Annotated in this window: 47 protein-coding genes and 2 pseudogenes; 18 read left to right on the top strand and 31 right to left on the bottom strand. The window is 72.5% G+C overall.

Annotation, left to right across the window (positions count from 1 at the left end):
* Positions 1-120: 120 nt before the first annotated feature.
* Together ABZS71_RS21735 and ABZS71_RS21730 are read right to left on the bottom strand one after the other, a co-directional pair.
* Positions 121-600 (bottom strand): VOC family protein, encoded by a 480-nt coding sequence (locus tag ABZS71_RS21735; RefSeq protein ID WP_356212493.1) that lies wholly within the window; start codon positions 598-600, stop codon positions 121-123.
* 59 nt (positions 601-659) lie between these two features.
* Positions 660-1403 (bottom strand): MerR family transcriptional regulator, encoded by a 744-nt coding sequence (locus ABZS71_RS21730; RefSeq protein WP_356212490.1) that lies wholly within the window; start codon positions 1401-1403, stop codon positions 660-662.
* Positions 1404-1540: 137 nt separating this feature from the next.
* Between ABZS71_RS21730 and ABZS71_RS21725 the strand changes: the two genes are divergently transcribed.
* Complete coding sequence (locus ABZS71_RS21725; protein WP_356212487.1) at positions 1541-3880, top strand: excinuclease ABC subunit UvrA; 2340 nt, start codon at positions 1541-1543, stop codon at positions 3878-3880.
* Between the two features lie 59 nt (positions 3881-3939).
* Here the strand turns inward: ABZS71_RS21725 and ABZS71_RS21720 are convergent, their stop codons facing one another.
* The 6 genes from ABZS71_RS21720 to ABZS71_RS21695 all read right to left on the bottom strand — a co-directional run bounded on the left by ABZS71_RS21720 (position 3940) and on the right by ABZS71_RS21695 (position 11254).
* Complete coding sequence (locus ABZS71_RS21720; protein WP_356212484.1) at positions 3940-5499, bottom strand: PTS ascorbate transporter subunit IIC; 1560 nt, start codon at positions 5497-5499, stop codon at positions 3940-3942.
* Positions 5500-5520: 21 nt separating this feature from the next.
* Positions 5521-6318 carry a PTS sugar transporter subunit IIA gene (locus ABZS71_RS21715; protein WP_356212505.1) on the bottom strand — a complete coding sequence of 266 codons (798 nt, stop codon included), beginning with the start codon at positions 6316-6318 and terminating at the stop codon, positions 5521-5523.
* A gap of 689 nt (positions 6319-7007) precedes the next feature.
* A complete protein-coding gene (locus ABZS71_RS21710; RefSeq protein ID WP_355859719.1) occupies positions 7008-8597 on the bottom strand; it encodes a cation acetate symporter in 1590 nt (529 codons plus the stop codon).
* Positions 8594-9082: a hypothetical protein gene (locus ABZS71_RS21705; RefSeq protein ID WP_356212481.1), complete on the bottom strand. Its 489-nt coding sequence runs from the start codon at positions 9080-9082 to the stop codon at positions 8594-8596. The genes ABZS71_RS21710 and ABZS71_RS21705 overlap by 4 nt, the downstream gene beginning before the upstream one ends.
* A gap of 168 nt (positions 9083-9250) precedes the next feature.
* The gene (locus ABZS71_RS21700; protein ID WP_356212502.1) at positions 9251-10402 is read right to left on the bottom strand and encodes a helix-turn-helix domain-containing protein; all 1152 of its coding nucleotides are present in this window, start codon (positions 10400-10402) and stop codon (positions 9251-9253) included.
* A gap of 405 nt (positions 10403-10807) precedes the next feature.
* The gene (locus ABZS71_RS21695; RefSeq protein WP_355859715.1) at positions 10808-11254 is read right to left on the bottom strand and encodes a spore-associated protein A; all 447 of its coding nucleotides are present in this window, start codon (positions 11252-11254) and stop codon (positions 10808-10810) included.
* 192 nt (positions 11255-11446) lie between these two features.
* On the opposite strand from ABZS71_RS21695, the gene ABZS71_RS21690 reads away from it, so the two are divergent.
* On the top strand, positions 11447-12295 hold the full coding sequence (locus ABZS71_RS21690) for a lytic polysaccharide monooxygenase (RefSeq protein WP_356212478.1): 849 nt from the start codon (positions 11447-11449) through the stop codon (positions 12293-12295).
* Positions 12296-12455: 160 nt separating this feature from the next.
* Here the strand turns inward: ABZS71_RS21690 and ABZS71_RS21685 are convergent.
* A pseudogene (locus ABZS71_RS21685) lies at positions 12456-12554 on the bottom strand (taurine dioxygenase); the annotation flags it as partial.
* A gap of 68 nt (positions 12555-12622) precedes the next feature.
* On the opposite strand from ABZS71_RS21685, the pseudogene ABZS71_RS21680 reads away from it, so the two are divergent.
* A pseudogene (locus ABZS71_RS21680) lies at positions 12623-13024 on the top strand (endonuclease/exonuclease/phosphatase family protein); the annotation flags it as partial.
* Between the two features lie 27 nt (positions 13025-13051).
* On the opposite strand, the gene ABZS71_RS21675 reads toward ABZS71_RS21680, so the two are convergent.
* From ABZS71_RS21675 to ABZS71_RS21660, 4 genes are all read right to left on the bottom strand, one after another.
* Complete coding sequence (locus ABZS71_RS21675; protein WP_355859711.1) at positions 13052-13702, bottom strand: response regulator transcription factor; 651 nt, start codon at positions 13700-13702, stop codon at positions 13052-13054.
* Entirely contained in the window at positions 13666-14958 is a 1293-nt protein-coding gene (locus ABZS71_RS21670) for a sensor domain-containing protein (protein ID WP_356212499.1), read from the bottom strand. The genes ABZS71_RS21675 and ABZS71_RS21670 overlap by 37 nt, the downstream gene beginning before the upstream one ends.
* Before the next feature lie 150 nt (positions 14959-15108).
* Positions 15109-17616: an FtsX-like permease family protein gene (locus ABZS71_RS21665; RefSeq protein WP_356212475.1), complete on the bottom strand. Its 2508-nt coding sequence runs from the start codon at positions 17614-17616 to the stop codon at positions 15109-15111.
* Positions 17616-18416, bottom strand: coding sequence for an ABC transporter ATP-binding protein (locus ABZS71_RS21660; RefSeq protein WP_356212472.1), 801 nt, complete (start codon positions 18414-18416; stop codon positions 17616-17618). Before ABZS71_RS21660 ends, ABZS71_RS21665 begins: the two co-directional genes overlap by 1 nt.
* 404 nt (positions 18417-18820) lie before the next feature.
* Between ABZS71_RS21660 and ABZS71_RS21655 the strand changes: the two genes are divergently transcribed.
* The gene (locus ABZS71_RS21655) at positions 18821-19069 is read left to right on the top strand and encodes a hypothetical protein (RefSeq protein ID WP_356212469.1); all 249 of its coding nucleotides are present in this window, start codon (positions 18821-18823) and stop codon (positions 19067-19069) included.
* Between the two features lie 56 nt (positions 19070-19125).
* Here the strand turns inward: ABZS71_RS21655 and ABZS71_RS21650 are convergent, their stop codons facing one another.
* The 4 genes from ABZS71_RS21650 to ABZS71_RS21635 all read right to left on the bottom strand — a co-directional run bounded on the left by ABZS71_RS21650 (position 19126) and on the right by ABZS71_RS21635 (position 48731).
* On the bottom strand, positions 19126-23004 hold the full coding sequence (locus tag ABZS71_RS21650; RefSeq protein ID WP_356212466.1) for an alpha/beta fold hydrolase: 3879 nt from the start codon (positions 23002-23004) through the stop codon (positions 19126-19128).
* Between the two features lie 14 nt (positions 23005-23018).
* Positions 23019-38516, bottom strand: coding sequence for a type I polyketide synthase (locus tag ABZS71_RS21645; protein WP_356212463.1), 15498 nt, complete (start codon positions 38514-38516; stop codon positions 23019-23021).
* A gap of 67 nt (positions 38517-38583) precedes the next feature.
* Positions 38584-43326 carry a type I polyketide synthase gene (locus tag ABZS71_RS21640; protein ID WP_356212460.1) on the bottom strand — a complete coding sequence of 1581 codons (4743 nt, stop codon included), beginning with the start codon at positions 43324-43326 and terminating at the stop codon, positions 38584-38586.
* Entirely contained in the window at positions 43326-48731 is a 5406-nt protein-coding gene (locus tag ABZS71_RS21635; protein ID WP_356212496.1) for an SDR family NAD(P)-dependent oxidoreductase, read from the bottom strand. Before ABZS71_RS21635 ends, ABZS71_RS21640 begins: the two co-directional genes overlap by 1 nt.
* 763 nt (positions 48732-49494) lie before the next feature.
* Here ABZS71_RS21635 and ABZS71_RS21630 point away from each other — a divergent pair.
* Complete coding sequence (locus ABZS71_RS21630; RefSeq protein WP_356212457.1) at positions 49495-52374, top strand: AAA family ATPase; 2880 nt, start codon at positions 49495-49497, stop codon at positions 52372-52374.
* Positions 52375-52461: 87 nt separating this feature from the next.
* On the opposite strand, the gene ABZS71_RS21625 is transcribed toward ABZS71_RS21630, so the two are convergent.
* The 10 genes from ABZS71_RS21625 to ABZS71_RS21580 form a co-directional block, all read right to left on the bottom strand.
* The gene (locus tag ABZS71_RS21625; RefSeq protein WP_356212454.1) at positions 52462-62943 is read right to left on the bottom strand and encodes an SDR family NAD(P)-dependent oxidoreductase; all 10482 of its coding nucleotides are present in this window, start codon (positions 62941-62943) and stop codon (positions 52462-52464) included.
* A 68-nt stretch (positions 62944-63011) separates the two neighbouring features.
* Entirely contained in the window at positions 63012-73631 is a 10620-nt protein-coding gene (locus tag ABZS71_RS21620) for a type I polyketide synthase (RefSeq protein WP_356212450.1), read from the bottom strand.
* A 151-nt stretch (positions 73632-73782) separates the two neighbouring features.
* Entirely contained in the window at positions 73783-75072 is a 1290-nt protein-coding gene (locus tag ABZS71_RS21615) for a methylaspartate mutase (protein WP_356212447.1), read from the bottom strand.
* Positions 75069-75494 carry a cobalamin-dependent protein gene (locus ABZS71_RS21610; protein WP_356212444.1) on the bottom strand — a complete coding sequence of 142 codons (426 nt, stop codon included), beginning with the start codon at positions 75492-75494 and terminating at the stop codon, positions 75069-75071. Before ABZS71_RS21610 ends, ABZS71_RS21615 begins: the two co-directional genes overlap by 4 nt.
* 47 nt (positions 75495-75541) lie before the next feature.
* On the bottom strand, positions 75542-76783 hold the full coding sequence (locus tag ABZS71_RS21605) for a type III PLP-dependent enzyme (RefSeq protein ID WP_356212441.1): 1242 nt from the start codon (positions 76781-76783) through the stop codon (positions 75542-75544).
* Complete coding sequence (locus tag ABZS71_RS21600; protein WP_356212438.1) at positions 76780-78312, bottom strand: AMP-binding protein; 1533 nt, start codon at positions 78310-78312, stop codon at positions 76780-76782. Before ABZS71_RS21600 ends, ABZS71_RS21605 begins: the two co-directional genes overlap by 4 nt.
* Positions 78309-79862: an AMP-binding protein gene (locus tag ABZS71_RS21595; protein WP_356212435.1), complete on the bottom strand. Its 1554-nt coding sequence runs from the start codon at positions 79860-79862 to the stop codon at positions 78309-78311. The genes ABZS71_RS21600 and ABZS71_RS21595 overlap by 4 nt, the downstream gene beginning before the upstream one ends.
* Positions 79863-79875: 13 nt before the next feature.
* Entirely contained in the window at positions 79876-80127 is a 252-nt protein-coding gene (locus tag ABZS71_RS21590; protein ID WP_355847618.1) for a phosphopantetheine-binding protein, read from the bottom strand.
* Between the two features lie 27 nt (positions 80128-80154).
* Positions 80155-81090, bottom strand: coding sequence for an acyltransferase domain-containing protein (locus ABZS71_RS21585; RefSeq protein ID WP_356212432.1), 936 nt, complete (start codon positions 81088-81090; stop codon positions 80155-80157).
* A gap of 49 nt (positions 81091-81139) precedes the next feature.
* Positions 81140-82036: a proline iminopeptidase-family hydrolase gene (locus ABZS71_RS21580; protein ID WP_356212429.1), complete on the bottom strand. Its 897-nt coding sequence runs from the start codon at positions 82034-82036 to the stop codon at positions 81140-81142.
* A 340-nt stretch (positions 82037-82376) separates the two neighbouring features.
* Here ABZS71_RS21580 and ABZS71_RS21575 point away from each other — a divergent pair, with 340 nt between their 5' ends.
* The 3 genes from ABZS71_RS21575 (at position 82377) to ABZS71_RS21565 (ending at position 85133) form a co-directional block, all read left to right on the top strand.
* Positions 82377-83603, top strand: a complete 1227-nt coding sequence (locus tag ABZS71_RS21575; RefSeq protein WP_356212426.1) for a cytochrome P450 — start codon at positions 82377-82379, stop codon at positions 83601-83603.
* Positions 83604-83666: 63 nt separating this feature from the next.
* On the top strand, positions 83667-84899 hold the full coding sequence (locus ABZS71_RS21570; protein ID WP_356212423.1) for a cytochrome P450: 1233 nt from the start codon (positions 83667-83669) through the stop codon (positions 84897-84899).
* Between the two features lie 42 nt (positions 84900-84941).
* Positions 84942-85133, top strand: coding sequence for a ferredoxin (locus ABZS71_RS21565; protein WP_355847488.1), 192 nt, complete (start codon positions 84942-84944; stop codon positions 85131-85133).
* An 88-nt stretch (positions 85134-85221) separates the two neighbouring features.
* On the opposite strand, the gene ABZS71_RS21560 is transcribed toward ABZS71_RS21565, so the two are convergent.
* Positions 85222-85365 carry a hypothetical protein gene (locus ABZS71_RS21560; RefSeq protein ID WP_356212420.1) on the bottom strand — a complete coding sequence of 48 codons (144 nt, stop codon included), beginning with the start codon at positions 85363-85365 and terminating at the stop codon, positions 85222-85224.
* A 12-nt stretch (positions 85366-85377) separates the two neighbouring features.
* A complete protein-coding gene (locus ABZS71_RS21555) occupies positions 85378-86580 on the bottom strand; it encodes an MFS transporter (RefSeq protein WP_356212417.1) in 1203 nt (400 codons plus the stop codon).
* Positions 86581-86739: 159 nt separating this feature from the next.
* On the opposite strand from ABZS71_RS21555, the gene ABZS71_RS21550 reads away from it, so the two are divergent.
* Both ABZS71_RS21550 and ABZS71_RS21545 read left to right on the top strand, forming a co-directional pair.
* Positions 86740-87747, top strand: coding sequence for an alpha/beta hydrolase (locus ABZS71_RS21550; protein ID WP_356212414.1), 1008 nt, complete (start codon positions 86740-86742; stop codon positions 87745-87747).
* A 210-nt stretch (positions 87748-87957) separates the two neighbouring features.
* The gene (locus ABZS71_RS21545; protein WP_356212411.1) at positions 87958-89019 is read left to right on the top strand and encodes a mechanosensitive ion channel family protein; all 1062 of its coding nucleotides are present in this window, start codon (positions 87958-87960) and stop codon (positions 89017-89019) included.
* A 5-nt stretch (positions 89020-89024) separates the two neighbouring features.
* Here the strand turns inward: ABZS71_RS21545 and ABZS71_RS21540 are convergent, their stop codons facing one another.
* Positions 89025-89741, bottom strand: a complete 717-nt coding sequence (locus ABZS71_RS21540; RefSeq protein ID WP_356212408.1) for a response regulator transcription factor — start codon at positions 89739-89741, stop codon at positions 89025-89027.
* Entirely contained in the window at positions 89738-91009 is a 1272-nt protein-coding gene (locus tag ABZS71_RS21535; protein WP_356212406.1) for a sensor histidine kinase, read from the bottom strand. The genes ABZS71_RS21540 and ABZS71_RS21535 overlap by 4 nt, the downstream gene beginning before the upstream one ends.
* Before the next feature lie 224 nt (positions 91010-91233).
* Here ABZS71_RS21535 and ABZS71_RS21530 point away from each other — a divergent pair, with 224 nt between their 5' ends.
* The 8 genes from ABZS71_RS21530 to ABZS71_RS21495 all read left to right on the top strand — a co-directional run.
* Positions 91234-92022 (top strand): class I SAM-dependent methyltransferase, encoded by a 789-nt coding sequence (locus ABZS71_RS21530; protein ID WP_356212403.1) that lies wholly within the window; start codon positions 91234-91236, stop codon positions 92020-92022.
* Between the two features lie 319 nt (positions 92023-92341).
* Positions 92342-92533, top strand: a complete 192-nt coding sequence (gene tgmA / locus ABZS71_RS21525) for a putative ATP-grasp-modified RiPP (RefSeq protein ID WP_355847621.1) — start codon at positions 92342-92344, stop codon at positions 92531-92533.
* Positions 92534-92547: 14 nt separating this feature from the next.
* Positions 92548-93489 (top strand): ATP-grasp ribosomal peptide maturase, encoded by a 942-nt coding sequence (gene tgmB / locus ABZS71_RS21520; RefSeq protein WP_356212401.1) that lies wholly within the window; start codon positions 92548-92550, stop codon positions 93487-93489.
* Positions 93490-94183: 694 nt separating this feature from the next.
* Positions 94184-96019, top strand: coding sequence for a glycoside hydrolase family 15 protein (locus tag ABZS71_RS21515; RefSeq protein ID WP_356212399.1), 1836 nt, complete (start codon positions 94184-94186; stop codon positions 96017-96019).
* Between the two features lie 94 nt (positions 96020-96113).
* A complete protein-coding gene (locus tag ABZS71_RS21510; RefSeq protein ID WP_356212397.1) occupies positions 96114-96740 on the top strand; it encodes a DUF1266 domain-containing protein in 627 nt (208 codons plus the stop codon).
* A 133-nt stretch (positions 96741-96873) separates the two neighbouring features.
* Entirely contained in the window at positions 96874-100251 is a 3378-nt protein-coding gene (locus ABZS71_RS21505) for a pyruvate carboxylase (RefSeq protein WP_356212394.1), read from the top strand.
* A gap of 727 nt (positions 100252-100978) precedes the next feature.
* The gene (locus ABZS71_RS21500; protein WP_356212392.1) at positions 100979-102112 is read left to right on the top strand and encodes an epoxide hydrolase; all 1134 of its coding nucleotides are present in this window, start codon (positions 100979-100981) and stop codon (positions 102110-102112) included.
* A 409-nt stretch (positions 102113-102521) separates the two neighbouring features.
* A partial coding sequence (locus ABZS71_RS21495; RefSeq protein WP_356212390.1) for an amidase domain-containing protein occupies positions 102522-102959 on the top strand: 438 nt, incomplete at its 3' end.

Genomic DNA, 102959 nt, shown 5'->3' with positions numbered 1-102959 from the left:
TCGTACGCGGTCTCGGCCTTGACCGGCAGCGAGGCGTCGATGCCGGCGGCGCGCGCCGGGTTCAGCCCGCTGTTGTAGTAGGCGGTCTGCCGGCATGCCGTACGGAGCCCGCCGCCTCGGCTACTCCCCCGCGTACGCCTTCTGGAGCGCGGCGATGTCCAGCTTCTTCATCGTGAGCATCGCCTCGGTGGCCCGCTTCGTCCTCTCCTGGTCGGGGCCGGTCATCATGTCGATGAGCGCGCTGGGGACGACCTGCCACGACACACCGAACGTGTCCCTCAGCCAGCCGCAGGCGACCTCCTCGCCGCCCTCGGAGAGCCTGTTCCAGTAGTAGTCCACCTCGTCCTGGTCGGCGCAGTGGATCTGGAACGACACGGCCTCGTTGAAGGTGAACTCCGGTCCGCCGTTGAGCGCGACGAACCTCTGCCCGTTGGCCTCGAACTCGACGGTCATCACGGCGCCGGCGGGGCCGGGACCGGCCTCGGTGTACCGGCCGATCCGTCCGAGCTGGGAGTTCTTGAAGATCGAGATGTAGTGCTGCGCCGCCTCTTCGGCCCGGCCGTCGAACCACAGGCATGTGGTGAATCCGTCACTGGCCATCGGGTGCCTCCTGCGATCGGGGAGTGCCTACCTGTACCGACCGCTCCCGCGCGGCAAACTCATCGCTCCTCGCCGGACCCTTTTGCCGACGGGTTCTCCGTGACGTAGTGGTGCAGCCGGCAGGAGCCCTCGAGCATGGCCGTGGCGCACTGGATCAGCTCCGCCTGACGTCGGGCGAGGGCCGCGCGCAGCGCGTCGCTGCTGCCGGTGCGGCGCAGTCCGTCGAGGACGGGCCGGATCTGGGGCAGCGGATAGCGGCCCTGGCGCAGCATGCTGATCATGCGCGCGTCCCTCACATCGGTCGCGCTGTAGGTGCGGTACGTGGTGCTCGGCTCACGCCGTGGGGCCAGCAGACCGGCGGACTCCCACACCCGCAGGGCCGAGGTGCGCACCCCGAGATGGGCGGCCACCTCGCCGATGCGCAGGGCCGACCGTGGCAGCGCGGGGCTGTCCGGGGTCTGCTCGGCGACCGCTTCGAGCGCCTCGCCCGTCGCCTGGAGGGACAGCCGCTGCTCGTGCAGTGCGGCATGGCCGGCGTTCACGAGGGTGAGCGCCTGGGGGAGATCTCCGGCGTGGACGGCCCGCATGACCGCGCGGGCGGTGTTGGTCCCGTATCCCTTCAGCAGGGCCTGGTAGGCCACCAGCGCCCGGCGGTGGCGGTCGTCGAGTCTGCGATAGCCGGCGGGGGTGCGGGCGGCCGGGGGGAGGATGCCCGCGTCGACGTAGTTGCGGATCTGCTGGGTGGAGATGCCCGCCATGCGCGCCAGATCGATGGGGCGAAGCCCGGTTTCCTTCACGCTCATGGGTCGGCACCTTTCCGGCGGGGGTTCTTCGTCGAGGGTTGATCGGCACGCTGAAGGTTATCGGGTGAACTCCGCAGCTCAGTAGGGCGGATGTCGTCAAAACTCTCAATGAGGACTTCAATGAAACACTTGAAGGTATGGATGTCAGCGAGAGCCAGTCACCCAGCGTTCCCAGCGTCCCGCACTACCACGACCTCCGCGGACCCGCTCCGGATCACACCGCCGCGGACAGCCACGGCCTCATCCGGGTCCGTGGCGCCAGGGAGAACAATCTGACCGGTGTTTCCCTCGATATCCCCAAGCGACGGCTCACCGTTTTCACCGGGGTCTCCGGCTCCGGTAAGTCATCACTTGTCTTCGACACCATCGCCGCGGAGTCACAGCGGCTGATCAACGAGACCTATACGGCCTTCGTGCAGTACTTCATGCAGACGCTCGGCCGCCCCGACGTGGACTCGCTGCGGAATCTGAGCGCCGCGATCATCGTCGACCAGGAGCGGATGGGGGCCAACTCCCGCTCCACCGTGGGCACCGCCACCGATGCCCACACCCTGCTGCGGATCCTGTACAGCCGGATCGGCACCCCCTACGTGGGGCCTCCCCTCGCCTTCAGCTTCAACACGGCCGAGGGCATGTGCCCCACGTGCGAGGGGCTCGGCAGGACCTCCGAGATCGACATCGACCAACTGGTCGACAGGGACAAATCGTTGAACGAGGGGGCGATCACCGTCCCCGGGTTCGGGGTGGACACCTGGTACTGGCAGGTGATGGCGCTCTCCGGCCTCTTCGACCCCGACACCAAGCTCAAGGACTACCCGCCCGACCAGTGGGAGGACTTTCTTCACAAGCCCGCCACCAAGGTCAAAGTGGGGAAGAACAATCTCACCTACGAGGGTCTGGTCACCAAGGTCCGGCGGCTGTATCTGGCCAAGGACCGGGAGTCGATGCAGCCCCAGGTGCGCGCGTTCGCCGATCGGGCGGTCGCCCTCACCCGCTGCGCGGCCTGTGACGGTACCCGGCTGAACGAGGCCGCCCGGTCCTCGCTCATCGACGGCCGCTCCATCGCCCAGTGCTCGGCCCTGCAGATCAGCGATCTGGCGGAGTTCATCCGGACCATCCGCCATGGATCCCTCGGCCCGATTCTGGAGACCCTGCGCGCGACGCTCGACTCGCTGGTCGAGATCGGCCTCGGATATCTGAGCCTCGACCGGGAGTCCGCCACGCTCTCCGGTGGCGAGGCCCAGCGGGTACGGATGGTCCGGCATCTCGGCTCCAGCCTGACCGATGTCACCTATGTCTTCGACGAGCCCACGGTCGGGCTGCATCCCCATGACATCCAGCGGATGAACGGTCTGCTGCTCCAGCTCCGCGACAAGGGCAACACGGTGCTGGTCGTGGAGCACAAGCCGGAGACGATCCGGATCGCCGACCATGTGGTCGACCTCGGCCCCGGCGCGGGCACGGCGGGCGGGCGGATCTGCTACGCGGGCGATGTGGCCGGGCTGCGCGCCTCCGACACCCTGACCGGGCGCTGTCTCGACCACCGCGTGCGGCTGCGTGAGAAGGTGCGACAGCCCGCCGGGCAGCTGCCGATCCGGGGCGCCCGGCGGCACAATCTGCGGGATGTGAGCGTCGATGTCCCCCTCGGTGTCCTCACCGTGGTCACGGGGGTCGCCGGGTCCGGCAAGAGCTCCCTGATCCACGGCTCGCTCTCCGGGCGGGACGGTGTGATCGTGGCCGACCAGTCGGCGATCCGTGGCTCCCGCCGTAGCAATCCCGCCACCTACACGGGGTTGCTCGACCCGATCCGGGCGGCGTTCGCCAAGGCCAACGGGGTGGGGCCCGGTCTGTTCAGCGCCAACTCCGAGGGCGCCTGCCCCGTCTGCAAGGGCATCGGGCTGATCTACACCGATCTCGCGATGATGGCCGAGGTGGCGTCGGTGTGCGAGGGCTGCGAGGGGAAGCGGTTCCGGCCGGAGGTGCTGTCGTACCGGCTGCGCGGCCGGAACATCAGCGAGGTCCTCGGGATGTCGGTGGCCGGGGCCCGTGAGTTCCTCACCACCGGTCGGGCGCGGGTGATCCTCGACCGCCTCGCCGCGGTGGGGCTGGGCTATCTCGGGCTCGGCCAGCCGCTCACCACCCTGTCCGGCGGTGAGCGGCAACGGCTCAAGCTCGCCATCCATATGGCGAGGAACGGCACGACCTATGTGCTGGACGAGCCGACCACCGGGCTGCATCTCGCCGATGTGGACCAACTGCTCGCTCTGCTCGACCGTCTGGTGGACTCCGGCAACACTGTCGTCGTCATCGAGCACCACCAGGCCGTGATGGCCCATGCGGACTGGATCATCGACCTCGGGCCGGGGGCGGGCCACGACGGCGGTCAGGTGGTCTTCACCGGCACCCCCGCAGAACTCGTCGACACGGGCACCTCCCTCACCGCCGTGCATCTGCGCGACTACGTCAGCCGAACGTAGCGTGCCCCGTGGCCGGTGGTCCCGAGCCCGGTTTCGGGACCACCGGTGCGGCGTCGTCCTCAGCGAGGCGGCGGGGGTACGGGCGCGCCCTCGGGGGGCGGGATCTTCGCGTATGAGGCGGGGGCCGTGTCCGCCACGGCGGGCGCCGCCGCGGCATCCCGTGGCATCAGGGCGTCACGGGCCGCGCCCGGGTCCCAGCCCGTCTCGACCACACGCTTCTGCACCAGGATGGCCGCGCCCAGCACCGCGAGACCGATGAGCAGGATGACCACGAGACCGGCGGCGCCACCGGCCTTCCCGGCGTTGCCGATGAGCGCGCCCAACCAGCCGAAGTCGGCGTCGCCGAACGTGGTGTTCTGATCGCCGAACGCGCCGAGCACCTTGAGCAGCAGGGCCGGCAGGAAGGTGATGAGCACACCGTTGAGGAACGCGCCCACGGCCGCGCCGCGCCGGCCGCCCGTCGAGTTGCCGTAGACCCCCGCCGCGCCACCGGTGAAGAAGTGCGGGACGAGACCCGGCAGCACCAGGGCGAGGCCGAAGGCCGGGTTGAAGACCCAGGTGAGCAGGGCGAGGCTGACCAGGCCGCCGGTGAAGCTGGAGATGAAGCCGATCAGTACCGCGTTCTGCGCGTACGGGAAGACGATCGGCGCGTCCAGGGCGGGCAGGGCGCCCGGCACGACCTTGCGCGCGATGCCCTGGAAGGCGGGGACGAGCTCGCCGAGGATCGTACGGACACCGAAGAGGATGACCGCGACGGCGATGCCGAACTGGAGGCCCTGCATCACCGAGCGCATCAGATAGTTGCCGGCGTCGGTGGCCACGTCGCCGGTTCCGGTGGCGGTGGCGAACGCCTTGAAGGCGGTCTCCTCCCCCGCCTTGACGAGGTAGAGCACCGCCATGACCAGATAGATCAGCAGCATGGACAGGGCGGTGGCCACCATCGAGTCGCGCAGAAAGCGCAGGCCCTCGGGGAGCCTCATCTCCTCGGTGGAGCGGCTGCGCTTGCCGACCACCTTTCCGGCCGCGCCCGCGACGATGTATCCGGCCGTGCCGAAGTGTCCGATGGCCACGGTGTTGTTCCCGGTGACGCGCTTGGTCCACGGATGCGCGAAGGCGGGCATCGCGACCAGCATGATGCCGAGCAGTACTCCGCCGACCGCCACCACGGCGACGGTCGAGTGCTCGACGTTCGCCAGGACCACGGTCAGCAGTGTCGCCATGAACAGCATGTGGTGGCCGGTCAGAAAGACATAGCGCAGCGGGGTGAAGCGGGCCAGCAGCAGGCTGACCACAAAGCCCAGGATCATCAGCCAGGCGACGCGTGAGCCGAATTGGTCCTGGGCGATGCCGACGATGGCCTCATTCGTCGGGATGACGCCGTGTGCGCCCGTAACGCCCTGGATCATTTTTCCCAGCGGAGCGAGGGAGTCGGTGACCAGTCCCGCTCCCGCGCCGATCAGCAGAAAGCCGAGGGTCGCCTTGATGGCGCCACCGACGATCTGTCCGGTGCTCTTCTTCATCGCGATGAGTCCGACGGCGGTGATGATGCCGATCAGATACGCGGGTTCGCTCAGTATCTCGTTGACGAGAAACGTGGCGAGGGTGACAAACCAGCCCATGATGCTTTTCTGTTCCCGTCGTCAGACGTCGTACGTGTCCCGGAGCACCGCGTCCACCTCGGCGGTGCTTGTGAAGTCCTGGATGACCTTCACCGGCCGTCCCACATCCCCCAGGGTCCTGGCGATCTCACGCGAGGTGAGCAGGGCCACGGCCTCGGACGCCTTGCCCTTCGCCGAGATGGTGTCGGTGGCCTCGACGGTGATGAACGCCGACCAGCCCCAGCGGTCCAGGACCTGCTCCAGGGTGTTCTTGAGGAACAGGCTGGTGCCCACGCCGTTGCCGCATACGGTGAGGATCTTGTGCATCGAGGACGCCGTGGAGCCCGGTGTCGCCCGGGGTTTCTCCGGTGCGGTGTCGGCGGGGGCCTGGCCATCGCCGGTGAGGACCGTGTACAGGGCCTCGGGGGTGGGAGCCGCCGCGAGGGCGGCCGTTGTACCGGGGTCGCCCAGCAGCCGCGCCAGGCCGGCCATCGCGGAGGTGTGCGCACCGGAGTCCTGGGCGGCGAGGGCCACGACCAGGGTGACGGGGTCGTTGGACTCGTGCCCGAATTCCACCGGTTCGGCGAGCCGGACCCAGGACATCCCGGTTTTCCGCACGGCGGGGGACGGCCGGGAGTGGGCGAAGGCCACGCCCGGGGCTATGACGATGTACGGCCCGTTCTCCTCGACGTTGGCGACCATCTCGCCGGTGTACTCATCGGTGGTGACGCCCGTTTCCACCATGAGACCGCCGGCGATTCCGATCGCCTCACGCCAGTCGGCCGCCCGGACATCGAGCCGGATGGACTCGACGGGGAGCATGTCAGTGAGGTCTTCCATGCACGGCATCTTTCCTGACCCGCCCAAGCCACACTCCGGCGGTACCCCCCATTCCGAATGTGAAGGACGCGGACCAATGAACGCGCCGGCGAGCGCGGCGAGTAACTGAAAGCCAGCGGCGGTCAGGAGGGCGGCGCGGAGGGAGCGGGTGGCTGGCGGGCCGGCGACGGCGGCGCCCAGGGCGAAGCCGGTGATTTTCAGGCTGGCACCCGTGGTGAAGATCTGGCCGCGCAGATGGCCGGGTCCCTCGCGGTGGCGGATCGCGAACAGGGCCGTGAGCTGAGGGCCTTCGGCGGCGCCGGTGAGCAGCATGGCGGCGATGAGGAGAGCCGGGACACCGGTGGCCGCGAGAGGGGGCGGTGGCGAGGAGAAGGGTGCCGCAGCGGATGACGGTGTCCGGGCGCAGCGGGGGTGGCGGGAGAGCACGGCGTTGGCCGCGATGGCCGCGGCGGTGGCGGTGGCGGTGGCGGTGGCGGTGGCGGACAGGAGGAGCGCCCCGCGGTCGGCACCGCCGAGGACGTCCGCGCCCAGCAGAGGACAGCAGGTGACGAGCGCGCCCTGGCCCATGCGTGAGATCACGGAGGTGGTGGTCGCGCGGGCCAGGGGCCGGATGCGGGCGATGGCGCGGAGCCCGGCGGCAGCGGGACGCCGCCCGGACCGTGGGAGCGTACTTCCAGGGGCCGCGGGGCTCAGCCGGTGTGCATCGCGTAGGGCGCGTCTGCCGGCCCGGGGGTCTGGATGTGGCGCGGCCGGCGGCCGAAGCGGGAGCCGAGCCAGCCGAGGAGGAAGCCGGCGGGGATGGTGAGGAGGCCGGGGTTGCGGAGGGCGAACCAGTGGAAGTCGCGGTCGGGGAAGACCGCCAGGGGGTTGCCGGAGACGGCCGGAGAGAAGGTTATGGCGAGGACGGTGAGGGCGAGGCCGCCGTACAGGGCCCAGCGGAAGCCGGTGATGGTGAAGCCGGGCCACATGGTTCCGAAGAACAGCACGGGGGCCAGGGCCGACGCGGACGCCGCGAAGGTGAAGGAGATCAGGACCTGGCGGTCCCAGTGCTGGGTCGCGATGGCGAGGACGACGGCCGTGATGCCGACGGCCACGATCGCGGTACGGGCGGCGGCGAGTTCCCGGTCCGGGGAGAGCCGGCCCTTGAACATGACCTTGGCCAGGACGTCATGGGCGAGGGAGGCCGCGGCGGCCAGGGTGAGTCCGGCGACCGCCGCGAGGGTGGTGGCGATCACCGCGCAGGCGACCATGGTGAAGATCAGGCTGCGGTGGGCCGATTGGGCCTCGGGGTCGAGCGCGCGGGTCAGGAGCAGCAGGGAGTTGCCGCCGGTGGGGTCGGAGGCACGGAGCGTACGGGCGCCGACGATGGCGGTGGCTCCGGCGCCGACGATCACGATGAGTCCGAGGACGGTGGTGACGGCGCCCACGGCCCAGGTGGTGGCGGCGCGGGCGGCCTGTACGCCGCGGATCGGGTGGAGCCGCATGGTGAGGTGGGGCATGCAGGCCGCGCCGACGGCGAGGGTGAGCTGGACGCTGATGACGTCCATCCGCCCGCCGGCGGAGTCGCCGTACTGACGGCCGGACTGCCAGAAGGCGTCGCCGTAGCCGCTGGCGTCGGCCGCGGCGCCGAAGAGGGTGGCCGGGTTCCAGGAGAAGCGCTGCAGCACCAGCGCGGCGAGGAGGACGAAGGCGACGAGCAGCAGGACGGTCTTGAGGATCTGGATGAAGCCGGTGCCCTTCATGCCGCCGAGAGCGGCGTAGCAGACCATGAGGGAGCCGATGAAGATGATGCAGCCGGTGACCGCACCGCTGCCGGGGATGCCGAGCAGCAGCGCCATCATGTTCCCGGCGCCGCCCAGCTGGACCAGCAGCAGCGGCATGGTGACCACCAGCGCCACGAAGGCGGTGCCGATACGGGCGGGGCGTTCGCTCAACCGCTCGGAGAGGACGTCGCCGAGGGTGAACCGCCCCCGTCCGCACAGGGGGCCGGCCATCAGCAGCATGAAGAGAAGGATCGAGAGCACGGTGGACGAGGCGATGAGGACGCCGTCGAAACCGGCCATGGCGATGGTGCCGGTGGTGCTGAGCACGGTGGCGGCGGAGATGTAGTCACCGGCGATGGCCAGGCCGTTCTGCATCGGGCTGAGCCCACCGGTGCCGAGATAGAACTCGGTGGGGTCGTCCTGGCCGGTGGCCGCGAGAATGCAGAGCAGAAACGACACGGCGATAAAGCCGGCGAAGAGCACGAAGGCCAGGGTTCTGGGGTCGAGGAAGCTCACCGCTCCACCTCCCCCGCGCCGACGGCCTGCCGGTGGGACCGGGCGAGGATGGTGAGCAGCACCCCGGCGTCCATGCCGACCAGCAGGGCGCCGACGGTGAATCCGCCGCCCGCCCCGATGTTGACGACGCCTTCGGCGGCGCAGTTCACCACCACGGCGGCCGCATGGCAGGTGAGCGCGGCGCAGGCGGCCCGCGCCGTCCACGGCCACGGCCGCTGCCACGGTGAGCGCCGCGCGTGCGGGGGTGGTGCGGCGGGGCGGGGCGGGATCGCGCTCGGGTTCGGGTTCGGGTTCGGGTGCATCGTGCTCGCGTACGGCGGCGTCGCGCTCGCCGGCCGAGGCGGCATCGCGGTCGGCGGCATCGCGGCGTCGTACCCCGATGCCGTAGGGCGCCCCGGCGCCGCATGACGTCCTGGTGCCGCCACGGTGGTGTGCATCGGGCGCGGCCTGATGGGCGGGCCCCAGGGGTGATCGTGGTCGGACATCTCGCGGCTCCTCGTGGCGGGTTCCGTCCTTTCCGGATGGACGGAACCGCCACCACAGCAGGTCAGCGCGATCGCGTACACCCCAACCGCCGGACCGCGTGGCAGGGGCACATGTTCCCCCCGCCGTGATTGTGCACGCCCACACTCTTCCCGGTCATGGGGCCCTTCTCAGGGCACCAGCAGACGGTGTGCCGCCAGGGCGAGCGACAACTCGACGACGGTGCGTGGGCGGTCCAGCGACCGTCCGGTCAACTGCTCGTAGCGGCGGAGCCGGTTGAGTACCGTATTACGGTGGCAGAACAGCAGCTGGCCGGCGCGGCGTGCCGATCCCTCGGCCTCCAGCCACGCGGCCAGGGTTGTCAGCAGCATCTCCCGGTCGGTGGGTTCGAGTGCCAGGACGGGCCCGAGCATGCGCTCGGTGAGCGCCACGCCGAGATCCGGGGACGACACCACCAGGGCCTCCGGATAGTGCTCGTCCAGCAGCGCCGCCTCCCCGGGGGCGGGGCGGGTGCGCAGGGCCGTATCGGCGAGCCGGCGGGCGGTGTTGACGGCGGCGAGGCCGGTCACGGCGGGGCTGACCCCCGCCCGTCCGGCGGGTGGCACCGTCAGGGCGCGCACCAGCTCCTCCGGGCCGGTGTCGCCGAGCAGCACGATGGCGTGGGCGGTGCCCTCCCCGGTATGCCACACCGTAGGGCGGCCGCCGTACACCTCCGGCGGGCGCGGCGCGCGGGGCGCCACGTCGGCGTCCTCCAGCGCCACGACCGCGTAACGCCCCTGCTCGGGGAGGCCGAGAACCTCTTCCGCCTCGGGGAAGTCGCTCACCCGGGCCGTGCCGTCGAGCAGGGCCGCGACGATGAGCCGGTAGCGGTTCTCGCGGTGCCAGGCGAGCTGCCGTCCGACCTCGTGGTACGCCTCGGCGACAAGGGTGCAGTGCTCGTCGACGAAGTTCCATACGTCGGCGGCGACGTGGACCAGCGAGCGGGCACCGAGCGGATCGTCCCGCGAAGCCGTCTCCAGGAGGTGCTCCCAGACGACGGTGCAGCCGATCCGGAAGGCGTGCAGCAGCGCGTCCAGCGGAAAGCCCTGGGCGGCGCGCTCGGCGCCGATCCGCCAGGAGCACGATCTGGCCGCCTCGCGCGTCTCCTTCGGATACAGCAGCGAGCGTACGTTGTTGCTCAGCGAGTCATGGACCTCCCGCCACAGCTCATGCGAGTCGACGCAGGTGGAACGGTAGACGGGCTCCCGCTCCTTCATCAGGGCGACGATGCGGTCCGTCAGCCGCGGCAGCTCGTCGACGAGTACGCGAGCGGTGCGGTGCAGCAGCGCGACGGCCTCGGCATCGGCCCGCGACGGTATCGGCGGACGGGCGGCGGGCATCCGGGGCAACGACCGGACCCGGTCGGGGGACAGGCGGGTGGCGGGGCGGCCCGTGGCGGGGACGGAGGGGCGGGAGCCGGTGACTGGGTGCATGACGTTCCTCCACCTGTGACGTGCAAAGTGCAGCTCAACGCGGCAGCGTGAGGCCACGGCCAGGTTTGATACCAGAGCCTCACCGCAATTGCACCACCGGCATACCGCATGGTCGGTGGCTTCCGCGAATTCGGTTCGGCGCGTCACCGTCATCGTTCCCGAGGAAAATTCGCGGCGGCCACTGCGATCAGTGGCCGCCGCGCCCCCGTTATGGGCGAGCGGAGCCCGCCGATGTGTGTGAGGTGCGGGCCGGGCTTACCAGCCCTTGGTCACGCGGTGGGCCGTCAGGGCTCCGCAGTTCGACCCGTACGTCCAGGTGGACTGGTTGTCGATACCGCCGGCCCAGTCCACGCACTTGCCGCGCCCGTTGCCGTACACCGGACCCGCGTACGTCGTGTACGCCCCGCCGTCCTCCGCCGACTCGTCGGCACCCTGCACATAGAGGTAGGCGAACATCGGGACCGGCTTGCCCGCGGTGTTCCGGACGGTGACCACGCAGTTCTTGCCCTTGGCGGAGTTGTAGGTGAGGAAGACGGTGCCCTTCGTCCCGATGGGCGCCGAGTTCACCACCTTGTACCCACTGCCGCACACCCCGTTGTACGCCGCCTTGGTGGCGGCCGAAGCCTGCGGTGTCAGGGCCACGGTGCCGGCGACGGCGGAGGCGAGGACCGCCGCGGCGGCCATACCACGAGAAAACTTCATTTATCCCCCTTGTGATCACAGGCGCTGTTTGCGTCTGTCTAGGTGACATGTGGGGGCCAGGGATGGTTGTACGCCTCGGACTACTTCTCCGACGGCGATGCGACGGCACATTGAACGGACCGCCCGGACGCCGCGTACTACGCGGGGCGGGCGACCGGCCCGCCGCGACCGGAGCCAGGAGGGCTGCATCGGATGACCTCGCACCGCACCACCACGGTGGCCGCTCTCCTCGGGGCGGTGCCCTGTCTGCTCACGGCGCTGGCCGCGCAGCCCGCCCAGGCGCACGGCGCCCCGACGGACCCGATCAGCCGTACGGTGGCCTGCTCCCCCGAGGGCGGGCGCAGCGCGCGGTCGGCCGCGTGCGAGGCGGCCGGGGCGGCGGGCGGCCAGGGGCAGGCCGACTGGGACAATCTGCGTGTCGCGGGTGTCGGGGGCAAGGACCGGAAGAAGATTCCCGACGGAAAGCTGTGCAGCGCGGGGCTCGACGCGTACAAGGGTCTCGATCTGGCGCGGGTCGACTGGCCCTCGACGCGGCTGACCGCGGGGGCGGACCTCACCCTCACCTACCGGTCGACGATCCCGCACACGGGGACCTTCGAGCTGTATCTGACCAAGCGCGGCTACGATCCGGCGCGGCCGCTGAAGTGGTCGGATCTGGACGCGAAGCCGTTCGCGACGGCCAAGGACCCGGCGCTGGCCGACGATGCCTACCACATCAAGGCCACGCTGCCGTCCGACCGGACCGGCCGTCAGCTGCTCTATACGATCTGGCGCAACACCAGCACGTCCGACACCTATTACTCCTGCTCCGACGTCGTGCTGAGCGCCTCGGGCTCCTCGGCCCCCTCGCCGTCCTCCTCCTCACCGGCGAGTCCGCCGGCGCGGGGCGCCTCCGCCTCCGCCTCCGCGCCCGCCTCCGTGACCGCGTCAGAGGGCGACGACGAGGACTCCACGCCCATGCTGCTCGCGAGTGGCGCGGCGGTGCTGGTGCTCGGAGCGGGTGTCGCGGCCACCGTACGACGGCGCCGCCCGGGCCGATGACCTGGGGCCGGTGCGGTGTCCCCTACCGGTAGCCGTGCCGGGCGGTGACGTGCCGCGGCCAGTAGCGCTCGTCGGCCGCGGGCCGGTACTCCTTCCGGCGCGGGGCGTCGCCGGTGGGCTCGTCGGCGAGGACGTCACGCTCGGCCCCTGCGGTGTCCGGTTAGTCGTTGAGGGCCAGACGCCGGGTGGCGCGGTTGTCCCACCTCGCCACGTCACCCGGCTGCCAGCGGTAGCGGCAGCTGAACCGGGGCGACTCGGAGTGCTCGAAGAGGTACTGGAGGAGGGCGTCGCTCTCCGGGCGGCTGAGCTGCGGGACACGACCGGCACACCGGCACGGAGTTCTACGCGCTGAACACCCATCTCGACCACCGCGGCGGGCACGCCCGCGAGCGCTCCGCCGCCCTGATCACCGAACGGCTCGGCGGTCTGGACGCCGCCCTCCCCCGCGTCGTCACGGGTGACTTCAACGTGGCCGCCCACGGCAACCCGGTCTACGACGCGATGCTGAACGGCGGGTCGCTCGTGGACTCGTGAGACAGCGCCGAGCGGCGCGGCGCGCAGTACGCGACCTCTCACGGCTATCGTCCGCTGGTCCCGGACGGCGACCGGATCGACTGGATCCTCACCTCGCCCGGTGTCCGCACCCGCTACGCCGCCATCAACACCTTCTCCCTGGACGGCCAGTTCCCCAGCGGCCATCTGCCGGTGCAGGCGATCCTTGAGCTGTGAGGCGAGCTGTGACGCGCACTGTGAGGGTCAGGAGGTGTTGTTGAGGTAGGCGAGCACCGCCAGCACCCGCCGGTTGCTGTCGCTGTCCTGCGGCAGCATCAGCTTGGCGAAGATGTTGGAGATGTGCTTGGCCGCCGCTCCCTCGCTGACGAAGAGGCGCTGGGCGATGGCCGTGTTGGAGCATCCCTCGGCCATCAGCTCCAGGACCGTCCGCTCCCGGGCGGTCAGCGTGCCCAGCGTCTCGTCGCGGGAGTGGCTGCCCATGAGCTGGGCGACCACGGAGGGGTCCATGGCGGTGCCCCCGGCCGCCACCCGGCGGATGGCGTCGATGAACTGGTCGTTGTCGAAGACGCTGTCCTTGAGGAGGTAGCCGATCCCGCCCGTCCCGTCGGCCAGCAGCTCCCGTGCGTACATCGGCTCGACATGCTGGGAGAGCACGAGGATCGGCAGACCTGGGCTGTCCCGCCTGGCCTTCAGGGCCGCCTGCAGCCCCTCGGTGGTGAACGTGGGCGGCAGCCGAACGTCCACGATCGCGATGTCGGGGCGGTGTTCGGTGAGCGCCGTGGCCAGATCCTGGCCGTTGTCCACCGCTGCCGCGACCTCGAATCCGTATGCCTCCAGCAGCTGGATGAGCCCCTGCCTCAGGAGGAAGAGGTCTTCGGCGAGGACAACGCGCACGGCATCTCCATCTTCGTTACGGTCGGGCCGCCCGGCGGGCTGCTGATGTCCATGGTTCCGTCGAAGGCCGCCAGCCGGCGGCGGATGCCCTCGAGCCCGCTGCCCGCCCCCAGCACGGCGCCGCCCCGGCCGTCGTCCGTGACCCGGGCGGACAGCACGCCGTGCTCTTGCCGGACGACGATGTCGACACGGTCCGCCTCCGCGTGCTTCAGCGCGTTGGTCAGCAGCTCGGAGACGGAGAAGTACATCGCGGACTCGACCGGCGCGGGCAGTTCACCCAGGATGTCGACCGTGACCTCGACGGGCAGCGGGCTCGCGATGCCGAGCGCGCGCAGCGCGTCGGCGAGCCCCCGCTCGGCGAGCACCGGCGGATGAATGCCGCGCACCAGATCGCGCAGCTCGCGCAGGGCCAGTACGGAGGAGGCGCGGGCGTCCCGCAGCAGCCGGCGCGCCTCGTCGGAGTTGTCCTCCATATGGCGGTCGACCGCCCCCAGCGTCATGCCCAGGCCGACCAGCCGGGCCTGGGCGCCGTCGTGCAGATCGCGCTCGATCCGCCGCAGTTCGGCGGCCTGGGTGTCGAGCGCCCCGGACCGGGTCTCGGCGAGGTGGCGCACCCGGGAGGCGAGCAGGGTGCGCTCGGTGGGGCCGAGGAGGAAGCGGGTGAAGTACGCATGCGCCTTGAGGGTGAGCGGGCTGACCCACAGCCAGGCGAGGAACACACAGCCCGCCAGCAGCGCGGCCACCCCCGCGGTCGGCCAGTTGTGCACCGTGATGCCCGCGTACCAGCGGCCGGTGCCGTTGGCGCCCAGGATGGGCTTCCAGAGGCCGCCGGCCACCGCGAGCCCTTCCAGCACGTAGTAGAGCAGCGCGGCCGGCAGGAAGCCGATCATGCCGACCACCGTGTTGAGCAGCAGCCACAGCAGGTCGCGCCAGGTGGCCGGGTCGGTGAGGATCCACTTGCAGCGGCGCATCCAGCCGACGATGTCCTTCTCGAACTCCTGCGGAACCGGCTGGTACGGGATGTCCACCCGGACCCCCGACCGCCCGGCGGTCCGCCGGCTCGCGTTGCAGAGCCGGCGGACCGCTTTGGTGACGATCGGCAGCGCGACCGCCCCGATGCCGATGATGAACAGGATCACGAAATACGTGGTCGTCAGGAAGAGTGCCAGGGAGGCCATGGTCCCCAGGGCGATCACCACGCCGACCGCCGTGTCGACGGCGGCGCGGCGCACCCGGGCGCGCCAGTCGCCAAGCACGCTTCTCACCCTTGCTCCGCTCGTGACGGCAGCGATTCCGCTTCCTGGTCTCGCTGCGCTGTCGAGGAATTTCATCGTACGGGAGGCCACGTTTCGCTCACAACCGGTCACCGTTCGCTGCCCGTTGGCAACCTCGGTCCTGTCATGCCGTCATGCCGTCGTCACCGTCTCGATGGGCGGGGTGCGCATACCGCGCCAGGTGGGGTACAGCGTCGCGCCGAAGATCAGCAACAGCGATCCGCCGACGATCCCGAGGTAGATGCCGATCGAGCCCGAGGGCAGCAGCGAGTCGTTCTTGACCAGGCTGTACGGGACGATGGTCATCGCCGAGGCGATGGTGCCGAGCACCGTGGCGATGATGGCCACCAGGGCGCCCTCGACGGTCAGCATGCCCATCACCTGGGCGCGGGTGGCCCCGGTCAGCCGCTGGAGCCCGAATTCCGTACGCCGCTTGCGGGTTACCGCCACCAGGGTGTTGACCACGGTGATGGCCGCGTATCCGACGATCATGGCGACGATCGTGTAGTTCGCCGAGACCAGGATCTGCTGGATCTGGTTGTTGCTGCCGGAGAGCGAGGAGCGGTCGGTCACCTCGGTGCCCGGCCGGCCCGCGGCGAGCGAGGTGAGCTCCGTCCCCAGCTTGGCGGTGTCGGTGCCGGGCGCGGCCTTCACCAGGATCTGCTGCGGCAGTCCGTCGGTGGTGTGCGGGGCGAGCACGGCCGAGGGCAGCAGCAGATAGCGCTGCTTGGGGTTGTCGGTGTAGAGCGCGACGACCTTCGGGCTGACGTGGGTGCCGTCGCCGAGGACCACCGGCAGCTTGTCGCCGAGCCCCACGCCGAACGTCTGCGCCTGCTGGTCGGAGAGCGCCACCGTGTCGCCGCGCAGCTTGTCGAGCGAGCCGGAGACGGGGCGGACGTCCAGGTTCTGCCGGACACCGTCGGCCGACACGCCGCGCAGGGCCGTGTCCGCGCCGTCCACGTATCCGCGTGTGGTGACCAGCTCGGACGCGGCCGCCACTCCGGGCCGGTGACGGACCTCGTCGGTGACGCCGGGGGCGAAGCCGCCGGCGTGGGAGTCGAGGACGTAGTCGGAGAGGATGTTCTCGGAGTAGCTGCGGGCGGAGACGTCGTCCTCGGTGGACTGCATGTACAGGGTGCCGGTGGCGATGGCGATGAGCATCACGATGGGCGCCACCGCGCCGGCCATCCGGACGTTGCTCGTCATGGCGTTGCGGAGGGCGAGGTAGCCGGAGAGGCCGGACACCAGGCGGATGGGCGGGCGCAGGACCGCCACCATGGCCTTGGCGATCCCGGGGGCGAGCATCGCGACACCGATGCTGAAGAGGACGGAGGCCGGGCCCGCGGTGCTCGCGAGGGTGGGGCCGTCCTCCATGACGGTGGCCGTGACGACGGACAGGGAGACGCCGTTGACGATGAAGAACAGGGCGAGCAGCAGCCGGGGGACGGTGAACCAGCGGCCGTCGGTGGCGCTTTCGGCGAGCGCCGCGACCGGTTCGGTCCTCGCGGCTCGCCGGCCGGCGAACCGGGTGGCCGCCGCGGCGGCGACGATCGCGGTGGCGGCGCCGACGGCGATGGGCATCCAGCCCTCGTGGAAGACGATGGCCGAGGCCACGACGCCGCTGTCGGTGAGCACCCCGAACAGGGCCTTGCCGATGAGATAACCGGGTGCGATCGCGAGGGCGGTGGCCGCCACCGACAGCACGGCGGTCTCGCACACGATCATCCGGCGGAGCTGCTGGGAGGTGGTGCCGATCGCCCGCAGCAGGGCCATCTCGCGCGACCGCTGCTGGAGGGAGAGGCCCACCGTGGAGGCGACGCCGAACATCACGATGAGGACCATCGAGCTGCCGAAGATGGCCGCCAGGATGACCACCGTGCGCTGACTGGCCATGGTGCCGGGCAGTTCGGCGAGGCCGCGCCGCTCACCGGTGAGGACCTCGGCCTTACCGTCCACCGCCGACGTGACGGCGGTGGTCAGCGAGGACACATCGGTGCCCGGCCCCGGCAGGACGCCGATGGAGTCGATCCGGCCGTTCGCGCCGGCCAGTTGCCTGGCCTCGGCGGCGGAGAAGAACAGCGCGGCATCCGGGTTGGCGTCGCCCTGCTGGGTCGCGATTCCGGCCACCCGGTAGCTGTGGGTGGCACCTCCTACGGCCACGTCGACGCGTGAGCCGACGGACGCTCCCGCGTCCTTGGCGAGCTCAGCGTCGAGGACCACCTCACCCGGGCGCGCGGGGGTCGCGCCCTGGGCGAGGCGGTACGGGGTCAGCTGGGCGCTGCCCCAGTCGTGGCCGTAGGAGGCGGACTCGTCACCGACCGGCTTGCGATCGGCGAGTACGGTGGCCGGGAACGACACATCCCCGATGGCCTTGCGCACACCGGGGACCGCGCCGACGCGGTCCACCAGGGCGGCGTCGATCCGGTTGCGCTCGGTGAGCGCGGAGGAGCCGTCCTTCTGCTGACCGGTCACCACGATGGGTGCCCGGCCGAGCCGTTGCGGCTCGGCGTTCATCCGGACGCCGGTCTCCATCAGGCCACCGCAGGCCATGACGATCGCGGCGCCGAGGAACATCGCGACGAAGGTGGCGATGAAGCTCGTCTTGCGGAACTTCAGGGTGCGAAACGCGAGCGCCCACATCAGTAGTGCCCTCCCGCCACACCGGCGTGCGGCTGCTGGGGCTCGTCGTCCCAGGCGCCGAGGCGGGTCATGCGCGCCGCGACCGCGTCGGCGGTCGGCCGGTGCAGTTCGCCGACGAGCCGGCCGTCGGCGAGGAACACCACGCGGTCGGCGTACGAGGCGGCCACCGGGTCATGGGTGACCATGACGAGGGTCTGTCCGCCGGCGGTCACGGACTCGCGCAGCAGCGCGAGCACCGACGCGGCGGTCCGGGTGTCCAGGGCGCCCGTGGGTTCATCGGCGAAGACCACGGCCGGCCGGGTGACCAGGGCGCGGGCGATGGCCACGCGCTGCTGCTGGCCGCCGGAGAGCTGGCTGGGCAGATGGTCGAGCCGCTCGGCGAGCCCGACCCGCTGGACCACCTGGGAGATCAGATTCCGGTCCGGCTTCTTCTTGGCCAGCTGCAGCGGCAGCATGATGTTCTGCATAACCGTGAGTGCCGGCAGAAGGTTGAACGCCTGGAATACAAAGCCGATGCGGTCACGGCGCATTTTGGTGAGCCGCACCTCGTCGAGATCGGCGAGATTCACTCCCCCGACCTGCACCCCTCCTGAGGTCGGCCGGACCAGGCCGGCGGCGCAGTGCAGGAAGGTGCTCTTCCCGGATCCCGACGGGCCCATGACGGCGGTGAAGGTGCCGGCGCCGAAACTCATGGTCAATTCCCTCAGCGCGGCGACCTTGTTGTCGTCCTTGCCGTAAATCTTCGCAACAGACTCCAGCCTCACTGCCGCAGTCTGCTGAGAGTTGTCTCGTGTGTGCACTGAGGCTCCCCACCAGAAGTCACGCGTTACGCGATGTTGAGAACAACCGTAGAAGCGGCGGTGCGCCGCCGCACTGGGCTTGGTTGGCGGATCGGGGGTAGAACTTTCTCTACCTTCCGCGTCATGTCCGCCACCCCCGCGCTGGTGGGCCGCGGGCTCGGGGACCCACAGCAGGATCTCGCCACGGCGTCAAGGGGGCATAACCTTCCCCCGGGCGGCAATGGATCACCACCGGACAAAGTACAGCGGGCGCGGTTGTCTGAACCGTGTCATCGGGTAGCGTCGAGCCTGAGCGGCAAGGAACCGATGGATTGCTGAGGTGATGTGTGTTTCGCGGCGCCGGGGACAGCTCGTTGAAAAGAAAAGGGTCAGCACCCGAGGCAGTGGTGGAGGAGCACGGTCGCATGCCAGCTGAACGAGAACTGATAGCGAGCGTCGAGCCGGACGGGCACCTGGAATTGTTCTCGCCGCGTACGGGAATGCGACATCGGTGCGGGCCGACGGGTACGACCATGTGGATCACGCTGCAGCAGCAGAATTGGCAGACCGCCCGCGCGGCGGAAGTCCTCGCCTCGCACTGGGGCACCGATCCCGACACCCTTCGCTGCGATCTCGACGCATGGGTCGGACATTTCCGGGCCGCGGGCAGCTGAGGCGCGCGGCCCCCCACGGGCGCGGAGCGCCGAAGCGTCCGCGCCCCGGGGCGCCGTCAGGCCGAGTCGTCGGAGGCATGCGGTACGAGGCGGGTCAGCCATGCGTCGATCGTCTCGGCGGTGGCGGTGGCCGATTCCTCCAGGATGGTGAAGTGGTTGCCGGGCACCTCGCGCAGCTCGTGGTCGCCGGCCCAGGTGGCGCGCCAGTCGTCCGTTCCGGCTCCGGTGGCGAACGACTGGGCGGGGCGGATGAAGAGCACCGGGGCGGACAGCGCGCCCGGCACACAGTCCACGATGAGATCGCTGTAGCGGCTCATGGCCGCGAGCCGTGCGGCGCTGAATCTGCCGAACGAGGACTCCCGGTCCAGCATGCCCTGGAACATCTGGCGCCACAGCTCGTCCTTGCCGTCGTCGCCGGGCAGATAGGTGTCCAGCAGCACGACGGCGGTGGCCGGGGTGCCCGCCTTCTCCAGCACCTCGGCGACCGCGTGGGCGAACTGGCCGCCCGAGGAGTAGCCGACCAGCACGAAGGGGTCCTCGCCCGCGAGCCCACGTACGCCCTCGACCAGCACCTCGACCGCGGCGTCGACCGACAGCGGCAGCGCCTCGTCCGGACCGAACCCCGGTACGGCGGGCACGCTCACCTCGCGACGGCCCCGGAAGAACGAGGCGAAGCGCGCGTACTGCTGGGCTCCGCCGAGTGCCATCGGGGACGGCAGGCAGATCAGCCGGGGCGGCTGCCCGCCCCGGGCGAGCCGCACCGGATCGGCCGGCCGCTTCAGCTCGGCGGCCGAGGAGAAGCCGGGCAGGATCTCGGCCACCGCGCTCAGCAGGTTGATGCCCTTCGGCATGCGGCCGTCGGCGGCGGCGCGGCGCAGTAGGCCGCTGATGGACTCCTGGTCCGCGACCGTGTCCGGCGCCGTCGTCTCCCCGCCGCCGTGCAGCAGGGTGTCGCCGAGGTGGGCGGCGAGTTCGGCCGGGGTGCCGTGGTCGAAGACGACACCGGCCGACAGGGTGGCCCCGGTGGCCGCGTTCAGCGCGTTGCGTAGCTCGGTCCCGGACACCGAGTCCATGCCGGCTTCCAGGAACGGGACGTCCGGCTCGACCGCGTCGGGTCCGGTGTGGCCGAGTAGGGCGGCCGTCCGAACGCGGACCAGATCGAGCAACAGCGCCTCCCGCTCGGCACCGGGCGCCGCCGCCAGCCGTTCACGCAGCGGTTCCTCACCGGCCGCGGCCGGTTCGGGGAGGGCGAGGGACGGGGCGCCGATGGTCAGCGCGACCGAGGCATCGAGCCAGTACCGCTGGTGCTGGAAGGCGTAGGTGGGCAGCGGGGCCCGTGCGGTGCCCGGGAACATCGCCCGCCAGTCGGGGGCCAGACCGTCCACGTACAGCCGTGCGACACCGGACAGCAGGGCGGTGGTCTCCGGGCCGCGCCGCCGCCCGAGGGGGATGAACGAGGCGGCCGACGGGTCGGCGCACTCCTGGGCCATCCCGGTCAGCACCGAGTCCGGGCCCAGTTCCACGAACCGGCTCACCCCGGCGCCGGTCAGTGCGCGTATCCCGGCGGCGAACCGGACCGGCTCCCGTACGTGGCGGACCCAGTAGCCGGGGTCGCACACCAGGTCGGCGGTGGCGAGCTCGCCGGTCACGTTGGACACCAGCGGGATGCGCGGCTCATGGAAGGTCACGCCCTCGGCCACGGCCCGGAAGTCCGCGAGCATGCCGTCCATCAGCGGGGAGTGGAAGGCGTGCGAGACCTTCAGCCGCTTGGTCTTCTCAAAGCCCTCGGCGATCCGGAGCGCCTCGGCCGCGTCTCCGGAAATCACCACCGAGGTGGGTCCGTTGACGGCGGCCAGGCCCACGCGCTCGCTCAAGTGCGGCCGTATCTCGTCCTCGGTGGCCTGGATGGCCACCATGGCGCCGCCGGGGGGCAGCGCCTGCATGAGCCGGCCGCGGGCGGCCACCAGGGTGCAGGCGTCCTCGAGGGTGAGCACCCCGGCCACATGGGCGGCGGCCAGCTCGCCGATCGAGTGTCCGGCGAGGTGGTCCGGGCGCAGCCCCCAGGACTCCAGCAGCCGGAACATGGCCACCTGGAAGGCGAAGAGACCGGTCTGCGCATAGCGCGTCCGGTCGACGAGTTCGGCGTCGGTGCCCGCGAGGACATCTGAGAGTCCGATGCCGAGCGCGGTGTCGATCTCGTCGAAGGCGGCGGCGAACGCGGAGTAGGCGGCGCGCAGTTCGGCGCCCATGGCCGGCCGCTGCGCCCCCTGCCCGGTGAACAGGAAGGCCGTGCGGGTGTGCGGGCGCGCCCGGCCGCTGACCGCCGCGGCCGACCCCTCCCCGGTGGCCAGGGCGCGCAAGCCCGCCAGCAGTGCGGCGCGGTCGGCGCCGACGACGGCCGCGCGGTGGTCGAAGACGGCGCGCCGCGTACCCAACGCCCGTGCCACGGCGGTGGTTTCGAGCTCGGGCCGGTCCTCGGCGAAGGCGCGGAGCCGCCTCCCCTGGGCGGGCAGCGCCTGCCCACCGCGCGCGGACAGCGGCCAGATGAGCATCGGCGCCACCGGATCGGGCTCCGGCTCCTCGGCGGGTGCGGCCTCGATGATGGTGTGCGCGTTGGTGCCGCTGATCCCGAACGAGGAGATGCCCGCCCGGCGCGGGCGGCCGTGCTCCGGCCAGGCCCGCTCCTCGGTGAGCAGCCGCACCTGGCCCGCCTCCCAGTCCACCTGCTGCGACGGCTCGTCCGCGTGCAGCGTCTTCGGCAGGACGCCGTGGCGCATCGCCATGACCATCTTGATGACCCCGGCCACACCCGCCGCGGTCTGGGTATGGCCGATATTGGACTTCACCGAGCCGAGCCACAGCGGGTGGCCGGCATCCCGGTCCTGGCCGTAGGTGGCGAGCAGCGCCTGCGCCTCGATCGGGTCGCCCAGCGTGGTGCCCGTGCCATGCGCCTCGACCACGTCCACGTCGGTGGCCGCCAGCCGCGCACTTGCCAGCGCCGCACGGATCACCCGTTGCTGGGACGGGCCGTTGGGCGCGGTCAGGCCGTTGGACGCGCCGTCCTGGTTGACGGCGGAGCCGCGGACCACCGCCAGCACCTGGTGGCCATGGCGGCGGGCGTCCGAGAGCCGCTCCACCACGAGCACACCGACGCCCTCGGCGAAGCCCGTGCCGTCCGCGTCCCGGGAGAAGGACCGGCACCGGCCGTCCGGGGACAGCGCGCCCTGGCGGCTGAACTCCACGAAGGTGCCGGGCGACGCCATCACCGAGACGCCGCCGACCAGGGCGAGGGTGGAGTCGCCCTGGCGCAGTGACTGGGCGGCCAGGTGGAGTGCCACCAGCGAGGAGGAGCACGCGGTGTCGATCGACAGCGTCGGGCCCTCCAGACCCAGGGTGTAGGCCACCCGGCCCGAGACGAGGGAACCGCTGCCGAAGCTGCCGAAGTAGTCGTGGTACATCACCCCGGCGAACACACCGGTCCGACTGCCCTTGAGCGACACCGGATCGATCCCCGCGCTCTCCAGCGCCTCCCACGAACCCTCCAGCAGCAACCGCTGCTGCGGATCCATCAACAAGGCCTCACGCGGACTGATCCCGAAGAATCCCGCGTCGAACTCCCCCGCGTCATGCAGGAACCCGCCCTCGGCCGTATAGGACGTGCCCGGGGCGCCCCGCTCGGGGTCGTAGAGGTCCTCGTCCCAGCCGCGGTCGGCGGGGAACGGCGTGATGCCGTCCCCGCCCCGGGTCACCAGGTCCCACAGCTCCTCGGGGGAACGGACCCCGCCCGGGTAGCGGCAGGCCATTCCCACGATCGCGATCGGCTCGCGCAGGGTCGCGGTCAGTGTGCGGTTCTGCTCGCGCAGCCGCTCGGTCTCCTTGAGCGAAGCGCGGAGCGCTTCGAGCATCCTGGTGTCCGGCGTCTCGGGCTGAGCCACGTTCCCACTCCTTGTCACAGGGCGTCGTCATCCCCGACGAGATCGTCGAGAGCCAGGCTGATCAGGCTTTCGGCGTCCATGGCGTCGATCGACTCGCGACCGCCGCCACCGTCGCCCCCGTCCGGGCCCCGGTCGCCGGTGGCGTCGGCGCCCGGACTCAGGCCGGCCAGTTCGAGCAGGCTGTCCATCAGCCCGGAGTCGCGCAGCTTGGCCAGCGGTATCGCCACCAGGGCCCGGCGGACGGCGTCCTCCTCGCCACCGGAACCGGACCGCTCGGCGGGTGCCAATCCGGTGGCGAGGTGCTCGGCCAGCACCAGCGGGCTCGGGTAGTCGAAGATCAAGGTGGCGGGCAGCCGCAGCCCGGTCACCTCGTTGAGGCGGTTGCGGAACTCCACGGCGGTCAGCGAGTCGAAGCCCAGGTCGGTGAAGGCCGGATCCGGGTCCACCTCCTCGATCCCCAGGACCTGCGCCGCCTGTTCACGGACCAGGTCCAGCAGCATCGGCATCCGCTCCTCGGCCGCGAGGGCGGCCAGATCGCGCCGCAGGGCGGCCGACGCCGTGGACGCCGCCCGCGCCACCCGGTGCGAGGACCGGACCAGACCGCGCAGCAGCGGCGGGATCCGGCCGCTCCTGCCGATGGCGGCCAGGTCCAGCTGGGCGGGCATCAGCACGGCCTCGTCATGGCCGACCGAGGCGTCGAACAGGGCGAGTCCGGCGTCCTCGGCGAGCGCGATGACGCCCGCCTGTGCCATCCGCCGGATGTCGGTGTCGCTGAGCCGGTCGGCCATGCCACCACCCGCCCAGGTGCCCCAGGCCAGGGAGGCCGCGGGCAGGCCCTGCGCCCGGCGGTGGGCGGCCAGGGCGTCGAGGTAGGCGTTGGCGGCGGCGTAGCTGCCCTGTCCGGGGCCGCCCAGCAGACCGGACGCCGAGGAGAACAGGACGAACGCCGTGAGCTTGTGGTCCCGGGTCAGCTCGTGGAGGTTCCACGCCGCGTCCACCTTCGGACGCAGCACGGTGTCCATGCTCTCCGGGGTCAGCGATGTGATGGTGGCGTCGTCGAGCACACCGGCCGCGTGGACGACGGCGGACACCGGATACGCGGCGAGCACCCGCCCCAGCGCCTCGCGGTCCGCCGCGTCGCAGGCCACGACGGCCACGTCGGCGCCGAGCCCGGTGAGTTCCCTGGTGAGCTCGGCCGCCTCGGGGGCGTCCGGGCCGCGCCTGCTGAGCAGCAGCAGCTCCGGCACCTGGTGTGCGGTGACCAGATGGCGTGCCACCGCCCGGCCCAGCGCACCGGTTCCGCCGGTGATCAGAACGCGTCCGGACCACTCGCCGGAGCTCTGCTCCGCGGGCCGCGCGGCCCGGACGAGCCGTGGTGTGCTGAGGGCGCCGGAGCGCACCGCCACCTGGGGCTCGCCGGTCGCGACGGCCCGCGGCAACAGCCGGTACGCGTCGGGCCCGTCGATGTCGACCAGGACGATCCGCCCCGGGTGCTCGGACTGCGCGGACCGCAGCAGACCCCACGCGGCCGCGCCGCCCAGGTCGGTGATGTCCTCGCCCGCGACGGAGACCGCGCCACAGGTCACCAGGGTCAGGGTGGAGGTCTCGTAGCGCTCGTCGGCCAGCCAGGACCGCACCCGGCCCAGCAGCGTGTGCAGACCGTCGCGGACCGCCGGGGGCTCGCCGCCACTCGTGTGGACGAGGACGACGGTGTCGAGGGTGTCCCCGGGCGCGGACGCGGCCTCGTCGAGGTCCGTGGCCGCGATGACCTCGGCGACCTCGGCGGTCAGGGCGTCGGCCGGCGCCGTGCCGCCGCTGCCGAGAACGGCCCACCGTCCGGCGGAGGGTGTGGTGTCGCTCGGCGCGCCGACCCACTCAAGGGCGAACAGCGCGTCGTGTCCGCCGGCCGCGGCGGCGGCCGGCCTGCCGGCGGAGATCTCCCGCAGGGACAGCGACTCGACCCGGACCACCGGGGTCCCTGCGGTGTCGGTGGCCTCGATGGTCACCGCTTCGGGGCCGTGGGGGGCGATCCGTACGCGCAGGGCGGTGGCGCCCACGGCGTGCAGGTGGACACCGCTCCAGGCGAACGGGAGTGTCATGCGCTCCTTCACCCCGTCGCGCAACCCGATGGCGTGCAGCGCGGAGTCGAAGAGCGCGGGGTGCAGTCCGAGGCCGGCCATCTCGCCCTCGGGCGCGACGGCGACCTCCGCGAACACCTCATCGCCCCGGCGCCAGGCCGCGCGCAGCGCCTGGAACCTCGGCCCGTAGCCGGCGCCGAGGTCGGCGAGCCGCTCGTAGGTGCCGTCCAGGTCGAGCGGTGTGGCGCCGGCGGGCGGCCAGGCCTTCAGGTCGTACGACACCGCCACCGGCGCCTCGCGCAGCACACCGGTGGCGTGGGTGGTCCACGGGTCGCCGTCGGCCGCGGCGGAGTACACGCGGAAGGCACGGCCGCCGATGGCGTCGGGCTCGCCGACGGTGCACTGGAGCCGTACGGCGCCGCCCTCGGGGAGCACCAGCGGCTCGCCGATGGTCAGTTCCTCGACCGTGCCGCACCCGACGCGGGCGCCGGCGGCCAGCGCCATCTCCACGAACGCCGTACCGGGCAGCAGCACGAGGCCGCCGATGGCGTGGTCCGCGAGCCACGGGTGGTCGCGCAGCGACAGATGGCCGGTGTACAGCGTCCCGTCGGCTCCGGCCAGTTCCACGGCCGTGCCGAGCAGCGGATGGTCGGCGGAGCCGCCGTAGGCCGCGGCGTCGCTGTCCATCCAGTACCGGGTGCGCTGGAAGGCGTAGGTCGGCAGGTCGACCCCGGCGCCGTCCGGCAGCAGCCGCGTCCAGTCGACGGCGGCGCCGTGGACGTGCAGCGCGGCCAGCGCGGTGAGCGCCGCCACCGGCTCGTCCTTGTCCTTGCGCAGCAGCGGGACGACGGCGGCGTCGCCGCGCAGCGACTCGGCGGCCATGGCGGTCAGCACACCGCCCGGTCCGATCTCGACGAACCGCTGGACGCCCATGTCCTCCAGGACGCGTACGGCGTCGGCGAAGCGGACGGCGAAGCGCGCGTGGCGGACCCAGTACCCGGGCGAGCACAGCTCGTCGGGGGCGGCCTGCTCACCGGTCAGCGTGGAGACCAGGGGGATCCGCAGCGGATGGTAGGTGAGCCCCTCCGCGATCCGCCGGAACTCCTCCAGCGCGGGCTCCATGAGGCAGGAGTGGAAGGCGTGGCTGACGGCGAGTTCCTTGGTGCGCTCGAAGCCGCCGACGATGGCCCGTACGGCCTCGGCCTCACCCGAGATCACCACCGCATCGGGCCCGTTGACCGCGGCGATGCTCACCCGGTCGGTCAGCAGCGGCGCGACCTCGTCCTCGGTCGCCTTGACGGCCACCATGACACCGCCCTCGGGCAGCGCCTGCATCAGCCGGCCGCGGGCCGCGACGAGCGCGGCGGCGTCCGCCAGCGACCACACCCCGGCCACATGGGCGGCGGCGAACTCGCCGATGGAGTGGCCGGCGAGCAGGTCGGGCCTGATCCCCCAGGACTCCAGGAGCCGGTAGAGGGACACCTCGACGGCGAACAGGGCGGGCTGGGTGTACTCGGTGCGCTCCAGCAGCTCGGCGGAGGCGATCGCCTCCCGCAGCGGCCGGTCCAGCAGCGGGTCCAGGTGTCCGCACACCTCGTCGAAGGCGCGGGCGAAGACCGGGAACGCCTCGGCGAGCGCGGCACCCATGGCGGCGCGCTGCGACCCCTGTCCGGAGAAGAGGAACGCGAGCTTGCCGACGGTCGCGGTGCCCGTCGTCACGGCCGGCGAGGTGGCGCCGTCGGCCACGCTCCGCACTGCGCGCAGGAGTTCGTCCAGGTCCCGGCCGACGACGGCCGCCCGGTGGGTGAGCGCGGCCCGCGTGGTGGCGAGCGCGCCCGCCACCTGGTGCGGATCGGTGTCCGGGCTGCCCGCCAGATGGTCCAGCAGCCGGGCGGCCTGGGCGCGCAGCCCCTCACGGCTGTGGCCGGACAGCAGCCACGGGATGGCCGTGACGGGCGCCGGGGCGCTCGGCTCGGCCTCGGGACCGTCGGCCGCCGGGGCGGCCTCGATGACCACATGGGCGTTGGTGCCGCTGATGCCGAACGAGGAGACACCGGCGCGGCGCGGATGGCCGTACGCGGGCCACTCCCGCGCCTCCGTCAGCAGCCGGACGTGGCCGGCCTCCCACTCCACATGCCGCGACGGCTCGTCCACGTGCAGGGTCCTGGGCAGGACGCCGTTGCGGATGGCCTGCACCATCTTGATCACACCGGCGACACCGGCCGCGGCCTGGGCGTGGCCGATGTTGGACTTGATGGAGCCGAGCCACAGCGGGCGCTCCTCGGTGTGCTCCGCGCCGTACGTGGCGATCAGCGCCTGGGCCTCGATCGGGTCGCCGAGGGTGGTGCCGGTGCCGTGCGCCTCGACCACGTCGACCTCACCGGCGGGTACGCCCGCGGCGCTCAGCGCCCGGCGGACGACCCGCTGCTGGGCGGGGCCGTTGGGGGCGGTGAGGCCGTTGGAAGCACCGTCCTGGTTGACCGCGGTGCCACGCAGCACCGCCAGCACCCGGTGGCCGTTGCGGCGGGCGTCGGAGAGCCGCTCCAGCAGCAGGACGCCGGCGCCCTCGCCGAAGCCGGTGCCGCTCGCCGAGTCGGCGAACGGACGGCACCGGCCGTCCCGGGACAGCCCGCGGTGGCGGCTGAACTCGACAAAGGTGCCGGGGGTCGCCATGACCGTCACACCGCCGGCGAGCGCCAGCGAGCAGTCGCCCTGGCGCAGCGATTGGGCCGCGAGGTGCATGGCCACCAGGGAGGACGAGCACGCGGTGTCCACCGACAGGGTCGGCCCCTCCAGGCCGAGGGTGTAGGCCACCCGGCCGGATACCACGCTGCCGGAGCCGAAGCTGCCGAAGTAGTCATGGTACATGACGCCCGCGAACACACCGGTCGAGCTCCCGCGCAGGGCGGCCGGGTCGATGGCGGCGCGCTCCAGAGCCTCCCAGGAGATCTCCAGCAGCAGCCGCTGCTGGGGGTCGGTGACCAGCGCCTCCTCGGCGTCCATGGCGAAGAACCCGGCGTCGAAGTCGGCGGCGTCGTAGAGGAATCCGCCCTCGCGGGTGTAGCTGGTGCCGGGGCGGTCCAGGGTCGGGTCGTAGATCGCGTCCAGTTCCCAGCCGCGGTCGGCCGGGAACGCGCCGATGGCGTCGGTCTCCTCGGCCACCAGCCGCCACAGGTCCTCCGGCGAGGTGACCCCGCCGGGGAAGCGGCAGCTCATGCCGATGATGGCGATGGGGTCGTCATCGGCCGCGGCGGCCGTGGGGACGGGCCGCCGGTCGGCCTTGAGGCCGACGAGCTCGCCGAGCAGAAAGCCGGCCAGATCGGCCGGGGTCGGGTGGTCGAACACCAGCGTCGCGGGGAGGCGCAGGCCGGTGGCCGCCGTGAGGCCGTTGCGCAGTTCGACCGCGGCCAGCGAGTCGAAGCCGAGGTCGCGGAAGGGCAGGTGCCTGCCCACCGCCTCGGCGGACCGGTAGCCGAGGATCGTGGCGACATGCGCCTGGACGAGCTCCACCAGGACCGGCTCGCGCTCGCTGTCCAGCATCCCGGCCAGCCGGTCGCGCAGCGAGTCCGCGCCGCCCGCGGGCCGTGCGGACGCGCTCTGCCGCTGTACGGGGACCAACGCGCGGAACAGCGGGGAGAGCCCGTCGCCCTGGGCACGCAGCCCGGCGGTCTCCAGCTTGACCGGCAGAACGGCCGGATCGGGGCCGCGCAGGGCCGCGTCGAAGAGGGCCAGGCCCTCCTCCGTCGCCAGCGGTGCGACACCGCCGCGGGCGATGCGCGAGCGGTCGGTGTCGTCCAGGGTGCCGGTCATGCCGCTCGCCTGTGCCCACAGACCCCACGCCAGGGAGTGCGCGGGCAGCCCGAGCGCCCGCCGGTGTGTGGCCAGCGCGTCGAGGAAGGCATTGGCGGCGGCGTAGTTGGCCTGGCCGGGCGATCCGAGTGTGGCGGCGGCCGACGAGAACAGGACGAAGGCCTTGAGGCCGAGGCCGGCCGTGAGCTCGTGCAGATGCCACGCCGCGTCCACCTTGGGGCGGAAGACGGTGTCCAGCCGCTCGGGGGTGAGCGAGGAGAGCACACCGTCGGCGAGCACACCGGCCGCGTGCACCACGGCGGTCAGCGGCCGCTGTGCCGGGATGCCGTCGAGGACGGCGGCGAGGGCCGAGCGGTCCGCCACATCGCAGGCGGCCGTGTGCACCTCGGCGCCCAGCTCCGTCAGTTCGGCGACGAGCTCGGTGTCCGCGCCACGGCGGCTGAGCAGCAGCAGATGGCGGACGCCCCGGTCGGTGACCAGATGACGGGCGATCAGCCCGCCGAGCGCGCCGGTGGCGCCGGTCAGCAGGACGGTGCCGTCACCGAAGGCGGCCTGCGCCTCCGCGTCCTCACCGCCCTGGGTGTCCTGTGCGTTCTGGGCGGGCGGCTCGGTCCTGGTGAGCCGGGGTACGTGGACGGCGCCGGCGCGGAGCGCCACATGCGGTTCCCCCACGGCGACGGCCGCGGCCAGCTGCTCGTCGAAGAGCGCATCGGGGCAGGTGTCCGCGTCGAGTTCGACGAGCAGGATCCGGTCGGGGTTCTCGGACTGGGCGGAGCGCACCAGACCGCCGGCCGCCGCACCGGCCGGGTCGCCGCCGGCGACCACGACCAGGGTCGCGTCGGCGAGGTCCTCGTCGGCGAGCCGCTCGCGCAGCGCGGCGAGGACGGTGTCGACGCCGGCCCGTACCTCCTCGGCGCTCGTGCCCGACGGGGCACGCACCACCTCCAGGCGCGGGGCATCGGCGCTCTGCGCGGCGGGCGCCGGCGCGGCGATCCACTCCACCCGGTAGAGGGAGCTCGCGCGGGACGAGCGGGCGGCGGCGGCGAGCGCCTCGGTCGAGATCGGCCGCAGCGCGAGCGCGTCCACGGTCGCGACGGGCGCGCCGGTCGGGTCGGCGAGGGCCAGGGAGACCGTTCCCTCCTGGCCGGTGGGCCGCATCAGGACCCGCAGCTCGGTGGCGCCGGTCGCGTGCAGGTGCACACCGGACCAGGCGAACGGCAGCAGCGCCGTGTCAACGGCGGTGTCGGTGAGGCTGACGGTGTGCAGCGCGGCGTCCGACAGGGCCGGGTGGAGGCCGAATCCGTCGACCTGGCCGCTCACGGCCACCTCGGCGTAGATGTCCTGACCGCTGCGCCACGCCGCCTTGAGGCCCTGGAACATCGGACCGTACGTCAGGCCGACGTCGGCCAGCTCCTCGTACAGCCCCTCCAGCGCGACCGGCTCGGCCCCCGCGGGCGGCCACGCCGTGAGGCCGGTGTCCGCCGCCGGGGCGCCCGCGGGGGCGAGCAGACCGTCGGCGTGGCGGGTCCAGGGGAGGTCGTCCGCCGGGCTCTCGGGGCGTGCGTACACGGTCACCGGGCGGGTCCGGTCCTCGGCCTCGCCGACGACGACCTGGAGCTGCACCGCGCCATGGGCCGGGAGCACCAGCGGCGCCTCGATGGTCAGTTCCGCGACCCGGGCGCAGCCGACCTGGTCACCGGCGCGCAGCGCCAGTTCGAGATAGCCGGTGCCGGGGAACAGCAGCTCCCCGCCCACCACATGGTCGGCGAGCCAGGGGTGGGTGCCGGCCGACAGCCGGCCGGTGAGCACCACGCCGTCGCCGTCCGCGCGCACCATGGCCGCGCTGAGCAGGGAGTGGTCCGTCGGGGCGAGACCCGCGGAGGTCACATCGCCGCTGCCGGAGGCGCTGTCCATCCAGTACCACTCGTGCTGGAAGGCGTAGGACGGCAGATCGACTTGGTGTGGTGTGCGGCCGTCGAGCACGGCGTTCCAGTCGACGGTCACCCCGTGGGCGAACGCCTCGCCGAGGGCGGTGACGAACCGGGTCCGGCCGCCGTCGTCGCGGCGCAGCGAGCCGATGGCGGCCACGCCGTCGTCGGTCTCCTGGATGCCGACGGTCAGCACCGGGTGCGGGCTGGCCTCGATGAACAGGGTGTGGCCGTTGCCGATGGCGTCCTTGACGGCCCTCTCGAAGAGCACGGTGCCGCGCAGATTGGTGTACCAGTACTCGGCGTCCAACGCCCCGGTGTCGATGAGGCCGCCGGTGACGGTCGAGTAGAAGGGCACCTCGCAGGCGCGCGGGCGGACCTCGGCCAGGACGTCCAGCAACCGCTCGCGGATGGACTCCACATGGGCGGAGTGCGAGGCGTAGTCCACCGGCAGCCGCTTGGCCCGGACCTTCTCCTTCTTCAGCTGCGCCTGGAGCCGGTCCAGGGCGTCGGCGTCACCGGAGACCACCGTGGAGCCGGCGCCGTTGACGGCGGCGAGGGAGATGCGGCCCTCCCATGCCGCGAGCCGCTCCTCGATCCGTGCCGCCGACTCGGCGACCGACATCATGCCGCCCCCGCCGGAGAGGTCCTCGGCGATGGCCTTGCTGCGCAGGGTGACGACACGGGCGCCGTCCTCCAGCGAGAGGGCGCCGGCGACGCACGCCGCCGCGATCTCGCCCTGGGAGTGGCCGATCACCGCGGCGGGGCGCACCCCGTACTCCCGCCAGGTGTGCGCGAGGGACACCATGACGGCCCACAGCAGCGGCTGGACGACGTCCACCCGGTCGAGCGGTCCGCGCAGCTCCGCCAGCAGGTCCCAGTCGGTGAACGGCGCGCACGCGGCGGCGCACTCGGCCATCCGGGCGGCGAACGCCGGTGAGGAGTCGAGGAGTTCGGTGGCCATTCCGGACCACTGCGAGCCCTGACCGGGGAAGACGAACACCGGCCGGACCTGGCCGGAGGCGCTGCCCTCGGCCATGCCGGGGGCGGTGGTCCCGGCGGCCAGGGCGGCCAGCGCGTCGCGCAGTTCGGTGCCGTCGGCGCGGACGAGGGCGGCCCGGTGGCCGAAGTGGGCGCGGGTGGTGGCCAGTGAGAAGCCGATGTCGGAGGGGTCCAGCCGCGGGTGTGCGTCGAGGTGGGAGAGGAGCCGCGCCGCCTGGGCGGGCAGCGCCTCCGGGGTCTTCGCGGTCAGCAGCCACGGCAGGGCCACTTCGGTAGGGGCGTCCCCGTCGGGCCGGGCCGGGGAGGCGGTGCGCGGCGGCTGCTCGATGATGGCGTGGGCGTTGGTGCCGCTGATGCCGAACGAGGAGACGGCGGCGCGGCGCGGGCGGCCGGGCTCGGGCCACTCGCGGGCCTCGGTGAGCAGTTCCACCGCGCCCGCCGACCAGTCCACCTGGTCCGACGCCTCGTCCACGTGCAGCGTCTTCGGGAGGACGCCATGGCGCATCGCCATGACCATCTTGATGACACCGGCGACACCGGCGGCCGCCTGGGTGTGGCCGATGTTCGACTTGATGGACCCCAGCCACAGCGGCGTGTCCCCGGGCCGGTCCTGGCCGTAGGTGGCGAGCAGCGCCTGCGCCTCGATCGGGTCGCCCAGTGTGGTGCCGGTGCCGTGCGCCTCGACCACGTCGACATCGGCCGGGGACAGCCGGGCGCTCTCCAGCGCCTGCTGGATCACCCGCTGCTGGGACGGGCCGTTGGGCGCGGTCAGGCCGTTGGAGGCGCCGTCCTGGTTGACGGCGGTGGAGCGGACCACGGCCAGCACCTGGTGGCCGTTGCGGCGGGCGTCCGAGAGCCGCTCCACCACGAGCATACCGACGCCCTCACCCCATACGGTGCCGCCGGCGGAGGTGGCGAAGGCGCGGCAGACCCCGTCGGGCGCGAGCGCGCCCTGGCGGCTGAACTCGATGAACGTCTCGGGCGTGGCCATCACGGCGACGCCGCCGACGAGGGCGAGCGAGGTCTCGCCCTGGCGCAGCGACTGGGCGGCCAGGTGGAGTGCCACCAGCGAGGAGGAGCACGCGGTGTCGATCGACAGCGTCGGGCCCTCCAGACCCAGGGTGTAGGCCACCCGGCCCGAGACGAGGGAGCCACTGCCGAAGCTGCCGAAGTAGTCGTGGTACATCACCCCGGCGAACACACCGGTCCGACTGCCCTTGAGCGAGACCGGATCGATCCCCGCGCTCTCCAGCGCCTCCCACGAACCCTCCAGCAGCAACCGCTGCTGCGGATCCATCAACAACGCCTCACGCGGACTGATCCCGAAGAACCCCGCGTCGAACTCCCCCGCGTCATGCAGAAACCCGCCCCGCCGCACATAGCTGGTGTCGGGCCGCTCGCGGGTGGGGTCGTAGACGCGGTCGATGTCCCAGCCGCGGTTCTCGGGGAAGGTGGAGATGGCGTCGGTGCCATCGGCGACCAGCCGCCACAGGTCCTGCGGGGTGCGCACCCCGCCCGGGTAGCGGCAGGCCATGCCGACGATGGCCAGCGGCTCGTCGGCGCGTACCGCTGTGGTGCGGCCGGCCGTGCGCGGTCCGGTGCGCTCGCCGCTGAGCCGGGTGTCGAGATAGGCGGCCAGCGCGCCCGGTGACGGATAGTCAAAGATCAGCGTAGCGGGCAGCCGCTGCCCTGTTTCGGCGGAGAGCGCGTTGCGCAGTTCGATGGCGGCCAGCGAGTCGAAGCCGAAGTCCTTGAAGGCCCGTTCGGGGTCGATGGCCTCCGGGGTGCTGTGGCCGAGGACGATCGCGACCTGGGCGCGGACCACGCGCAGCAGCGCCTCGGTCCGCTCCTCGTCGCCGAGCCCGGCCAGGCGGTCGGCGAAGGAGACGTCGGCGCCCTCGGCGGCGGCCTCGCGGCGGACCGTACGGCCGGCGAGCGCACGGAACACCGGTGCGAGACCGGCGCCCTGGGCGCGCAGCGCGGACAGGTTGAGGCGTACGGGCGCGAGCGCCGGAAGCGCGGCGCGGCGCGCCAGGTCGAAGAGGGCCACGCCCTCCTCGGCGGACAGCTCGGTCATACCGCCGCGGGAGATCCTGGCCCGATCGGCGGAGTCGAGGCCGCTGGTCATGCCGCCGGTCGGGGCCCAGGGACCCCAGGCCAGCGAGAGCGCGGGGGCGCCCTGGGCGCGCCGGTGGACGGCGAGCGCGTCGAGGAAGGCGTTGGCGGCGGCGTAGTTGCCCTGGCCGGGCGCGCCGACCACACCGGCGACCGACGAGAACAGCACGAACGCCCGCAGGTCCTGGCCCGCGGTGAGCTCGTGCAGGTGGAGCGCGCCATCGGCCTTGGGCCGCAGTACGGCGTCGAGCCGCTCGGGGGTGAGCGAGGCGACCACACCGTCGTCGAGGGTTCCGGCGGCGTGGACGACGGCGGTGAGCGGGTGGCCGCCCGGGACGGCGGCGAGGACGGCGGCGAGCGCGTCGCGGTCCGCCACATCGCAGGCGTGGACGGTCGCCTCGGCGCCGAGCTCGGCGAGTTCGCCGACCAGGCCGTTGGCGGCGCCGCTCCGGCTGAGCAGCATGAGCCTGCGGACACCGAGGTCGCGGACGAGGTGCCGGGCGATCACGGGGCCGAGGCCGCCGGTCGCGCCGGTGAGCAGCACGGTGCCCTCGGGGTCGAGCGCGGCGGCCGGGTCGGTGGCGGTCTCGGCGCGGGTCAGCCGGGCGGCGTACGCGGCGCCGTCGCGGATCGCGACCTGCGGTTCGCCGGAGGCGAGCACCGGGGCGAGCACCATGTCGGGATCGGTGCCGGCGTCGAGGTCGAGCAGGACGAACCGGTCGGGGTTCTCCGACTGGGCCGAGCGCACCAGGCCCCAGACGGCGGCGCCCGCGAGGTCCGCCACGTCCTCCCCACCGACCGGGACCGCGCCACGGGTGACCACGACGAGGGGGCCGGGGGCGTCGGACTGGAGCGCGTCGAGCGCCGCGTGGGTGGAGGCCCGTACGGCGTCGGGGCCGGTCCCGGGGACGCTCACCAGCGTGCGGTACTCGGCCTGGGGGGCTTGGTCGTCGAGCCGTACGGGCTGCCAGCCCAGCTGGAACAGGGCGTCGGCGTAGTCGTCCCGGGCGGAGCGCAGACGGGTCAGCGGCCGGGAGGCGAGCGAGGCCACGGTGGCGACGGGCGCGCCGGTGGCGTCGGCCAGGTCGACCGAGAAGGAGTGGGTGCCGGTCGCGGTCAGCCGCACCCGCAGCACCGAGGCGCCGACGGCGTGCAGCGAGACGCCGGCGAACATGAAGGGCAGCCGCGCGGTCTCGTCGTCCGAGCCGTCGCCGAGCAGGGCGAGGGCGTGCAGCGCGGCGTCGAAGGCCGCGGGGTGCAGTCCGAAGCGGCCGGCGTCGGCGGCGGGCCGCTCGGGCAGCCGGACCTCGGCGAAGAGCACATCGTCCCTCTTGTAGGCGGCGGCCAGGCCCTGGAAGGCGGGGCCGTAGTGCAGACCGGAGGCGGCGTGGCGCTCGTAGAGGCCGTCGACGAGCAGTTCCTGGGCCCCGGGCGGGGGCCATTCGGCGAGGCGCTCCCCCGGCTCGGCGGGCGCGTCGCTGAGCAGTCCGCTCGCGTGGAGGGTCCACGGCTGGTCGGCGGGCGCGTTCTCGGCGCGCGCGTACACGGTGACGGTCCGGCTTCCGGCGGCGCCGGGGACGCCCACGGTGACCTGGACGCGCATGGCGTCGTCCCGGGGCAGCACCAGGGGCACTTCGAGGGCCAGTTCCTCCAGGTGGCCGCAGCCGACCTGGTCGCCCGCGCGGATGGCGAGCTCGACCATGGCGGTGCCGGGCACCACCACGTTGTCGCCGACCACATGGTCGGCGAGCCAGGGGTGGGTGCGCACCGCGAGCCGGCCGGTGAGGACCGCACCGTCGGAGTCGGCGAGCATGGTGGCCGCGCCGAGCAGGGGGTGGTCGGCGGAGTCGAGGCCCGCGGAGGTGACATCGCCGGTGGTGGCGGTGGTCTCGGGCCAGAACCGCTCGCGCTGGAAGGCGGTGGTGGGCAGGTCGATCCGGCCGGCCCCGGTGAACAGGGTGGACCAGTCGGGCGAGCGGCCGGTGATGTGGAGCTGGGCGACGGCGGTCAGCAGGGTCTCGGTCTCGGCGCGCTCCCGGCGGGTGGCCGCTGTGAGCACGGCGTCACCGGACTCCAGGCACTCCTGGGCCATCGCGGTGAGCACGGCGTCCGGGCCGAGTTCGAGGTAGCGGGTGACGCCCGCGGCCTCCAGGGTGCGGATGCCGTCGTGGAAGCGGACCGCCTCGCGGACGTGACGGACCCAGTACTCCGGGGTGGTGAGGTCGTCCCCGGCGAGCTCGCCGGTCACATTGGAGACGACGGGAATGGCGGGCGCCGCGTAGCCGATGCTCTCGGCGACGTGACGGAACTCGGCGAGCATCGGCTCGATCAGCGGCGAGTGGAAGGCATGGGACACCGGGAGCCGCTTGGTCTTCTCGAACCCGGCGGCCAGCGCCACCACGGCGTCCTCGTCACCCGAGACGACCACGGAGCGCGGTCCGTTGACGGCGGCGATGCTGACGCCGTCGGTCAGCAGCGGGGCCACCTCGGCCTCGGTGGCCCGTACGGCGACCATCGCACCGCCGGTGGGCAGCGCCCCCATCAGCCGGCCGCGCGCGGCGACCAGCCGGCAGGCGTCCTCCAGGGTGAGCACACCGGCGACGTGGGCGGCGGCCAGCTCGCCGATGGAGTGGCCGGCGAGGAAGTCGGGCGTGAGCCCCCAGGACTCGACGAGCCGGTAGAGCGCCACCTCGACCGCGAACAGCGCGGTCTGGGTGCGGGCGGTCCGGTTGAGCGGCTCGGGGTCGGTGCCGAAGACCAGCTCCCGCAAGCCCTCGTCGACGTGGCCGCAGATCGCGTCGAAGGCCCGCGCGAACGCCGGGAACTCCTCGTACAGCTCCCGGCCCATGCCCGCGCGCTGCGAGCCCTGACCGGTGAACAGGAACGCGGTCTGCCCCTTGACCGTACGGCCGCGCGGGGCGCCGCCGGAGCCGTCGGCCACCTCGGCGAGGCCACTCAGCAGCTGTGCGCGGTCCCGGCCGAGCACCACGGCCCGGTACTGATGGGCGGTCCGGGTGGTCGCGAGCGCGTGGCCGACGTCCACGATGTCGTCGGCGGCCACCGCGGTGAGCAGCCGGGCGGCCTGCTCGCGCAGCGCTTCGGCGGTCCGTCCGGAGACCAGCCACGGGACGGTCGACGGGGCGGTACGGGGCGGCGCGGGCTCGGCGGTCTCGTCGGTCTTGTCGGGCTCGGCGGCCGGTGCCTGCTCGATGATGGTGTGCGCGTTGGTGCCACTGGCGCCGAAGGAGGAGATCGCGGCGCGGCGGGGGCGGTCCAGCTCCGGCCATGCCCGCTCCTCGGTGAGCAGCCGCACCTGGCCGGCCGTCCAGTCCACCTGGGAGGACGGCTCGTCGACGTGGAGTGTGCGCGGCAGGACGCCGTGGCGCATCGCCATGACCATCTTGATGACACCGGCCACACCGGCGGCTGCCTGGGTGTGGCCGATGTTGGACTTGACGGACCCCAGCCACAGCGGGTGGCCGGTGTCCCGGTCCTGGCCGTAGGTGGCGAGCAGCGCCTGCGCCTCGATCGGGTCGCCCAGCGTGGTACCGGTGCCATGCGCCTCGACCATGTCCACATCGCCCGTCGACAGCCGTGCGCTCGCCAGCGCCTGACGGATCACCCGCTGCTGCGAGGGGCCATTGGGCGCCGTCAGACCATTGGACGCGCCGTCCTGATTGACGGCCGAGCCCCGCACGACCGCCAGCACCTCATGGCCGTGGCGCCGGGCGTCCGACAGCCGCTCCAGCAGCAGCATGCCGACGCCCTCGCCCCAGCCGGTGCCGTCCGCGGTGTCCGCGAACGACTTGCAGCGGCCGTCGAGGGCGAGACCGCGCTGCCGGCTGAAGGCGACGAAGGAACCCGGGGTGGACATCACGGTGGCGCCGCCCGCGAGCGCCAGCGTGCACTCCTTCTGGCGCAGCGACTGCACGGCCAGGTGCAGGGCGACCAGCGCGGAGGAGCACGCGGTGTCGATGGTGACCGAGGGGCCCTCGATGCCGAGGGTGTAGGAGATCCGGCCGGAGATGACCGCCGCGAGCGCTCCGGTGCCCAGGGCCGCCTCGGTGTCCTGCTCCATCTTCTGCAGCAGGTCGCGGTAGTCCTGGCCGTTGGTGCCCGCGAACACCCCGACCCGGCCGCCGTGCACCGAGTCCGGGGCGATCCCCGCGCGCTCCAGCGCCTCCCAGGACGCCTCCAGCAGCAGCCGCTGCTGCGGGTCCATCGCCACGGCCTCGCGCGGCGAGATGCCGAAGAAGTCGGGCTCGAAGTCGCCGGCGTCGTACAGGAAGCCACCGCGCCGCACATAGCCCTTGCCCGTGGCGTCGGGGTCCGGGTCGTACAGCGACTCGATGTCCCAGCCGCGGTTGTCGGGGAAGTCGCCGATGGCGTCGGTGCCCTCCCGCACCAGCCGCCACAGGTCCTCCGGGGAGCCGACCCCGCCGGGGAAGCGGCAGCTCATCCCGACGATGGCGATCGGTTCCTGGTCCTCGGTCTCCACCTCGCGCAGCCGCTGCCGGGTCTGGTGCAGATCCGCGGAGACCCGCTTGAGGTAGGAGAGCAGCTTGTCGTCGTTGGTCATCGCGTATCGCCACTTCTGTGCGGAACGGTTGGCTGCGGGCGCGCGGACAGTCGCGGGCGGTCGTGGATCACGCCGAGCCGAGTTCGTTGTCGATGAACGCGAAGACGTCGTCGGCGGAGGCGTCCTCCAGGCGCCCCGCGATCGACGCGCCGCCCTCGGCCAGGGTCTGGTTCAGGGCGCCGAGCACCGCCTGGACGCGGGCGGTGATCCGGCCCTGTTCGATGTCCTCGGCGGTCAGTTCGCCGAGCCTGGCGGCCACCCGGTCCAGCTCCGCGAGCACCGAGTCCATGGAGGTGCCGGCCCCCGCCAGTTCGGTGCCGAGGTGCTTGGCCAGCGCGGCGGGCGTCGCGTAGTCGAAGATGAGGGTAGCCGGGAGGGAGACCCCGGCCGCCGTGCTGATGCGGTTGCGCAGATCGACGGAGGCCAGCGAGTCGAAGCCGAGGTCGCGGAAGGCGGCGGTCGGCTCCACCCCGTCGGTGCCGCCGTAGCCGAGGACGGTGGCGGCCTGGCCGCAGACCAGGTCCAGCAGCGCGCGGTCGTGCTCGCCGGCGGTCATCCCGGCCAGCCGCTGGGCGAAGTCGTCCGGTACGGAGGAGTCGCCGCCGGCCGGGGCGATGGACCGCACCTCCGGCAGATCCGCCAGCAGCGGGCTGGGGCGGGTGGAGGTGAAGGCGGGCGCGAACTTCGTCCAGTCGACGTCGGCCACGGTCACCGTGGTCTCGCCGGTCTCCAGGGCGCCGCGCAGGGCGGTGATGGCGCGGTCGGGGGCCATGGGCGCCATGCCGAGGGCCCTGCTCGCGTCGCGTACGGCCCCGTGTCCGGCCATGCCGTCGCCGTCCCAGGGGCCCCAGGCCACCGAGGTGGCGGCGAGGCCCGCGGCGCGCCGGAAGCCGGCGAGCGCGTCGAGGTAGGCGTTGGCGGCGGCGTAGTTGGCCTGGCCCGCGCCGCCCACGGTGGCGGTGAGCGAGGAGAAGAGCACGAACGCCGTGAGGTCGAGGTCCGCGGTGAGCTCGTGCAGATGCCATGCCGCGTCGGCCTTCGGGGCGAGCACGGCGGCGAACCGGTCGGGGGTGAGCGCGTCGAGCACACCGTCGTCCAGCACACCGGCCAGATGCATCACGGCCGTCAGCGGGTGCTCGGCGGGGACCGACTCCAGCAGTGCGGCGAGGCTGTCCCGGTCGGCCACATCGCAGGCGGCGAGGGTGACCTTGGTGCCGGTCTCGGACAGCTCCTTCACCAACTCCACCGCACCCGGGGCCTGTTCGCCACGGCGGCTGGTGAGCAGCAGATGCTCGGCGCCCTCGGCGGCCAGCCGGCGGGCGACCGCGGCGCCGACCGCGCCGGTGGCGCCGGTGATCAGAACGGTGCCGGTGGGCTGCCAGGGGGTGCCGGCGCGCGGGGCGGCGTGCTCCAGGCGGCGGCCGTACGTACCCGCCTCGCGCACCGCGATCTGGTCCTCGCCGGTGGCGGAGGTGAGCGCCGCGGCGAGCCGCTCCAGGGTGCGCGGGCCGAGCTCCCCGGGCAGGTCGACCAGGCCGCCCCAGCGCTCGGGGTGTTCCAGTGCGGCCACCCGGCCCAGTCCCCAGACCTGCGCCTGGTGGAAGCCGGCGGCGCTCGCCATCGGCTCGTGGGCCATGGCGTCCTTGGTGACACACCACAGGGGCGCGGTGGCGTCGACGTCGCCGAGGGCCTGGACGAGGGCGGCGGTCGCGGTGAGCGGGAAGGCCGGCGCGAGCAGGGACAGCACACCGTCGACGTCGCACCGGTCCGCGAGCAGTCCGGCGATCCCGGCCCGGTCGCTCGCCTCGTCGGACACGGCGAGCACCTCGACGGTCAGGCCACGGTCGGCCAGCCCGCTCAGCACGGTCCGGACCCAGGGGTCCTGCGCGGACGGCTCGGGCACGACGGCCAGCCAGCGGCCGGTGGGCAGCGTGTCGTCGGCCCCGGGCAGCATCCGCCAGCCAATGCGGTAACGCCAGCCGTCCACGGTGGAGTTGGCCTGCCGCTGGTCGTGCCATGAGGCGAGGGCCGGGACGAGGGCGGCGACCGAGGACTCGTCCTCGGTGCCGAGGGTGTCGGCGATACCGGACACGTCCTGCTCGCGCACCAGCCGCCAGAACGCCTCGGCGCCGTCGTCCGCGTCCTTCGCCGGCGCCGGGGCGAGCGAGGGGGCGTTCTCCCAGTGACGGTCGCGCCGGAAGGGGTAGGTGGGCAGGGACACCCGCCGGCCGCCCTCGAACACCACCGACCAGTCGGGGCCGGCCCCGCGGAGGTGCATCCGGCATACGCCGTCGATCAGCGCGCGGGCCTCCTCCCGGTCGCGGCGCTGGGTGGCGATCACCTCCGCCACGGCATCCTGGGCCATTCCGGTGAGCACCGCGTCCGGGCCGATCTCCAGGAACCGGGTGGCGCCCTCGGCGGCCAGGGTGCGGACGCCGTCGTGGAAGCGGACGGCCTCGCGGACATGGCGGACCCAGTAGTCGGGCGAGGTCAGCTCGTCGGGCCCGGCCGGCCGACCGGTCACATTGGATACGACGGGCAGCTTCGGCGCGTGGAAGGTGAGCTTCTCCAGCACCTGGCGGAACGGCTCCAGCATGGCGTCCATCCGGTGCGAGTGGAACGCGTGCGAGACCCGCAGCCGGGTGGTCTTCTCGAACCGCTCGGCGACCTTCAGCACCGCCTCCTCGTCACCGGACACCACGACCGAGCGGGCGCCGTTGACGGCCGCGATGTCGACGCCGTCGGTGAGCTGCGGAGTGACCTCGTCCTCGGTGGCCGGCAGTGAGACCATGGCGCCACCGGACGGCAGCTCCTGCATCAGCCGGCCGCGCGCCTCGACCAGGGCGCAGGCGTCCTCCAGGGTGAGCACCCCGGCGACATGCGCGGCGACGACCTCGCCGATGGAGTGGCCGCCCAGCAGATCCGGGCGCAGGCCCCAGCCGTGGAGCAGCCGGTACAGGGCGGTCTCGAAGGCGAACAGGGCCGCCTGGGTGTACCGGGTCCGGTGCAGCAGCTCCGACTCGGGGTCGAACATCACCTCGCGCAGCGGACGGTCGAGAGGGCCGTCGAAGGCGGCGCACACCTCGTCCAGGGCCCGTGCGAACGCGGGGAAGCCGTCGTACAGTTCGCGGCCCATCCCGGCCCGCTGGGAGCCCTGGCCGGAGAAGAGGACGGCGAGCCGACCCGGTTCGGCGGCGGCCACCGGCGCCTCGCGGCCCTCGGCCAACGCACGCAGCCCGTCGAGCAGTTCCTCGCGGTCGCGGCCGGTCACGGCGGCGCGGTGGGTGAACTGCGAGCGGGTGGTGGCGAGGGAGTAGCCGATGTCGAACGGGTCCAGGTCACCCGCAGCGGCCAGCAGCCGGGTCGCCTGGGTGCGTACCGCGTCGGCGCTCTTGGCGGACAGGATCCAGGGCACGACCGGCAGTCCGGCGCGCTCCGGGGCCTCCTGCTCCCAGGCCGCGGGGGCCTCTTCGATGATGGTGTGCGCGTTGGTGCCGGAGATGCCGAACGAGGAGATGCCCGCGCGGCGCGGCTGACCGAAGCTCTCCCACGGCCGGGCCTCCGTCAAGAGCTCGACATCGCCCGCGCTCCAGTCCACTGCGGTGGTCGGCCGCTCGGAGTGCAGCGACTTGGGGAGCACCCCGGCGCGCATCGCCATGACCATCTTGATGACGGCGGCCACACCGGCGGCGGCCTGCGGGTGCCCCATGTTCGACTTGATCGAGCCGAGCCACATCGGCCGCCCCTCGGGCCGGTCCTGACCGTATGCGGCGATGACGGCCTGCGCCTCGATGGGGTCGCCGAGCGTGGTGCCGGTGCCGTGCGCCTCGACCACGTCGATCTGGTGCGGGGCGAGCTGGGCGTCGGCGAGCGCCTGGCGGATCACCCGGATCTGCGCGGGGCCGCTCGGCGCGGTCATGCCGTTGGAGGCGCCGTCCTGGTTGATGGCGCTGCCGCGGATCACGGCGAGCACCTCGTGGCCGTTGCGGCGGGCGTCCGAGAGCCGCTCGACGAGCAGCATGCCCGCGCCCTCGGCCCACGCGGCGCCGGCGGCGTCCTCGGAGAAGGAGTGGCAGCGGCCGTCGGGCGACAGCGCCCGGCGCTCGCTGAACTCGATGAACATCTCGGGGCTCGCCATGACGGCGGCGCCGCCGGCCAGCGCGAGGGTGCACTCGCCCTTGCGCAGCGCCTGGCAGGCGTTGTGCAGGGCGACCAGCGAGGCGGAGCACGCGGTGTCCATGGTGACCGCGGGCCCTTCGAGGCCGAGCGTGTAGGCGATACGGCCGGAGACGATGGAGCCGGAGATGGTGCCGCCCACGTAGTCGTGGTGCATCAGGCCGACGTACACACCGGTCGGCGAGCCCTTCACGGACAGCGGGTCGATCCCGGCCCGCTCGAACGCCTCCCAGCTCACCTCCAGCAGCAGCCGCTGCTGGGGGTCGGTGCCCGGCGCGTCCTTCGGGCTGATGCCGAAGAACGCGGGGTCGCAGTCGGCGGCGTCGTGCAGGAATCCGCCGTGGCGCACATAGCTCTTGCCCGGCTTGCCCTGCTCGGGGTCGTAGATCTCCTCCACGTCCCAGCCCCGGTCCACGGGGAAGCCGGTCACGACGTCGACGCCGTCGTCCACGATCTTCCACAGATCCTCGGGCGAGCGGGCCCCACCGGGGTAGCGGCAGCCCATGCCGATGATGGCGATGGGTTCCCGGCTCCGGTCCTCCAGCTCGCGCACGCGGTGGCGGGTCCGCTCGAGCTCGGTCGTGGCCCGCTTCAGGTAGTCGCGGAGCTTGTCGACGGTGGCCGCTTCTTCCATCACCGGTCTCCCAGTTCGTTGTCGATCCGAGCGAAGAGTTCTTCGTCGGTGGCGGCACCGAAGTCCGCCGCCGGCCGCGCCGCTGCGTCCGCCCGGCCGTGTGTGTCGTGCCAGGTCCGCAGGAGGGCCTCGAGCCGCGCGGTGATGCGGCGGTGGGCGCCGTCCTCGTCGGGCACGGCCGCCAGGGCGGCTTCGAGCCGGTCCACGTCGGCCAGCGTCGACCGGGCCAGATCGGCGGGCCCGGGGACGAGTTCGGCCTTGAGGTAGGCGGCCAGGGTGACCGGCGAGGGCTGGTCGAACACCAGCGTCGCCGGGAGGGAGAGGCCGGTGGCCGCGCCCAGGAGGTTGCGCAGTTCCACGGCCGCGAGCGAGTCGAAGCCCATGTCCTGGAACGCCCGTCCGGGGTCCACCGACTCGGCCGACGCGTGTCCGAGGACGGCGGCGACATGGGCGCGGACGAGTTCGAGCAGGGCCCGGTCCCGTTCGGGCTCGGGCAGCGGGGCCAGCCGGTCCCGCCAGGACCGGTCGCCACCGGATCCGGCGCCGGGGTCGGCGGTCTTCCGCCGTACGCCCCGGACCAGGCCGCGCAGCAGGGCGGGTACGCCGTCGGCCCGGGCCCGTACCGCGGCGGTGTCCAGGCGCATCGGCACGACTACGGCGTCCTGGCCGTCGATGGCCGCGTCGAAGAGGTCGAGGCCCTGGTCGGCGGTGAGCGGGGGCAGCCCGAGCCGGCGCATGCGCTCCAGGTCGGCGGCGTCCACCTGGTCGGCCAGGCCGCCGACCTCGGACCACAGGCCCCAGGCCATCGACACGGCGGGCAGCCCGGCGGCGCGGCGGTGCGCCGCCAGACCGTCGAGGAACGCGTTGGCGGCGGCGTAGTTGGCCTGGCCGCCACCGACGAGGAGTCCGGCGGTCGAGGAGAACAGCACGAAGGCGGTGAGCTCCCGGTCCTTGGTGAGCTCGTGGAGGTTCCAGGCCGCGTCGACCTTCGGTCGCAGCACCCGCTCCATCTGCTCGGCGTCGAGGGTGGCGAGCGTGCCGTTGTCGACGACACCGGCCGAGTGGACGACGCCGTGGATGTCATGGCGGTCGAACAGACCGGCCAGCTGGTCGCGGTCGGCGGCGTCGCAGCGCGCGATGGTGACCTCGGCGCCCCGTTCCACGAGCTCGGCGCGGAGTTCGGTGGCGCCGGGGGCGTCCTCGCCGCGCCGGCTGGTCAGTACCAGCCGGCGCACGCCGTGGCCGGTGACCAGATGACGGGCGATCAGACTGCCGAGACCGCCGGTGCCACCGGTGACCAGGACGGTCGCGTCGGGGCCCCAGTCCGGCGGGCCGCCCGGTTTGGCCCTGGCCAGCCGTGGCACCCGCAGTTCGCCGTCGCGTACCGACACCTCGGGCTCGCCGCAGGCCAGCGCGGCGGACAGACCGGCCGTACCGTCGGTGTCCACCAGCAGGAAGCGGCCGGGGTTCTCCGATTCGGCGGCGCGCACAAGGCCTGCCAGCGGGGCGTGGGTGAGGTCGTCGGCGCGCAGCAGCACCGCGAGCCGCGAGCGGGCGAACCGCTCGTCGGCGAGCCAGGTCCGCACGGCGCCAAGCGTCTCGTCGATCCGCGCGCGCACCGCCGCCGGGACATCCCGGGTCCGGTCCGGGGCCGGGTCGGGCGTGGCCACCGGCCAGACGACGACATCGGGCACCGGGGCGCCGAGGGATGCCAGGTCCGGGTGGACCGGTACGCCGAGGCCCAGGTCGCCCTGGCCGCACACGGCGAGGGACACCGTGGCCGCGGCAGCCACCGGGCCCGGCAGCGGAACCCGGTCGAGGCGGAACAGCGACTCCTCGGCCTCGCCCGCCAGTTGGCCGGCCGACACCGGGCGCGCGACCAGCGTCGCCACCGAGGCGACCGGTGCCCCGGTGCCGTCCGCGATGGTGAGCGACACCGCCTCCGGGCCTGACGGGGCGAGGTGCAGCCGCAGCGTAGAGGCGCCGGCCGCGTGCAGGGCGACCCCGCCCCAGGTGAAGGGGAGCACCGCCTGGCCGTCGCCGAGGTCGAGCAGATTGACGTGCAGGGCCGCGTCGAGCAGGGCCGGGTGGATGCCGAACGCACCGGCCGTGGCGCGTACCCCGTCCGGCAGGGTGGCCTCGGCGAACAGTTCGTCGCCGCGCCGCCACGCCCCGCGCAGCGCCTGGAACGTCTCGCCGTAGCCGTAGCCGACCCGGGCGAGCCTCGGGTACAGCTCGTGCAGGTCCAGCTCCTCCGCGTCGGCCGGCGGCCAGGCGGTCAGATCGGCCGCCCGGGTCTCACCGGCGGTCGCCAGGATGCCGCTCGCGTGACGGGTCCAGGGCGCGTCGGGCGCCTCGGCGGGGCGGGACCAGACGGTGAGCCGGCGGCGTCCTTCGTCGTCGCCGCCGACCGCCACCTGCACGGCCATCGCGCCACCTTCCGGCAGGACCAGGGGCGCCTGAAGGGTCAGTTCCTCGACCACCGCGCAGCCCGCCCGGTCGCCGGCCTGGACCGCCATCTCGACGAAGGCGGTGCCGGGGAGCAGAACGGTGCCGTGCACCATGTGGTCGGCGAGCCACGGCTGCGCGGACAGCGACAGCCGGCCGGTCAGCACCAGGCCGCCGGACTCGGGCAGTTCCGCCATGGCGCCCAGCAGGGGATGACCGGCGGAGGTCTGGCCCAGGCCGCTCGCGTCGCCGCTGTTGCCGGTCGCCTCCAGCCAGAGCCTGCCGCGCTGGAAGGGGTAGGTGGGCAGATCGACCCGGCCGGCGCCGTGGGCCGCGAACAACGTGGCCCAGTCGACCGGGACTCCTGCGGTGTGCAGCGTGCCGAGCCCGCCGAGGAACGCGCGCTCCTCGTCACTGTCGCGCCGCATCGTCGCAACCGCGGCGATCTCGCCTCCCGCGCACTCCTGGGCCATCGCGGTGAGCACCGCGTCCGGGCCGACCTCCACATAGGTACGGACGCCGAGCTCCTCCAGCGCGCCGACCGCCGCCGCGAACCGCACTGGGCGGCGGACGTGATCCACCCAGTAGTCGGGCGAGCCGAGCTCCTGGGGCCCGGCCACGGCGCCGGTGAGCGTCGAGACCACGGGGATGTCCGGGGCGTGGTACGCACGGGCCTTGGCGGCCTCGCCGAACTCGGCGAGCATCGGCTCCATCAGCGGCGAGTGGAAGGCGTGGGAGACCTTCAGGACGTTCGTCTTCCCGAACCGGGCGGCGAGCTCCATGACCGCGGCCTCGTCGCCGGAGACGACCACGGACCGGGGCCCGTTGACCGCCGCGATGCTGATCCGGTCCTCGTGGCCCGTGAGCAGCGGCAGCACCTCGTCCTCGGCGGCCCGGACCGCGACCATGGCGCCCCCGGCGGGAAGCCGGCTCATGAGCCCGCCGCGCGCCAGGACCAGCGCCACCGCGTCCTCCAGCGACAGCACACCGCAGACATGGGCGGCGGCCAGTTCGCCCACCGAGTGGCCCACCAGGTAGTCGGGGCGTACGCCCAGCGACTCCAGCAGCCGGAACAGCGCCACCTCGACGGCGAAGACGGCGGCCTGGGCGTAGTCGGTGCGGGTCAGCAGCTCGGGGTCGGACTCGATCACGTCGGTGAGCGGGCTTTCGAGCCGGGGGTCCATCAGCGCGCAGACCGCGTCGAAGGATTCGGCGAACACGGGGTGGTTTCGGTACAGCTCACGGCCCATGCCGATGCGCTGGGAGCCCTGGCCGGTGAAGAGGAAGGCCACCTTGCCGCCGACCGGCGAGGCGCCGGGGTGGGCGGCGAGTCCGGCGAGCAGCTCCTCGGTGTCGGCGCCGACGGCGACCGCGCGGTGTTCCCACACGGAGCGGGTGGTGGCGAGGGAGAAGCCGACATCGGCCGGGCTCAGCTCCGGGCGGCCGGCGAGCCAGGCGCGCAGCCGGCGGGTCTGGTCGGCGAGCGCCCGCGGGGTGCGGGCCGAGACGATCCACGGCACCACGGCGGCGCCCGTCCCCTTCTTCTCCGGGGCCCCGTCGCCCTCCCCGGCAGGCGGCGCCTGCTCCAGCACCACATGCGCGTTGGTGCCGCTGATGCCGAAGGAGGAGACCGCCGCGCGGCGCGGGCGGTCCACGTCCGGCCAGGCCTGACGCTCGGTGGCCAGCTCCACGGCTCCGGCGCTCCAGTCGACCTCGGCGGTGGGCTCGTCGATGTGCAGGGTGGGGGGCACCACGCCGTGGCGCATCGCCAGCACCATCTTGATCACACCGGCCACCCCGGCGGCCGCCTGGGTGTGGCCCAGGTTGGACTTGATCGAGCCGAGCCACAGCGGCCTACCCTCAGGCCGGTCCTGGCCGTAGGTGGCGAGCAGCGCCTGGGCCTCGATCGGGTCGCCGAGTGAGGTGCCGGTGCCATGCGCCTCGACCACGTCGACGTCCACGGGGGTGAGACCGGCGCCGGCCAGCGCCTGCCGTATCACCCGCTGCTGGGAGGGGCCGTTGGGCGCGGTCAGCCGGCTGCTGGCGCCGTCGGAGTTGATGGCGCTGCCGCGGATGACGCCGAGGATCCGGTGGCCGTTGCGCTGGGCGTCGGAGAGCCGCTCGACCAGCAGCATGCCCACGCCCTCGCCCCAGCCGGTGCCGTCGGCGGAGGCGGCGAACGCCTTGCAGCGGCCGTCGGGGGACAGTCCGCGCTGCCGGCTGAAGTCCACGAAGGTCTCGGGGGTCGACATCACGGTCACCCCGCCCGCCAGGGCGAGCGTGCATTCGCCGGACCGCAGCGCCCGGACCGCCCAGTGCAGTGCCACCAGCGAGGACGAGCAGGCCGTGTCGATGGTGACGACCGGTCCTTCGAGACCGAAGGTGTAGGCCACGCGGCCGGAGGCGATGCTGGCGGCGCTGCCGTTGGCCAGATAGCCGTCGAGGTCGTCGGGGACCGAGTGCAGCCGGGTGGCGTAGTCGTTGTACATCACCCCGGCGAAGACGCCGGTGCGGCTGCCGCGCAGCGCCGACGGCACCACGCCGGCGTCCTCGAACGCCTCGTAGGAGGTCTCCAGCAGCAGCCGCTGCTGCGGGTCCATCGCCAGCGCCTCGCGCGGGCTGATCCCGAAGAAGTCGTGGTCGAAGTCGGCGGCGTCGTGCAGGAAGCCGCCAGTGCGGGCGTAGGTCCGGCCGGCCCGTGTGGGGTCGGGGTCGTAGAGGGATTCGACGTCCCAGCCCCGGTCGGCGGGGAAGTCCGACACCGCGTCGGTCCCGGCGGCCACCAGGTCCCACAGCTCGTCAGGAGTGCTGACACCGCCGGGGTACCGGCACCCCATACCCACGATGGCCACGGGCTCGTTCACGCGGTGCTCGAACTCGCGCAGCCTGCACCGCGCTTCACGCAGATCCGCGGCCGTCCGCCTGAGGTAGTCGAGCAGTTGGTCCTCGTTGTTCACCAGCGCAGCCATCCGATCGGAATCGAAAGAAGCTTCCCGGGCATGGCGGCCGTTCCGGGTTCTCGGTCCGCGCTCCCCCTGCCAGTCGGAGGCTAAGGAGCGACAGACGGCCATCCAACCCCTACCGCCCCCAGCGGGTGCCCCGGCCCCGAACGGTCGCCTTTCCGGGGGCGGGACGCCCGAAGGGAACCCGGTGGCGCCCGGCCGGCTTGGTACATACTGGAAATGCACACCCGTCGAGGGGGATTCCCGAGGCACTGATCTTCGAAGTCGGCGGAGGTAACTGGAAGGCAAAAGGTGATAGTTGACAGTGTTAGTGAAGGCCGATAACATTCGGCCCACTTGAGTAAAGAAACTAATTTCGACTCATCTGCGGTCACGAGGAGCCATGAAATCCTCAGGGGTGACGCATAATTGGCCATCCGTTAACAGACGCGCTCGGCAGGGCGGTCTGACGTTCAGAAGCCGACGACTGGCTGCTCAACCGATGGGTTCGCGCCATTCAGGAGCACCAATCAGTCTTTCTCGCACCATGGGGATCACGGGGACAACCGACTGCAATGCGCCACGCGTCGCTGTCCTTGAGTTTACGCTTCAAGCAACCTGAGGGGACCACGGCGTGCGGGCCACGCGAAGAAGTACAAACCGGGGGAAGTATCGGGCGTGCAGTTCACCCGGCCCCCCGCCTCGGCATCGACGAAGCTGAGGCAGATCTGGCCACCTTCCACCCCTCGGCACCGCGGCCACCGTTGCCCGCTGGGTGATGGGCGGCCCCGCACCCCCACGACCAGCGGTGACGCTCTTCGGGGCGCGACGTGGGGTGCGCGGCCCCGGGGGTGAAGGCCGACATGAGGGGATCACCATGCGCCTGTTCGACCGCACCAAGGAACTGGGTATTCTGAGCGAGGCGTTCACCGCCTGCGCACGGGGATCCGGTCAACTGGTCATTGTTACGGGAGGGCCGGGTTCCGGTAAGACGGAACTTGTTTACGAGTTTTTAACAACAGTGGGCGAGACGAGAGCCCATGTTCTGACCGCCACCGGCTCGCGGGCCCAGCGGTCACAGCCGGTGAGCGTTTTCAGCCAATTGCTGCACAGCGGCGAGGTGCCGCCTGACACTCTCGATCGCCTCCCGCCGTTTCCCGGGAGCGACGCAAGCACGCGTGACACGAGGCCGTCGAGTGGCGTCGACCACATTTCCCATGAGATCACCGGCATCATCCTGGAACTCGCCCAGGACCGCCCTGTGGTGATCGCCATCGACGATGCCCATCTCATGGACAACGAATCGCTGCACACCACACTCGCTCTCCTTAGCAGAATACGCACCAGAAAAATACTAGTGATGTGTGTCAGCTGGGGCCAGGACGGATTGACGGGTTCTCACGTTCACGGCGATCTCATCCGTCGGCCGCACCGCCGCGTCCGACTCGCTCCGCTTTCGGAAGAAGGCGTCGCGGCCATGCTCACCGCACAGGCCGGACAACGCCTTCCCTCGGACATCAGTGACGCCTATCACGGTGCGACGGCCGGAAATCCCATGCTGCTCCACGCGCTTTTGGACGACAGCACCCGCTTCGGCGCCCTGACCGGCCGGCCCATCGCCAGCACCGCCTACCGCCAGGCCGTCCTGGCCTGTCTGCACCGCGGCGAACCCCGCCACGCCCGGGTCGCGCGGGCCGTGGCCGCCCTCGGCGAATTCGCCACGGCCCGCACCGTCCCGCTGGCCGTCGGCGCGGCGCCCTCCCCTGTCCAGGAAGTCGTAGAGATCCTCAACTCCACGGGGCTGCTCGACGGTTACCGTTTCCGCCACCCGGTCGCCGCCGGCGCGGTACTGGAGGACATCGACCCCGACGAACGCACACGGCTGCACAGCGAGGTGGCCCGGCTGCTCTATCTGGACGGGGCCCCCGCACCCGAGGTGGCCAAGCACCTCGTGGCCGCGGACCGGGTCCCCGAGGAGTGGGGGCCGCCCGTGCTGCGCACCGCCGCCGAACAGACGCTGGCCGCCGACGATGTCAAGCAGTCCACGACCTATCTGCGGCTGATGCTGCGTCACAGCCGGGACGAGGGCGAACGCCACGCGCTGTCCGCGGCCCTGGGGCGCGCGGAGTGGCGGGTGAACCCCGCGGCCGCCGGAACCCATCTCGCGCCGCTGCGCCGGCCCGCCCTCGACGGCAGGCTGGACGTGCGCGACACCGCCACCGTGGTCCGCCATATGCTGTGGCAGGGCGACACCGAACCCGCCGCCAAGGCCGTGGCCACCCTGGGCCACACCCCCTCACGGGCCGACGCCCAGGCCATCGCCGAAGTCGAGTTCATCCGCCAGTGGTTCTACGGTGTGCCACGGGTCGGCAAGCGGACCGAGACGGCCAAGCTGGCCTCCCTCGAATCCGGGCCGGTCGATGACACGCACGGTCTGGGGCCGAAGGTGGCCCAACTGATCAGCGGCAGCGCCACCGACGAGTCCGTCGCCAACGTCGCCGAAGCCCTCCAGGGCCATCGGCTGGACCATCTGAAGCCCGAGCTGGTGGCGATGTCCCTGCTCGCCATCGCCCACACCGACCGCACCCTCACCGCCGCCCGCGCCTGCGAAGCGGTGCTCGAATGCACCGTCGAGCGCAAGGCGACGACCTGGCAGGCCCTCATCGGCAGTGTCCGTGCCGAGATCGCCCTGCTCCAGGGGGATCTGGCCACCGCCGAGCTGCGAGCCACGCAGGCGCTGGACATGCTCCACGCCCAGGGGTGGGGGGTGCTGATCGGACTGCCCCTGTCCACGGCCGTCTTCGCCCGCACCAGCATGGGCAAGCACGACGCCGCGGCGCACCTTTTCAAGCGCGAGGTCCCGGAGACGATGTTCGGGACCATCTTCGGCATCCAGTACCTGCGCGCCCGTGGCCACCACTATCTGGCCACCGACCGGGCCTTCGCGGCGCTCAACGACTTCGAGACCTGCGGCCGCCTGATGCGCGACGGCAACCCCCATCTGCAAAAGGGCATCCCCTGGTGCGCCGACCTCGCACAGGCCAATCTGCGCATCGGCAAGGTACGCACCGCCCGGGAGTGGGCGGAGAGGCAGATCAGGCTCCCCGGCGGACACAGCTCGCGCTCCCGCGCCATCGCCCTGCGGGTGCTGGCCGGTGCCAGCCAGCCGCATCAGCGCACCTCACTCCTGCGTGAGTCGATCGACCTCCTCAAGGCCTGCGGCGACCGGCTGGAACTCGCCCTGGCCTACGCGGACCTGTCCTCCGCCCACTACGAACTGGGCGAGTACGACCGGGCCCGGCTGGTGGCCCGCCAGGCCGCCCAGGAGGCCGAGTGGTGCCGTATCGAGTCCCCCGTCGACAACCGGCTCGTCGCCCCCGCCGAGGCGTCCACCGGGGAGGACATCGCCCCGATCCTCAGTGACGCCGAGTGCCGGGTGGCGGGGCTCGCCGCCCTCGGCTACACCAACCGGGAGATCAGCAGCCGCATCCACGTCACCATCAGCACCGTCGAACAGCACCTCACCCGCGTCTACCGCAAGCTGAACGTGGCCAGCCGGGCCGAACTGCCGTCCAAGGTGCTGGAACACCAGATCCCCACCATGTCCGACCCCACCAACCGCAACCGCTCCTCGGCCGTGGAAGGCCGACTGGCCTGACGGCCTCGTCCGTTCCTGCCGCCCCATCGAGCGCTCCCCTCAGGCGGCCCGCCGGATTTCCCCGGCGGGCCGTTGTGGTGTGTCAGGTCAGTTGAAGCTGCCCAGCTCGTCGTCGAGGATGCCGAACAGCTCGGCCGCGGTCGCGGACTCCAGTCGCGGTCCGTCCTTCCGCTCGTCCTCGCCGCCGTCCTCCCACTCCCCCGCGCCGGTCCACTTCGCGGTCAGCGCCCGCAGCCGCGTGGCCACCCGGGCCCGGGTCTCCTCGTCCACCGTGGCGGCGTCGAGCACGGCCTCCATCCGCATCACCTCGGCCTCTGCGTCCTGGCCGGCCTCGGCACCGGCGTCCGGGACCAGCTCCTCGACGAGGTGGCCGACGATCGCCTCCGGGTTGGGGTAGTCGAACGTCAGGGTCGTGGACAGCCGCAGCCCGGTGTCCGCGCTGATCCGGTTGCGCAGCTCCAGCGCGGCCAGCGAGTCCACGCCCAGCTCGCCGAACGGGCGCTGCGGGTCGACCGCGTCGGCGCCCACGTGGCCGAGCACGTCCGCGACATGGCCGCACACGGTCTCCAGCAGCAGCTTCCTGGCGTCGGCGGGCGACAGGGCCGCGAGCCGCTCCGGCAGCGCCTCGGGCCGCCTGTTCTCGGCCACGGCGGGCGCGGTGCGTGCCGTACGCCGGGCCGCGGTCCGCACCAGGCCGCGCACCAGCGGCGGCGCGTCCTCGGTCAACCGGACCCGGACCGGCAGCAGCGCGGGCCGTCCCGAGCCGAGCGCGCGGTCGAACAGCGCCAGCGCGCGGTCCGCCGGCAGCGGCTCGATGCCGTCCCGGGCCAGTCGGCGCAGCTCGGTCTCGCCGAGGCCGCCCGCCATGCCGGAGCCGGTGTCCCACAGCCCCCAGCCCAGGGAGAGGGCGGGAAGTCCGGACGCGCGCCGCTGGGCCGCGAGCGCGTCCAGGAAGGCGTTGGCCGCCGCGTAGTTGGCCTGCCCGGCCGCGCCGAGTGTGCCCGCGGCCGACGAGAAGAGCACGAAGGCCGCGAGGTCCAGGTCCCGGGTGAGTTCGTGCAGATTCCAGGCGGCGTCCACCTTGGGCCGCATGACGGCGTCCAGCCGGTCCGGGGTGAGCGCCGAGAGCAGTCCGTCATCCAGCACCCCGGCGGCGTGCACCACGGCGGTCAGCGGATGCTCCTCCGGTATCCCGGCGAGCAGCTCGGCGAGCGCGTCCCGGTCGGTCGCGTCGCAGGCGACGACCGTCACCGTCGCGTCGAGTCCGGCCAGGGCGCCGGGGTCCGCCGTGCCGCCGCGGCTGCTCAGTACCAGATGCCGGACGTTGTGCGCGGTGACGAGGTGTTGGGCGAGCAGGAGGCCGAGGCTTCCGGTGCCGCCGGTGATGAGCACCGTGCCCTCGGGGTCCAGATCCAGGGAGGTCGCGGCCGGCGCGGGCTCGGTCAGCTTCGGTACGTACGCCGTGCCCGCGCGCAGCGCCAGTTCCGGCTCCCCGGTGGCCACCGCCGCGGCGAGCCGGGCCTCGGAGGCGGGGTCGCCGTCGAGGTCGACGAGGACGAGCCGGCCGGGGTACTCGACGGCCGCCGAGCGCACCAGGCCCCAGACGACGGCCTGGGCCGGGTCGGGCGGGCCGTCCACGCCGACGGCTCCGGTAGTGACGACCACCAGCGGCGCGCCCTCGGCGGCGTCCTCGGCGAGGCGCTTCCGCAGCGTGGTCAGCGCCTCGATCGCCGTCTCGCGCGCCGCGACGGGCAGGGCAGTGCCGGTCCGCGGGGTGAACCGCACCAGTTCCGGGGTGAGATCGGTGTGCTCGGGCACCGGCAGCGCCACCCACTCCACGTCGTACAGATCGCCCACGTCCGGTGCGGCCGCGGTCAGCTGCTCGGCGGTGACCTGCCGGATCCGGAGCGAGGAGACCTCGGCGACCGGGGCGCCCGCGCCGTCGTACAGCCGCAGGGTCATCCGCTCGGCGCCATCCGGGGTGAGCCGCAGTCGCAGGGCGGAGGCGCCCGCCGCGTACAGCGTGACGCCCTCCCAGGCGAACGGGAGCGTCATCACGGCCGGGTCCTGGCCGTCCAGCAGATCGATCGCGTGCAGCGCGGAGTCCAGCAGCGCCGGATGGAGTCCGAAGCCGTCCTCTCCGGCGTCCTCGGGCAGTGCGAGCTCGGCGTAGACCTCCTCGCCGACCCGCCACGCGGTGCGCAGGCAGCGGAACAGCGGGCCGTAGCCGTAGCCCTGTTCGGCGAGGTGGTCGTAGGTACCGCTCAGGTCGACGGACGTGGCGCCGGCCGGGGGCCAGACGGCGAGTGCGGCGGGCTCCGGCGCGCTCGCCGGGGCGAGGAGGCCGGTGGCGTGGCGGGTCCAGGTCCGGCCGCCGTCCTCGGCGCGGGCGTGCACGGTGAGCCGGCGCTGTCCAGTGTCGTCGGGGACGCCCGCGACCACCTGGAGCAGCACGGCGCCCCGGTCCGGCAGCACCAGCGGCCGTTCGATGGTCAGCTCCTCGACCCGCGAGCAGCCCACCCGGTCGCCCGCCTGGACGGCCAGTTCCACGAACGCGCTGCCCGGCAGCAGCACCACATCGGCGACGGCGTGGTCGGCCAGCCAGGGATGGGTGCTCAGGGACACCCGCCCGGTGAGGGCCACGGTGTCGCTCTCCGCGAGGGTGAGGACCGCGCCGAGCAGCGGATGGTCCGCAGGCATCTGGCCGAGGCCGGTCACATCGGCGGGGCCGGACGGTCCGTCGTCCAGCCACAGCCGCTGCCGTTGGAAGGCGTAGGTGGGCAGGGCGACCCGGCGGACGCCGGTGCCTTCGTACGCCCGCTCCCAGTCGATCGGGACGCCGCGGACCTGCAGCGTCGCGAGCGCGGTGGCCAGGGCCGCCGGCTCCTCGCGGTCGCGGCGCAGCGCGGGGACGAGCACCGAGCGCTCGGGGTCGGCGAGGCAGTGGGTGCCCATGGTGGCGAGCACGGCGTCGGGGCCGAGTTCGAGGAAGGTCCGTACACCCTCGCTCTCCAGGGTCCGGACGCCGTCGCAGAACCGTACGGCCTCCCGGACGTGGCGCACCCAGTACTCGGGCGAGGTGAGCTCCTCGGGCGACGCGATGCGACCGGTGAGGTGGGAGACGACGGGGATGGCCGGAGGGTTGAACCGCAGCCCCCGCGCGACCTCCTCGAACTCCTTCAGCATCGGGTCCATCAGCGGTGAGTGGAACGCGTGACTGACCCGCAGCCGCTTGGTCCTGCGGCCCTCGAAGGCGGCGCCGACGGCGGCCACGGCGGCCTCCGCGCCGGAGATCACCACGGCGGTGGGGCCGTTGACGGCGGCGATGCCCACCTCGGCGCCGAGGTGCGGTACGACCTCCTGCTCGGTGGCGTCGATGGCGAGCATCGCGCCTCCGGCGGGCAGCTCCTGCATCAGCCGGCCGCGCGCGGCGACCAGCCGGGCCGCGTCCTCCAGGCCGAGCACCCCCGCGACATGTGCCGCGGTCAGCTCGCCGATGGAGTGTCCGGCGAGGTAGTCGGGGCGCACGCCCCAGGACTCCAGCAGCCGGAACAGCGCGGTCTCGACGGCGAACAGCGCGCTTTGGGTGTACACGGTGTGGTCGAGCCGCCCGGCGTTCTCGGTGTCCGGCTCGGCGAGGATCAGGTCGCGCAGCGGCCGGTCCAGATGAGTGTCGAGCCGGTCGCAGACCTCGTCCAGCGCCTTGCGGAAGGCGGGGAAGGCCGCGCGGAGCGCCTGCCCCATGCCGGGGCGCTGGGCGCCCTGCCCGGTGAACAGGAAGGCGAGGCGGCCGACGACCTGCTTGCCGCGCACCACCGTCTCGGCGGTGGCGCCGGACGCCAACGCTGCCAGTCCGGCGGTGAGTTCGCCGTGGTCCCGGGCGATCACCGCGCCCCGGTGGGCGAGGGCGGCGCGGCCGGTGGCGAGCGAGTAGGCGAGCTCGGGGACGGAGGCGTTGCCGACGGTCAGCAGCCGCGCGGCCTGGGCGGCCAGGGCCTCGGGGGTGGCGCCGGACACCAGCACGGGGAGCAGCGGCGCGGGGGCGTCCGGGCGCTCCTCGGGCTCCGGCTCCTCGGCGGGGGCCTGTTCGAGGATGGTGTGCGCGTTGGTGCCGCTGATGCCGAACGAGGACACCCCGGCCCGGCGCGGGCGGCCGCGCTCCGGCCATGCCCGCTCCTCGGTGAGCACCCGCACCTGACCCGCTTCCCAGTCCACCTGCGAGGACGGCTCGTCGACGTGGAGTGTGCGCGGCAGGACGCCGTGGCGCATCGCCATGACCATCTTGATGACACCGGCCACACCGGCGGCTGCCTGGGTGTGGCCGATGTTGGACTTGACGGACCCCAGCCACAACGGGTGGCCGGCGTCCCGGTCCTGGCCGTAGGTGGCGAGCAGCGCCTGCGCCTCGATCGGGTCGCCCAGCGTGGTACCGGTGCCATGCGCCTCGACCACGTCCACATCGCCCGTCGACAGCCGTGCGCTCGCCAGCGCCTGACGGATCACCCGCTGCTGCGAGGGGCCATTGGGCGCCGTCAGACCATTGGACGCGCCGTCCTGATTGACAGCGGAGCCCCGCACGACCGCCAGCACCTCATGGCCGTAGCGCCGGGCGTCCGACAGCCGCTCCAGCAGCAGCATGCCGACGCCCTCGGAGAGCGCCGTGCCGTCGGCGCGGTCCGCGAAGGACTTCGCCCGGCCGTCGGCGGCGAGATTGCGCTGCCTGCTGAAGTCCACGAAGGTGTCGGCGGTGGACATCACGGAGGCGCCGCCCGCCAGGGCGAGTTCGCATTCGCCCTGACGCAGCGCCTGGGCGGCCAGATGCAGTGCGACCAGCGACGAGGAGCACGCGGTGTCGACGGTGAGGGCCGGGCCCTCCAGGCCCAGGGTGTAGGCGATCCGGCCGGAGGCGACGGAGCCGAGGCTGCCGTTGCCCAGGTAGTCGCGCACCGCCTCGGGGGCGTTGCTGAGCCTGCTGCCGTAGTCGTGGTACATGATGCCGGTGAAGACGCCCGTACGGCTGCCGCGCACCGACTGGGGATCGATCCCGGCCCGCTCCAGCGCCTCCCAGGAGGCTTCCAGCAGCAACCGCTGCTGCGGGTCCATGGCGAGGGCCTCGCGCGGCGAGATGCCGAAGAAGTCGCCGTCGAAGTCGGCGGCGTCGTAGAGGAATCCGCCCTCGCGGGTGGAGCACTTGTCCGCCTTGCCGGGCTCCGGGTCGTAGAGTCCTTCGTCCCAGCCGCGGTCGGTGGGAAAGGGCGCGATGCCGTCGCCGCCGTCGGCCAGCAGCCGCCACAGCTCCTCGGGGGTGGCGACCCCGCCGGGGTAGCGGCAGCTCATGGCCACGATGGCGATCGGCTCGTCCGCCGCCGAGGCGGCCATGGCCGGTGCGGCGTGGTCCGTCTCCTCGTCGGGGCCGACGAGTTCGGCCTTGAGATGGCCGACGAGGGCGATCGCGTCGGGGTAGTCGAAGACCAGGGTCGCCGGGAGCCGGAGTCCGACGGCGGCGCCGAGCCGGTTGCGCAGCTCGACCGCGGTGAGCGAGTCGAAGCCCGCCTCGCGGAAGGCACGGCGCGGGTCGAGGACCATGTCCGGGTCGTGGCCGAGGACGGCGGCGACATGGGTACGGACGAGTTCCAGGAGCGTGGCGTCACGCTCGGCCGGGGGCAAGGCGAGCAGCCGGTCCGTGAACGCGCCGGGCACCACGCGCCCCGCAGCCTGACGCCGGGCCGGTTGGGGCACCAGAGCGCGCAGCAGGGGCGGCAGGGAAGGCGCCTTGCGGAGCGCGGGCAGGTCGAGACCGATGGGGAGCAGGAAGGGTTCGCCCTGGGCCAGTGCGGTGTCGAACAGCCCCAGGCCGTCGGCGGTGGACAGCGGGCGGACGCCGGAGCGGGCCATGCGCTCCACGTCGGCGTCGGTGAGATGCGCGGTCATGCCGGTGCGCTGCTCCCAGAAGCCCCAGCCCAGGGAGAGGGCGGGCAGTCCGAGGGCGCGCCGGTGGTACGCGAGACCGTCGAGGAAGGCGTTGGCCGCGGCGTAGCCGGACTGCCCGGCGCCGTCCACGGTGCCCGCGGCCGAGGAGAACAGCACGAAGGCGGAGAGGCCGAGGTCCTTGGTGAGCTCGTGCAGCTGCCAGGCCGCGTCGACCTTGGGGCGGAGCACCGCGTCGAGCCGGTCGGGGGTGAGGTCGCAGACCAGACCGTCGTCCAGGACACCGGCCATGTGGACGACGCCGGTCAGCGGGTGCTCGGCGGACACGCCGGCCAGCAGCTCGGCGAGCTGGTCGCGATCGGCGGCGTCGCACCGGGCGACGGTGACGTCCGCGTCGAGGCCGGCCAGGTCGTCGGCCGCGACACCGCCGCGGCTCGCGAGGATGAGGTGGCGTACGCCGTGGGTGTCCACCAGGTGGCGGGCCAGCAGGCAGCCGAGCACACCGGTGCCGCCGGTGATGAGGACGGTGCCGTCGGGGTGGAACGTCAGGTCCGGACCGGTCCGCGCGGCTCGGGCCATGCGCGGGACATGGGCGGTGCCGTCGCGCAGGGCGAGCTGCGGTTCGCCGGTGGCCGCCGCGGCGGCGACCGCCTCCTCGGCCGTGGCGTCCGTGTCGACGAGGACGAAGCGGTCGGGGTTCTCCCCCTGGGCGGCGCGGACCAGTCCCCAGACGGCGGCGGCCGGGAGGTCCTTCACACCCTCGCTGCCCACCGCCACGGCTCCGTCGGTCAGGACGAGCAGCCGGGAGGCGTCGGTGCGGTCGCTGTCCAGCCACTGCCGAAGGGCGTCCAGCACCCGGCCGGTGGCGGTGCGGGTGCCGGTGACGGGGTCCTGGGATCCGGCCAGGGGCAGGACGACGAACTCCGGCAGGGTATCGGGGCTGTCGAGGAGGGTGGCGAGACCGCCCTCGTCCGGCTCCGTGTACGTCGCCGTGGATCCGTCCGGGACCGGCAGCGCCGGCCAGTCGAGCCGGAACAGCGCGTCCGAGCGGGCGGGTCCGGCGGTCAGCGCGTCCGCCTCGACCGCGCGGGACACCAGCGCCTGGACGGAGGCCACCGGCGCGCCGGTGGTGTCCGCGAGCTGAAGGGTCAGCGCGTCCTGGCCCTCGGCCTCTTCGGCGCGCACCCGCAGCGCGGTGGCCCCGGTCGCGAAGAGCGAGACGCCGTTCCAGACGAACGGGAGCCGGGCCGGGCCGTCGTCGGGGTCGCCGAGCGCCGCGGCGTGCAGGGCCGCGTCGAACAGGGCGGGGTGGATGCCGAACTTCTCGGCTTCCAGCGCCAGTTCGACCTCGGCGAAGATCTCCGCGCCGCGCCGCCAGGCGGCGCGCAGCCCCTGGAAAGCGGGGCCGTACATGTAGCCCTGGTCGGCGAGCCGGTCGTAGACGTCCTCCACCGGGACGGGCTGGGCGCCCGCGGGCGGCCAGGCGGCGAGGTCGAACGCCTCCTCCGCGGTGTCCGGCTCCAGCAGACCGGAGGCGTTGCGCGTCCACGGGACGTCCTCGCCCTCGGACCGCGAGTGCACGGAGAGCGTGCGGCGCCCGGTCTCGTCGGGGTCGGCGAGGTGGAGTTGAAGCTGGACCGCGCCGCGCTCGGGCAGCGTCAGGGGCGCCTCCATCGTCAACTCCGCGAGGCGGCCGCAGCCGAGGTCGTAACCGGCGCTGATGGCCAGCTCGACGAAAGCGGTGCCCGGCAGCAGCACGGTGCCGCCGACCGCGTGATCGGCGAGCCACGGGGCGGTGGCGGTGGAGAGCCGGCCGGTGAACAGCATGCCGCCCTCGGCCACCGGTACGGCGGCACCCAGCAGCGGATGTCCGGTGGTGGAAAGGCCCGCCGCGGTCACATCGCCGACCGCCGGGGAGCGGCCGAGCCAGAACCGCTCACGCTGGAAGGCGTAGGTGGGCAGTGCGGCGGCGCGCACCGGCAGGCCCTCGAACACCGGGCGCCAGTCGACCGCCACGCCCTGGGTGAACGCCTCGGCGAGCGAGGCCAGGAAGCGGTCCTGGCCGCCGTCGTCGCGGCGCAGGGAGCCGACACCCACCACATCCCGGCCGGCGGCCTCGGCGGTCTCCTCGATGCTGTGCAGCAGCACCGGATGCGGGCTGCACTCGACGAACACGCCGTACCCGCCGCCCAGCAGCACCCGCACGGTCGGGTCGAAGAGCACGCTCTGCCGCAGATTGGTGTACCAGTACTCGGCGTCGAGGTCCGTGGTGTCGTACAGCGCCCCGGTGACGGTGGAGTAGAACGGCACCTCGGCCGACCGCCCCTGGATTCCGGCCAGTTCGGTCAGCAGCCGCTCCCTGATCGCCTCGACCTGCGCGGCGTGCGAGGCGTAGTCCACGGGCAGCCGCTTGGCGCGGGCGCCGTCGGCCACGATCGCGTCGCGCAGCTCGTCCAGGGCGTCGCTCTCGCCGGAGAGGACCACCGAGGTGGCGCCGTTGACGGCGGCCACCGAGACCCGGCCGTCGTAGGGGGCGATCCACTCGCGGGCCCGCTCCTCCGGCAGCGCCACCGACATCATGCCGCCGTGGGCGGACAGCTCCTCGGCGATGGCGAGGCTGCGCAGGGCGACGACCCTGGCGCCGTCGGCCGGCGTCAGCGCCCCGGCCACGCAGGCGGCGGCGATCTCGCCCTGGGAGTGGCCGATGACGGCGGCGGGCTGGACGCCGTGCGAGCGCCACAGCTCGGCGGTCGACACCATGATGGCCCACAGCACGGGCTGGACCACGTCCACCCGGTCCAGCGGCCCGGCCTCGCGGACCGTCGCCAGCAGATCCCAGTCGACCACGGGGGCGAGCGCCTCGGCGCACTCGGCCATCTTCGCGGCGAACACGGGCGAGGTGTCCAGCAGTTCAGCGGCCATGCCGGCCCACTGCGAGCCCTGTCCGGGGAAGACGAAGGCGATGCGGGACTCGTCCGCCGGGGCGCCCTTGACCACGTTCGGGGCGGCGACGCCCTCGGCCAGCGCCGTGAGGCCCGTGGTGAGGGCCTTGTGGTCGGCGCCGACGACCACGGCGCGGTGGTCGAGTGCGGCGCGTGTGGTGGCCAGGGAGTAGGCGAGGTCGGGGACGGGGGCGTCGGTGAGGTGGTCGAGCAGTTGCCGCGCCTGCCCCGCCAGGCCCCGTTCGCCCTTGCCGGACAGGACGAGCGGCAGCGGGCCCGTCCACGCGGGCTCCTCCTCCCGCGGCTCGGGCTCCGGTACGCCCTCCACGATGACATGCGCGTTGGTGCCGCTGATGCCGAACGAGGACACGGCCGCGCGACGGGGCTCGCCGGTCTCGGGCCAGGCCCTCGCGTCGCTGAGCAGCTCCACCGCGCCCGACTCCCAGTCGACCTGCGGGGTGGGGTGTTCGGCGTGCAGCGTCCGGGGCAGCCGGCCGTGGCGCATCGCCATGACCATCTTGATGACGCCCGCGACACCGGCGGCCGCCTGGGTGTGGCCGATGTTGGACTTCACCGAGCCCAGCCACAGCGGCTCGCCGTCGGAGCGGTCCTGCCCGTAGGTGGCGAGGAGGGCCTGTGCCTCGATCGGGTCGCCGAGCGGGGTGCCGGTGCCGTGCGCCTCGACCGCGTGCACCTGGTGTGCGGCGAGCCGGGCGTTGGACAGCGCCTGGCGGATCACCCGTGCTTGCGAGGGGCCGTTGGGGGCGGTCAGCCCGTTGGAGGCGCCGTCCTGGTTGGTGGCGCTGCCCCGGACCAGGGCGAGCACCGGATGTCCGTTGCGGGTGGCGTCGGAGAGCCGCTCCAGCAGCAGCAGGCCGACGCCCTCACCCCAGCCGGTGCCGTCCGCGCCCGCGGCGAACGACTTGCACCGGCCGTCCAGGGCGAGCCCGCGCTGCCTGCTGAAGTCCACGAAGGTATCGGGGGTGGACATCACCGTCACACCGCCGGCCAGGGCCAGCGAGCATTCGCCCTGGCGCAGCGCCTGCACCGCCAGATGGATGGCGATCAGCGAGGACGAGCACGCGGTGTCCACGGTGACCGCGGGCCCCTCCAGGCCCAGGGTGTACGAGACCCGGCCGGAGGCCACGCTGCCGAGGTTGCCGTTGCCGAGATAGCCCTCGACGCCCTCGGGCACCTCGGTGAGCCAGCTGCCGTAGTCGTGGTACATCACCCCCGCGAAGATCCCGGCGCGGGTGCCGCGCACGCTGTGCGGGTCGATGCCGCCGCGCTCGAACGCCTCCCAGGCCGTCTCCAGCAGCAGCCGCTGCTGGGGGTCCATCGCGATGGCCTCACGCGGTGAGATGCCGAAGAAGCCGGGGTCGAACCGCGGTGCGTCGTAGAGGAATCCGCCCTCGCGCACATGCGTCTTGCCGGGCGCGTCCGGGTCCGGGTCGTAGAGGGCGTCGGTGTCCCAGTCCCGGTCCGCCGGGAAGTCGCCGACGGCGTCGACCCCTTGGTCCACGAGCCGCCACAGCTGCTCGGGCGTGCTGACGCCGCCCGGATAGCGGCAGCTCATCGCGACGATCGCGATCGGTTCCTCCGCCGCCGCGGTAATCTTCGCGTTCTGCCGGCGGAGCCGTTCGTTCTCGAGCAACGACTCGCGCAGCGCCTCGACGATCTGCTCGACAGATGTATCCACGGTCTGTGTCGCTCCCTGATTGCGTGGCGGCGCTGATGGCTCGGCCGCCTGATTGCTTGGCGGCGTGATCAGCCGGCACTGTGGTCGAGGGCGGCGCGGACGAGGTCGGCGACGGCCATGCTCTTGATGTCCACGGACCGGTCGGTGGGCTCCGTGGCCGGTGCGCCGGGTTCGGACAGCTTCAGCAGCGTGTCCAGCAGTCCGGCCTCCCGGATGCGGGCGACCGGGATGGCGGCCACCAGTGCGGCGAGCCGCGCGTCGTCGGTCTCCTCGGCGGGGGCCCGGGTCTCCGGCCGCAGCGTGGCGAGCAGATAACCGGCCAGCGCCGCCGGGGTCGCGTAGTCGAAGATGAGGGTGGACGGCAGCCGCAGCCCGCCGGCCGCGTTGAGCTTGTTGCGCAGCTCCACCGCGGCGAGCGAGTCGAAGCCCAGCTCGGTGAAGGCGCGTTTGGGTTCGACGGAGGTGGGGCCGTCGTGGCCGAGGACCGCGGCCACCTCCGTGCGGACCACGTCCAGGACGGTGTGCTCGTGGTCGGCGGCGGGCAGCGCTTTGAGCCGGTCCGCGAGCGACCTTTCCGCGCCGGCGCGGATGCCCGGCCGGGGCCCGGCCAGGGCGCGCAGGATGTGCGGTGCGCCGTCGCTCCTGCGGCGCAGCGCCGCGGTGTCCAGCGCCACCGGCACCAGGGTGGCGCGGTCGGCGCGCAGAGCGGCGTCGAAGAGCGCGAGCCCCTGGTCGGGGTCGAGCGCGCCGATGCCGGAGCGTTCGATGCGCCGGCGGTCGGCCTCGTCGAGCTGTCCGCCCATGCCGCCGCCGCCCGCCCACAGGCCCCAGGCCAGGGAGACGGCGGGGAGCCCGGCGGCCCGGCGCTCCTCGGCGAGGGCGTCCAGGAAGGCGTTGGCGGCGGCGTAGTTGCCCTGGCCCGTGGCGTCGAGGCTGCCGGCCGCCGAGGAGAAGAGGACGAAGTGGGCGAGGTCGCGGTCGCGGGTCAGCTCGTGCAGATGCCACGCGGCGTCGGCCTTGGGCCGCAGGACGGTGTCGAGGCGCTCCGCCGTCAGGGAGCCGACCAGGCCGTCGTCCAGGACGCCCGCGGTGTGCACGACGCTGTCGACCGGATGCTCGGCGAGCAGCGCGGCGAGCGCCTCGCGGTCCGCGACATCGCAGCTCACCGCGGAGGCGTGGGCGCCGAGTGCGGCGAGTTCGGCGAGCAGCGGCGGAGCGTCCGGCGCCTTGGCGCCGCGCCGGCTGGCCAGAACCAGCCTGCGGACGCCGTGGTGGCTGACGAGATGCCGGGCGAGCAGCGCGCCGAGCCCGCCGGTGCCGCCGGTGATCAGTACGGTGCCCCAGTCACGGCCGGTGGCCTCGGAGTCGTCGGGGGCGTGGACCCTGGTGAGCCGCGGCACTCGCAACTCGCGGTCACGCACGGCAACTTCAGGCTCGCCCGTATCGAGCGCGGCGGCCAGCAGGGCCGGGGTGAGGGAACCGTCGGGGACGTCGACGAGGACGATCCGGCCCGGGTCCTCGGCCTGCGCCGCGCGGACCAGACCGCGCACCGCGCCGTCGGCCGGCCCCTGCCCGGTGAGGACGACGAGCGCGGCCGCGCCGTACCGCTCTTCGCCGAGCCAGGTCTGGACGGCTGCGAGGGCGGTGTCCAGCGCGGTCCGGGCGGCGGCCGGGGCGTCGGCCCCGGACGGTGTGCGCACCGGCAGCAGGACCGCGTCGGGCACGGTGTCCCCGAGCGAGGCCGGATCGGGGTGGACCGGGAATCCGAGCCCGAGGTCGGCGTCGCCCAGCACCGCGTACGTACGCCCGTCGGTCCCGGCCGCGGCCGGCTCCGGCAGCGGGCTCAGCTCGATGGCGTACAGCGGGTCCTGGCGCGCGCCGAGCCGGTCGGCGGTGACCGGGCGGGTCACGAACGACGCGACGGAGGCGAGGGGCACACCGCCGGTGTCGGCCAGGTCGATACGGGTGCCGTCGGTGCCGCGGGAGAGCCGTACCCGGGCCGCCGAGGCGCCCTGCGCATGCAGGGCGACCCCGGTCCAGGCGAACGGGAGGGCGATGCCCTTCCCGTCGTGGGCGTCCTCATCGTCGTCGTCGAGCAGGGACGAGACATGCAGGGCGGAGTCGAGCAGTGCGGGGTGGAGTCCGAAGCGGGCGGCCTCCTGGCGGGCGGTCGCGGGCAGTTCGAGCTCGGCGAAGACCTCATCGCCCCGGCGCCAGGCCGCCTGGACACCGCGGAAGACCGGCCCGTAGCCGTAGCCGTCGTCCGCCATCCGGTCGTAGAGCCCAAAGACGTCGACGGGCTCGGCGCCGGGCGGCGGCCACGCGGTGAGCGAGGGCGCGCCCTGGTCGGTGATCTCGTCGGTGAGGGTGCCGGTGGCGTTGCGGACCCACTCGGCCTCTCCGTTCTCCGGCCGGGAGAAGATCTCCACGGTGCCGTCCGGGGAGACGGCCACCTGGATCTGGACGGCGCTCTCAAGGACCAGGGGTGCCTGGAGGGTGAGTTCCTCCAGGACGGGCCGGCCGATGAGGTCGCCGCCGCGGATCGCGAGGTCGACGAGCGCGGTGCCGGGCAGCAGCACGGTGTCGTAGACGGCGTGCTCGGCGAGCATCGGGTGGGTGGCGGTCGAGAGCCGGCCGGTCAGCAGGACACCGTCGTTGCCGGCCATCCGGATCTCCGCACCTACCAGCGGGTGGTCGATCGCCGCCTGGCCGAGGCCGCCCGCGTCGCCCCGTGGGGCGGGGGTGTCGAGCCAGAACCGCCGGTGCTGGAAGGCGTACGTCGGCAGCTCGACCCGGCGCCCGGTGTAGTCGCCGTAGAGCGCGGGCCAGTCGACGTCGGCGCCGCGCGTGTGCACCCGCGCCAGCGCGCCGAGCAACTCCCGCACCTGCGGCTTGTCCTTGCGGGCTGTCGGTACGAAGGCGGCGTCGGAGTCGTCGGCGAGGCATGCGGGGCCCATCGCGGCGAGCACGGCGTCCGGGCCGAGTTCGAGGAAGGTGTCGACGCCCTGCCCCTCCAGGGCCACGACGGCGTCCGCGAACCGTACGGTCTCCCGCACATGCCGGACCCAGTACTCCGGGGAGCACAGCTCGTCCGCGGTGGCCGGGCGGCCGGTGAGCGTCGAGACGAGGGGGATCGTCGGCGCGTCGGCGGCGAGGCCCGCCATGACCGCCCCGAACTCCTCCAGCATCGCGTCCATGCGCGGTGAGTGGAAGGCGTGGGAGACCCGCAGCCGCTTGGACTTCTCGAAGCGGGCGGCGAGTTCGAGCACGGCGTCCTCGTCGCCGGACACCACCACGGACCGGGGTCCGTTGACGGCCGCGACGCTCATCCGCTCGTCCAGCAGCGGCAGGACGTCGGCCTCGGCTGCCCGCACCGCGACCATCGCGCCGCCCTCGGGCAGGGCCTGCATCAGCCGGCCGCGCGCGGCGACGGCGGTCACGGCGTCCTCCAGCGACCAGACCCCGGCCACATGCGCGGCCGCGAACTCGCCGATGGAGTGGCCGGCCAGGACGTCGGGCCGCGGCCCGAAGGACTCCAGCAGCCGGAAGAGAGCCACTTCGGTCGCGAACAGGGCGGCCTGGGTGTACGCCGTCTGCTCCAGCACCTCGGGCTCGTCACCGAAGACCACCTCGGCCAGCGGCCGCTCCAGCGCCTTGTCCAGGAGCGCCGCGGCCTGGTCGAAGTGGGCGGCGTAGACCGGGAAGGTGTCGTACCACTCGCGTCCCATGCCCGGACGCTGCGCCCCCTGCCCGGAGAAGAGGAAGGCCAGACCGCCCTCGGTGACGGAGCCGGTGACCAGGCCCGGTGCGGAGGCGCCGCGAGCGAGTGCGTCGAGTCCGGCCGTCGCCTCGGCGCGGTCGGCGGCGAGGACCACCGCGCGGTACGGATGGGCGCCGCGGGTGGTGACCAGCGCGCTTCCCAGATCGGCCGGTTCGACGTGCGCCATCGTCAGCAAGCGTTCGGCCTGGCCGCGCAGCGCGTCGGCGGCGCGGGCCGAGACCGGCAGCGCCACCACGTCCGGCGCATTGCCGGTGGGGGGCTCCTCGGCGGCGGGCTCGGGTGCCTCCTCGATGATGACGTGGGCGTTGGTGCCGCTGATGCCGAAGGAGGACACTCCGGCGCGGCGCGGCGCGCCATCGGTCTCCCAGGGCCGGGTGGAGGTGAGGAGTTCAACGGCGCCGGCGTCCCAGTCCACCTGGTCCGACGGGGAGTCCACATGCAGGGTCTTCGGCAGCGTCCGGTGGCGCATCGCCATCACCATCTTGATGACACCGGCGACACCGGCCGCGGCCTGGGTGTGCCCGATGTTGGATTTGATGGACCCCAGCCACAGCGGGCGGTCATCCGTGCGCTCCTGCCCGTAGGTGGCGAGCAACGCCTGGGCCTCGATGGGGTCGCCGAGGGTCGTGCCGGTGCCATGTGCCTCGACCGCGTCGACCTCGGCGGCGGTCAGTCCGGCGCCGGCCAGCGCTGCGCGGATCACCCGCTGCTGGGACGGGCCGTTGGGGGCGGTCAGTCCGTTCGAGGCGCCGTCGGAGTTGATGGAGCTGCCGCGGACCAGGGCCAGCACATGGTGGCCGTTGCGGCGGGCGTCGGAGAGCCGCTCGACCACCAGCATGCCGACGCCCTCGCCCCAGCCGGTGCCGTCGGCGGCGGTGGCGAACGACTTGCAGCGGCCGTCGGCGGCGAGCCCGCGCTGGCGGCTGAAGTCCACGAAGGTGTCCGGGGTGGACATCACCGTGACACCGCCGGCGAGGGCCAGTTCGCACTCCCCCTGCCGCAGCGCCTGCGCGGCCAGATGCAGGGTGACCAGCGAGGAGGAGCAGGCCGTGTCAACGGTGACGGCCGGTCCCTCCAGGCCCAGCGCGTAGGCGACCCGGCCGGACACCACACTGCCGAGGTTGCCGTTGCCGAGGTAGGCGGCGACATCGTCGGGCACCTCCGTCAGCCAGGTGCCGTAGTCGTGGTACATGACGCCCGCGAACACACCGGTGCGGGTGCCACGGATGGTCGCGGGGTCGATACCGGCCCGTTCGCACGCCTCCCAGGACACCTCCAGCAGCAGCCGCTGCTGCGGGTCCATGGCGACGGCCTCGCGCGGGCTGATGCCGAAGAAGTCGGCGTCGAACTGGGCCGCGTCGTAGAGGAATCCGCCCTCGCGGGCGTAGGTCCTGCCCGGGGTGCCCGGCTCGGGGTCGTAGAGCGCGTCACCGTCCCAGCCGCGGTCGGCGGGGAATCCCGCCATGCCGTCCACGCCGTCGGCGACCAGCTGCCACAGCTCCTCGGGCGAGGTGACACCGCCGGGGTAGCGGCAGCTCATGCCGACGATGGCGATCGGCTCGTCGGCCGCCGCGGCCACGGTGGCGACGCTGGTGGTGGGCTGCCGCTCGGCGCCGAAGAGCGTGTCGCGGATGTGGTCGGCGAGCGCCTTGGACGTCGGGTAGTCGAAGACGATGGTGGCGGGCAGCCGCAGTCCGGTCGTGGTGTTCAGGCGGTTGCGCAGCTCCACGGCAGCCAGCGAGTCGAAGCCCAGCTCGGTGAAGGCCCGGGTGGGGTCGATGGCTGCCGCGCCGTCGTGCCGCAGTACGGCCGCCACCTCGGTGCGGACCAGCTCCAGCAGGGTGCGGTCGCGGTCGGCGGGGAGCAGCGCGGCCGGCCCGGTGGCGGCCTGTCCCTGCGGCGCCTGGGCCGCGGCTGCCCGGCGGGCCGCCGGGCGCACGACGGCGCTCAGCAGCGGCGGGATGCCGTCGGCCCGCTTCCGTACGGCGGTGGCGTCCACCTCGACGGGGACGACACGGGGTTCACCGGCGCGTACGGCGGCGTCGAACAGGTTCAGGGACCGCTCGGCGCTCAGCCCGGGCAGGCCGTACCCCGCGATGCGGGCGAGCGTGGCCTCGTCGAGCGCCGCGCCCATACCGGCGTCGGTCGCCCACAGGCCCCAGGACAGGGCGGTGGCGGGCAGGCCGAGGGAGGTCCGGTGTTCGGCGAGGGCGTCGAGGAAGGCGTTGGCGGCGGCGTAGTTGCCCTGCCCGGCGCCGTCGAGGACGGCGGCGAGCGAGGAGAACAGCACAAAGGCGGTCAGCGGCCGGCCGCGGGTCAGCTCGTGCAGATGCCAGGCGCCGTCGACCTTGGCCCGGAACACCTCGTCGACCATGTCGTCGGTGAGCGATCCGATGACGCCGTCGCGCACTGTGCCCGCCGCGTGGACCACCGAGTCGACGGGGTGCTCGGCCAGCAGCGCGGCCACCGACGCGCGGTCGCTCACATCGCAGGCGACGACGGCCACATCGGCGCCGAGCGCCGTCAGCTCGGCCGCCAGCTCCGGGGCCTCGCCCCGGCGGCCGGCGAGCACCAGGGAACGCACCCCGTGTGCGCGCACCAGGTGGCGGGCGAGCAGTCCACCGAGGCCGCCCGTGCCGCCGGTGATCAGGACCGTGCCCCACTCGGGCGCCGTGGCAGGCCGCGGCTGAAAGGCCGTCAGTCGGGGGACCCGCGGCTCGCCGCCGGCCAGTGACACCTCGGGTTCGCCGGTGGCGAGGGCGGCGCGCAGGGCGGTGTCGTCAAGGGTGCCGTCGTGCTCCACGAGCACGATGCGCCCGGGGTTCTCCGCCTGCGCCGAGCGCACCAGACCGCGGACCGGCGCCTGGGCCAGTCCGGTGTGCGTGGCCACCACCAGCCGGGAGTCGGCGAGCCGGTCGTCGGCCGGCCAGCCCCGCAGCAGCCGCAGGACGTCAAAGGTGGCGGCGCGGGCGGCGGCGGTGGGCTCGCCGTCGGGCTGGGCCACCCGGTGGAGTACGGCGTCGGGCGCGGGGTCGTACTCCAGTGTGTGGAGCCCGCCGGCCGGCTCCGCGATCCGCAGCGGTGCGGACTCGGCGGGCCGGGGGACGGGCACGTGCCGCACCGTGTAGAGCGGCTCGGTGGTGTCCTGGGCGGGGCGGGAGGCGAGCGCCGCCACCTCGGCCACCGGGGCGCCGGTGGCGTCGGCGAGCTGGAGTGCGATGGTGTCCGTGCCCGCGCCGGTGATCCGTACCCGCAGCGACGAGGCGCCGACCGCGTACAGGGTGACTCCGGTCCAGGCGAAGGGGATCAGGACCTCGTCGCGCGGCGGGGTGTCGAGGCCGGCGGCGTGCAGCGCCGCGTCGAGCAGCGCCGGGTGCAGACCGAATCCCGCCGCGTCGGCCGCGGTCCGCTCGTCGAGGGCGACCTCGGCGTACACCTCGTCGCCGTGCCGCCAGGCGGCGCGCAGGCCCTGGAAGGCCGGGCCGTAGCCGTATCCCTGGTCGGCCAGTTCTCCGTAGAACTCCGACACATCCAGGGGCGTGGCGCCGCTCGGCGGCCAGACGGCCGGCGGCGCGGGCGGCGGCGCCACGTCGGCCGTGAGCACACCGTCGGCGTGCCGGGTCCACGGCGTGGCGTCCTCGCCGTCGGGGCGGGAGTGGACGGTGACGGGGAAGCGGCCGCTCTCGTCGGGCTCCCCCACCGCGACCTGGATGGCCACGCCGCCGTCGGCGGGGAGGGCGAGCGGGGCGCCGAGGGTCAGTTCCTCCAGGGTGGAGGCGCCCACGTGGTCCCTGGCGCGCAGGGCCAGTTCGACGAAGGCGGTGCCCGGGAAGAGCACCCGGCCGGAGATCACATGGTCGGCCAGCCACGGCTGGGTGCGCGGCGAGAGGCGTCCGGTCAGCACTACGCCGTCGGCGCCGACGGCGACGACCGCGCCGAGCAGCGGATGTCCGGCCGGGAGCTGGCCCAGATCGGTGGCGTCGGTGGTGCCCGAGCCCTGCTCCAGCCAGAACCGCCGGCGCTGGAAGGGGTAGGTGGGCAGATCGAGGCGCCGGGCGCCGCGGCCGGTGAAGAACCGGTCCCAGTCGACGGATATGCCGCGCCGGTACGCGAGGGCGAGGGCCGAGAGGGCCTCGGGCGCCTCGGGCCGGTCGCGGCGCAGCAGCGGGGCGAAGGCGGTGCCGGGGCCCGCCACGCAGTCGTCGCCCATGGCGCTGAGCACACCGTCCGGGCCGATCTCCAGGAAGGTGCGGACCCCTGCGTCCTCCAGCCAGCGCACTCCCTCGTGGAAGCGCACCTGGGCGCGGACGTGTTCCACCCAGTACTCGGGGTCGCACAGCTCGTCGGTGGTGAGCGCGCCGGTCACCGTGGACACGATGGGGATGGCCGGGGTGGCGTAGTCGAGGACGTGGGCGATCCGGCGGAACCCGGCGAGCATCGGTTCCATGAGCGGCGAGTGGAAGGCGTGGCTGACCCGCAGCCGCTTGGTGTCGTGGCCACGCTCGGCGAGTACGTCCGCGATGGCGAGCACCTCCTTCTCGGCGCCGGATAGCACCACGGCGGTGGGCCCGTTGACCGCCGCGAGGGAGACGCGCTCGGTCAGCAGGGGTGTCACCTCGGACGCGCTCGCCCGCACGGCGACCATGGCGCCGCCCGCCGGGAGGTGCTGCATGAGGCGGCCACGCGCGGCGACCAGGATCGAGGCGTCCTCCAGGGTGAGGATGCCCGACACATGGGCGGCGGCGAGCTCGCCGATGGAGTGGCCGGCGAGGTAGTCGGGCCGCAGGCCCCAGCTCTCGGCGAGGCGGTAGAGGGCCACCTCGATGGCGAACAGGGCCGGCTGGGCGTACTCGGTGCGGTTCAGCCGCTCGGCCTCCGGTGAGCCGGGGGCCGCGTCGGGGATGGCGAACAGCACCTCGCTCAGGGGGAGTTCGAGCTGCATGTCCAGATAGGCGCAGGCGTCCTGGAGAGCCTCGGCGAACACCGGGTAGGTGCGGGCGAGTTCGAGGCCCATGGCGATGCGCTGGCTGCCCTGGCCGGTGAAGAGGAACGCGAGCTTGCCCGGGGCGGCGGCCTCGGTGGGGGCCGTCCCGGAGGCGAGGGCCTCCAGCTCCCGGCGCAGCGCGTCGCGGTCGTCGGCGACGACGACGGCGCGGTGGGAGAGCGCGGCGCGCGTGGTGGCCAGCGAGTACGCGAGGTCGGTGAGCGGCGCGTGGTCCACCAGGGACAGCAGATCCGACGCCCGGTCGCGGAGCGCCTGTTCGCCGCGCGCCGACAGCACGAACGGCAGCGGCGCGGGGGCCTGCGGCGCCTCGGCCTCTTCGGCGGCGCCGGCGGCCTCGGGCCGCTCCAGGATGAGGTGGGCGTTGGTTCCGCTGACCCCGAAGGACGAGACACCGGCCCGGCGCGGCCGTCCGGTCTCGGGCCACGGCCGGTCCTCGGTGACGAGTTCGACGGCCCCCGCCGACCAGTCGATGCGCGGGCTCGGCTCGTCGATGTGCAGCGTCCTCGGCACCCTGCCGTGGTGCATGCTGAGGATCATCTTGATGACACCGGCGACACCGGCGGCGCCCTGGGTGTGCCCCAGGTTCGACTTGACGGAGCCGAGCAGCAGCGGGGTGTCCGCGGGCCGGTCCCGGCCGTAGGTGGCGATCAGCGCGTTGGCCTCGATCGGATCGCCGAGCCTGGTGCCGGTGCCGTGGGCGTCGACCACGTCGACGTCGGCCGCGGTCAGTCCGGCGTTGGCGAGCGCCTGGCGGATCAGCCGCGCCTGCGACGCGCCGCTGGGGGCGGTGAGCCCGTTGCTCGCGCCGTCCTGGTTGACGGCGGAGCCCCGTACGACGGCGAGCACCCGATGGCCCTTGCGGCGCGCCTCGGAGAGCCGCTCCAGTACGAGGACGCCGACGCCCTCGGCGAAGCCGGTGCCGTCGGCCGCCGCCGCGAACGCCTTGCAGCGTCCGTCGGGCGCGAGGCCGCGCTGCCGGCTGAACGCGGTGAACACACCGGGCCCGCCCATCACCGCGACACCGCCGGCCAGCGCCATCGACGACTCGCCCTGGCGGAGCGACTGGCAGGCCAGATGGATGGCGACGAGCGAGGCCGAGCAGGCGGTGTCGACCGTGACGGCGGGCCCCTCCGCGCCGAGCACATAGGCGACCCGGCCGGAGATGACGCTCGGCGCGTTGCCGGTCATCAGATAGGCGTCGAGCCCGTCGGGGGCGTCGTGCAGCCGGGGTCCGTACTCCTGCACCTCGGCGCCGAAGAACATGCCCGCCGCGCTGCCGCGCACTCCGGTCGGGTCGATGCCCGCGTGCTCCAGCGCCTCCCAGGCGGTCTCCAGGATCAGCCGCTGCTGCGGGTCCATGCCCAGCGCCTCGCGCGGGCTGATCCCGAAGAAGTCGGCGTCGAACGCGGTGGCGGTGTCGAGGAATCCACCGGCCCGCACATAGCTCTTGCCGGGCTCGTCGGGGTTCTCGTCGAAGAGCCGGGCCAGGTCCCAGCCCCGGTCGTCGGGGAATCCGGAGAGAACCTCGCCGCCGTCGGACAGCAGTTGCCATACGGCGTCGGCCGAGTGCACCCCGCCGGGGAACCGGCAGCCGATGCCCACGACGGCGACGGGCTCGTCGACCGGGCCTGTCATCCGCTCGACCGGCGCGACGGCGTCGGTGCCGAGCGCCCCGGCCAGCAGCCGATCGGCGAGCGCCTCGGGGGTGGGGCAGTCGTAGGCGACGGTGACCGGGAGGTCGAGCCCGGTCTCGGCGCTCAGCCTGCGGTGCAGATCGACCGCGGCCAGCGAGTCGAGCCCCAGTTCGGCGAACGGAAGCCGGGGGTCCGCAGTGCCGGTGGCCTCGGGCCGTACGGCCTTGAGTGCCGCCGTCACCTGGGCGTGCACAAGGTCGAGGACCACCCTCCGGTGTTCCGACGGTGCGGCTGTGGCCAGCAGTCGTGCCAGTGCTGATTCGGAACCGGGCCCGTTCATCCACGCATCTCACTTTCGGCCGACACCGTTTTTCCCAACGGTAGTGACGTCCAAAGAGCGGCTACACCCTTAATTGCCCCTAGACGCCGAGGGCTTTCTCGCTCGAGGACCCGCTGATCATCTCCGGGTCGAAGGTCCGGCGAACATAGGACAACGACGCGAGCAGTTCGCCGGAGGTGATGGTGCGGGAATCGCGGGTGTCGACGATGCCGGCCAAGGGCATCTTTCCGATGTCCGCCCAGCGCAGCCGTCCAGCCGCGTCGATATAGCTTCTGCTGCGTCCCATATTGTCGGGATGCAGACAGTAGGGGACGTCGAGGTAACCCTGGCGAAAGGCGAGCAGAAGGGCCTGATCGAGGTCCTCCGCCAGGTTGAGGACCGATGTGACCAGGGCGGACGCCTCCGCATAGATCTGCGAGTCGGCCTTCTCCGGCGCGCCGGACACGGTGTGCCGCGCCGCGGCGGCGGCCGTCGCCGCGTATTCCAGCGCGGCGACGTTCTCCTCGACCGTCGGAATGCGGACGGATTCGGCGGCCGTCTTCACGATCAGCCGCTCCGACCCCGTCACCACGGCGAGTTCGACCGCCCGGCCGAGCAGCCGATAGGCCCCTTCCGGGGTCACCGGATAGAGGCCCATATAGGCGTAGACGACCACGTGCCATTCGGCGTCCGGCAACAGCTCGGCACACAGCCGGCGCAATGCGGCCACGGCTTCGATGTCCTGCCGGTGATTCGTCTGCTGGGCATAGCTGGCGGAAAGGGAGCGCAGCCCGTGCCGGTAGAAGAACAGCGCCTCCAGCGCGCTGATCGCCACCAGCAGACTCGGTGGGCAGAGCTGGCCGAGCATACAGCCGCCGAAGGTCTCCAGATGCGGCTGCGCACCGGTCTCCCGGAGCTCGGCGAAGAGCTCACTGGACCGGGCCCAGTGGGCCATCGACTCGCCCAGCGGGATCCGTCCGTACGGCAGGCAGTACGAGACGGGGCCGCCTTCCGAGGCGTCGAGGCCCACGGCCATGAGCGCCCGGAAGATGTCCATGGGAGCGGCGGAGCCGTGGCGGACCTGGACGGGGAAGTTCTCCGCGCAGGCCCCCTCCAGTACCGCCTTCGTGGTGTCCAGGTCGTGGCTGACGATGGGGTAGCCGTTGAGCGACACCCCTTCCATCAGGGCGAGTTCGGCGGACTCCAGATCCCCGACCCGGGTGTAGCTGTCGATGGTGAGGGTGCCGGCCGTGGTCCCGGCGGCGGCCTTCGCGGCCAGCAGGCCGGCTCGCATCCGGGCCGGCTCGCTCATGCCCATCCGGGGTTGCACCACGAGTTCGCCGGCGTCATGAGCCCGGCGGACGAACGCGCCGAAACCCCCGCCGGTCACACCAGGGCCCGCTGCGGAAGCGCGTCGAGCATCCGCGAGAAGGCACCGATCCCCTCCGCGCTGTCGTCGAAGACCGCGTCGTACCCGGCGTTCTTGAGGTTGGCCGCCTCGACCGCGCTCCGGGTGCCGGAGATGCCCAGCTTCCCGCCGATGACGACCGGCAGTTCGCCCAGCTCCGGGTGGTCGCGCAGGCGGGTGATCATCCGCATGCCGTCCTGGTAGCCATGGCCGTTGACGCTGCTCATCACGATCAGTGCGGGCCGCTGGGCCAGCGCCTCGGAGATCAGCAGCTCCTCGGGGACGCAGGGGCCGAGGTTGACGACCCGGTGGCCGTGTTCCTCCAGCAGCAGCTGCAGGAACACCAGGTTCCAGGTGTGCGAGTCCGAGAGCCCGCCGGCCACGATGACGGGCGCGTCGTTCACGGTCTCAGGCGGCGCCGAAGCCGGGACCGGGGTCGGTGCGGAGGTACTCATCGAGGGGCCTGCCCGTATGCGTAGGTGCGGATGTGGTCGATCCGGGAAGCGGATACGACGTCCGGGCCACGTACGACGACTTCCGTCGGGGCGGGCCGGCCGAGGAACATCAGCAGGCTCGCCGTCACCCCGTAGGCACCGGCGTTGGGGATGGTGAGGAGGTCTCCGGGCGCCGGGTCCGCGAGCACGACATCCCGGCCGAGCACATCGCCCGGGGTGCACAGCGGGCCGACCAGCATGGCGGGGTCCCCGGCGCCGGGCGCCGACTCGTTCGGAAGCACGGAGACCGGAAGGATCCGGCCGAGGCCGGACATGCCGCCGAAGGTGTTGATACCGCCGTCGAGGATGACGAAGCGGCGTCCCCGGCTCTCCTTGATGTTGACCACGCCGACGAGCAGCGTGCCGCTGTCGCCGACCAGATAGCGCCCGGACTCGAGGGCGATCCGCGGACCGCCGTCGCGCCATCGGGGGAAGTGCGTGTCCAGCGTGGCGGCCAGCGCCTCCCGCAGCTCGCCGTAGACCGGGCGTTCGCCACCCGCCGCGTACGGGGCGGAGAAGCCGCCGCCTATGTCGACGAAGCGGAACCGTATGCCGAGTTGCTCCTGCAGTTCGGCGGCCTTCTCGATGGTGTGCCGGAACTCGGCGATCAGGCTCGCCTCGTCCGCCGCGTTGCTGAGCGGGAAGAAGTGCAGGCCCGCGATGGTGGTGCCGGGTACATCCGACACCTTCTCGCGCAGGTCCGCCAGCGTCTCGCTGTCGAAGCCGAACTGCGAGGGGACACCGGTCATCCGGATGCTGGTGGCGGTGCTCGCGCTGACACTGTTGACGCGCAGCAGACAGTCGGCGGTGACACCGAGCCGGCCGGCCGCCTCGCCGACGCGGCGCAAGTCGCCGGGCGACTCGACGGAGAACAGCCGGACGCCCTTGGCCAGCGCCTCGGTCAGCTCCTCCGCGGTCTTGCCGGGGCCGGTGTAGAGGATGTCGGCGCCGGAGAACCCGGCCGTGAGGACGGCGGCGAGCTCGCCGACGGAGCTGATCTCCGCCCGGCAGCCGCGCCCGCCGTCGCCGCGCATCTCCCGCAGCACGTCCGGGTGCGGGTTGGCCTTGGCCGCGTAGAAGAGATGGACTTCGTCGGGCAGCGCGGCGAGCAGATCCCGCCGGGCCGCCCGGACGCGGTCGAGGTCGTAGACGTAACTGGGAGTGCCGAACCGCTTGGCGAGCTCCGTGTGGCCGATCACGAGGGGGTCCCTTCGAAAAGCTGGGCGAGCTGCTTGCGCGCGTGCTTGCCGTGCGGGGTCAGCGGAAGCTCGTCGACGACCCGGCACAGACCGGGCACCTTGGCCGGCTCCAGGCGCAGCGACAGCTCCCGCAGCACGGTGTGCGGTAGTACGTCGCCCTCGACGCACACCGCGAGGTCGCGGTCGCCGCTCGGCGGCAGGACGGCGGCGGCCCGCACACCGGGGATGTCGGAGGCGGCGGCCTCGATCTCCATCGTGGACATACGGACGCCCTTGCGCTTGAACATGTCGTCCCGGCGGCCCTCGTAGTACAGGAAGCCGTCCTCGTCGAGATGTCCGTAGTCACCGGTGTGCAGCCGCGGCCTGCCGCCGCCCGGGGCGGGCCGGAAGGTGCGCTCGGTGAGTTCGGGCGCCCGCCAGTAGCCGGGCATCACATGCGGGCCCTCGACCACGATCTCGCCGGTCTCGCCGAGCGGCACCTCGGCGCCGTTCCGGTCGACGACGAACACGGTGGTGCCGGGCAGCGGGCGGCCGACCGAGTCGCCCTTGGTGTCCTCGAACTCGGGCGGCAGGACGGAGATGCGCTTGCACTCCGTCTGGCCGAACTGCAGCACCACCTCGCAGCCGGGGAACGCCGTGCGCAGCCCGTCGGCGGTGCTCTTCGGCAGCGCGGCGCCGGTGTTGGTGAACATCCGCACCCGCGACTCCTGGGCCGGCTCACGCTCGGCGAGGGCCACGATCATGGTGGCGAGGGACGGCACGATGGGCACCACGGTGGCCCCGGACTCGCGGATCCGCTTCAGCAGGACCAGATCCGACTCCCCGTCGGCGAGGACGAGTTCGCAGCGGCCCAGGGCGGTGAGCAGGATCTTGTAGAGGCCGTAGTCCCAGGAGATCGGGAACCGGCAGAACACCACGTCGTCGGGGCGGTAGCCGAGTTCGAGATGGATGGCCTCGGAGGCGAACACCATCCGGCCGTGCGGGCAGATGACGGCCTTGGGCGCCGCGGTGCTGCCCGAGGTGTACACGAGGACCGCGATGGCCTCGGCGTCGAATTCCGCGGCGGCGGTGGCCCGCGCGCCCACGGCGTGCAGATCGGACACCTGGTCCCAGACCTCGCTGAGGCCGTCCACCGGGACCTCGGCGAAGCCGGCGATCCGCTCCACCGCCGAGCCGGCGGCGATGACCAGCCGGGGCTCGGCGTTGGCGAGCACCGACTTCAGGTGGTAGTCCTTCATGCCCGTGTTCACCGGTACGAGCGCCGCGCCGCGCCGGGAGGCGCCGTAGAACAGCGCGACCAGCTCACGGGTGCTCGGCACCTGCACAAGCACCCGGTCGCCGAGCCCGATGCCACGGGATTCCAGCCATGCGTCCACGGCGTGGCTGTACGCGGTGAGCTCCGGGTAGGTCCACCGCCCGGCCGGGTCGCTGACGGCGATGGCGTTCGGGCCGGCGTCCGCCGTCGCCTCGTCCAGCACGGCGTGCACCAGCACGCCCGACCGGGGTTCCGATGTCGAGTTACGGTTCACTGCGCCCCGTGCTGCCTTTCATCAGAGCCCTCCTGTGCGGCCTGGAGGGCGAGCTTTCTGCGGTCTGTCTTCCGGTTGGAGTTCAGCGGGAACGCGTCGAGGTGCACATACCGCTTGGGGACGATCGCGGTGGGCAGGCTGCGCCGTACCTCGCCGGTGAGCTGGATGAGCGGGACGGCCTCGCCGGTGTAGAACACGACGAGCTCCATGGTCCGCCCGGCCGGGACGGCCACGGTGACCGCGTCCCGCACACCGGCGCAGCCGCGTACGGCCGCGTCCACCTCGGCCAGTTCCACCCGTACGCCGTGCACCTGGACCTGCGCGTCCTTACGGCCCAGATAGAGCCAGCCGCCGTCGGCGGCGCGCCGGACCCGGTCGCCGGTCAGGTAGTAGCGGTGTCCGTACCGTTCGAGGAACCGGCCGGTGTCATCGGCGGGGTCGAGATAGCCGGGGGTGAGCTGGGGCCCGGCGATGCACAGTTCGCCCTCGGTGTCGCTCTCCTCGCCCTCGGCGTCGAGCAGCAGCACCTCATGGGTGTGGTGCACGGCGCCGATCGGCACCATGTCGTTGAGGGCGCGTTCCCCGGTCCACCGATGGGCGCTGATGGTGATCGTCAGCTCGGTCGGTCCGTAGAGGTTCTCCAGGATCGCGTACGGTGCCGCGTTGCCCCAGTCCTCCGCGTCCTGGCAGCTCAGCGCCTCACCGGCGAAGAAGCTCCGGCGCAGCGAGGGCATCGCGCCCGGTCGCAGGCCCCCCATGCGCCGGATCAGCGCGATGGCGCTGGGCGTGGAGAACCAGACGGTCAGCCCCTGCGCGGCGATGAACTCCGGCATGTCCCGGTACGCCTCCGGCGGCGGCACCACGAGCGTGGCGCCGGCCCCCCAGGCGCAGAACAGGTCGAACATCCCGCAGTCGAAGTTGAGGTCGAAGTTCTGCGAGAACACGTCCTCGGGGCCGAAGCCGTAGCGCTCGTCGAGCAGGGAGAAGTAGTGGTGGGTGTTGGCATGGGTGACCGGGACGCCCTTGGGGCGCCCCGTCGAGCCCGAGGTGAACAGGATGTAGGCGATGTCCGTCGCACGGGCCGGCATCGGCGCCTTGAGCGCGCTGTCCGGGTCGAGGGACACGGCGGTCATGGGCTGGCCGCCGGGCGGGAAGAGCACCGGCAGATCGAGCCCGGTGTCCGCGCGGAGCCCGGTGAGCGCGGGCAGCGAATCGTCGTCGGCGATCAGGGCGTCGACCCCGGCCGCGTCGATCATCTGCCGGGTGCGCAGCGCGGGGAAAGAGGGATGCAACGGGACCGTCGTGATGCCGGTGTAGAGACCGGCGAGGAGGGCCACGTAGGCCGAGGGGTCCTTCCCCGCCAGCACACCGATCGCGGTGGGCGGGGACGCGCCGTCGGCCAGCAGCGAGCCCGCCAGCACCAGCGCGCGCTCGTGCAGCTCCCGGTAGGTCAGCGTCGTACCGCCGGCCCGGACCGCGGGCCGGTCGGGCGAGGTGGCCAGTCCGCGCAGAAAGCGTCCGGACAGCGTGATGTCCACGGTGGGATCCATGGATGCGGTCCGCCTAACCCGCGGTGCGGGGCAGCATGCTCTCCACGGTCTTCCACAGGACGCCGGCGCTTTCGAACGTCTCCATGGTCAGCGCGCCGTCGAGGAAGCGTACCGAGTAGGCCTGCTCCAGGGTTCCGAGCAGCTGCACCATGCCCAGCGAGTCCAGTCCCAGATCGCGCAGCTTGACGTCGCCGGCCAGCGGCTCACCCGGGGGCAGGAAGGGAAGGTAGGTGCGCAGGATCTCTTCGAACTGGTCGTCCCACATCATGACTCCAAGGGCCTTGAGGAATGGTCAGGCGACGACGGGTCGGCGCCGCGGTGTCATCGCACGCCGCGGATGGGCGGCGATGACCTCGAAGTTGCTGGTCGTACAGGGGACCCGGCCGAACAGGCTGTCCGGGCCGGCGACGCAGAGCCGCTTGGCGCCGAAGCGCTTCAGGGCGTCCACGACGCGGGGCCAGTCGAGGGGACGGACGATGCTGTCGAGCAGCATCGTCCGCAGGTCCTCCGCCGTGCGCAGCAGCCGGCCGTCCTGGTCGGCGACGACCGGCAGCCGCGGGTCGGCGAAGTCGAACGTGGACAGCACCTCCCGCTCGGCCTTGTCCCGCAGCCCGGCGAAGGCGGCGGCATGCAGGGGCGGGCGCATGGTGTACAGCGGCATGCCACCGACCGCGCGCAGCCGGTTCTCCATCCACTCCACGCGGGCCTCGGGCAGCGAGACCATGGCGAAGCCCTCGTCGACGTAGCAGGAGATGTCGTGCCACTCCCCCTCCGCGTCCAGCTCGGCGAGGATCTCGGCCAGTCTCACCTCGGGGGTGCGGACGAAGGAGAGGGTGACTTTGTCCTTGTGCTCCTGCGCGAAGTACTCGTCCATGCAGCGCGCCAACTCGGCGGTCATCCGCACCGCCTCATGTGCGGGCAGCGCCCCGGTGAAGGCGATCGCGGCCTTCTCGCCGAAGCTGGGGCCGGCGCAGATGTCCGGTTCGATGCCGAGGGCCTCCCGCGCCCAGGAGGCGGAGGCCAGGCAGTTCACCAGGAAGGCGACCTGCGCCGCCTCGGAGTAGTCGCCCTCGGCCTGGCGGAAGGTGTCGACCAGCGAGTAGCCGAGAACGTCGTCGGCGATGGCGACCAGTTCCCTGGCGAACGGGTTGACGACCATGAACCTGCCGACATCGGTGAAGGCGGAAGGGCCCATACCGGGAAAGACGAGAGCCGTTGCGGATCCCATGGATTCCGTTCCTCGCTTCTGTTCTGTACGGGTCTTCTCTGCACAGCCTTCACAGGCCCTTCAGGAAATCGATCAACACTTCGGTGAACCGCTCGGGCTCCTCCAGATGCGGAAGGTGGCTGGAGTTCTCGAAGATCTCCCAGCGCGCACCGGGGATACGGTCGGCGAACGGCCGCATGCACACCGGGGTGGCCTCGTCGTGGCGGCCGCTGATCAGCAGCGTGGGCGTCCGGATCGCGTCGAGCCCGTCCTCGATCGACCAGTCCTTGAGGGTGCCGATCACATGGAACTCATTGGGGCCGTTCATCGTGGAGTACACCGTCGGGTCGTTGTAGATCTCCATGAACGAGGAGAGGAAGTCCCGCGGCCACGGCTGGATCCGGCACACATGGCGGTCGTAGAAGACCCGCATCGCGGCCAGGTACTCCTCCGTGTCGTAGGTGCCCGCCTCCTCGTGGCGCACCAGGGTTCGCTGCACCTCGGGCGGCAGCCGCTCCCGCAGCACCGCCATCTCGCCGAGCCACACCGGGTACGACGCGGGCGCGTTGGCGACCACCAGACCGCGCAGCCCGGCCGGCCGGTTCATGGCGTGCGAGGCGCACAGCGGTCCGCCCCACGACTGCCCGAACAGGACGTAGCCGTCCGCCACGCCGAGCTCCGTGATCAGGTTGTCCAGCTCGGCGAGGAAGAGGTCCACCGTCCAGAAGTCGGCGCCCTTGTCCGGCAGATGGGTCGATCCGCCGTTGCCCAGCTGGTCGTAGTGGATGACCGGCCAGCCCTCGTCGGCGAGGGACGCCAGGCTCAGCAGGTAGTCATGGGTGCTGCCCGGCCCGCCGTGCACGGCGATGACGGCAGGCTTGCCCGCTCCCAGGTCGCCGGTGACCCGGTACCAGGTCCGGTACTCCCCGAAGGGGACGGTTCCCTTCGCGCTGGGGTCCGGGGACACGGTGAACCACCTCACTCGACAGACGGGGTGACAGACGGGCCGGGGGCAGGGATACACGGAACCGTGATCCGGCTTCGACGCTAACGCGGGCCCTCGGCCGAGCTGGACCCCTAGCCGCCCCTAGCCGCTCGGGCCGGCCGGCCGGCCGCGCCACCGGCCGCCACCCGTGCGCACGGTGCTGGGGCCACTAGGGGTGTGGTGTGCGGCGGCCGGTGAATAGCGTGCGAGAAGCGGTCCATGGGGGCGCGCCCATGCCGCCTCGGGCGCCCGTTTCCCCGTCCCGCGCGTACTCCCCTTACCCGTTCCGGCGCGCACCACGTATCGAGTTCGAGAGGGCACCATGACCCCATCCGCCGATCAGCACGAGGCCGTGCCTCCGGAGTTCCCGATGACGCGCTCCTGCCCGTTCAGCCCGCCGGAGCAGTACGCGAAGCTGCGCGAGAGTGAGCCGGTCTCCCGCGCGACCCTCAAGGTCAACGGCAAGCCCGCCTGGCTGGTCACCACCCACGAGCACGTCAAGAAGGTGCTCGGCGACTCACGGGTGACCGCGAACCTCAAGCTGCCCGGCTACCCGCTGCAGGTTCCGGTTCCGGAGGAGATGCTGCAGGCGGTCCCGCTGACCTTCCTGTCGATGGACCCGCCGGAGCACACGGTCCAGCGCCGCATGCTGGCCCCGGAGTTCGGCCTGCGCCGGATGCGCGCGCTGCGCGAGCGGGTCCAGCAGATCGTGGACGTGCAGATCGACGAGATGCTCGCCACGGGCGGGCCGGTGGACCTGGTGAAGGCGCTCGCGCTGCCCGTGCCGTCCCATGTGATCTGCGAACTGCTGGGCGTCCCCTACGAGGACCACCCGCGGTTCGAGGAGTGGGCCTGGGCGATCATGAACCACGAGATCAGCGAGGAGGACCGCGGGCGCGCCCACTACGAGCTGGACCGGTATGTGGACGGGCTGGTCACCGCCAAGGAGTCCGAGCCCGGCGACGACATGATCAGCCGGCTGATCGAGCAGAACCGCGCGGAGCCGGCGGTCGAGCACTCCGACATCGTGAGCATGGCCCGGCTGATGCTGGTCACCGGCCATGAGACCACCGCCAACATGATCGCGCTGGGCACGCTGGCGCTGCTGGAGAACCCCGAGCAGCTGAAGGCCGTCAAGGAGGACGCCGAGCTGCTGCCCAAGGCGGTCGAGGAGCTGCTGCGCTTCTTCAGCATCTCCGACTCCGGCACCGCGCGCGTGGCGCTTGAGGACATCGAGATCGGCGGTGTCACCATCCGCGCCGGTGAGGGCATCCTGCCGCTCAACAACTCGGCCAACCACGACGAGTCCGTCTTCCCGGAGGCCGACACCCTCGACTTCCACCGCAAGGAGGCCCGCAGCCACCTCGCCTTCGGCTACGGCATCCACCAGTGCATCGGCCAGAACCTCGCCCGGCTCGAACTCGAGATCGTGTACGGCACGCTCTTCCGCCGCATCCCCGAGCTGCGGCCGGCCGCTCCCCTGAGCGAGCTGAAGTTCAAGGACGACGCCATGGTCTACGGCGTCTACGAGCTGCCCGTCACCTGGTAACCGCGGTATCTCCCCCGTCCACCCCAAGAGCCCGTACACCCACGAAGAGTTCGAGAGGGCGCCATGACCCAGTCTGCCGACCAGGCCCCCGAGGCGGCGCGGCATCCGCAGTTCCCGATGCGGCGCACCTGTCCGTTCAGCCCGCCGCGGGAGTACGCGGAGCTGCGCAGGGACGAGCCGGTGTCCCACGCGACCCTCAAGGTGAACGGCAAGCCCACCTGGCTGGTCACCACCCACGAGCACGTCAAGAAGGTGCTCGGTGACGCACGGGTGAGCTCGAATCTGAAGCTGCCCGGATATCCGCACCAGTTCCACATCCCCGAGGAGATGCTGCGGCAGGTCCGGCTGATGCTGCTGTCGATGGACCCGCCGGATCACACCGCGCAGCGCCGGATGCTGATCCCCGAGTTCACCGCGCGCCGGGTCAAGGAGATGCGCCCGCGCGTCCAGGAGATCGTCGACGAGCGCATCGACGCGATGCTCGCGACCGGCGGCCCGGTGGACCTGGTGTCCGCGCTGGCGCTGCCCGTGCCGTCCCTCGTCATCTGCGAACTGCTCGGTGTCCCCTACGAGGACCACCAGCAGTTCGAGGAGTGGTCGGCGAACATGATGAACCACGACCTCTCCCCGGAGGAGTACGGCGCCTCGGTGGCGGGCCTCGACGCCTATCTGGACAAGCTCGTCACGATGAAGGAGAACGCGCCGGGCGACGATCTGATCAGCAGGTTCATCGAGAAGAACCGCGAAGAGCAGATCGCCGACCACATCGACATCGTGACCATGGCCCGGCTGATGCTGGTCGGCGGCCATGAGACCACCGCCAACATGATCTCGCTCGGGGTGTTGGCGCTGCTGGAACATCCCGAACACCGGGAAGCCATCACCAACGACCCCGCTCTGCTGCCGGGGGCGATCGAGGAGCTGCTGCGCACCTTCAGCATCTCCGACTCGGGCACCGCGCGCGTGGCGCTTGAGGACATAGACCTCGACGGCACCGTCATCCGCGCGGGTGAGGGCATCCTCGCCCTCAACAACTCCGCCAACCACGACGAGGCGGTCTTCCAGAACCCCGACACGATCGACATCCGCCGCAAGGAGGCCCGTAGCCATCTCGCCTTCGGCTACGGCATCCACCAGTGCATCGGCGCCAACCTCGCCCGGGTGGAGCTGGAGGTCGTCTACGGCACCCTGCTGCGCCGTATCCCCGGCCTGCGGCTCGCCACCCCGCTGGAGAAGCTGCGGTTCAAGGACGACGCCATGGTCTACGGCGTCTACGAGCTGCCCGTCGCCTGGTGACGACGACGGTGACGACGACCCACCGAGCGAAGGACCGACTTCATGCGCGTCAGCATCGACTCCAACAGGTGTGTGGGGGCCGGCCAGTGTGCGATGTTCGCGCCTGACGTCTTCGACCAGGGCGAGGACGGCATCGTCGTCCTGCTCCAGGAGGAGCCGCCCGAGAGCACGCTCGAGGACGTGCGCCAGGCGGCCACCTTGTGCCCGGCCCAGCTCATCCGGCTCTCCGTGTAGGCCCGGCGCCCGTAGCCGGCATGCGGCGCGGCCCGGATACGTACGGTACGTATCCGGGCCGCGCACTGTGTGCCGTCGCTGTGTGCCGTCAGGGGCGGGGGCCGGCGATGCCCTCGGCCCGCTGGACGAACTGCGGCAGCCACTCCTCGAAGCTGACCTTGCCGATGAACTCCGCCGCCATCTTCGCGTCCTCGCCGACCGGCACATGCAGGGGCGTGTCCGGATTCTCCACGGCGGCATGGGTTCACCGGGTACGGGATGCCCCGGCAGCGGGTCGCAGCAGCCGGAGCAGGGTGGCCGCCGCGAGCAGCGCCACACAGCCGGTGAAGATCAGGCCCGCGGACCGCGGGCCGACCGCGACGGACAGCGCCCCCACCCCGATCACGGGGATCGAGATCGCCAGATACATCAGCACGAACAGCGCCGAGGTGACTTCCGCGCGCCGGTCGGCCGGGCTCCGCCGGGTCACCACGGCCACGGCCGCGTGGAACGACAGCCCCTGTCCGGCCCCCGCCACCACCGCTCCCACCACCAGCAGGGGCAGCGACGCCGCGGCCAACGAGCCCGCGATGGCGGCCATGCCCGCCACCAGCACCGCGCATCCCCCGGGCAGCGACCGCCGCTCGCCCAGCCGCCGCGCCAGCAGCTGCCCGGCGATGGACATGGCGAACACCGAGAACACCACGGCACCGGCCACGGCCAGGTTCCGCTCCCCCTCCACCTCGCGCAGGAAGATCGGCGTGACCGAGGTGAACAGCCCCAGCGTCGCGAACCCGGCGAACCCCGCCATGGCCGCGGCCACGAACGTCGAGCGCATCTCCCGGGGCACCCGCAGCCGCTGCGGCCGCAGCGGCGGACGGCTCGTGGCCCGTACGGTCTCCGGGACCGCCAACACCCCGGCGGCGGCCACCGCCACCAGCGCCAGGTCCACCAGGAACACCAGCCGCAGCGGCGTCGGCGCGTACTGCGCCAGCACCCCGGTCAGCAGCGGTCCCAAGCCGAGGCCACCCAGGTTGGCCACCGTCGCGACGAGCGTGGCGGCACCGCGCCACCGCGCGGGCGCCAGTTCGATCACGGCCACGGTGGCGGTCCCGGTGACCAGGCCGGCGGAGAGCCCGGAGAGGGTACGTCCCGTGAAGAGCAGCGGCAGCCCGTCGGCATACAGGAAACACACCGCGCTCGCCGCGGTCAGCGCCAGCGCGGCCAGCAGCACGGGCCGTCGGCCGACGAAGTCGGACACATGGCCGAACAGCAGCAGGGCCACGATGACCCCCAGTGCGTAGACGGCGAAGATCACCGTCACCGTGAACGAGGAGAAGCCCCACCGCCGCTGATAGAGCTCGTACAGGGGCGTGGGCAGTGTCGTGCCGCACATGGCGATCACAAAGGCGTAGGCGGCCGCGAGGAACGGCCATCCGCGGTCCATGGCGTACCGACGAGTCCCCATGCCGCATGATTCCACCACAAAAGGGGCGGGTACGGGGTGCGGTGGCCGTCGCCGTCCGCCGGTTTGCCGGACCGGCAACAATCCTCGCCCCGAGGTGGCGGCGACCGCATGATCGTGGCGGGGCCGATCGCGATGCCCCCGCCGTATCGAGGAGGACGCATGCCGCAGCCCACCCCTTCGCCCGCGCCGGTGCCGGACGCGCGGCACCGGCTGGTCGGGGTCCCCGGTGGCCGGATTCATCTGGTGGAGCAGGGCACCGGCCCCCTGGTCCTCCTGGTCCACGGCTTTCCCGAGTCGTGGTATTCGTGGCGCCGCCAGCTCCCGGCGATCGCCGCCGCGGGCTTCCGTGCGGTGGCCCTCGACGTACGCGGCTACGGCCGGTCGTCGGCGCCGCGCGCGGTGGACGCCTACCGGATGACGGCCCATGTCGCCGACAACTCCGGGGTCGTACGGGCCCTCGGCGAGGAGACCGCGATCGTCGTGGGCCATGACTGGGGCTCGCCCATCGCCGCCAACTCGGCACTGCTGAGGCCCGATGTCTTCACCGCCGTGGGGCTGCTGAGTGTCCCGTACGCGCCCCGGGGCGGCCCCCGGCCCACCGACGCCTTCGCCCGGATCGGCGGGGCCGAGGAATTCTACGTCGGCTACTTCCAGACCCCGGGCCGAGCGGAGGCGGAGATCGAGCCCGATGTCCGGGGCTGGCTCGCGGGGTTCTACGCCGGGCTCTCGGCCGACACCATGCCCCCGGGCGGCGAGGACAGCCTGTTCTTCGCGCCCGAGGGCGGCATGCTCCGCGACCGTTTCCCCACCGGTGCCCTGCCGTCCTGGCTCAGCGAGGCCGACCTCGATGTCTACGCCGGGGAGTTCGAGCGGACCGGGCTGACCGGGGGTCTGAACCGCTACCGCAATGTCGACCGGGACTGGGAGGATCTCGCCGCCTGGGACGGGGCGCCGATCACCCAGCCCTCACTCTTCATCGGCGGGGCGCTGGACGCCTCCACCACCTGGATGTCCGACGCCATCAAGGCGTTCCCCACCACCCTGCCCGGTCTGGTCTCCTCGCATCTCCTCGACGGCTGCGGCCACTGGGTCCAGCAGGAACGCGCCGACGAGGTCAACGGGCTGCTGGTGGACTGGCTGCGCTCGCTGGCCGGTTACGAGGGGTAGCCTCCCGCACCGTCACGAGCCGGTCGCCGCATGCGGCAGGATGGCAGCTTACGCCGGGGCCGTACACACGTTCCCCGGCGCAGCCCGTACATCCCATGCTCGAACAGGTGAGAACGTGACCCCACACAACTCCAGACCGGACGCCGCCTTGGCGACGGCGCGCCGCACGTCCGTTTCTGACGCGCTCTCCGGCCCTCGGGGCGGTGACCGGTGAACCGGGCGCTCACCTTGCATGACGTCATCATCGTCGGCGCCGCGCTGATCTGCGGCGCGGCCGGGGGTGTGCTGCTGCGCGTGGCGCTGCGCTGGCTGGGCGAGCGAGCGAGCCGCACGCGGTGGAGCGGCGACGACATCATCGTCGACACGCTGCGCTCGCTGGCCCCGTGGGCGGCGATGGCCGCCGGCGCGTCGGCCGCGGCTGCCGCGCTGCCGCTGACCCCCACGGTCGGACACGACGTCAACCAGACGCTGGTCGCCGTGCTCATCCTGGTCACCACGGTCACGGCGGCGCGGGTGGTGGCCGATGTGGTGCGGTCCCTGGCGCTGTCCCGGTCCGGAGTGGCGGGATCGGCCACCATATTCGTCAACATCACGCGGATCGCGGTGCTGGCGATGGGCGTGCTCATTCTGCTGGAGACCCTCGGCGTCTCGATCGCTCCGCTGCTCACCGCGCTGGGCGTGGGCGGTCTGGCGGTCGCGCTGGCCCTGCAGGACACCTTGGCCAATCTGTTCGCGGGCGTGCACATTCTCGCCTCGAAGACGGTGCAGCCCGGCCATTACATCCGGCTCAGCAGCGGTGAGGAGGGGTATGTGGTCGACATCAACTGGCGCAATACGGCGGTGCGCCAGCTGTCGGACAACCTCGTCATCATCCCGAACGCCAAGCTCGGCAATACCATCATGACCAACTATCACCAGCCGCAACAGCAGATGTCGGTCATGGTGCAGGCGCGCGTCGGCTACGGAAGCGATCTGGACCATGTGGAGCGGGTGACGATCGAGGTCGCCGGAAAGGTGATGGCCGATGTCCAGGGCGGTGTCATCGACCACGAGACAGCCGTCCGCTTCCACACCTTCGGGGAGTCCGGCATCGACTTCTCGGTGTTCCTGCGGGCCCTGGAGTTCAGCGACCAGTACCTCATCAAGCATGAGTTCATGAAGGAGCTGCACCGCCGCTTCCGAGCCGAGGGCATCGAGATCCCCCTGCCGACCCGCACCCTCGTCCTGCCCGAACAGGACCGGCCGCCGCTGCCCGGCCTGCCCGCGATCTGACACCGTCACGGCAGCAGCCGGCGCTCCGTGGCGACCGCCACCGCCCCGGCCCGGGTCTCGACCCCCAACTTGCCGTAGATCCGCCCCAGGTGGGTCTTGACGGTGGCCTCGCTGATGAACAGGGCCCGGGCGATCTCCCGGTTGCCCAGGCCGCGCGCCAGCTGCCGGAGGATGTCGCGTTCCCGCTCGGACAGGCCCGGGCGCGGGCTGCGCATCCGGGCCAGCACCCGGTCGGCGACCGGTGCCGACAGCGCGGTACGGCCGGAGGCGGCGTTCCGGATCGCCGTGAACAGCTCCTCCGGCCGCTCGGCCTTGAGCAGATAGCCGGTGGCACCGGCCTCGATGGCACGGGTGATGTCCGCGTCGGTGTCGAACATGGTGAGCACCAGGACGCGTGGTCCGCGGGCGCCCGCCGTCCCCGTCCCCGGCGCCGCGGTGCCGGCGCCGCCGCCGTCGCCGCCGCCGTCGCCGTCGCCGGAGACCAGCCGCCGCGTAGCCGTCACCCCGTCCATACCGTCCCCGAGCTGCAGGTCCATCAGCACCACATCGGGCCGGAGCCGGGCGGCCATGGCGAGGGCCTCCTCGCCGCTGCCCGCCTCGCCGACCACCTCGATGCCGTCGGTGCTGGCCAGCAGCGCACGCAGCCCGGCACGCACCACGGCGTGGTCGTCGCAGAGCAGCAGCCGGATGGCGGGGGCGGACGGGGACGGGGACGGGCTCATGACGCGGCCTCCACAGTGCTCTCGGGGACGAGCGGGGCGAGGGGGGCGACGGCGTCCAAGGGCATCGCCGCCGACACGACGGTCCCCTCCCCCGGCGCGGACTCGACGGTGAGCGTGCCGCCCAACTGCCGCGTCCGGACCCGCATGGCCGGCAGCCCGTGGCCGCGCGTCCGGTCCGCTCCGGGAGCCGGGACGGCGTCCGCGTCGAAGCCTCGGCCGTCATCGGCGATGTCCAGGCAGATCTGGTCGCCCATGCAGGTCAGGGTGAGCGCGGCCCGCGTCGCCCCGGCGTGCTCGCGCACATTGGCCAGGGCGCCCTGGGCGATGCGCAGCAGCGCCGCCTCCACCCGCTCCGGCAGCGGGCCGAGGGAGCCGTCGAGCCGGAAGTCCACCGCCGGCCCCGCGCCGCTCTCGCGCTGAGCGAGCGCGCTCAGCGCCTGGGCGAGGGAGGACTCGGCGAGCTCGGCCGGGGCCAGATCGTGGACGAACCGACGGGCCTCGGCGAGGCTGCGGGAGGCGATCTCGGCCGCGTCGCGCATATGCCCGCGGGCCGCCCGCGGGTCCGTGTCCCAGGTGCGGTCGGCGGCCTGCAGCAGCATCCGCTGGCTGGACAGGCCCTGCGCGAGGGTGTCATGGATCTCGGTGGACAGCCGCTGGCGCTCCGCCAGGATCCCCGCCCGCCGCTCGGTGGCGGCCAGATCGCGGCGGGTACGGACCAGATCGTCGATCAGGACGCGCTGCCGGGCCGACTGGCGCCGCAGATGGATCAGGACGGCGGAGGCGACCGCGGCGATGGCCGGCGGGGCGATCACCGCGTTGGGGTCGAACCCGTCGTGCATGAACCGCAGTTTGGAGGCGACGACCAGCGCAGTGAGCCCGGCGGCCAGCGGCACCGCGGTCCGGGTGGACAGGGTGTGCAGACCGGTGAAGAAGAGCGGCATGGCGCACCATGCGGCGCTCGGCGCGAGGACGAGCAGCCCGCCCCAGGCGGCCAGCACCGCGCCCAGCCAGGCCAGACAGCGGGCGGGGACCCGGGCACCGGGGCGCGGTGCGGGGGCCAGCCGCCGGCCGAGCGGATAGAGCGCCCCGAAGGCCGCGAACAGGGCGACGACCCAGCCGGTCGGCGCACCGCCCGTGTCCCGGATCAGATAGCGGGCCAGCGAGGACCCCAGTAGCAGGAAGAACGCGATGTGCAGGACCGCCGTCAGCCACCGCCCGTCCGGATCGTCCCGTCCGGGCTCCCCGACCGCCGTGACCGCTGATCGCACCGCCGGCCCCTCCTCGTCTCTTCCGGTTTTCTCCTTCCGTCAGTCCTAACGGGCCGGGCGGGGCGCCGCATCATCCGATCGGTTGATGCCCGCGTCACCCGGACCCCCTCCGCACCGGGGCCGGTTCGCCGACGGCCGGCTCCCGCTTCCCCGCAGAGGCTGGTACCGACCCGCCGCGCGGTGAGCCAGAGCCGCGTCCGCACCACGACAAGAGAGAATTCCGCATGCCCGTCAGGAACGTCACCGTCAACCGCGCCGCCTTCGGCCACCGCGTCGCCTACGCCCTGCGCCACCCCGACCGGGTACCGCGCCATCTGGTCCGTGCCGCCCGGGACGCCTGGCTGCGCTACCGCCGGCCGGATCACATCTCCTACTACCGCGCGGTGATGCGGTCCGACACCCGCAGCAGCCCGGACGCGGCGGTCGGCAGTCCCAGCCGCGAGCGCTGGCTGGCGCTGGGCGCGATGCAGTTCGACTATCTCCTCGGCCATGGCCTGCGGCCGGAGCACCGGATGCTGGAGATCGGATGCGGCAATCTGCGGGCGGGCTGGCGGTTCATCGGCCATCTCGAGCCGGGGAACTACTACGGCATCGACATCTCGCCCGAGATCCTCGCCGCCGCGCAGGACACACTGGTGCGCCAGGGGCTGCAGGACCGCCTTCCCACGCTGACCCCGGTCCGCGATCTGACGCTGCGGTTCCTGCCCGACGCGCATTTCGACGTGGTGCACGCGCACAGCGTCTTCTCGCACTCTCCGCTGCCGGTCATCGAGGAGTGCCTGGCCCATGTCGGCCGCATCCTGGCGCCGGACGGCTGGTTCGACTTCACCTTCGACCGCACGGAGGGCGCCGAGCACCAGGTGCTGCGGGAGGACTTCTACTACCGCACCGAGACGCTCATCGCCCTGGCGGAGAAGCACGGCCTCGCGGCCCGGTTCATGGCGGACTGGGAGGAACTGCCGCACGGCCAGTCCAAAATCCGCGTCACCCACCGTCCGGACGACGGGTCGTAGCGGCCCCTGTCGGAGCCGCCGGCACTCCGGGCGCGGCGGCCCTCACCGCGGCGGTACGCGCGGGGCTCATCGATGCGGGGTCGGGGTCGATGAGCCGCGCGCCCGGCCCCCTGGATGGCCGCCGAATGTACGATCACCTTTACCTCGCTCATATGTTGGCGTTCGCCCACTCTGCCGACGCACTCCGTCGACGTCGGATCGTTCGTGTGACGCACTTCATATCAACACAGACACCGCAGATAGTGAGTCTCTAACATTTATAGTACGTACTGTTGCGTGATGGAGAGAAGAATTTATGGAGCCCCCCAAGAGGTCACTCATGCAGCCCTTCGTACTGAACCACGCAATCCCGGTGGAAGAGTCGCCGGTCAGCGTTCCCTACACGTATAACGCCGCCCTGCAGTTGAATGTCCTCTCCGACGGACGCCCCGCCATCGCCGACCGGGCGGTGCTCCTCGCCACCGGTACGACCACATCGACGGCCGGCTCCAAGACGCACTTCGACGACTGACCGACCGCACGTCCATGACCGTACTCATCCTGACCTGCCGCGAGGACGTAACGGCGGACTTGGTGGTAGCCGAGCTACGTCAACAAGGCGTCCCTTTGGTGCGCTTCGATCCGGCCGACCTTCCGGATCAGGCCGCCCTGTCGACGGAATTCGACCGCGGTGACTTCACCGGCTATCTGTCGACCGAGGGACGCCTCGTCAGCATCCATGGACTTCGGTCCATCTGGGTGCGCAGACCCGGCAAGCCGGCGGCGCATGCGGCGGAGCCGTCGGAGTGGCTGACGGCCGAGTGCGGCCAGGCCCTGTACGGGATGCTGTACTCCACGGCGGCACGCTGGATGAACCATCCCGGTGCCGCCGACCCGGCTCGTCACAAACCGTTTCAATTACGGATCGCCCAGCGCAGCGGTTTCGCCGTTCCCCCGACCCTCGTCACCACCTATCCCCGTGCGGCACATGAGTTCGCGGCCCGACTCGGGGACATCGTGGTGAAATCCGCCTCCGGTCCGCCGGCCATCGATCCCCCGGTCGCGCTGCCCACCACCCGCATCGGCCCCGACACGGATTTCTCCGATGTCGCGGCCGGTGCCACCCTTCTCCAGCGCTACATTCCCAAGCGAGCTGACATCCGGCTCATCTGTGTGGGTACGGAGTTGTTCGCCGCACGGAAGATCGCCGCCTCCGGTCAGGTGGACGGGCGCTTCGGCTACCACGGCTTTCACTGGGAGGCCTTGGAGGTGCCCGGTCGCATCGCACGGGCCGTCCTTGAGTACATGGCCCTCACCGGTCTCGCCTACGGGGCCTTCGACTTCGCCGAGGACGCCGACGGGGTCTGGTGGTTTCTGGAGTGCAATCAGGGCGGCCAGTTCGGCTTCGTTGAACTGGAAACCGGTCAGCCGATCGCCGCGGCCGTCGCCTCCTGGCTGGCGGTCCCCCGTGCCGCATATGACAGTTGACCGTGAACGGGATTGCCTCGCTCATCGGAGCGGCACCCCGGAAAGCGTGAATTCCTCATCGACCACTGCGTTTAAATGCACGCGTCAAAAAGCGGGTCCTGGTCGCCGGCCGGGGGCTCGCGGTCACGCCCGCCGATCCGGACTGTACGGCCGCGGCGCTCGGCGCCTCAGGGCGGAGCACCGGGATGGCGGCGGGCCGGCGGCGCTCGTGCTCGACGCCGCCGAGCGGCCGGCGCGGCTGCGCGACGGCGGTTCGCGGGTGCGGCCCGGGGGCGCCGCCGGAACCCTCGCCGATGTCCGGCCCACGCCCCCGAGCCGGTGGCGCCCGACTCCGCGGAGGCGCCGACCGGGCCCTTTGCCGAGGAGCTGGGGCCCGCCGTGCCCGCTCTGCCGTGGCATACGCTGCGGACCCCGCTCGCCGACCTGGCCTCGGCGGCGCTCGGCGGACGTCTGGCACGCCGAGCGGGAGCCGCTGCGGGGCGTGACGCTCGGCGACGTACTGCGGCAACACCGCCAGGTGCGCAAGCCGCTCTCCGACGACCGGCTGAGCGAGCTGCCGGACCGGGCGCCGCGCCGGACCGGCCCCGGCTCAGGAACGGGTGACCGGCGGCCGGGCGCGCACGGCATTCGTCCCCCGAGCCGGTCAGTCGTATCCTGAATCCAGAGCTCCTGCCCCCTCAGCGCGGGAGGTCCGATGACCGCCGCCGAGAGCCTGCGCCCCTGTAAGGGGGACGCGCCCCGCTATCTGCCGATCGCCGAGCACGGACTGATCGGCGATCTGCGGACCGCCGCGCTCGTCGGCACGAACGGGACCATCGACTGGTACTGCTGTGCCCGCTTCGACGCCCCCAGCGTCTTCGCATCGATCCTGGACGCCGACCGCGGCGGGGCGTTCGAGCTGGCCGCGGATGTGCCCGCCCGGACGAAGCAGTTCTACTTCCCCGACACCAATATCCTCATCACCCGGTTCTTCGCGGACGACGGGGTCGGCGAGGTCCAGGACTTCATGCCGATCGTGGACGACTCGCGGGAGGCGGACCGGCACCGGCTGATCCGCCGGGTGCTGTGCGTGCGCGGCTCGCTGCCGTTCACCGCGCGGATCGCGCCCCGGTTCGACTACGGCCGGCAGTCGCATACGGTGAGCGTCCAGCAGGATCATACGGTCTTCGACTCGCCCGATCTCTCCCTCGCGCTGACGTCCAGCGTCACGGTCGAGACCGACGGGCAGGACGCGGTGTCCACGTTCAAGCTGGTCGAGGGCGAGGCCGCGGTCTTCGCACTCGACCGGATCGGCGGCACGGTGCGGCCGCGGACCTGTCCGTTGGCGGAGGCGGAGGAGCTGTTCGACGCCACCGTGCGGTACTGGCGCCGCTGGATCTCCCAGTCCCGCTACCGCGGACGCTGGCGGGAGATGGTGCACCGCTCGGCGCTCACCCTCAAGCTCCTCACCTACGCGCCGACCGGCGCCATCGTGGCGGCCCCGACGACCAGCCTGCCCGAGCGGATCGGCGGCGAGCGCAACTGGGACTACCGGCACGTATGGATCCGCGACGCCGCGTTCTGCATCTACGCGCTGCTGAGGCTCGGCTTCACCCAGGAGGCCGAGGCCTTCGTGCGCTTCCTGTCCGAGGACATCCGCCTGGGGGACGGCCCCAGCGGCCCCCTGCAGATCATGTACGGCATCGACGGCCGCAGCGAACTCACCGAGCAGGAACTCCCTCATCTGGAGGGCCATTTGGGCTCGTCCCCGGTCCGGATCGGCAACGCGGCCGTCACCCAGCTCCAACTGGACATCTACGGAGCGCTGGTGGACTCCCTCTACCTCTACGACAAGTGGGGGCAGCCACTGGCCAGCGAGCACTGGGACACCCTGTGCGATCTGGTCGGCTGGGTCTGCGACAACTGGGACCGGCCGGACATGAGCATCTGGGAGACGCGCGCCGGCCCCCAGCGCTTTCTGTACTCGCAGCTGATGTGCTGGGTCGCGATCGAGCGGGCGATGCGGATCGCCACCCGCCGCGGTCTGCCCTCGGACATGCCCCGCTGGGCACACGCCCGCGACACGATCTACCGCCGGATCATGGAGCGTGGCTGGTCCCCGGAGCGGCGCGCCTTCGTCCAGCGCGAGGGCGAGGACGTGCTCGACGCCTCCGTCCTGATGATGCCGCTGGCCAAGTTCATCTCGCCCACCGATCCGAAGTGGCTGTCCACCCTGGACGCGCTGGGCGAGGAGCTGGTGTCCGACTCCCTGGTCTACCGCTATGACCCCCGGGTGAGCCCGGACGGGCTGCGCGGCGAGGAGGGCACCTTCTCCATCTGCTCGTTCTGGTATGTGGAGGCGCTGGCCCGGGCCGGCCGCGTGGACGATGCCCGGCTGGCCTTCGAGAAGATGCTGACGTATGCCAACCATGTCGGGCTGTACGCGGAGGAGATCGGCCGCACCGGCGAACAGCTCGGCAACTTCCCCCAGGCCTTCACCCATCTCGCCCTCATCAGTGCGGCGTTCAACCTCGACCGGGCGCTGGGCTGAGGGCGCGGCGCGGACGATGGGTTCTGGAGCTGTGGAACTCCATGGCCTGTCACGGCAGGGGCTACAGCCATGAGAAGAGCCGGCTGAAGGAGTGGTGGGGGGCACCAACCGCCAGGAGTGGCGACGCACCCAGGAACTGCTGCTCGGCGCCGAGCTGATCAGTGGCGTCCGGGAATTCGCCCTCGGTGGCCGCCGCTCCCTCGCCCTGGACTTCGCCGGACCCGTCGGGGTCGATCACTGGCGGACGGTGGCCGAGCGCGTACTGCGGCGCAACGCCGCCGAATCCGCCGAGGTCAAGGTCACCCCCGATGGGGTCACCACGGCCGGGCCCCGCGATATCGCCGAGGTCGAGGCCCGGATCACCGGGGTGCAGCGGCTCATCGGCCGGATCGCCCGGTACGAGGCGCGGTTCCGCGCGGACGGGCTGCTGGCGGAGGGGAGGTTCGTCCGCAGCGTGGAGGCGTGGGACTACGGACGGGCCTCGGCGATGGCCCGCTTCGGACTCGGCGCCCGCTACTGCGCCGTCCAGGAGGCCGAGCAGGCCGTCCTCCACGCGAGCCGGGTGGCCCGGACCGCCTACCGCTCCCCCCCCTGCTGCTGTGGGGGCCTCTGCTGGCCGTGGTCCCGGTCGCGTACGGACAGCGGCGGCGCCGGGCGGTGCCGACGCCGGGGATCTCGCGCTGAGCGTCCGAGCTGCCTGGCTGGGGCCGCTCCTGGGTGACGCGGTCATGACACGATGCCCACTCCGTGGTCCGCCCGCGAGAACTGGATCACACAGGGGCGCCCTGTGCGGTACGCGGCAAGTAGTGTCGCCGACACACTTGTGTCGTACCTGGCAGTAGAAGGGATCAGGCATGTTCCGCAAGGTGCTGGTCGCCAACCGTGGAGAGATCGCTATTCGCGCCTTCCGTGCCGGCTATGAGCTGGGCGCGAGAACCGTCGCCGTGTTCCCGCACGAGGATCGCAACTCGTTGCACCGGCTGAAGGCGGACGAGGCGTACGAGATCGGGGAGGCGGGGCACCCGGTGCGGGCCTATCTCTCCGTCGAGGAGATCGTCCGCGCGGCGCGCATGGCGGGTGCGGACGCGGTCTACCCCGGATACGGGTTCCTGTCCGAGAACCCCGACCTCGCGCGCGCGTGCGAGGAGGCGGGGATCACCTTCGTCGGGCCCGGAGCGGAGACGCTGGAGTTGACCGGGAACAAGGCGCGCGCGGTGGCCGCGGCCCGTGCGGCCGGGGTCCCGGTGCTCGGTTCCTCCGAGCCGTCCACCGACGTGGACGAGCTGGTCCGGGCCGCGGACGAGCTCGGCTTCCCGGTGTTCGTCAAGGCGGTCGCGGGTGGCGGCGGGCGCGGGATGCGCAGGGTCGAGGACCGGGAGGTGCTGCGCGAGTCGATCGAGGCGGCGGCGCGCGAGGCCGAGTCCGCGTTCGGCGATCCGACGGTGTTCCTGGAGAAGGCCGTCGTCGAGCCCCGCCATATCGAGGTGCAGATCCTGGCCGACGGCCAGGGCGACGTCATCCATCTGTTCGAGCGGGACTGTTCGCTGCAGCGCCGCCACCAGAAGGTCATCGAGCTGGCGCCCGCACCCAACCTCGACCCGGAGTTGCGGGAGCGGATCTGCTCGGACGCGGTGAAGTTCGCCCGTGAGATCGGCTATCGCAACGCGGGCACGGTGGAATTCCTGCTCGATCGCGACGGCCGCCATGTGTTCATCGAGATGAACCCGCGCATCCAGGTCGAGCACACCGTGACCGAGGAGATCACGGACGTCGATCTGGTCCAGGCACAGCTGCGGATCGCGAGCGGTGAGACCCTCTCCGACCTCGGTCTCTCCCAGGACACCGTCTATCTGCGCGGCGCCGCGCTCCAGTGCCGGATCACCACCGAGGACCCGGCCAACGGCTTCCGCCCGGACACCGGCATGATCAGCGCCTATCGCTCACCGGGCGGCTCGGGGATCCGTCTCGACGGCGGCACCGCCCACGCCGGTACGGAGATCAGCGCACACTTCGACTCGATGCTGGTCAAGCTGACCTGCCGGGGCCGGGACTTCACCACCGCGATCGGCCGCGCCCGGCGCGCCGTGGCCGAGTTCCGGATCCGCGGTGTGGCCACGAACATCCCGTTTCTGCAAGCCGTGTTGGACGATCCGGACTTCCGGGCCGGGCAGGTCACCACGTCCTTCATCGAGCAGCGGCCGCATCTGCTGACCTCACGTCACTCCGCCGACCGCGGCACCAAGCTGCTCACCTATCTCGCCGATGTCACGGTGAACAAGCCCAACGGCGAACGCCCGCGCCTGATCGACGCGACCACCAAGCTGCCGCGGGTGCCCGACACCGAGCCGCCCGCCGGCTCCAAGCAGCGGCTCACCGAACTCGGTCCGGACGGTTTCGCCCGATGGCTGCGTGAGTCGCCGACGATCGGTGTCACCGACACCACCTTCCGGGACGCGCATCAGTCGCTGCTCGCCACCCGGGTCCGTACGAAGGATCTGCTGGCCGTGGCCCCGGTGGTGGCGCAGACCGTGCCACAGCTGCTGTCCCTGGAGTGCTGGGGCGGCGCCACCTACGACGTGGCGCTGCGCTTCCTCGCCGAGGACCCCTGGGAACGCCTGGCCAAGCTGCGCGAAGCCGTACCCAACATCTGTCTGCAGATGCTGCTGCGCGGCCGCAACACCGTGGGCTACACCCCGTACCCGACCGAGGTGACCACCGCCTTCGTCCACGAGGCCACGGCCACCGGTATCGATATCTTCCGGATCTTCGACGCGCTCAACGACGTCGGGCAGATGCGGCCCGCCATCGACGCGGTGCGGGAGACGGGATCCGCGATCGCCGAGGTCGCGCTCTGCTACACCTCCGATCTGTCCGATCCGTCGGAGAAGCTCTACACCCTGGACTACTACCTCCGGCTGGCCGAGCAGATCGTGGCCGCGGGCGCGCATGTGCTGGCCATCAAGGACATGGCGGGGCTGCTGCGCGCCCCGGCGGCGGCGAAGCTCGTGTCCGCGCTGCGCAGGGAGTTCGACCTGCCGGTGCACATTCACACCCATGACACCGCGGGCGGTCAGCTCGCCACCTATCTGGCGGCGATCCAGGCGGGCGCGGACGCGGTGGACGGGGCGGTGGCCTCCATGGCGGGCACCACCTCGCAGCCGTCGCTGTCAGCGATCGTGGCCGCCACGGACCACTCCGAGCGCCCGACCGGGCTGAGCCTTGAAGCGATCGGCGGTCTGGAGCCGTACTGGGAGGCCGTACGCAAGGTCTACGCACCGTTCGAGGCGGGCCTGGCCTCGCCGACGGGGCGCGTGTACCACCATGAGATCCCCGGCGGACAGCTGTCCAATCTGCGCACCCAGGCCATCGCGCTCGGGCTCGGCGACCGCTTCGAGGAGATCGAGGCAACGTACACCGCCGCTGACCGGATCCTCGGCCATCTGGTGAAGGTCACCCCGTCGTCGAAGGTGGTCGGCGACCTCGCGCTGCATCTGGTCGGGGCGGGGGTGTCGCCCGAGGACTTCGAGGCGGAGCCGAACCGGTTCGACATTCCGGACTCGGTCATCGGCTTCCTCCGCGGCGAGTTGGGCAACCCACCGGGCGGATGGCCCGAGCCCTTCCGCAGCAAGGCGCTGGAGGGCCGCGCCGCGCCCAAGCCGGTGGCGCGGGAGCTGTCCGCCGAGGACCGTGAACTGCTGGAGAAGGACCCGCGGGCGACGCTCAACCGGCTGCTGTTCCCCGGTCCGACCATGGAGTTCGACACCCATCGGCAGGCGCACGGCGACACCAGTGTGCTCGACAGCAAGGCGTTCTTCTACGGACTGCGTCCCCGCCAGGAGTACACCGTCGACCTTGAGCCCGGTGTCCGGCTGCTGATCGAGCTGGAGGCCATCGGCGACGCCGACGAGCGCGGTATGCGCACGGTGATGTCCGCGCTCAACGGCCAACTGCGCCCGATCCAGGTGCGGGACCACTCGGCGGCGTCCGACGTGCCGGTGACGGAGAAGGCCGACCGGACCAATCCCGGCCATGTCGCCGCGCCGTTCGCGGGTGTGGTGACACTCGCGGTCACCGAGGGCGACCAGGTCGAGGCGGGCGCCACCGTGGCGACGATCGAGGCGATGAAGATGGAAGCCACCATCGCCGCGCCGAAGAGCGGAACGGTGTCCCGGGTCTCCATCAACGCGATTCAGCAGGTGGAGGGCGGCGACCTCCTCGTCGACCTCGGCTGACGGCCGACGGGGCCAGCGCACGCGCACGCCGCCACCGGCTCCCGGAGGCGGCGGTGCGGGTGTCTCGACGGCGCGGCCGGGCAGCCGGGTGGCCAGCAGCGCGCCGAGCGCGGCCAGGGCCGCGAGGGCGGACAGCGTGGGTCCCATCGCGGAGAGGAAGGCGCCGCCGTTCCAGCGTGGCCCGTCCCCGGGCGGACGGCCGGTGGCGGCGTCCGGCGCGGCGGGGGTCATCAGGGTGGTGGCCGAGGCGACGCCGAGCGTCGGGCCGATGTTCATCGCGGTCTGCTGGAGTCCGCCGGCCACTCCCGCGGTGTCCACGGACGCCTGGTGCACGATGACGGCCGTCGCGGTGACCATCACCGCGGCGAAACCGGCGCCCAGCACCAGGAAGCAACCACCGGTCGCCTCGGCGCCCGACCCCAGGTCGAGACGGGACATCAGCAGGATGCCGAGGGCGACGAGCACCATCCCCGCCACCGCCGTCCGGCGGGGCCCGGCGCTTCAGCACCGCGGCCGCCGGTGCGCCGAGCACCATCATCATGGCGAGCGGCAGCCCCCTCAGACCGCTCTGGAGCCGGGTCCAGCCCGGGGACGTCCTGCATGAAGTACGTGCCGAGGAACAGCGCCCCGAAGAGCGAGGACGAGCAGGTCATCTAGGCCAGAACCTGACCTAGACGGCCTCTACCGTTGGCACACATCGCGACAACTCCCCCGGAGGAGAACCGGCATGAGCCCTGAGATCCGTCCCTTCCGCATCGACATCCCCCAGGCCGATCTGGACGACCTCAACGACCGTCTGGCACACACCCGTTGGCCCCGGGAGCTGCCCGGCGAGGGGTGGAGCCGTGGCGTGCCCGTCGCCTATCTCAAGGAGTTGGCCGACTACTGGCGCGAGGGCTACGAGTGGCGCCGCCACGAGGCGCGGCTGAATGAGTTTCCGCAGTTCATGACCGAGATCGACGGCCAGGACATCCACTTCCTCCATGTGCGCTCGGCCGAGCCCGACGCCCTGCCGCTCCTCCTCACCCACGGCTGGCCCAACTCCTTCGTCGAGTTCACCGATCTCATCGGCCACCTCACCGACCCCCGCGCACACGGCGGCGATCCCGCCCAGGCCTTCCATGTCGTCATCCCCTCGGTCCCCGGCTTCGGCTTCTCCGCACCGCCCCGCGAGACGGGCTGGAACATGGCGCGCGTGGCGCGGATCTGGGCCGAGCTGATGCAGCGCCTCGGCTACGACCGCTACGGCACCCAGGGCGGCGACCTCGGCGCGTATGTCGCCCCGGAAGTGGCCAAGACCGCCCCGGACCAGGTGATCGGCGTCTACGCCATCAGCGGCCTCGGCTTCCCCACGGAGGCCGACTTCCCCGAGCTGACCGACGAGGAGCGAACGGCCTTCGCGGCGCTCCAGGAGGAGGACTGGATGAACGGGGTGGACCACCACACCCTGCTCCGCGCCGCGCCGCAGACCTTCGCCTACGGATGGCACGACTCCCCGGTCGCGGCGCTGGCCTGGATGACACAGAAGTTCAAGGAGTTCACCGCCGCCACGAAACTCCCGGAGCAGCTGATCGACCGCGATCTGCTCCTCACCAATCTCACCCTCTACTGGCTCACCGGAACACTGGGAACCTCCTCCTGGCCCATGTACGACTCCGCCGGCTTCGCCTGGCCCGAGGGCCAACGCGCGGCGCCGACCGGCGTTTACAGCGGCCCGCCCGGAATCCGCCGGCTCGCCGAACGCCACGCCACCATCACCCACTGGCCGCTCGACAACCCGTCCGGCCACCACTTCGTGGCCATGGAGCTACCCGATCGCGTCGCCGCCGACATCCGTGAGTTCTTTGGCACACTCCGCTGAGGAAGGCGGGGTATTCGCACAGGTCAACGAGGAGTTTGCGGCAGGGCGACCGGATGGGCGCGGGGTGCTTCGTCGACTCGTGCCGTGCGTGCGAGTACTGCGCCAGGGGGCTGGAGCAGTACTGCGCGACACCGCCACGATCTGACCGCACCACCGTCCCGCCGCGCCGGCCGGTGGCACCGTCGCGCACGTCAGCGGCGGCGCCCCCGGCCGATTTCATGAACCGGGCATGTCGCTCACAAGATCAGCATTTTTATTCACGACTCCTTCACGATAGGCTCGCGGCGGTGTCAGGTGCATGGTGATGCACCTCACGATGGGAGAGCCTGCCTTGCCCCTTTTCAGCTCCAAGCGCCGCCTATTAGCCGCGCTGACCGCCCCGTTGATGGCGGCGATCACATCCGCGACCGTGAGCCCCGCCATGGCCTACTCGGGCAGCCGCGCCGCGGCGTACGCGGATCAGTACGCGCTCCAGCCGAACAAGCCGGCCTTCCCGGTGTTCGGCGCGGACTGCACCAACTTCGTGTCCCAGTCCGCCCATGTGGGTGGCGGTTATCCGTTCCGCGGAGCCAACACCAACGCCTCCAGCGACAAGGTCTGGTGGATCCGCGGCAGCGGATCCACCAACGACGACTTCAGGTGGTCCAACTCCTGGGGGGCGGCCGACGGCTTCTACCGCTTCCTGCTGGCCGACCAGCCGGGCGGCAAAGCCGGTGGCAGCGCCCCCGGTTCGTCGACCGACTACTGGACGCCCGACAGCCAGAAGACCGGGGACGTGCTCTTCTACGACTGGGGACAGGGCGAGGGCGTCAGCCACGCGGCGATGCAGGTCGGCTACGGCCCCGAC

It is taken from the genome of Streptomyces sp. NPDC005393 (assembly GCF_040606675.1).
GTDB lineage: Bacteria > Actinomycetota > Actinomycetes > Streptomycetales > Streptomycetaceae > Streptomyces.
Note: the sequence above shows the minus strand (reverse complement) of the source record. Positions and strands in the feature narration are given on the sequence as shown.

What these genes read in the sequence shown, in the direction of transcription:
- ABZS71_RS21695 (WP_355859715.1), bottom strand. Translation starts at nt 11,254, where the DNA reads ATGAAGTTTTCTCGTGGTATGGCCGCCGCGGCGGTCCTCGCCTCCGCC.
- ABZS71_RS21575 (WP_356212426.1), top strand. Translation starts at nt 82,377, where the DNA reads ATGACCCCATCCGCCGATCAGCACGAGGCCGTGCCTCCGGAGTTCCCG.
- ABZS71_RS21720 (WP_356212484.1), bottom strand. Translation starts at nt 5,499, where the DNA reads ATGGGCTGGTTTGTCACCCTCGCCACGTTTCTCGTCAACGAGATACTG.
- ABZS71_RS21665 (WP_356212475.1), bottom strand. Translation starts at nt 17,616, where the DNA reads ATGTGGGCGCTCGCGTTTCGCACCCTGAAGTTCCGCAAGACGAGCTTC.
- ABZS71_RS21530 (WP_356212403.1), top strand. Translation starts at nt 91,234, where the DNA reads ATGCCCGTCAGGAACGTCACCGTCAACCGCGCCGCCTTCGGCCACCGC.
- ABZS71_RS21565 (WP_355847488.1), top strand. Translation starts at nt 84,942, where the DNA reads ATGCGCGTCAGCATCGACTCCAACAGGTGTGTGGGGGCCGGCCAGTGT.
- ABZS71_RS21735 (WP_356212493.1), bottom strand. Translation starts at nt 600, where the DNA reads ATGGCCAGTGACGGATTCACCACATGCCTGTGGTTCGACGGCCGGGCC.
- ABZS71_RS21690 (WP_356212478.1), top strand. Translation starts at nt 11,447, where the DNA reads ATGACCTCGCACCGCACCACCACGGTGGCCGCTCTCCTCGGGGCGGTG.
- ABZS71_RS21590 (WP_355847618.1), bottom strand. Translation starts at nt 80,127, where the DNA reads ATGTGGGACGACCAGTTCGAAGAGATCCTGCGCACCTACCTTCCCTTC.
- ABZS71_RS21500 (WP_356212392.1), top strand. Translation starts at nt 100,979, where the DNA reads ATGAGCCCTGAGATCCGTCCCTTCCGCATCGACATCCCCCAGGCCGAT.
- ABZS71_RS21555 (WP_356212417.1), bottom strand. Translation starts at nt 86,580, where the DNA reads ATGGGGACTCGTCGGTACGCCATGGACCGCGGATGGCCGTTCCTCGCG.
- ABZS71_RS21515 (WP_356212399.1), top strand. Translation starts at nt 94,184, where the DNA reads ATGACCGCCGCCGAGAGCCTGCGCCCCTGTAAGGGGGACGCGCCCCGC.
- ABZS71_RS21505 (WP_356212394.1), top strand. Translation starts at nt 96,874, where the DNA reads ATGTTCCGCAAGGTGCTGGTCGCCAACCGTGGAGAGATCGCTATTCGC.
- ABZS71_RS21640 (WP_356212460.1), bottom strand. Translation starts at nt 43,326, where the DNA reads ATGGAAGAAGCGGCCACCGTCGACAAGCTCCGCGACTACCTGAAGCGG.
- tgmB (WP_356212401.1), top strand. Translation starts at nt 92,548, where the DNA reads ATGACCGTACTCATCCTGACCTGCCGCGAGGACGTAACGGCGGACTTG.
- ABZS71_RS21585 (WP_356212432.1), bottom strand. Translation starts at nt 81,090, where the DNA reads ATGGGATCCGCAACGGCTCTCGTCTTTCCCGGTATGGGCCCTTCCGCC.
- ABZS71_RS21550 (WP_356212414.1), top strand. Translation starts at nt 86,740, where the DNA reads ATGCCGCAGCCCACCCCTTCGCCCGCGCCGGTGCCGGACGCGCGGCAC.
- ABZS71_RS21705 (WP_356212481.1), bottom strand. Translation starts at nt 9,082, where the DNA reads ATGTCCGACCACGATCACCCCTGGGGCCCGCCCATCAGGCCGCGCCCG.
- ABZS71_RS21655 (WP_356212469.1), top strand. Translation starts at nt 18,821, where the DNA reads ATGCCAGCTGAACGAGAACTGATAGCGAGCGTCGAGCCGGACGGGCAC.
- ABZS71_RS21715 (WP_356212505.1), bottom strand. Translation starts at nt 6,318, where the DNA reads ATGGAAGACCTCACTGACATGCTCCCCGTCGAGTCCATCCGGCTCGAT.
- ABZS71_RS21540 (WP_356212408.1), bottom strand. Translation starts at nt 89,741, where the DNA reads ATGAGCCCGTCCCCGTCCCCGTCCGCCCCCGCCATCCGGCTGCTGCTC.
- ABZS71_RS21645 (WP_356212463.1), bottom strand. Translation starts at nt 38,516, where the DNA reads ATGACCAACGACGACAAGCTGCTCTCCTACCTCAAGCGGGTCTCCGCG.
- tgmA (WP_355847621.1), top strand. Translation starts at nt 92,342, where the DNA reads ATGCAGCCCTTCGTACTGAACCACGCAATCCCGGTGGAAGAGTCGCCG.
- ABZS71_RS21595 (WP_356212435.1), bottom strand. Translation starts at nt 79,862, where the DNA reads ATGGATCCCACCGTGGACATCACGCTGTCCGGACGCTTTCTGCGCGGA.
- ABZS71_RS21630 (WP_356212457.1), top strand. Translation starts at nt 49,495, where the DNA reads ATGGGCGGCCCCGCACCCCCACGACCAGCGGTGACGCTCTTCGGGGCG.
- ABZS71_RS21570 (WP_356212423.1), top strand. Translation starts at nt 83,667, where the DNA reads ATGACCCAGTCTGCCGACCAGGCCCCCGAGGCGGCGCGGCATCCGCAG.
- ABZS71_RS21725 (WP_356212487.1), top strand. Translation starts at nt 1,541, where the DNA reads ATGGATGTCAGCGAGAGCCAGTCACCCAGCGTTCCCAGCGTCCCGCAC.
- ABZS71_RS21730 (WP_356212490.1), bottom strand. Translation starts at nt 1,403, where the DNA reads ATGAGCGTGAAGGAAACCGGGCTTCGCCCCATCGATCTGGCGCGCATG.